The sequence below is a fragment of the Proteus penneri genome (assembly GCF_022369495.1).
Lineage (GTDB): Bacteria > Pseudomonadota > Gammaproteobacteria > Enterobacterales > Enterobacteriaceae > Proteus > Proteus penneri.
This window is the reverse complement of the sequence record NZ_CP059690.1, coordinates 3,344,632-3,459,974: the sequence shown is the minus strand read 5'-3', so window position 1 is coordinate 3,459,974 and position 115,343 is coordinate 3,344,632. Positions and strand designations below refer to the sequence as shown.

The window sequence follows — 115,343 nt, the reverse complement described above, 5'->3', positions numbered from 1 at the left end:
GATCAGATCAGGCTGACGAGCAGCACCTTCTAAAAATTTGCCTCCGAGGATTCCGATACCGATTGCAGCACCGATTGCAGCTAAACCCATCATAATAGCGGCAGCCATGTACAGCAGATCCATACTCAGGTTTTCCATGACAGTCTCCAGTTTGTTTCAGTTATTTCTTCAAAGAGTTAATAATTAATGTTCTTCAGATGCCATCGACAGATAAACAATCGTTAGAACCATGAAAATAAAGGCTTGTAACGTAATAATCAGTATGTGGAATATCGCCCAAGGAAGGCTTAATAACCACTGTGACCACCACGGTAACAGACCAGCAATAAGAATAAAGATCAGTTCACCTGCATACATGTTACCAAACAGTCGAAGACCGAGTGAAACAGGTTTTGATAGCAGGCTTACCCCTTCCAAGATTAAGTTGATAGGAATAAAAATTGGGTGATTAAAAGGCTGTAAAGTCAGCTCTTTAGTAAACCCTTTTATGCCTTTCATCTTAATGCTATAGAAAAGGATCAGGATAAATACACCAATTGCCATCGAAAGAGTAATACTCACGTCCGCAGTCGGAACGATGCGTAACGCAGGTAACCCTAAGATGTGTTCACCGATATAAGGGATGAAGTCGATTGGTAATAAATCCAGGGCATTCATTAACAGCACCCAAACAAACACAGTCAATGCCAAAGGTGCAATGACCTTGCTCTTTCCGTGATACATATCACGGACGCTGCTATCAACGAAACCGATGATCATTTCTACTGCAGTCTGGAATTTTCCCGGTACGCCACTGGTTGCTCTTACTGCTACTTTTCTAAACAGCCATAGGAATAAAGCGCCCATCAGTACTGAAAAGAAAAGTGAGTCAATATTTAACACCCAGAATGATGGCGCATTTTCAGCATGGGGATTGACCAACTCGAAAGTACGTAGGTCCAACTGAAGGTTATTCAGGTGGTGACCTATGTAGTCTCTAGTGGTTAATGCTTCTCCTGATGCAGACATGATGCCAATTACCCTTTTGTTGTTAAAAACGCTAACCGTTAATGACGGCTGGTGCAACGACCTGCATAACAAGCACCGCTAAGTAGGTCATGACCAGTGGTGCAAATGCCGCTTTAAACACTCCTAAAGCAACAATCAGCAAGGTTATTGATAATATAACCTTCAACCCTTCACTGAAAGCAAAAAGCCAGTTTATGCGAACTGGAGCTTTTTCTTCGTTGACCTTTTGTAAGCGCATTAACAAAAGAAAAGCAATATTGGGTAACCAACATGCCAACCCGCCTAAAAAAGCCGAAAAACTCCAGTCTGTACTCTTTAATAAGAAACTCGCACTGAGAATAACAAAAGTCATAAACTGCAAAAATAACAGTTTCAGTGCAACTTTCCCGTTGTAGAGGGAGACAGACATGACGTTTGTATTCTCCAGACCTAGCTATCGTAAAAGGTATTACTGAATGATGTATCAAACTGTCTTTGCTATAAAGTGTCAAGTGACAAAAACGAGCAAATTATACGGGGCGTGGCAATGAATTCAATCAATAAGTAGCGAAAAAGTGAAGATTAATTTAAATTTATTACCAAGGTTCCATTTATGAAAAATGATTAAGAACAAAAAGAGTAAAAATAATAGAGCCGAATAAAATAAATAGCGTGACATACATCACAAATATAAAAGTATAAATAAAGCTTATTTCATAAAATATATAACTAAGTTAACAATTAACTGCCGTTTTATGAACAATTTAGTGTCAATTAGAAAAGAATTGACCCATTTTCAATAAAATAAATTCAATATTTTTATAATGCACAGAATTATTAATTTATTTTGGAAATAAAATAAGGAAAACTTAGGCTACAAAGTGAATTAACATAAAAGATAATAAAATGTTATTTTATTGTTTCAATAAGGTAAATTTTAATACTTTCTATAATTCCCCATAAAACAAATGGCGATAACATTGTAAATATTATCGCCAGAGCACAAAAAATGAAAAAATGATCGATGAGACACAAAAAAATGATTAAATAATCACCAAATGTCTTTGTTCATTCAATTCAGGTATAGATAAACTAATCACTTTTTCAGGCATTTTTAATCCATTATCAGCAAGTTCATCTAACTCTTCTTGATGAATTTGTCCTTTCAATGCATAAAAACGACCGTGTTCTTCAGTCACTAAATGAGAGCACCAAGAAAGCATATCATTCATGGAGGCAAATGCTCGGCTGATAACACCATCAAAAGGCTGTTCTGTTTGGTATTCTTCAACACGGTATTGAACTGGCTCGATATTATCAAGTCCTAGTTCGTGCTGAACTTGCTTCATAAAGCGAACGCGTTTACCTAAGCTATCCAATAAGACAAAATGGTGATCGGGACGCATTATTGCCAGTGGAATACCCGGTAATCCAGGTCCTGTCCCCACATCAATAAATTTTTCACCTTCAAGATATTGGCTCACAACAATACTATCCAAAATATGACGAATAAGCATTTGCTGCGGATCTCTCACGGATGTGAGGTTGTAAGCTTTATTCCATTTATCAAGCATAGCGACATAACCCGTGAGTTTTTCAGCTTGAATATCTGTAAGCTCTATATTGGCTTGCTTAGCCAGCTTTTTTAGCCGATTAAGTAAGTCACTCATGATGCGCTCCTGCGTAATAGACCTTGTTTTTTCAACCAAACTAATAAAATGGAAATAGCAGCAGGTGTCACACCAGAGATCCGAGATGCTTGACCGATTGATGTAGGTTTGTGATCGTTTAGTTTCGCAATAACTTCGTTAGATAACCCACTCACTTGTTTGTAGTCAAGATCTATCGGTAATGCCGCGTTTTCGTTACGCTGTTTCTTTTCGATCTCTTCTTGCTGGCGACTAATATAACCTTCGTACTTAACTTGGATTTCAACTTGTTCAGCTGCTTGTGGTTTTGAATCATCAATACCAGGCGCGAAACGAGAGATATTTTTTAGTATGTTGTAAGTCATTTCAGGGCGACGTAATAAATCTTCACCATTAGCTTCTTTGGATAATGGTGTTTTTAGCAATTCATTGATTTCTGAGAGATTATCAGCTTGAGGATGAACCCAAATATTTCTTAAACGCTGACGCTCTTTTTCAACAAGCTCAACTTTTTCACTAAATTCGGCCCAGCGAGTATCATCAACCATGCCTAATTCACGACCAATTTCTGTTAAACGTAAATCAGCATTATCTTCACGTAACATCAAGCGATATTCAGCACGAGAAGTAAACATGCGGTAGGGTTCTTTTGTACCAAGAGTACAAAGATCGTCAACTAATACGCCAATGTATGCTTGATCACGACGTGGGAACCAACCTTCTTGATCAAAGGCATAACGAGCTGCATTAAGCCCTGCAAGCATACCTTGTGCTGCAGCTTCTTCATAACCAGTTGTACCGTTAATTTGGCCAGCAAAGAATAACCCATTGATAAATTTACTTTCTAGCGTTTGTTTTAGATCTCTTGGATCGAAGAAGTCATATTCAATGGCATAACCAGGTCTAATGATCTTCGCATTTTCCATACCTTTCATGGAATTTACGATTTGCATTTGAACATCAAAAGGTAAGCTTGTTGAAATACCATTTGGGTAAATTTCGTTACTCGTTAAACCTTCTGGCTCTAAAAAGATCTGATGTGAATTACGGTCTGCAAATCTCATCACTTTATCTTCAATAGATGGGCAATAACGCGGGCCTATTCCTTCAATGACACCTGCATACATTGGGCTACGATCGAGGTTATTACGAATAACTTCGTGCGTTTTTTCGTTTGTATATGTGATATGGCAAGGCATTTGTTCAGGATGCTGATCCACATTACCTAAAAACGAGAAAACAGGCATTGGAGTATCACCTAACTGAACGGCTAATTGGCTAAAATCAATCGTTCTTGCATCAATACGAGGTGGTGTACCTGTTTTTAAACGACCTACACGTAGAGGTAATTCGCGTAGCCTGTGTGATAACGAAACAGATGGTGGATCACCTGCACGACCACCGCTGTAGTTTTCTAAACCTATATGGATTTTTCCATCAAGGAAAGTTCCTACGGTTAGAACAACAGACTTAGCACGGAATTTTAAGCCCATGCGAGTAACAGCTCCTGTTACTTGGTCGTTTTCAACAATGAGATCTTCAACTGGCTGTTGGAAGATCATTAAATTAGGTTGATTTTCGAGAGTAGTACGAACAGCTTGGCGATAAAGAACACGGTCTGCTTGTGCTCTTGTTGCTCTTACAGCTGGCCCCTTACTTGCGTTAAGGGTTCTAAATTGGATCCCTGCATGGTCAATTGCAGTTGCCATTAATCCACCCATCGCATCGATCTCTTTTACCAGATGCCCTTTACCAATCCCACCAATAGCTGGGTTACAAGACATTTGGCCCAAAGTATCAATATTGTGGGTCAGTAATAGGGTTTGACGCCCCATACGAGCTGCAGCCATAGCGGCTTCTGTACCGGCGTGACCACCACCGATGACAATGACGTCAAAGTGTTCTGGATAAAACATGTGTGAACCTTAAATGTTACGAATGCTGAATGTGTTGCATTGGGAAAACGAATTCTACTCAACTTTTTGACAGATACAAGCGAGCAGATCCGCAGGTAATTATTTAAAGATCTTTTTATTTAAAGATCTCTTTATTAGATCTTTTATTAAGGAAGCGATCCTCTGTGGATAAGTGGATTTTCTATTTAAAGATCATAAAACTGTAAAGGATCATATACTGTGAATGATCCGTGATCTATCTGCTGATAAGCTGGGATCAAAATGATGACTTATGCACAGGTCATTTCTTGATATAGCCTTATACAATGGATAACTACGGGTTAACCCCTGCTTTTAAGCTGAGTTATCCACATCTGTTTGCTGTTTTTTTGTGCAATTTAAAGTAAATTTTTCCAAGAAGCTATCCATTCTTCAGCTGGATCTTCCGGAATGTCATACTTTTGAATATCAATTTCGAGACGATCACCAAGGCGAGTAGCCCCTTTTTCTATTAATTTTTGATCCAAAGTCCTGATCGCACCACAGAAAGTGTCATATTCACTACTTCCTATACCGATAGCACCAAAAGAGACATTGCTAAGATCAATAGAGTCTGCCGAAATCTCATCAGCAAAAGGCTGTAGGTTGTCAGGAATATCACCTGCACCATGTGTGGAAGTAACCACCAGCCAGATCCCTTCATTAGGAAGATCATTAAGTGAAGGGCCATGGTGTAAATCAGTCTCAAAACCTTCCTCAGATAAGATCTCTGCAAGGTGTTCTGCGACATATTCAGCACTACCCATGGTACTGCCACTAATTAGAGTGACTTTTTTCATTAATGATCTCCTTATGTTCAAGACGCGCTATTGTACGCTGTGAATCACTTGGGATCTACCTGTGGATAATGTGGTTATAAAAAAAAATAAGAATTTACCCTTATGGCTTGATCGTCCTTATTATCGGGTTTTGCAGTGAGATCAATGTTTCAGTTGATTGAATTTCATCAATTGTCTGAATTTTGTTGATAAGTACATCTTGTAGTGCTTCTATGCTTTTACACATTACCTTAATAAAAATGCTGTATTGTCCTGTTGTGTAGTACACCTCTACGACTTCATCTAACTTATCTAATTTATCTAATGCTGTATGGTAATCTTTTGCACTCTTTAAAATGATGCCAATAAAGCAACAGACATCAAAACCTAATTGTTTTGCACTGATATCAACACGTGTTCCCGTAATAATTCCCGCTTGCTTCATTTTCTCTACACGAACATGAATTGTGCCTGGGCTTACTTCGAATTTTTTGGCTAATTCAGCGTAAGGTGTTCTCGCATTCGCCATTAATGCGTGAAGTATGTCACGATCGAGATTATCGATCTGATAAATATTGTCCATAAACTCCTCCTGTTTTTGACGATAATACATTTTTATAGCGTTATTTTTAACGATTTAAAACAAGCAAGGCTATTTTTAATGAAGTATATTGAATTTAGTGTCTGTTTTGTTGCTTAATCTATATCAGCGAAACACGACATCACCACTAGGGATATAAAAAATGGAAAAATCATTCATTCAGACTCAACAGCAAATTAGCTTTGTTAAATCATATTTTTCTCGTCTGCTGGAAAAAGAATTAGGATTAATTGAAGTTCAAGGACCGATCTTAAGTCGCCTTGGTGATGGAACTCAAGATAACTTATCTGGGCATGAGAAGGCGGTACAAGTTAAAGTCAAATCTTTACCAGATTCTACCTTTGAAGTTGTCCATTCATTAGCAAAATGGAAACGTAAAACATTAGGTCGTTTTGGATTTAGTTCTGGTCAGGGCCTTTATACACATATGAAAGCGTTGCGACCAGACGAAGATCGCTTAACTCAGATCCACTCTGTCTATGTTGATCAGTGGGACTGGGAAAAAGTGATGGAAGCTAAGGATCGTACAGTTCCTTATCTTAAGCAGACAGTGGGTAAAATTTATCAGGCAATAAAAGAAACTGAAAAAGCCGTCAGCGAAGAATTTGGTCTGGTACCGTTCCTGCCAGATCAAATTCAATTTATCCACACTGAAGAGTTATTGCGTCGTTATCCTGACCTTGATGCTAAAGGTCGTGAAAAAGCGATAGCAAAAGAATATGGTGCCGTTTTCTTAATTGGTATTGGTGGAAAACTTTCAAGTGGTGAATCTCATGATGTCAGAGCACCTGATTATGATGACTGGACGACACCAAACGAAGATGGATTTGAAGGTTTAAACGGTGACATTTTAGTCTGGAACCCAATATTACAAGATGCTTTTGAGTTGTCATCAATGGGTATCCGTGTCGATCCTGAAACATTAATGCGTCAGTTAACATTAACCGATGATACTAAGCGCCTAGAGCTTGATTGGCACAAAGCATTAATGCATGGCGATATGCCACAAACTATTGGTGGTGGTATTGGCCAATCGCGTTTAGTGATGCTACTCCTACAAAAAGAGCATATTGGTCAAGTACAGTGCGGTGTGTGGGAAAAAGACACCCGTTTAGCTTTCGCTGATATGCTGTAATTATTGGCGCCAGCGCCGAAGTAAGCGACTTTTTAATCCAGTATCAAAACGCCATATATGGTCAAAGATTTTCATGATACTGGGTTTACCGTAATTGGATAGGGTTACCGCATGGAAGCGATTGTGCTGTTGCTGTTGGCTTTTTTTGATTTTGTTGATTAGGTTTTCGGGTAACCTTTGGGCAACAAAGTCAGAAATAACAACAGCATCAGCATCTTTCCATGTTGGGCTATTTAGTTTTTCTACGACATTATCTAAACAAGCACTTAAGTCTGTACCTCCTCTAAATGACTGATTCAAAAACTTGATAAGTTCTTGCAGGCCATTAGACGATGACAATTGATAATGCACAGTTTCAGTAGAAAATAACATAACATGACATGAACGATTATCAGCTAGCGCTATTTTCATCAATGCTAATCCAAAGGCTTTAGCACACTGTTCGTTAAATCCTCCCATCGAACCTGATGTATCAATACATACAATAAAAGGCCCTCTTGGTCTTTCTTCATCATGATGATGAGTTACTGGGCGTAATACCGTCCGCTCTTGCCAATTATCACCTTGTAATCGATAGGTATTGAGCTGCTTCTCTACAAGTTTTCGATAAAACTCATGTTCGATTTCATTAATACCTAATAAGGCGAGTTCTGCGGGAAGCAAACGTAAGATATCATCACTAAGTCCTATTCCATTGACTTGCTCTGGTGTGGTATCTGGTGCTTTTTCAACAATAGTTATAGGTTCAAAAATAACGCTCTCTTCAGGAAGAGATTTAGCTGTTTTGCTACGACCGAGCAAACTTGCAAGTTTATGTAATTCGGGTTGTTGATCGAGAAAGTCGCTATAACGTTGAATAATCTTCTCATCAAAAGGGGTTTTTGTTAAAACGCCTTTACTCATATCCCATAAACGCCCTGCTGCGCGTTCGTTTTCTGAAAATGTGTTACTTAAGCTTCCGCTTAGCGCTAAACGTTCTTGAAGCTCAGCAAGGAGTTGCTCTTGTTCTTGGTCAAATAAGGCTTTGTGTAAGGCAGTGACTTGGAAAATTAAACTTACCCGCCAGTGTTGCATAAATAAAGCTTGTTGAGCTGGAGAAAAAGGTTTGTTTGTTTTGATTAATTGAGTGGCTTCTTCAATAAAAGAAGAATCTAACTTATTTAACTCAATAAGAATATGTTCAACTTGTTGATTAAATATCGCATTACCTAATGACTGAGTTTGTTGATAAAGGGCAAATTCATCAGCAATCATTGTAGGCACTAATGTCTCTTTTACTCTTTGCTGTAAGCTCTTTTTCCATTGGTGGATATCTTTAAGTAAGGCTTTTTTGAGTCTTGGATGCTTTTCAAAAAATACCGCTAATTGAGGTGATGCAAGTATAGCAATAATAACTTCCTCAATAAGCTGTCCTTCATTTATGGCTAAAAGCATATCTAATGTTGAAAGTGTCAGCATAATATCATTACTTTATTTGGCTTTTTAATTGCGATAATTTTTCATTAAGCTGAACAAAACTTTGTTCAATGGAAATAAGCCAATCATTATCAATAAATAAATTCGGTTGATGATGATTAAATTTTTCTTGTTCACTATAAATTTCTTGAGCCAGATCTTTTAATTTATCTTGCCACTCTTGGTTATCTTCAATAGGAACAGCAGGTGCTGTCTCTTTTTGTTGATAAAGAGATGTTGTTCGACGGCTCACATCCATAATTTCTAATACACCATCTTGGCGTATTTGTGCGTTAATTGATTGTGGGAAACCAATACCATTTAAACGCGCTAATAACTCATCCCCTTTAGCCAAAAAGTTTTCTAATGCTTTTTTCTCAAGAGTAATAAAGTTAACTTGAATACTATGGATATGTAGAGGGATATGTAAAAACAAGGTGAATTTATCAGCCTGCATTTTATCTGATAGGCTAAAGTGTGCATTTCGTCCAAACATTCCACTTTGTTTTTCAAAACGAAAAGCTTGTTGATCTTGTTTGCTTCTCGTTGATTTCATCCACTCAGCCCACAAATTCTCTGTTTTTCTGATCAATTCTAGCTGGTGGTAAGCTTGTTCTGTTAAAAGGCTTTGTAATAATTTATCTAATAATGCAAATGATGCTTGGTCATGCCAGAGGCAATCTTTTAATAAAATAAGATCTAATGGTGAAATAGCACTACGGCCATTAAAAAAGGCGCTAGCTTGTAAAAGGCGTACTGCTTTTTTCCAACGTCTATCAGAAACATAAGGGGCAGCATCACTTTTATCTAAAGCCTCACGAAGTTGATAAATTAAATCAAATAAGTGGTCATCTAATGTGATTTTTTCTAATTCTGATTGCCAGCGTGAAAATTCTTCTGTGGTAATTTGAAGATGGGCCGGAATATGGAAAGAGCCAACTTCTTTATTAACGAGTAAAGCGCGAAAGTTTTTCTTATCTTGAACTTTTGTTAACCAAATACGAATGAGCATTCGGTCATAAAGCGCTTCAAGGCTACTATCTGAATCAGGTAATTCATTCGAAGCTGAAACTAATAAGCGCATTGGGATGCTGACTTCAGTTTCCCCATTTCTAAATTTACGCTCATTAATCGCCGTTAATAACGTATTAAGAATAGCGGGTCCTGCTTTCCAAATTTCATCAAGAAAGACAACTTCAGCATCAGGCAAATATCCCTCAATCAAACGCTGATATTTCCCTTCATCTTTTAAAGCTTGAATAGATAAAGGACCAAAAATTTCTTCAGGTGTTGAAAAACGCGTCATCAAGTATTCAAAAGCTTTAGCTTCTTTAAAGGCTTCTTTCATTCTTCTGGCTATTAAGCTTTTAGCAATACCAGGGGGGCCAAGTAAGAAAACACTCTCACCACTCAGTGCTGCAAGTAGACAAAGACGGATAGCTGACTGCCGCTCATAAAGCCCAGTTTCAAGATATTGGCTAAGTTGTGAAATCCGCTCTGCAAGTTGCATAAACACTCCTAATAATGGGTACTTATTTTCATTATTCCCTGAAAATATCAGAAAGGGATTGCTGACATATAGTCAAACATTCTATTAGCACACAAATTGTTTATAACAAAAATCGATTCAGCTTCCTACTGCTTATTTTGGTTCTTTTTTGTTTTACTAGCGAAACGTTTCGATAGTGATCACGTTTTTTCATTAATGTTGCTGAGATGATCGGTTTAAAATATTGCATGTTATTTATTCAGTGCATTTAGAATTTATTATTGAGAGTAAGGAAAAATCATGGAAGCGAAGAAACTTGTGATTTTAGGTAGTGTTAATGCTGATCATATTCTTAATGTTGCCCATTTTCCGCTTCCTGGTGAAACCATTTCAGGTAACCAATTTCAAATGGTATTTGGCGGTAAAGGAGCTAATCAGGCGGTCGCTGCTGGGCGTTGTGGTGCGAATATTTCTTTTCTTGCTTGTTTAGGAAATGACGATATTGGCAAAAAAGCCAAAGCTCAATTAATCACAGATAACATTGATACCAAGAGTATTGAGTTAATTGACGATGTAGCAACAGGTGTTGCGTTGATTTTCGTTAATCAACAGGGTGAAAATGTTATAGGTATTCATGCTGGTGCTAATGGGCGATTAGATACAAATTACGTTCAGCGCCATGGGAATATTATAAAAGAAGCTGATGCTCTGTTAATGCAATTAGAATCGCCACTTGATTCTGTATTAAAAGCGGCTGAAATAGCGAAACAAGAAAATGTGCAAGTAATACTAAATCCTGCACCTGCTCAAGCATTACCTGATGAGTTATTATCTCTTGTCGATATTATTACTCCAAATGAAACAGAAACTGAATATCTGACAGGAATTAAAGTCATAGACGATGAAAGTGCTCAACAAGCAGCGGATGCTCTCCATCATAAAGGTATTAAAACAGTGCTGATTACATTAGGAAGCCGTGGAGTTTGGGTTAGCGAGCAAAATAGTAAAGGTTGTATTGTTCCTGCATTTAAAGTGAAAGCTATTGATACTATCGCAGCAGGCGATACATTTAATGGCGCATTAATTACCGCTTTATTAGAGGGGCAATCTATAATGCCAGCGATTAGGTTTGCTCATGCTGCAGCTGCCATTGCTGTTACTCGAGCAGGCGCTCAGCCATCAGTACCTTGGCGTCATGAAGTGGATACTTTTTTAGCATCATCCTTGTAGTGTATTTTTTCTATCTATATATAAAGAAAAGGAGAGCTTATGCTCTCTTTTTAGTTTGAACAAAACTATCAGGCTTTTTTCTTTTTGTTCGTTAGGTTATCACCATCATGTTTATCGAGGAGTAAAAATACGAAGGAGGACAGTAATGTAATAATACCTACCGTAATAAAAGTATAGTGGAAGTTATCAACGGTAGAGCCAACGTTTTCAGTATCAAAATATCCTAAGATAGACGCACTGACAGCAATACCAAAACTAATAGCCAGCTGTTGAGTAACAGCTAAAACACTATTTCCTGAACTTGCATTATTATCTGTTAAGTCAGCCAATGAAATTGTATTCATCGATGTAAATTGTATCGACATGACCACGCCTAATAAAAAGAGTGGGATAACAAGATAGTAAATAGACATGTCAGGAGATTGAAGTGAAAATTGAGCGATCATCAAACCAATAATAATAGTGATAGCAAAGAGCGTTCGGCGATAGCTAAATTTCACTAAGATCTTTGTGACAAATGATTTGGCTAAAATAGAGCCCAAAGCCATTGGTGCCAGCATCATACCGGAAACAATTGCAGGGTAGCCAAAACCCACTTGCAACATAAGTGGCATTAAGAAAGGAATACACCCAGTTCCTAATCTTGTTGCAATATTACCTGCAATTCCGACAGAGAAGGTCCGTGTTTTAAAAAGATTTAATGGGATCAGAGGCTGCTGGTGGCGTCTAGCATGATTAATATATAAACCAAGTAGAGAAAAACCACCTAAAATAACGGCTATAGGGATATAGCGAGAGATATTTTTATCACCAAAAAGATCAAGGCTAACGGAAAGCATCACTAAGCCAAAGCCAAAGAAAATAAAACCCAGTAAATCGAATTTGCGTTTTGGCATAGTAAAATTAGGCATATGCTTTATGGCATAGAAAATACCTAATAGGCCAATAGGAATATTTATAATAAATATCCAATGCCAAGAGGCATAAGTAACTAATACCCCACCTAAAAGAGGTCCTACTATAGGACCTACTAATCCTGGCATTGTGACAAAATTGAGAATAGGAAGTAATTCGCTACGTGGATAAGCTCTTAATAAAGCAAGGCGTGCAACGGGCATCATCATTGCGCCACCTATACCTTGTATAATTCGTGAAATAACAAGAAAAGCAAGGTTAGGAGAAAGTGCACATAATAAAGATCCACCTGAAAATAAAGAAACCGCAATAATAAAAACTTTACGCGTTCCAAATCTATCAGCTAACCATCCACTGACGGGGATTAATAATGCAACAGTTAAGGTATAGCTGATAACAGCCGATTGCATAGCGAGAGGAGAATGGTTAAGGCTTTTTGCTATGTCTGGTAATGCCGTATTAAGAATAGTTGCATCGAGAGCTTGCATAAAAAAAGCCATTGCAGCAATCCAAGGCAACCCAGACATATTTTTGGCAGATTTCAACATGAAGCATATACCGTCTTTATTCTATATTTTGATTATCGCTTCATTATAAACAGAAAACCTATAAAATTTGTATTAAAACTATTCAATCACTTGTTAATAAGATTAAACAGAGGTCGCGTGCTTTATTTCCATCACCATCAATAATAGCTTGAACAATTTGGTTATGTGTTTCCGGTTGAACAGTTTCATTACCCACAATAAGATCAAAATACTTTTTATAAGCAGAAAGAAATAATGAGCCGAAAGAGGCAAAGAATGGATTGCCACTTGCTTGATAAATAAGATAGTGAAATTGAGTATCGATATCTAGCCAATGTTGTCTATCAAAATTCTCATCAAGTAACAGCATTTCTCTACCAAACAAAACAAGAGACTGTTTTTGGCTTTCGGTTGCATTAAATGCGGCTAAATAACAGGCTTGAGGTTCAATAGCTAAACGAACGTGATGGAAATAATGGCTGACCTTATTAAATTCACCACTGTCTATCCACCAATTAAGAAGATCATTATCTAATAGATTCCAATTTTGCATTGGCGTAACACGAGTACCTATTCGTGGACGAGGTAAAAGCATTCCTTTAGCCGCAAGCATTTTTATTGCTTCTCGAATAACAGTCCTGCTGACGGAGAGTAATTCTGCTAATTCTATTTCTCCAGGTAATAAAGATTCAGGCTCATAGTGACCAGAAAGAATTTGTTTACCTAATTTTTCAGCAACTATATAAGAAAGATTCTTTTGAGAAGCTGAACGTTGTTCGCTAAATTGCATAATAAAGGTTACCTATACCATAATTTATCTTCTATCTTACGTGAGTCTGCTAGAGAAAGCTGTTCGGATTTTACGCCATCAGCATAAAATTAGAGCGTTTTTCTTTATTTTGTTGAAAAAAAAAGCGAACGGAAAAAAAATTGAAATAAACACTTGCGCTAATCCGAGATCTCCCTATAATGCGCATCCACTGACCGGCGATGAGCAAACAACAAGCCACGCAGGACAGTGAAGAGAAAAGAAAAAGTTTGAAAAAACTCTTGACTCTTCAGAGGAATAGCGTAATATACGCCTCCTCGCAACAACGCAGAAGACCGGAAACGGCAGCGAAGGTTGCACTGCTCTTTAACAAATTATCAGACAATCTGTGTGGGCACTCGCAGAGACGATATCTTCTAAAATATTAGATGTATCAAGTCTTGAAGAGTGAACAACAAAAGTAAATTCATTTATGAATAGCTAAGTTTTCGATTTCTTTGAGCATCAAACACTTTTAATTGAAGAGTTTGATCATGGCTCAGATTGAACGCTGGCGGCAGGCCTAACACATGCAAGTCGAGCGGTAACAGAAGAAAGCTTGCTTTCTTGCTGACGAGCGGCGGACGGGTGAGTAATGTATGGGGATCTGCCCGATAGAGGGGGATAACTACTGGAAACGGTGGCTAATACCGCATGACGTCTACGGACCAAAGCAGGGGCTCTTCGGACCTTGCGCTATCGGATGAACCCATATGGGATTAGCTAGTAGGTGAGGTAAAGGCTCACCTAGGCGACGATCTCTAGCTGGTCTGAGAGGATGATCAGCCACACTGGGACTGAGACACGGCCCAGACTCCTACGGGAGGCAGCAGTGGGGAATATTGCACAATGGGCGCAAGCCTGATGCAGCCATGCCGCGTGTATGAAGAAGGCCTTAGGGTTGTAAAGTACTTTCAGCGGGGAGGAAGGTGATAAAGTTAATACCTTTGTCAATTGACGTTACCCGCAGAAGAAGCACCGGCTAACTCCGTGCCAGCAGCCGCGGTAATACGGAGGGTGCAAGCGTTAATCGGAATTACTGGGCGTAAAGCGCACGCAGGCGGTCAATTAAGTCAGATGTGAAAGCCCCGAGCTTAACTTGGGAATTGCATCTGAAACTGGTTGGCTAGAGTCTTGTAGAGGGTAGAATTCCATGTGTAGCGGTGAAATGCGTAGAGATGTGGAGGAATACCGGTGGCGAAGGCGGCCCCCTGGACAAAGACTGACGCTCAGGTGCGAAAGCGTGGGGAGCAAACAGGATTAGATACCCTGGTAGTCCACGCTGTAAACGATGTCGATTTAGAGGTTGTGGTCTTGAACCGTGGCTTCTGGAGCTAACGCGTTAAATCGACCGCCTGGGGAGTACGGCCGCAAGGTTAAAACTCAAATGAATTGACGGGGGCCCGCACAAGCGGTGGAGCATGTGGTTTAATTCGATGCAACGCGAAGAACCTTACCTACTCTTGACATCCAGCGAATCCTTTAGAGATAGAGGAGTGCCTTCGGGAACGCTGAGACAGGTGCTGCATGGCTGTCGTCAGCTCGTGTTGTGAAATGTTGGGTTAAGTCCCGCAACGAGCGCAACCCTTATCCTTTGTTGCCAGCGCATGATGGCGGGAACTCAAAGGAGACTGCCGGTGATAAACCGGAGGAAGGTGGGGATGACGTCAAGTCATCATGGCCCTTACGAGTAGGGCTACACACGTGCTACAATGGCAGATACAAAGAGAAGCGACCTCGCGAGAGCAAGCGGAACTCATAAAGTCTGTCGTAGTCCGGATTGGAGTCTGCAACTCGACTCCATGAAGTCGGAATCGCTAGTAATCGTAGATCAGAATGCTACGGTGAATACGTTCCCGGGCCTTGTACACACCGCCCGTCACACCATGGGAGTGGGTTGCAAAAGAAGTAGGTAGCTTAACCTTCGGGAGGGCGCTTACCACTTTGTGATTCATGACTGGGGTGAAGTCGTAACAAGGTAACCGTAGGGGAACCTGCGGTTGGATCACCTCCTTACCTAAGAGATACGTGTTATGTGCAGTGCTCACACAGATTGTCTGATGCAGAACGAGCAGAAATACCGGTATAGGCTTGTAGCTCAGGTGGTTAGAGCGCACCCCTGATAAGGGTGAGGTCGGTGGTTCAAGTCCACTCAGGCCTACCAAATCGTATTGATACTGCGTTGTGAACTCACTCGTTTACTGTAAGTAAACTTCGTGACTCCACGCCTTGTCTCACTACGATTAGCTCAATTCTTAATTAAAGGAACATTTCCGATAAGAAAGAAAGCTGAGTAATAAAAACGGTATTAAGAATGCATTATGGGGCTATAGCTCAGCTGGGAGAGCGCCTGCCTTGCACGCAGGAGGTCAGCGGTTCGATCCCGCTTAGCTCCACCATAATCTCTTGAATATAAACTAATAATTCAGAGTATATTAGCAATAGTATACTGCGAATTATTTTGCTCTTTAACAATCTGGAACAAGCTGAAAAATTGAAAACAAATCAATATATCACCGAGGTATATTGATGAGTCTCTCAAAATCTCAAACTTTGAATGTGTTTTTCGACATCAAAGTGGGATGAGCGAGCAATTTACAGTTCGAGGCGGCCAGCGCACAGCCAGCGCAACATACATAAGTATGTGAGCATGGCGAGCACTGCCCAACAACGAAATGTAATCTGCGCAGCCATCACCACCCAGACGTCTTCAAGAAAAGACACCTTCGGGTTGTGAGGTTAAGCGAATAAGCGTACACGGTGGATGCCTAGGCAATCAGAGGCGATGAAGGACGTGCTAATCTGCGATAAGCGTCGGTAAGGTGATATGAACCGTTATACCCGACGATTTCCGAATGGGGAAACCCAATATCCCATGGATATTATCTTGACATGAATACATAGTGTTAGGAAGCGAACCGGGAGAACTGAAACATCTCAGTACCCCGAGGAAAAGAAATCAACCGAGATTCCCCTAGTAGCGGCGAGCGAACGGGGAACAGCCCAGAGTCTTAATCAATGGCAGCATCAGGAGAACGGTCTGGAAAGTCCGGCAGTAAAGGGTGATAGCCCCGTATCCGAAGATGCTGTTATTGTGAACTCGACGAGTAGGGCGGGACACGTGTTATCCTGTCTGAATATGGGGGGACCATCCTCCAAGGCTAAATACTCCTGATTGACCGATAGTGAACCAGTACCGTGAGGGAAAGGCGAAAAGAACCCCGGCGAGGAGTGAAAAAGAACCTGAAACCGTGTACGTACAAGCAGTAGGAGCCTCTTTATGGGGTGACTGCGTACCTTTTGTATAATGGGTCAGCGACTTATATTCTGTAGCAAGGTTAACCGCATAGGGAGCCGTAGGAAACCGAGTCTTAACTGGGCGAATGAGTTGCAGGGTATAGACCCGAAACCCGGTGATCTATCCATGGGCAGGTTGAAGGTTGGGTAACACTAACTGGAGGACCGAACCGACTAATGTTGAAAAATTAGCGGATGACTTGTGGATGGGGGTGAAAGGCCAATCAAACCGGGAGATAGCTGGTTCTCCCGAAAGCTATTTAGGTAGCGCCTCGTGAACTCATCTTCGGGGGTAGAGCACTGTTTCGACTAGGGGGTCATCCCGACTTACCAACTCGATGCAAACTGCGAATACCGAAGAATGTTATCACGGGAGACACACGGCGGGTGCTAACGTCCGTCGTGAAGAGGGAAACAACCCAGACCGCCAGCTAAGGTCCCAAAGTCATGGTTAAGTGGGAAACGAAGTGGGAAGGCTCAGACAGCCAGGATGTTGGCTTAGAAGCAGCCATCATTTAAAGAAAGCGTAATAGCTCACTGGTCGAGTCGGCCCGCGCGGAAGATGTAACGGGGCTAAACCATGCACCGAAGCTGCGGCAGCGAACGTATCACTTAAATTTGTTTGTGATGAACCGATTGACGGAACGAAGTGACGTCAATGCGTCCATTAAAGTCGAGGCGAAAGCAAGATTAAGCAAATTTAAGGATACGTTCGTTGGGTAGGGGAGCGTTCTGTAAGCCTGCGAAGGTGTACTGTGAGGTATGCTGGAGGTATCAGAAGTGCGAATGCTGACATAAGTAACGATAATGCGGGTGAAAAACCCGCACGCCGGAAGACCAAGGGTTCCTGTCCAACGTTAATCGGGGCAGGGTGAGTCGACCCCTAAGGCGAGGCTGAAAAGCGTAGTCGATGGGAAACGGGTTAATATTCCCGTACTGGTGGTAACTGCGATGGGGGAACGGAGAAGGCTAGGTTGTCCGGGCGACGGTCGTCCCGGTTCAAGCATGTAGGCAGAGTGATTAGGCAAATCCGGTCACTTAATGCTGAGGTGTGATGACGAACCACTAAGGTGGTGAAGCAATTGATGCCCTGCTTCCAGGAAAAGCCTCTAAGCTTCAGGTTACCAACAATCGTACCCCAAACCGACACAGGTGGTCAGGTAGAGAATACTCAGGCGCTTGAGAGAACTCGGGTGAAGGAACTAGGCAAAATGGTGCCGTAACTTCGGGAGAAGGCGCTGGCGGTAAGTGAAGTCCCTTGCGGACGGAGCCGAAGCCAGTCGAAGATACCAGCTGGCTGCAACTGTTTATTAAAAACACAGCACTGTGCAAACACGAAAGTGGACGTATACGGTGTGACGCCTGCCCGGTGCTGGAAGGTTAATTGATGGGGTTATCCTTAGGGAGAAGCTCTTGATCGAAGCCCCAGTAAACGGCGGCCGTAACTATAACGGTCCTAAGGTAGCGAAATTCCTTGTCGGGTAAGTTCCGACCTGCACGAATGGCGTAATGATGGCCAGGCTGTCTCCACCCGAGACTCAGTGAAATTGAACTCGCTGTGAAGATGCAGTGTACCCGCGGCAAGACGGAAAGACCCCGTGAACCTTTACTATAGCTTGACACTGAACATTGAGCCTTGATGTGTAGGATAGGTGGGAGACTATGAAGTGTGGACGCCAGTCTGCATGGAGTCAACCTTGAAATACCACCCTTTAACGTTTGATGTTCTAACCTAGGCCCGTAATCCGGGTCGGGGACCGTGTCTGGTGGGTAGTTTGACTGGGGCGGTCTCCTCCTAAAGAGTAACGGAGGAGCACGAAGGTTGGCTAAGCATGGTCGGACATCATGCGGTTAGTGCAAAGGCATAAGCCAGCTTGACTGTGAGAGTGACGGCTCGAGCAGGTACGAAAGTAGGTCTTAGTGATCCGGTGGTTCTGAATGGAAGGGCCATCGCTCAACGGATAAAAGGTACTCCGGGGATAACAGGCTGATACCGCCCAAGAGTTCATATCGACGGCGGTGTTTGGCACCTCGATGTCGGCTCATCACATCCTGGGGCTGAAGTAGGTCCCAAGGGTATGGCTGTTCGCCATTTAAAGTGGTACGCGAGCTGGGTTTAGAACGTCGTGAGACAGTTCGGTCCCTATCTGCCGTGGGCGTTGGAAGATTGAGAGGGGTTGCTCCTAGTACGAGAGGACCGGAGTGAACGCACCACTGGTGTTCGGGTTGTCATGCCAATGGCATTGCCCGGTAGCTAAGTGCGGAAGAGATAACCGCTGAAAGCATCTAAGCGGGAAACTTGCCTCAAGATGAGTCTTCCCTGTCACCTTGAGTGACCTAAAGGAACGTTTAAGACTAAGACGTTGATAGGCTGGGTGTGTAAGCGTAGCGATACGTTGAGCTAACCAGTACTAATGAACCGTGAGGCTTAACCTGACAACACCGAAGGTGTTTTGTCTGAGAGACAAAGATTAATGAAGTAAGCTTGTTTAAGATTGAATATTACTGGTTACGAACTGATGAAGAGTGAGTAACGGGTAATAAAACAGACCAGTTTGTCTGGAACAAACTGGAACAGTGCAGAGCACTGGCCCCAAAGGGGTGAGTCTCAGGAAGAGACGAATAATTAAAGAATTTAAAGAATTCTGCTTGGCGGCCATAGCGCAGCGGTCCCACCTGATCCCATGCCGAACTCAGAAGTGAAACGTTGTAGCGCCGATGGTAGTGTGGGGTCTCCCCATGTGAGAGTAGGGAACTGCCAGGCATTAATTAAGACGAGAAAGCCAACCCAATGGGTTGGCTTTTTTGCGTTTGGAGTTTTTATTTTTTAATCCTCTATTCCATTTCTTTTTAATAAATTGTTTTTATTTAAAATAATTTATTCCATCCTATTTCTATACCTAGATTAGTTTTATATACCGATTCAAATTATAAAAAAACATAGAATTAAACATATATTTAACATCATTTTTGTGACAATATTAATTGTCATACAAATATAACGATAAATAAATGGCGGTCAGTAAACTATTTTGTATAAAAGATAAGCAATAGGAGCAAATGTATGGATATTAATTTTTATGTCACATGTATTGGGGATGCTCTAAAATCCCATATGGCAAGAGACAGCGTATTACTGCTAGAAAAATTAGGTTGTCGGGTTCATTTTCTTGAAAAACAAGGTTGTTGTGGTCAACCCGCTATTAATAGTGGTTATATCGAGAACGCAAAACCAGCTATGAAAAAATTTATTGAAACCTTCGAAGTTAATGATTATCCAATTATTTCTCCAGCGGGATCTTGTACTTATGCAATCAAAGGTTATTCCAAATATTTAGCTAATGAACCTGATTGGGCAATGCGAGCTGAAAAAATAGCTAACAGAATGTTTGATTTAACTTCTTTTATTGTAAATCAGCTTGGTGTTCTTGATGTCGGCGCCAGTCTTAAAGGTAAAGCTGTTTATCACCCATCTTGTAGCCTATTTCGTAAAATGGGCGTTAAAGAAGAACCTATTAAATTATTACAGCATGTAAAAGGTCTTGAATTATTACCTTTTGAAGATATGGAAACGTGCTGTGGTTTCGGGGGGACATTCTCAGTCAAAATGGCCGAAATTTCAGGAGAAATGGTAAAAGAAAAAGTACACCATATTATGGATGTTAAACCTGATTATTTAATTGGTGCAGATGTTAGCTGTCTTCTAAATATTGGTGGACGTTTAGAGCGAGAAGGACGCCCTGTTAAAGTGTTACATATTGCACAGGTCTTGATGAGTCATGAGGAGGAATTATGTCGTTAAGAACGAGTTCTATTCCTTTTAAAGATCTTATCGATCGCCAAGTACATGATGAAGTTATGCAAAAAGCCGTTGCTAATGCACAAGAAACTATTGGTAAAAATCGGCAAAAGATGGTTGATGATCTTGGACATTGGGAAGATTGGAGAGATAGAGCAGCGCAAATTCGAGATCATGTGCTTGTTAACTTGGATGCTTATTTATACCAATTATCTGAAAAAGTAGAAGAACATGGTGGGCATGTTTTCTTTGCTAAAACAAAAGAAGAAGCAACGCAATATATTCTCAGTGTAGCTAAAGAAAAAAAAGCAAAGAAAGTTGTTAAAGCTAAATCAATGGTAACTGAAGAAATCGGTATGAATACCGCATTAGAGAATGCAGGTATTAAAGTTATTGAAACCGATTTAGCAGAATTTATACTCCAGCAAGCCAAAGATGCGCCTTCGCATGTTGTTGTACCTGCTATTCATAAAAATAGAGAACAAATTCGTCAAATATTCCATGATAAATTGGGATATAACGGCTCTGATACACCAGAAGAAATGACTCGTTTTGTTCGTCAAAATATTAGAGACGATTTTTTTACTGCCGATATTGGTGTAACGGGTTGTAACTTTGCAGTTGCAGAGACGGGTTCAGTTTGTTTAGTGACTAATGAAGGTAATGCTCGCTTAAGCACTACATTACCTAAAACACATATAGCTGTGATGGGTATGGAGCGTATCGCACCGACATTTAAAGAGGTGGATATTCTTATTACCATGTTAGCACGCAGTGCCGTTGGATTACGTTTAACGGGCTATAACACATGGCTTACAGGGCCTAGGGAAAAAGATAATGTTGATGGCCCTGAAGATTTTCATCTTGTTATTGTTGATAATGGGCGTTCAAAAATTATCGGCTCCGAATTTAAAGATATTTTGCGTTGTATTCGTTGTGGGGCCTGTATGAATACTTGTCCTGCTTACCGCCATATTGGTGGCCAAGGATACGGCTCTATTTATCCAGGCCCAGTTGGTGCTGTTTTAACCCCTTTATTAGGTGGTTATAAAGATTTTAAAAACCTTCCTTATGTGTGTTCATTATGTACCGCCTGTGATTCTGTATGTCCTGTAAAAATCCCACTATCCAACTTAATTAAAAAACATAGAGATGTGATGGTTAAGGAAAAAATCACACCAACAACGGAGCGTACGATCACCGATATATTTAACTATGTAAATCGTCATCCTACATTATGGAAAGTTGGTATGAATTGGGGAGCTCATGCTGCAAGGTGGTTTATTAAAGAGGGGAAAACGCCTTTAAATATAGGTGCATTAAAAGCGTGGACTGAAGCAAGAAACTTGCCACAAGGTGATGGTGAAAGTTTCCGTAGTTGGTTTAAAAAACATCAAAAAGAGGAGAAATAAGAGATGAATAATAAACATACATTCCTATCTCATTTAGCTTCTCAGTTAGGAAGACCATTAAAAACAATACCTGACTCATTACCAACACCAATAAATACATATCCGGAAGAAAGATTAACTGAATTATCGGAAGAGGAACGATATCAATATTTTCTTAATACCGCTAAATTAGCAGGCAGCGATTATGAGACAACGACACAAGAAGCCTTACCTCAGTGCTTACTTGCACTATGTAATAAATATGGTTCATCAGTGATATTGACGGGTGATCCTCGTTTAAAAGAAAGTGGTGTTATTGATTTATTATCTCAACATTGTGATGTTAGTGTGTGGGATCACCATGTTGGTGCAGAAAATATTGAACATGTAAAAAATGCTAAAGTGGGGATTGTCTTTGCCGAATATGGACTTGCTGAATCAGGGGGCGTTGTTTTATTTTCTGGAGCAGATAAAGGACGTAGTGTTAGTTTGATCCCAGAAACAACACTCTTTGTTATTAAGAGGAGTACCATTTTACCAAGAGTTGCACAATTAGCGGAAAAACTTCATCAACTAGCAGCAAAAGATGTCCGAATGCCTTCTTGTATTAATATTATCAGTGGACCAAGTTGTACCTCTGATATTGAATTAATTAAAGTTGTTGGTGTTCATGGTTCTTTAAATGCCATTTATATAGTGATTGAAGATTGCTAATAATTCTTTGTAAGGAGCCATATATTATTGTGGCTCTTGTTCTTCTGAACTTAATAAATCATATTTTAAGAGATTTTTATTACCATCAATGACCATGATGGGGGATCTCGGCTGATAGCAATCAGCTAAGGGTGAATAGCATTTATTTGGTGAGTGATGTTCTATACCAAGCCAACTACTTAATAACCAATAATTATTTGCTGTTGAATAAGGTTTGCTTAACACCTCATTACTAATGATTGGTTTTGTTGTTGAGGGGCTATACCAAATAAACAACGGGATATCGTAAGCTTCTTTACGTGGTGTATTTACGCCATGATGATAACGAACCTCTCTATTCTTATCGAGACGCTGTAAAGCATGATCGGAAAAATAGAGAATAGAAGCTGGCTTATCTTTGACTCTTTCAATGATGTCATTAATTAATTTATCTGTATAAGCGATAGAGCTGTCATAGCAATTATCATCATCTTCTTGCGTGAATTTCTTTAAATACCGATTGGGAAATCGATTACAGGCCGGCTCATGGCTACCATATGTATGTAAGATGATTAATTTTTTCTGTGCAGAGGGTTCTTTCAGAGCGCTATCTAAATAAGGAAGTAGCTCTTCATCATAACCGATAAATTCATTCCACTTTTTATTTTGGGCCATATTAGCAATGACAGAAATAACACTGGTTTTTTGATTACCTTCACCTTGGTTACTTAGCCAATATGTTTTAAATCCGGCATGATTGGCAAGGGAAACAATATTATCAGCATAATGATTTTTATCTTGTAACTGTTCTAATCCTATATTTGAGAGTGAAATTGGTACAGAAAGAATGGTTACTGGCGCCGGAGAATAAACTTGATTGAATAAAATAAGATGACTCTTTTCTTTCATTAGATTAGGTGTTGTATTGTGCTGATAGCCATAAATTCCTAGATGATCTCTGCGAACAGATTCTCCAATAATCAGGATATAAATTTCTGTATTATCATTATTTTTATTATATTGGAACTCAACTTTTTGAGCGGGAATTCTTCTAATTTTGCGATTTTCGTGGAGAGTTCGGACAAGTGCTGCTGCATTATAAAAAGGTGTATTCAGAAGAGTATATTCTGCAAGTAATTTACTATTGTTGTCGTTTCTTAATGCTAAGCTTTTATAAAATGGAATAATGGCGATTAATATAACAAAAGCAGTTACACTTTTTTTTGTCGTTTTTAGATCAGATACTTGAGCCGCTTTATGGATAAAAAAATAGTAAACGGCAAAAGCACATATATAAAATAATACATAGTACTTATTATAAGAGAGCATACCGACAGTTTCGCTACTGTTAGTATTAATAAAAGTTTCAGCAATGGATGATGAAAAGGCAATATCATGCTCACGATAGAAAAATAGAGAAATAGAAAGGTTTAAAGACCATAGCGCACTAATAACAAAGGTTATTATTTTTCCCAAAAAGTAACGATAAATGCCACTACACATCAGCATAAGTAGCCAACCAATGAGAACAATATAGATTTTTTGTTCTATATACAGCGTTGAACCACCCAATGCTGCAGGTGCTATAGATAAGAAAAATAAAAGTGCGTAATGAGTTTGCCAAGACATAATCTATTTAAAAACTACCATCTCTTTTTATATAAAATAAAAAGTTAATCATTTACTTTTTGACAATACAAGCCTTGTTTGTCTGAAGTGTGTCTGAAATTGATATTATTATGCTTCTTTCTCATTATTTTGGGCGCTTTAGCTTTATTAATAAGTCATGTGGCAAATAAATTATGTTTACTTTTTGTTTGTAATTAATTGATTTTAATTTATTTTATTTTTCTCTTTATACCGGTAGAGTAGTTGATAATAAGTTATATAAATAATCGTATAGATATGTAGTTAAAGCTTAAAAATATTATAAATAAGTAAATGATAGAAATAGGAGCACGGTTTTTATGATAATTGATAAAAATGATTGGAATTGAAGAGCCCCAAAGTTGGAATTCACTTTGCGGCTCTTTTTATTAAGAAAGATTACATTATTTCTAGCTGTTAGTGCTGTTTACCTTGCTCAATACCCAAGCCAATTTGAGAACGGATAAACTGTGCTTGGAATTTTGCTTTTTCTTGCTCACCTAAAGATGATTTATCTGTAATAGAGAAAAGCCATGAGATAATAAAAGCAATAATTATTGAAAATAATGCCGGATATTCATAAGGGTAGATTGGTTTTTCATGACCTAAAATACTAACCCAAATTGTTGGCCCTAAGATCATCAACGTGACAGCAACGAGTAAACCAGACCATCCTCCCGCTACGGCTCCTCGTGTTGTAAGTCCTTTCCAATACATAGATAACAATATGATTGGGAAGTTACAGCTTGCCGCAATTGAGAATGCTAACCCCACCATAAAGGCAATATTTTGCTTTTCAAATAAAATACCTAAACCGATAGCGACGATACCTAAGATAACTACAGTAATTTTAGATACTTTTAGCTCTTGTCTTTCATCTGCATGGCCATTTTTAATTACATTAGCGTAGAGGTCATGCGATACCGCAGAAGCCCCCGCTAAAGTTAGTCCCGCAACAACGGCTAAAATAGTGGCGAAGGCAACAGCTGAAATAAAGCCTAAGAAGAAATTACCGCCGACTGCATCCGCTAAGTGAACGGCCGCCATATTGGTTCCGCCAATTAAAGCGCCAGTGGCATCTTTGAACATAGGATTAGGGCTAACGAGTAAGATAGCGCCGAAACCAATGATAAAAGTAAGAATATAGAAATAACCAATAAAACCTGTTGCATAGAAAACACTCTTACGGGCTTCTTTTGCATCGCTAACAGTAAAGAAGCGCATGATGATATGAGGAAGTCCCGCTGTACCAAACATTAAAGCAAGACCTAAAGAGAGAGCCGATATAGGATCGGAAACCAATCCACCAGGGCTCATGATAGAGAACCCTTTTGAGTGAACACTAACGGCTTCTTTAAATAAGGTATTGAAATTGAAATCGGCAGCTTTCATCACCATAACAGCCATAAAACTTGCACCTGCAAGTAATAAAATAGCTTTAATGATTTGAACCCAAGTGGTGGCTAACATGCCTCCAAATAAAACATATAGCACCATTAGAATACCAACAAGCACAACGGCAATATGGTAGTTTAAACCGAAAAGGAGTTCGATTAATTTTCCGGCACCCACCATTTGTGCAATTAGATAAAGGGCAACGACAACCAGTGATCCAATAGCAGAGAGAGTTCTTACAGGTTTAGGGCTTAAGCGATACGAGACAACATCCGCAAAGGTATAACGTCCTAAATTACGTAAGCGTTCAGCAATGATAAAAAGAATGATAGGCCAACCAATTAGAAATCCAATTGAATAGATAAGTCCATCATAACCCGAGGTATAAACCAGAGCGGAGATCCCTAAAAAGGATGCGGCAGACATAAAATCACCGGCAATTGCCATCCCATTTTGAAAGCCAGTAATTTTTCCTCCAGCTGTATAGTAATCTGAACGTGAACGAGTACGTTTAGAGGCCCAATAAGTAATATAAAGCGTTAATCCGACAAATATCAGAAACATAATAATAGCCTGAATATTCATCGGTTGTTTTTCACCTCCTTCTGTTATTGCAGCAGCATAAGCCACTGTTGAAGAAAGGAAAAATAAGCTTATTGCATAGAGTAAATTTCTCATTTTTCTACCTCTTCAATAACTTCAGCGGTAAGTTTGTCAAATTCAGTATTAGCTTTGATTACGTAAATACCTGTTAATAGAAATGAGGCAATAATTAAGCCAATACCAATAGGAATACCTCGTGTAATGTAGCTTCCTTCATATAGTGGTGTACCTAACCACTGTGGATAGAATGCAATAAGTAAGATAAACGAGACATACATAACGAGCGTAATAATTGAAAGTGTCCATGAAAAACGACTACGTTTATTAACCAGTTCTTTAAAGCGAGGGTTGTTTTCTATCTCTTGATAAATATTGGCATTCATCAGAGTTCTCCTCTATATAATTGTTTGGTTTATCACTTGATTTAGAGGCTTCAATCCCCTGCATTTCATGATTTTTAGGTAAGAGCGCCCAGCAAAGACATTTTCATGTCTTTGCTTTGTCGTATTACGTTTTTTAAATGACAGCTATTTTGTTGTGTATTAAGCGGTGAGTGATAGAGACTGTTTTTCTTCTAACAGTTTCTCTACAACACCCGGATCAGCGAGTGTTGAGGTATCTCCGAGGTTAGTTGTGTCACCAGAGGCAATTTTGCGCAAGATTCGGCGCATAATTTTCCCTGATCGTGTTTTAGGTAAGGAATCTGTCCAATGTAGGATATCTGGTGTCGCTATTGGTCCAATTTCTTTACGTACCCAGTTGCGAACTTCAGTATAAAGTTCAGGGGTTGGTTCTTCACCGTGATTTAAAGTGACATAAGCATAAATGGCTTGTCCTTTAATATTGTGAGGAATACCCACTACTGCGGCTTCTGCAATTTTAGGATGTGCAACAAGAGCAGATTCAATCTCTGCTGTTCCTAAACGGTGACCTGAAATATTCAAGACATCATCAACACGTCCTGTTATCCAATAGTCACCATCTTCATCTCGGCGCGCTCCATCACCAGAGAAATACATACCTTTAAAGGTTGAGAAGTAAGTTTGTTCAAAACGATCGTGATCACCAAAAAGTGTTCTTGCTTGACCCGGCCAAGAATCAGTAATCACTAAGTTGCCTTCACAAGCCCCTTGCTGTACTTCTCCCATATTATCGACAATGGCAGGTTGAACGCCGAAGAATGGACGTGTTGCTGAACCTGGTTTTAAATTCATAGCACCCGGTAGTGGGGTTATCATGAAACCACCCGTTTCTGTTTGCCACCATGTATCAACAATCGGGCATTGGCTACGTCCCATTTTCTGATAGAACCATTCCCAGGCTTCCGGATTAATAGGTTCACCTACAGAGCCAAGGATCCGTAGAGAGGTACGTTGAGTATCTTCAATCGCTTTATCGCCTTCAGCCATTAGCGCACGAATTGCGGTAGGGGCTGTGTACAGAATGTTGATTTGGTGCTTATCAACGATTTGAGCCATACGGTTAACTGATGGGTAATTAGGAACACCTTCAAACATAACTGTAGTCGCACCATTTGATAGTGGGCCATACAGTAAGTAGCTATGGCCTGTTACCCAACCCACATCAGCGGTACACCAATAAATATCGCCTTCATGATAATCAAAGGTGTATTTAAAGGTCATTGAAGCATAAACGAGATAGCCCCCTGTAGTGTGCAGTACACCTTTAGGTTTACCTGTTGAACCTGAGGTATACAGAATAAAGAGAGGATCTTCTGCATCCATAACTTCGACTTCACATTCTGTACTGACATCTTGGATGATTTCATCCCACCAAACATCACGTCCATCAATCCATTGTTCGGTATGTCCTGTGCGGCGAAATACCACTACGTGATTAATCGGCGGAATATCGGCGTGGTTTAATGCATCATCAACATTTTTCTTTAAAGGAATAGCGCGACCCGCTCGTAATCCCTCATCAGCTGTAATGACTAATTTAGCTTTTGAGTCTATGATCCGGCCAGCAACCGCTTCAGGGGAGAAACCACCAAAAATAACAGAATGGATAGCACCAATACGAGTACAAGCAAGCATAGCGACTGCGGCTTCTGGCACCATAGGCATATAAATCGCCACGACATCGCCTTTTTTAATACCTAAGTTTTTTAATACGTTAGCGAATTGGCAAACATCGTGGTGAAGTTGTCGGTAAGTAATTTTTTTTGACTCATTAGGTGAATCACCTTCCCAAATAATGGCGACTTGATCACCTCGTGTTTTAAGATGGCGATCAAGGCAGTTTTGGCTGATGTTTAGTTGTCCATCTTCAAACCAGCGAATGCGTACATGGCCTGGGTCAAAGGATGTATTTTTTACCACAGTATATGGCTTTATCCAGTCAACGATTTTCCCCTTATCTGCCCAAAAGGCCTCGGGGTTTTTGATAGATAATTCATAGTCTTTTTGGTATTGCTCTTTATTGATCAGGGCGTGTTCTGCAATGCTTGCAGGAATATGATGTTGGTTTATTTTTGTCATAATAGTTCTCCTCACTATTGTTAATACTATGTCAAAAAGTCGTTAACAAAAGAGGGGAGATAAAGATTGTTTCTTTTTTGCGCAGAAGATCACGAATTAATGGAAATGCTTTTTATGGAATGTTCAAATAGTGCGAAAGCTAGTGATGAATGATTAATCTACTATTTTCTCGTTTAATAGGATTATTGTTTAATAGAAGGCTTTATAATTAAAATAATATACTATGAAAATTAATTTAACCGTGCTGGATAAAAAAACCACAATAACAACATGGATATGATAATGATTTTCATTAACGTTTTTTTCACTATAATGAAATGAAAAGATAAATCACATGGTGTGATCCAAGATAAAACAGCACTGGAGATTAATATGAGCTATACATTACCTGCACTGCCTTATGCTTATGATGCGTTAGAACCTCATTTTGATGAGCGTACAATGGAAATTCACCACACTAAGCATCATCAAACTTATGTGAATAATACCAATACAGCATTAGAAAAATTACCTGAGCTTGCTGGTTTAGAAATTGATGAATTAGTTAAAAACCTTCATAAAGTACCTGCTGATCAACGTACATTCTTACGTAATAACGCAGGTGGTCACTCTAACCATTCATTATTCTGGAAAGGGCTGAAGCTAGGTACTCAATTACAAGGTTCACTAAAAGAGGCGATTGAGCGCGATTTTGGTAGCGTTGAGGCTTTTAAAGAGTTATTTGAAAAAGCAGCAGCTAGCCGTTTCGGTTCTGGTTGGGCTTGGCTGGTATTAAAAGACGATGGCAAACTTGCGGTAGTTTCTACAGCAAACCAAGATAGCCCATTGATGGGTGAAGAGTTAGCTGGCGCATCTGGTTACCCAATTATAGGGTTAGATGTGTGGGAGCATGCTTACTACTTGAAATATCAAAATCGTCGCCCTGATTATATTAAAGCGTTTTGGTCCGTTGTTAACTGGGATGAAGCGCAAAAACGTTTTCAAAGTAAAGCATAATTGAGTAAATAGCTTCCTTTCTTTTTATATTTTCAATGCCGACATATGTCGGCATTGTTTCTTTTGAACACTCTCTTTACTATGGGGCATTGTTTTCTGTTTAGGTAGTGAGCCATGCGTTATTTTCCTAGTGTTTTTATCGGCAGCATCACAACAACGTCTAATGGATTTACCAGTGCGATCACCAAAAGGCTGGTGGACGGTCATATCAAACTCACTTCGTTGGGATTAGAAGGAGATGAGCAAGCTGAAAAGAGTTTTCACGGTGGCCCTGATCGCGCACTTTGTCACTATCCTAAAGAACACTATCTTTATTGGGCTGAGCAATTCCCACAATTGACGGATTTTTTTCATGCTCCTGCATTTGGTGAAAATATCTCAACAACAGGCATGACAGAAGAAAATGTTTTTATTGGTGATATTTATCAATGGGGAACCACATTAATTCAAGTTACTCAGCCTCGCTCTCCTTGCTATAAACTTAACACGGTGACAGACGTCAGTAATTTTTCGCAAATTATGCAAGATAGTGGTTATTGTGGTTGGTTATACCGAGTTGTGAGTACAGGAGAAACCGGTAGCCATCATCCTCTTATTTTGGTTTCAAGAAACAGTGATGTTTCTGTGAAAGAGGCGATTTCAATTGCTTTTCATATGCCTTTTGATGAAGAACTTTATCGTCGGTTATTAAGTGCCGCAGGATTATCTGCGAGTTGGAGCAAGACTATGCAGTTAAGATTGCAAAATCAAACTATTGAAAGTTTTAATCGACGCTTGTTTAAGGAATAAAAAGAAACACCTCTCTAAAAATGAACTGGGGTCAGTTCAAAATAAGAGAGGTGTTTTTTATGTATTAAAAGGAAATTACGGATGAGCAATAAACCCGATTGCGTCATAAACCTTGTCTAAGGTTGCTTGAGCGCGAGCTTTAGCTTTATCTGCACCTTCTTTCATTATTTTATTAAGTAATGCTTCATCATTACGGAATGTGTTAAATCGTTCTTGAATGTCGGTTAGCATTTCAGAGACCGCATCTGCGACAGCACCTTTTAGATGACCGTACATTTTGTCTTCAAATTCAGCTTCTAATTCAGGAATAGTTTTACCTGTTACACCCGCTAAAATATCTAATAAGTTAGATACACCCGCTTTATTTTCAAGATCGTAAATAACACGAGGTGGCTCTTCTGAGTCTGTCATTGCACGTTTGATCTTTTTAGCTGCTGATTTAGGATCTTCAAGCAATGCGATAACGTTATTACGGTTATCATCAGACTTAGACATTTTTTTAGTTGGATCTTGTAATGCCATCACACGCGCACCACCTTTTGGAATAAAAGGATCGGGTACAGTGAAGATATCGCCATAAATAGCGTTAAAGCGCTGAGCAATATCACGGCTTAATTCAAGATGTTGTTTTTGATCGATACCAACAGGGACTTGGTTTGTTTGATAAATCAGAATATCGGCTGCCATTAATACAGGATAATCGAACAACCCTGCATTGATATTTTCAGCATGACGCGCTGACTTATCTTTAAATTGAGTCATTCGGCTCAATTCACCAAAATAGGTATAGCAGTTAAGTGCCCAGCTTAATTGTGCATGTTGTGGAACATGTGACTGAACAAAAATAGTGCTTTTTTCTGGATCAATACCGCAAGCAAGGTACAGAGCGAGTGTATCTAAGGTTCTTTTTCTTAGCTCTTTAGGATCTTGGCGTACTGTAATAGCGTGTTGGTCAACGATACAGTAAATACAATCATAGTCATCTTGCATTTGTACCCATTGACGTAGCGCACCCATATAATTTCCGATAGTTAATTCACCAGAAGGTTGTGCACCACTGAATACAATTGGCTTTTGTGCCGTTTTTTCTACTGATGTCGTCATTTTAATTCTGTTCCACAGTTGTCATTGGCGTGATATCGAGGATAGAGAGCAAATCAGCAAAATTATCGAGAGTAAAATCAGGTTTGCTGTCTGCAATAGATACGCCGTAGTTATAGCCATAGGTTAAACCTACGCAAGGGCATTGTGCCTCTTGTGCTGCAATAATATCGTTGCGAGAATCCCCAACAAAAAGGAGTTCTTCCTTTTTAACACCAAATGTACCCATTGTTAAATATAATGGTGCTGGATGCGGTTTTTTTTCTTTAACATCGTCTCCTCCTAGCACCAAGGAGAAATACTTATCAATTTCCAGTTGTTGTAATAGTGGAGCGATAAATGGTGACGGTTTATTGGTGACGATACCTAATGGAATATTATGTGAAGCTAATACTTCAAGGGTTTCTTTAACGTGTGGGAATAAATCACTGCCTGTTTTGACGGAAGTTGCATAATGTTCATCAAAAAGATCACGCATTTCTTTTAATAAGGTTTCAGTGACATCCTCAACGCCAGCATTATGCAAAGCACGCGTAAGTAGCATATCAACGCCATTACCCACCCAAATAGTGACGTTATGTTTTCCAGCAGGAGGAAAGCCTTTTGCTTTTAATGCGTAATCCGTTGCTTCTGTAAGCCCTACAGCGCTGTCGGTGAGTGTGCCATCGAGATCAAAGGCGATAGCACGGATACCTTTGAGTTTTTTATCTGTCATTACGATACCTTTTTTAATTCACGGCGCATATTGTCGATAACATGTTTATAGTCAGGCTGATTGAAAATAGCCGAACCAGCAACAAACATATCTGCACCCGCTTGGGCAATTTCAGCAATATTATCGACTTTGACACCGCCATCTATTTCTAAACGAATGTCATAACCACCATCATCAATCATCTTACGAACTTGGCGTAATTTATCGAGAGTGTTAGGAATAAATGATTGGCCACCAAAACCAGGGTTAACAGACATCAGCAGGATAAGATCTAATTTATCCATAACATAGTCGAGATAGTTTAATGGGGTTGCTGGATTAAGCACTAAGCCCGCTTTACAACCACAATCTTTGATTAATTGAATGGTACGGTCAACGTGGTCACTGGCTTCTGCATGAAATGAAATATAAGTTGCGCCTGCTTCTGCAAAATCAGGGATGATGCGATCAACGGGCTTTACCATTAGGTGAACATCAATGGGGGCTGTAATACCGTAGTTGCGCAATGCCTTACAAATTGGCGCACCAAAGGTCAGATTAGGAACATAGTGGTTATCCATAACATCAAAGTGGACAACATCAGCGCCTGCAGCGAGTACTTTTTCAGTATCTTCACCCAGGCGAGCAAAATCAGCAGATAAAATAGAAGGGGCAATCAGAAAATCTTTCATCGCATTCTCCAGACAACACTCCCATTGTCGGGAAGTGTTAACGATTATTTATATAAGGCAAGTAATTCGTTCACTTTGCTACGACCAAGTGTGTTGCTACTGATTGTTCTTCGGACTTTCACACTGTGTAGCTCTTTTGCGTTCACATACCACGTTTTTGTCAACGCAGTCTCATGGTTTGATATTAACACGGGTATCTGTCTCTCGTAAGCCAGCATTGAGGCAAGTTGAGCCAGATGTTCTTGCTCTTGAAAACTAAAGCTATTTGTATGGTATGACGTGAAATTTGCAGTCGGTGATAATGGCGCATAAGGCGGATCGCAATAAACGACAGCACCTTTTTCTGCATTAGTCATCGTTGATGAATAGCTTTGGCAAACAAATTCGGCTTTTTGTGCTTTTTCAGAAAACCAAATTAACTCTATTTCAGGAAAATAAGGTTTTTTGTAACGGCCAAAAGGGACGTTATATTCACCTTTGGAATTATAACGACATAACCCATTGTAGCAATGACGGTTAAGATAGAGAAATAGGACACTACGCTGATAAGGATCAGTTGAGCGATTAAACTCTTGTCGTAGTTGATAAAATTCCTCTGCGATATTCATTTGAGGGGTAAATAATAAGCGGGCATCCTTCATAAATTTTTCAGGATATTGCTTTACCGTGTTATAGAGATGAATTAGATCACTATTTATATCGGCAAGAATATATGAATCGTATTCTGTATTTAGAAAAACAGAACCAGCACCCATAAAAGGTTCAATTAAACAATTACCCTCAGGCAGATGACGTTTAATGTCATCTACCAAAGGATATTTACCACCAGCCCATTTTAGGAATGCGCGTTTTTTTTTCATGCCGTCCAAATTTCTCAATCGTTTCAGAGTCGCCGATTGTACTCTGTTTCAGACAGCATATCAGCGGTGAACCTCGTCTTAATTATTTTTTTAGATCCTGATGAACATGTTTCATCGGTCTAACCCATGGTTGTTTCGCTTGTACCGGTGCTGGTAATGAAGAAACAGCCTGTTTAGCTTCGCTTATATTACGATAGTTACCATAGATGAGTACATACCAAGGGTTACCATTACGCTGAGTTTTATAGATAGCGTAGTTTCCATTTAGGTTCTTTTTAGCGAAAGCTTCCAAGGTATCTTGGCGACTTGCGCCACTTAATTGCAATGTATAATTTGCAGCTGGAATAGAATTTAAATTGCCAGCAGATAATGAGCCTGAAACAACCGGTTTAGTTGTTGCTGGTTTAGGTTGCGTTGTTGCTGGTGGTGTTACTGGTTTTGTCGGTGGTGTTTTTACTTCAGCCGGTTTCTGTACGGGTTGTACTGGTTTGGTGACGGGGGCTTGTGTAACAGGTTGTTCCGGTTTTGGTTGTTGTGCGTTTAATTGCTGATTAGCCGCTTGATTGATGCCCGCTTGTTGTTGATTTAAAGAATCAACGATATCTCCAGGGATCTCAACACGTTGACCTTGTGAATCAATCATTGGTGGTAAGTTTTGTGAAGGTGGTGTTGCTGGCTGTATCTCTTGCCCAGAAATAGATTGAGGAGTCGATGGCTGACCATTTTCTGAAGGTGTAACGGATGACGGTTGTTGAGATAGATCGATATTTCTTTCTGTATTGGTTGAAGGTGCTGGTTCAGTTGTTTCTGGTGATTTTAATGCTGAGCTTATTGCGATAATTAGCAGAATCAGGACTAAAACACCGACACCAATCATCATCTGTTGACGGGATACAGAGAATCGAGCATTTTTTAATGGATTGCTACGAGGTCGATTGGTTCGACGTTCAGGCCTATCCGATGTATCAGGTTTGAGTGAATTATTACCCTTGGTTTCATTATCAGGTTTGAACTCGTCCATTATGCCCTCCGTCAGAGCGTCAAAAAGCGAAAAATATTCTATTCAGCTTAACCATTACCTCATAGTATAAGGATGAAACGCTTTTTCTGAAACGTTGCATTTGACAATATTAACCAGAATTTTCCTTAAATGAATATTCTGGTTTATTTCTGGTCAGGTAATGGGGTGCTTAATTTGCATTAATGCAAGATGTTATCGCTTTGTGGACTTGTTCGCGAGTAATATCGGCACGTAATTCGGATTGACCGATACCTTTTGGTAAAACAAGGTGTAATTTGCCACCAGATACTTTTTTATCTCTCATCATATGAGGTAAATAGTCATCAGGTGTCATTTCAATAGGGCCATTGACGGGGAGGTTGGCTTTCTCAAGCAATTGAATAACACGTTGAGTCTCTTCTTCAGTGAATTGACCAAGTGCTTGAGATGTCCTTGCCGCCATTACCATGCCTGCGGCAACGGCTTCACCATGCAACCAAACACCATATCCCATATGCGCTTCAATGGCGTGTCCATAGGTATGGCCAAGGTTGAGTAGTGCGCGCAAACCACTTGTTTCTTTTTCATCAGCGGCAACAACGTCAGCTTTTAGCTCACAGCAACGACGGATACAAAATGCCATGGCTTTAGGATCAAGAGCTAAGAGTTTATCAATATTATTTTCAAGCCAGATAAAAAAGTCTTTATCTAAAATGATGCCATATTTAATAACTTCAGCTAAACCCGATGAAAGTTCACGGGGCGGTAATGTGGCAAGACAATCGAGATCGATAACCACAGAAGCGGGCTGATAAAACGCACCAATCATATTTTTGCCAAGAGGATGATTAACCGCGGTTTTTCCACCTACAGAAGAATCGACTTGTGACAATAGTGTTGTTGGTACTTGGATAAAGCGAACACCACGTTGATAGCTTGCTGCAGCAAAACCAGTTAGATCACCAATAACACCACCGCCTAATGCGATAAGTGTTGTATCTCGATTGTGATTTTTTTCTAATAATGCAGTAAAGACATCATTCATGATCTCAAGCGATTTATATTGTTCGCCATCAGGCAAAATTACGCTATCAACCAAAACACCTTGTTTTTTTAAGGTGTCTGTTACCTTTTCTAAATAGAGTGGAGCAAGCGTCACGTTTGTGACGATCATCACTTGCTGCCCTGACTTTAATGGTAAAAAGGTATCTTCTTGATGAAAAAGGCCAGAAGCGATGGTAATGGGATAGCTTCTTTCACCTAATGTGACAGTGATTTTTTCCATAACAGTGGCCTTCTTCTTATTGTCTTTACTTAACCTTATAAATAGCTGAATGTATTAGTTTTGTTCTAATAATTCAATTATTTGATTGGCTACAATTTTTGCACTCTGATCATCAGTATGAATAGTGATGTCAGCAATCTCTTCATAAAGAGGATTACGTTCTTCAGCTAATGTCTCTAAGACATCACGCACAGGTTCAACACCTTGCAATAAAGGACGTTTTTTATCACGTTGGGTACGAGCGAGTTGTTTTTCAATGTTGGTTTCTAAATAAACAACCACACCACGTGCAGATAGTCTGTTACGGGTTTCTCGCGATTTCACCGAACCACCACCTGTTGCAAGTACAATGCCTTGTTTTTCAGTAAGTTCGTTGATTATTTTCTCTTCTCGTTGACGGAAGCCTTCTTCGCCTTCAACATCAAATACCCAACCTACATCCGCACCTGTACGCCGCTCAATTTCCTGATCGGAATCATAAAACTCCATACTAAGTTGTTGAGCTAACTGACGACCAATAGTGCTTTTGCCGGCACCCATAGGCCCAACCAGAAAGATATTACGTTTCTCTGCCATGTTTTTGGTATTACTAAGATATTCGTTAATGATAACCCGCCCCGCCAAATTCATTCAGCGACGGGACCTAAACTGAAATTTATGAGTGTTTATCTAATTCACGCCTGATAACATTTGTTATCTACTCTCATAATAAGACTGAGTTCTTTCAGTAGATCGCTATAAAATAACCACATGCTGTCATAAGTGACAACATAGGATAAAAATCCCTTTGCCCACAGTACATAACAAAAACTACTAAAAAGTAATTATCTTTGTTGGCAATGCGGAGATTCTAACACAATTTAGTCGGAAAACCGCATCTGATAATATTGTCTTTTTCGTCATCAAGCGATCAATATTACATATAAAAAGCCCTACCTCCAAGAATAGAGGAAGTGCATAAAATGTATCCGTATTTTTATTGTGATGTTTCAGGCTCACTCAAATTAGCTAACCCTTGTAAGCTAAATCGTCCTCATCGTCAAATCTATAAATACAGATTATAAGAAAAAACAATGAATAACTCTCAATTTAATCTTAGTAAAAAACATGTAATTAATTGTATTTTATAATGAAATTACTTTTCACATAAAAAATTAGATTAATTTGGGTGTAATAAAAATAACCAATTCATGACGACTGTGTTGATCTCTTTTATGACTGAAAAGTACGCCAAGTAAAGGAATCGAGGATAAGAAGGGTATCTTTGCCGTGTGTTCTTGCTGTTTCTGCTGAAATATACCTCCTAACATAATGGTTTCTCCATCACGAATCGCCACTTCTGTGCTGATCTCTTGTTTATCAATAGACAGATGTTCACTTCCACTTTGAACAAGTGCAATGCCCGGTGTGTTTTGACTAATTTTAAGTATTAACCTTATCTTTTTATTTCTTTGAATAATGGGTGTGACTTCCATACCCAAGACAGCCTCTTTAAATTGAACTTGTGTAATTTCATTATCTCGACTGACATAGGGGATCTCCGTTCCTTGTTTTATGGATGCTGTTTTTTCATGAGCGGTTGTTAGCCGGGGACTTGCAATAATAGATAATTGTTTCTCTTGTTCTAACGCGCTTAATTCAAGCTCTAATAGGCGTCCATTGATTCTGGCAATGTTGAATGCAATATAGTGAAGGGGATTTTTGGTGTTTTGATGGAGTGATAATGCAGAGAGTGAAGGTGTTGATAGCGCCGAATTAAGTGAGGAGGTTGCTGAAATCGTATTAGATACTGTTGTAGATGTTGCTTCGGTTTGTGTTTTTAATGCTTGTAACCCCCATTGAGTGCCTAATTCATTTAAAGCATCCTGACTGCTACTGACAATATGCGCTGTGATGTGAACTTGTTGTTGTGGGGTGTCTCGTAGTTTTAGCCAATCTTCTATTTCAGACAGTGTTTTACTATTATCAATAATTGAAAGACTATTTGCTTCTCTATCAATAATAACCCGCCCTTGCTGACTCAGTAATGGAATAGTGTGATTAGTGAGTTGCTCACCTAGTCTCTCAGCATCAGCATAATTTAAAGGATAAAGTTGGTGATGCAATTCTTCAGATTGCTCTGTCGCTGATGTTCGTTCTTCAATAAAGGTAGATGATATCTTTTCATTATTGATGTTCTGAGGAAAAAAGGGATCTCGGGTGTGAGCCCAAATGGTGGTTGTCATAGATAATATGGCGATTAAAATACCTATTTTCATGATATATCATCCTGTATTGTGTGAGGATAACTTAGTTCTATAAGGCTCATTTGTACTGAAATTAGATAGTTTTCTATTGGAAAAATATTCAGAGAAATAAGTGCTAAACTTGTTTGATTGAGGCATTCCAACAGTGTTAAAAACTGAGAATAAGACAAAGTAAATGTGAGTTTATATAACGAGTTGGGCGTGCTTTCCCAAATTTCTGGTATAAAATGATAAGTCATCAGTAAGTGTTGTAATTGCTCACTAACCGGTGAGTTATTGAATGGAATGTCATAATCTATTTGTTGTGTGATTAGTGAATTAATTGATGGCATTGTGTTTAACGTGTTTTGATGATGATCTATTCGCTTTCGTCTTTGAGCCATTTCTACGTGTTGTTGGGTTATTTCTTGCTGATAGTCCGTGTAGATAAAGAGGTAATAAACTAGCAGGGTAATAAAAGGTATAATTAAGCTTAGTAAAGTGAGTTTCCACTTAGGTAAAAACGCAATAAGTAACAACCATTGTGCATTTATTTTCATTGATGTTCCCCATCTTCTTCACTCCATTGCTCTTGTTTTTCTAATTTTCCGTTTAAATGTACTTCTGTGTAAGACGGATCAGTTTTGCTTTGTTGTAAATAATTCAACGCTAAAGAGGCTAAAACAGGGTGGCTTTTAAGGTTGGTAATAAAAGAGAGTGATTGTGTATTGGGAAGAGTGAGATGCAGTGAACGTTGATTATCTGCCTCATCATAGTGGCTAATCCAACCGGTTGCGGGAAGATGTGTTTCGATAGCTCGAAAGAAGCGAATGTAATGTAAATAGCGTAACCAGTTTTGATAATAGAGTGAATAGTGTTGATAGCGTAAAAGTGTCTGTTTTTTCTGTTTTTGATATATATCGAGTTGTTTTAGTAATAAATCTTCTTGTTGTTGAGTCTGGTGCTGTTGCGCTGTTATGAGTGTTCGTTTTTGTGCCAAATGGTAGGTGTAATAGCTACATACAACGAAAGTGATCGTGACCAATGATAGCGTTTGATAAAGCCATAACAATACTTTTTGTTTAAATAAATTGTGGCGCCAAGGGAGATAATTTATTTGATACATAACACCTCTTCAGGGCGTAATGCTAAACCCAAAGCAACAAGTGGAATGAGATCTTTATCTGACGTTGTTTCAAATAAGCTGTGGGAACGATTGGGCCAAATAGGCATCAACTGGCTAAAATATTCTTCGTTATCGCCTGCTAAGTAACACTGTTTTAGTGACCAATGATATTTTTCTACTAACTGGTAAATACAAGTTTGTTGCTCTTGTTGGTTTTCATAGGCGAGAGTACCGTAATGAGGCATATTTTCATCAGATGATACCCAGAGTAGTGTTTTGTTTTTACAGTGTAAAAGTGGATCTTGGGGTGATAGGTCAAGGTAAGTTGCTAAATAACGCAGTGCACATGCAGGGGTATCAATCGCCGTTATTGTTAAATTTATTTGAGAGAATAAGTCAATATACTTATCTAAAATCGTTTTATGGCACAGATGAATGGCGAGTTTATCCTTATTCTGTCGATAATCAAAATTAACAGGGATTTTCGTATTTTGTGTGTAAGATGTGGCTCGTAGTTGTGCTAATCGATAACATGCTGCTGATGTAAGGGAAATTGCATGAGGCAGTGGGATAATTTGATAGCTTTCATAACTATCTGGTAGAGAAAGCGTAACATTATTAATAAAGGGTAAATTTTTACGCCAATTCATTAGGATTTTTCTTAATTTTATATCATTAAAATCGTCATTAAGAGGTAAAGGGAATTGCCAAAATGTACTGATTTTCCATTGTTTATTCTGCTGAAATATCAAAATTGCATTGATATGATGAGTGTTAATTTCAATACCAATCTGATAATTGTGTGTTTCCATAAGAGATATCCATATCTATTGATGAGTAATTGCCTATTTTCAAAGAGGCGTTACCTTTATACTACACACTGTTTGTTGATAAACCGCCCAATTCACACTACATGGGAAATTTAAGGTGAAGTTCTTAAAATATTTTTTCATCTTCGTTTTTGCTTGCATAATTTTGGGAGCAGCCTCGATATATGGTATGTATAAGTATGTTGAGCCTCAGTTACCCGATGTCGCGACATTAAAAGATGTTCGTTTACAAACCCCTATGCAGGTATTTAGTGCAGACGGAGAGTTGATCGCGCAATACGGCGAAAAACGTCGCTTACCGCTAACATTGGAGGAGATGCCTCCTCAACTGATTAATGCCTTTATCGCAACAGAAGATACACGTTTTCGTGAACACCACGGTATTGACCCTATTGGGATCTCGCGTGCTGTTGTAGTGGCATTAACATCAGGACAAGCCTCTCAAGGCGCGAGTACCATTACGCAACAATTAGCTCGAAATTTCTTTTTAACACCTGAAAAGAAATTAATGCGGAAAATAAAAGAAGCCTTTTTGGCGATTCGCATTGAGAAAGAGCTCACTAAAGATGAAATTTTAGCACTGTATTTAAATAAAATTTATCTAGGTAATCGAGCTTATGGTGTGGGTGCTGCGGCTTATGTGTATTTTGGTAAAAGTGTTCATGAGCTTAGCTTAAATGAAATGGCAGTGATTGCTGGTTTACCGAAAGCACCATCTACGCTTAACCCACTGTATTCTTATGATCGTGCTTTAAAACGTCGTAATATCGTTTTACAGCGCATGTATGAAGAGAACTATATCACTCGTGCACAATATGAAAGTGCAAGAGCTGAGCCTATTGTTGCTAAATACCATGCACCGCAAATTGATTTCTCTGCACCTTATCTAACAGAAATGGTGAGAATGGAAATGTATGAGCGCTATGGTGAAAATGCTTATACCGATGGCTATAAAATTTACACTACCATTATTCGTAAAGATCAATTAGCAGCAGAAAAAGCCTTGCGTGACAATGTGATAGACTATGATATGCGCCATGGTTACCGTGGTGCTCAAGAAGTTCTATGGCGTGAAGGGCAAACGCCATGGGATAACGAAGCTATCAACAAAAAATTAAAAGGGATCCAAACTTATGGTCCTTTAATTCCTGCTGTTGTGTTATCTGCTGATGCGAAAGAAGCCAAAGTTATCTTAAAAACGGGCGAGAATATTACGCTAGATTTAAAAGCGGTGCGTTGGGCACGTAAATTTATTTCTGACACCTCGCAAGGCCCAACACCAACAAAAGTTGATGCCGTTGTACATGTGGGCGAGCAAATATGGGTACGTCAAAATAACGAAAATAATTGGGTATTAGCACAGCTTCCAGGAGTAAATGCGGCATTTGTTGCATTAGATCCTATTAATGGTGCGATTATTGCGCTTGTTGGTGGTTTTGATTTTGAGATCAGTAAATTTAACCGAGTTTCTCAATCTTTACGCCAAGTTGGTTCGAACATTAAACCTTTCTTATATGCGGCAGCATTAGATAAAGGATTGACGTTATCGACGCTGCTTAATGATTTACCGATTAGCCGTTGGGATGCGGGCGCAGGTACCGATTGGCGTCCTAAAAACTCACCGCCAACTTATGCCGGTCCTATTCGTTTACGTCAAGGTTTAGGTCAGTCTAAAAATGTGGTGATGGTACGTGCAATGCGCGCAATGGGGGTGGATTATGCTGCTGATTATCTATTACGTTTTGGTTTCCCTAATCAAAATATCGATAGAACAGAATCTTTAGCATTAGGATCACCATCATTTACACCAATGCAAATGGTACGCGGTTTTGCTGTGATGGCGAATGGTGGATATTTAATTGAACCTTACTATATCCAACGTATTGAAAATGCAGAAGGTGAAGTGCTGTTTACTGCAGAGCCAAAAGTAGCATGCCCAGACTGTACAGATATACCGGTTATTTATGGTGATACCATGCGTTCTATCGCTCTATCTGATGACTATATGGAAAACGTTGCTCAATCTAATAAATCTCAGCCAGTAGTTGCTACGCCTGAAATTGAATTAGAACAAGCACCGTTAGCTGAGACTGTAAAAGAAAGCCCTTATGCGCCACACGTTATCAGCACACCACTCGCTTTCTTAATGCATGATGCATTAAGAACAAACCTAGTGGGTGAACCGGGATGGTCTGGTACAGGTTGGCGTGCAGTTCGTGATCTTAAACGTCAAGACATTGGTGGTAAGACAGGAACCACCAACAGTTCTAAAGATGCATGGTTTTCTGGATATGGTGCCAATATTGTTGCCACAGCTTGGATTGGTTTTGATGACAGTAGTCGTAGTTTAGGTCGAACTGCCGCTAGTGGTGGCGAAGCGGGGGCTAAAACAGCCCAACCCATTTGGAACGACTTTATGAAAGTGGCTCTAGATGGTGTACCTGTTAATATGATGCCAATGCCACAAGGTGTTGTGGCTGTTCAAATTGATAGAAAAACAGGGAAACTAGCGGGTGATGGTCCTTCAATGAAAGAATATTTTATTGAAGGTACTCAACCGACAGAAAGAGCAAAAAATGAAGTAGGAACACAGATTTTTGAGGATAATGGCGAATCTAACGAGTTATTCTAATTAATCGAAAATAAAAACCGGATGTTAAAGTCCGGTTTTTTATTATCTATTTATTTTGTAATAGATAGCGGTGGGCTAAGAAAAGAGCACTGACGCTACGAGCTTCTGTAAAATCGGGGTGATCGAGTAAGTCCATCATTTTTGCAATAGGCCAACGTATTTGGATCAGTGGCTCAGGCTCATCCCCTTTGAGTTGCTCTGGATAAAGATTATGCGCAATGACAATGTTCATTTTGCTAGAAAAGTAAGATGGCGCCATAGAAAGCTTTGCAAGTTCTATTAATGAGTGGGCACCATAGCCAATTTCTTCTTTTAGTTCACGGTTGGCGGCTTGTAGGGCATTTTCACCAGGATCAATTGCGCCTTTGGGAAAACCAAAATCGTAATTTTCGATACCTACAGCGTATTCACGAATAAGGATAAGGTTGTCATCAATGATCGGAACAATCATCACGGCTTCACGGTTCGCTGGTTTCATGCGTTCATAAATGCGTTTTTCCCCGTTACTGAACTCCAGATTAACGGATTGGATCTGAAATAATCGAGAACGGGCGATGTTATCAATGTTTAATATATTGGGTTTTTTAAGTTCTTTCATAACAGCCCCTGGCAGAATAGAGATTAACCTGAATTTAACACATTAATGACAAAATAAATCTAACAATTAGATTTAGCTTTTAAGTGAAAATTGAGTACACTCCGCAACTAAACCTAGTTATTTATTGATTTTTTGAGAATATTATTATTTATTGATCCGCTATTTTACCTGAAGATCGCGTTGTTAGTGGATATAAAATTGATAAAATAAATAAATGATAACGCGCCAAAAAAAATATAATCTATTGTATTTAAATAAAAAATAGAACAAAAGAATAGGAATTGCCTTATGTTAGGCAGGGTTTTAAATTTGTTATTGTTACTACGCAGCATCAGTATAAGTATGGGGAAAAAATGAGACTATCAGTCATTATATTGGCTATCTTGATGATAAGCCTATTTATAATGGCCGCCTTTCTATTCTTTAAAAGAAGGCGGCTTGATGGCTCACATCATCTACCCTCTCTCGCTAAACCTACTTATCGCAAGCTCACTTCTGATGACTATGGGCTTATTAGTGATTATTTATCTTATTTTGGCACCTCTGATTTCTCTTCTGGCTATTCATTACAAAACTTCCCCGAGATGCCGATTAAAGGTGAAGTCGTTACGACTTTAAGAAATATCGTCAATCGCTTTGCTGGCTCTAGTGAAGGATTAAATCATTGGCGTTATTATATTGATGCTGTAGAAATCCATATTCCCCCGCTACTTGTTCCTTATCTTCAGCAAGAAAACGTTCTCGATGTTGTTTGTACCCCTTCGATCCCCATCGTTGTTGGTGTGAATGGGCATTTCTTAAAAGATGAAAAAATTCATTTTTCTGCTTTAAGTTTAAAACAGCGCTCTGAACCTATATTGGCAAATGGTTCATCAACAATTCAAAAGAATGAAGGTGATGCGGCTCACTTATTGCAAATCCGAGAAGAAACCAACGAAGAATATCGATTACATAACTCATCTGGTTTTTGGGATGGCTCTTTTATTTGTATAGGGTTCACGTTGTGTTTAACTGCTTTAATGATGCCCCAAGTTTTTCTTCCGTGGATCTTAGCGACTGGTGGTGCTTTTCTTGCTGTGGGTATTTTTTTGATCCACAACCCGCTGATCAAACCACGTAAACAAGAAATCCACTGTTTTAAAGGGCGCTTAAAGCGCTGGGGACTTTTTGGCAATTTTGATCATGGGCAGGTAAAGAATGTTTCTTTGGGGGGGATTGATCTTGTTTATCCGCCTCATTGGGAGCCTTATATTCAAAGCGATATTGATAAGGTGACTTATTTAGAAATGTATCCAAATCATCATGTTGTAAAGCAAGGAAACTACCTTTCATTGCATGATGAAGAAAAAAATTATCCATATAAACGCTATATTAAAAATATTATTTTCGTTTTCTGGAGCCTGTTTATTATTGGCATGTTGTATCTTTATCAACCTCTGTCTCTTTCAATGAAACTCAGTTTTTCATGGCTTAAAGATACAAAACCTCATTTAGTCACCAATTTTACTGAGCTGGAAACAACTGATTTGCATGTCGGGGATATTATCCAAGCGAAAGGGGTTGGGATGTGCTACATGCCACCTAACTTATCAAGTAAAAATAATAAAACAATTTTTGCACCTTTTGATTGCTCAGGGATTTACTGGAATAACAGTAATCCAATGCCAATGCCTGAATCGAGCACGATAGAAAAAGCTGCCGCTTTATTACATATGGTCGAAGAGCAATTACATCCAGTTTCTAATAACCGAGTTAACCCAAGTTTAGGCCAAGCGATTACTAAGTCAGGGATGAACCTGTTAGATAATTTTGATGGTATTGTGTTGAAAACTCAGGATTTATGTCCACGAGAAAATGAATGCATTCGCCTGAAAATGGCACTAGTTAACTTAAGTAATGTCAATGATTGGGATGCATTGGTTCAACGAGCTGAAAGTGGTAAATTAACTGGAACTAATGTTTTATTACGTGCAGTGAGTGCTGAGGCCTTGGAAAAGCTTATCGACACCACCACATCTTCTTTTATCTACCGAGAAATAGATAAAGCCGCAATACTGTTAAATAGTCCGCCACCAGGTGGTGTGCTATTAATCAGTGATGAAAGAAAACAGCTTGTTGATTACGCTTCAAGTTCAAACTCCGTGTTTGAACCTACTCCGTTAGAACAGTGGCGAGAACTACAACGTTTATCCGATATTTTATTACATACACCTTTTGATACGGGTGGAGTAATAACGGGCATGGTTGTCGATGCGAATGGTACGTTACAGATATTTTTACATAGCCTGCCAGATTCGATGACGATGTTATATTACATCGGTAATACGTTATTATTGTTTATCGCTATTGGGTTCTTAATATTGAACCTATTTCTTATCATCCGGCGTCGGCGACAAAATAACCAACGCATGAATAAAATCAGTCTCTACTATGAGCACTGTTTTTATCGCCCTCCCCAGTAAGTCCCTTGTTGTGGAAGGCTATGTGTTTACACTATCGCCTTCATAAAGAAGTTGAAGTTAAGGAGAAAGGGATGAGTCAACCATCGCAAGAAAGTGGCGTCCGTTTAGATAAATGGCTTTGGGCCGCACGTTTTTATAAAACGCGTGCTATCGCTCGTACAATGATTGAAGGTGGCAAAGTTCACTACAATGGTGTGAGAGGTAAGCCAAGTAAAATCGTTGAAGAGGGCGCTGAAATACGCCTACGACAAGGTAATGATGAACGGACGGTAACCATTCTTATGGTAAGTTCACAGCGACAAGGTGCTACCCAAGCTCAAGCGCTTTATTGTGAAACACCTGAGAGTATTGCTAAAAGAGAAAAAATGGCTCTGGCAAGAAAAATGAATGCGTTAACAATGCCTCATCCTGAGCGTCGCCCAGATAAAAAGGAAAGACGCACCTTACTTCGCTTCAAACAGACAAATTTACAAGAATCGGATTAACCGATTCCCTGAAATGAGAGAAAATCATGTCTAAAAAAGACTCTTTATCACGTTTTTTATTCGAAAAAAACGCGGTACGTGGTGAATTGGTCAATGTGACTGAAACCTATCAATCAATGCTTGAAAATCACCATTATCCTGAGCCAGTTCAACACCTTCTGGGTGATTTGCTGGTGGCAACCAGTTTGTTAACAGCTACGCTTAAATTTGAAGGTGATATTACAGTTCAAATACAAGGTGATGGTCCTGTGCGATTAGCTGTGATCAATGGAAATAACAATCAACAAATGCGTGGTGTTGCACGTATTGGGGATGATGTTAAAGCAGGTAGTAGCTTAAAAGAGATGATCGGGAATGGTTTTATGGTCATCACGGTGACGCCAGAAAAAGGTGAGCGTTATCAAGGTATTGTTGCTCTTGATGGTGAAACTATTGAAGCATGTATTGATAACTACTTTAAGCAGTCAGAACAGTTACCTACACGAGTATTTATTCGTAGTGGTATGCAAGCGGGCAAGCCAGCTGCAGCGGGGATGTTATTACAAGTATTGCCTGCTTCAGAAGAGTTCACAGCAGAACATACAGCGGAACATTTTGAACTGCTCACACAGTTAACACACACCATCAAAGCTGAAGAGCTATTTACGCTAGAAACTAAAGAGATTTTACATCGTTTATATCACGAAGAAGATGTCACTCTTTATGATCCTCAACTTATTGAATTTCATTGCACTTGTTCGCGTGAACGCTGTGAAAATACATTAGTAACATTGTCTAAAGAAGATGTAAACCACCTGTTGCAAGAACAAGGAAATATTGATATGGAATGCGAATATTGTGGAACACATTACATCTTCACTGAAAATGATATTAATAATATCAATGCGTTAGATGATTCTGAATTACACTGATTCGATTTAGCAAGACTGTTTTATCAAAAGGACGCTATTTTGCGTCCTTTTTTATTCAATAATTTTTCTTTAGTTTTGTGCATTAGTTCTCGTTCTTAACATAAAAAAATTATAAATTTTCAAAATATTGATAACAATCGCTGTTAATTACTTGTAACACCTTAATATTATTCGTAGAAAGGTCTATTTATCAGGAGCGAAACTATGAGCGTTAAAGGTCTTACCCCTAAGGATCTCCAGCAGTACGGTATTAAGGACACAAGTGAAATCATTTATAACCCAAGCTATGAGCTGTTATTTGATGAAGAAACTAAACCAGAATTAACAGGTTATGAACGAGGTACACAAACCTCGTTAGGCGCTATTGCCGTTGATACAGGTATATTTACTGGACGTTCTCCGAAAGATAAATACATTGTTCGTGATGATGTTACTCGTGATACCGTATGGTGGGCTGATCAGGGGAAAGGTAAGAATGATAACAAGCCACTTTCACAAGAAGTGTGGGATGACTTAAAATCATTAGTAACCAACCAGCTATCAGGCAAACGTTTGTTTGTTGTCGATGCCTTTTGTGGTGCGAATGCGGATACACGTTTAAAAGTTCGTTTTATCACAGAAGTTGCTTGGCAAGCACATTTTGTTAAAAATATGTTTATTCGTCCTGAACAAGAAGAGCTGGAGAATTTCACACCAGATTTCATTGTGATGAACGGAGCGAAATGTACAAATCCAAATTGGAAGGCGCAAGGTCTGAATTCAGAAAACTTCGTTGCTTTCAATTTAACTGAACGCATTCAGTTAATTGGCGGTACTTGGTATGGTGGCGAGATGAAGAAAGGTATGTTCTCTATGATGAACTACTTCCTTCCTCTTAAAGGCATCGCTTCTATGCACTGTTCGGCAAACGTTGGCGAAAGTGGTGATGTTGCTATTTTCTTTGGTTTATCTGGTACTGGCAAAACAACACTTTCAACTGATCCTAAGCGTAAGCTGATTGGTGATGATGAACATGGTTGGGATGATGACGGCGTGTTTAACTTTGAAGGTGGATGTTATGCGAAAACTATCCATTTATCAAAAGAAGCTGAACCCGATATCTACGGTGCAATTAAACGTGATGCACTATTAGAAAATGTGGTTGTTTTAGCGGATGGCTCTGTTGATTTTGACGATGGTTCGAAAACAGAAAATACCCGCGTTTCTTACCCTATTTATCACATCGATAATATCGTTAAACCAATTTCCAAAGCTGGTCACGCTAAGAAAGTTATTTTCTTAACTGCAGATGCTTTTGGTGTGCTACCTCCTGTTTCACGTTTAACACCAGAACAGACGCAATACCACTTTTTATCAGGCTTCACCGCTAAACTTGCGGGGACCGAACGTGGTGTGACTGAGCCAACGCCAACATTCTCAGCTTGTTTTGGTGCGGCATTTTTATCACTGCACCCGACACAATATGCTGAAGTATTGGTAAAACGTATGCAAGCATCAGGTGCAAAAGCCTACTTGGTTAATACAGGTTGGAACGGAACGGGTAAGCGTATTTCGATTAAAGATACACGCGCTATCATTGATGCCATCTTAAATGGTGATATTGATAAAGCACCGACGAAAACATTACCCGTGTTTGATTTAGAGATCCCAACAGCATTACCAGGCGTTAACTGCGAAATCTTAGATCCTCGCGATACTTATGCGGATAAAACGCAATGGGATACTAAAGCAGACGATCTTGCCGATCGTTTTGTGAAAAACTTCGATAAATATACGGATACCCCTGCGGGTCAAGCGTTAACTAAAGTTGGGCCAAAACGTTAATTTTTATTAGTATGAATAAAAAACACCAATCTCATAGGATGTGATTTTGGTGTTTTTTTATTTGAGATCTCTTAGATAAAAAAAATCCCTGAAATGCGAGAAGCTTTCAGGGAATAGAAAAATAAAGTGAAATAGATTATTAGAGAAAAAGTGACTTTAGAGGGTGGATAACCCAACTATGCTGTTACAGGAGGTAAATCAAACAGTAAAACTTCACTATCTTCATCACCAACGAAACGGATCATATCTTCATTAGCAATTGCTATTCCATCACTTGTGGTCGCAATAATGTCATTAATTGCTATTTTGCCTTTCACAACTTGTAGCCAAATATGACGACCTGTTTCGGTTTGATATTGTGCTTCTTCACCTTTTTTCAGGTTCCAGCGCCATAACGTCATATCTTGAAAGACTTTTAAAGAGCCATCACGAGCATCAGGCGATAAAATAAGCTGTTTGCTTGCTGTCGTATCAAAACGACGTTGATCGTAACGTGGTGTGATACCGACGGTATTTGGCATAATCCAAATTTGGTAAAAATGCAGTCCTTTATCACTATTTGGATTATATTCTGAGTGAGTAATGCCTGTACCTGCACTCATGATTTGAAACTCACCTGCGGGAACATTTTCTTTGTTACCCATGCTGTCTTTATGCTCAATATTACCTTCAAGCACATAGGTCAAAATTTCCATGTCTTTATGTGGGTGAGTACCGAAACCTTCACCGGGTATTACGCGATCTTCATTAATAACGCGTAGTGCAGAAAATCCCATAAAATCACGATCGTAATAATTTGCGAAAGAGAAGGTATGCCAACTATCTAGCCAACCATGATTAGCGTGTCCTCTTTCATTTGCTTTGCGTAGATAAATCATAATGTGTTTCCTTCTCTGAAGTTGTTGAACACAGTTTACTCAATAGCGCAAAGTAAAAAAGCGGAGGAATTTAACCTGAGGATCCAAATAATTTGAATAAGAGAAAATAAAAACATCGAATAAGTTATAGAAAAGAAAAAGCCAGCACCCGGCTGGCTAAAGTAAAACACTGGAAGCAATGTGAGCAATGTCGTTCTTTCATATGACCCTGAAGGAGGTGCATCTGAAAGTGATAGTAATGATAATAGTTCTCAGTATCATTTGTAAAGTCTTTTTTTTAATCAAATTAGAAAAAAGAGCCAAAAAAGTCTTAACTCACTGATTAACGAGTTATTTTATTTTAATAATTTTTTAAAATAGTAATATAACCAAATAGTTAACAATATTCTTTATGGGGTCATTTATAGGAAAAAGAAGAGAAAATATGGCAAAAAACCAGAGAAAATGGAGGGGGATAAAGCATTTTGAGTCACTACAGAGCAATACCAGAAGAAAAAGCCATCACTGATTAATGATGGCTGGTTTCCATTATATATGACTTATAAGTTTATAGAATTATAAAACCAATATTTATAACTTTAGTATTTACACATTTATTTATTATTACTCAACAAAAGTCGATTTTGATGTTGAGATAAGGCTCTGTGCACAGGCATAAGCTGAGCTCCATGCCCACTGAAAATTATATCCACCTAACCACCCCGTCACATCAACCACTTCTCCAATAAAATAGAGTCCTTTGACTTTTGTGGCTTCCATTGTTTTAGAGGAAAGGGCACGAGTATCTACGCCACCTAGAGTGACTTCTGCGGTGCGATATCCTTCAGTGCCATTGGGTTGAACTTGCCATTCTTGTAATAACGTTGCAATTTGCGCAATGCGTTCATTACTAAGTTGAGTCAGAGAAATATCAGGTAACTGTTTATTTTCTATCATTATTTCAATAAAACGCTTTGGTAATAAGCGAGAAAGCATATTTTTTAATAATTGATTTGGGTGCTCTTGACGTTTTTCTTGTAGAAGGCTTTCAAGGTCAATACTTGGAAGTAAGTTAATACTTACATACTCACCTGGTTGCCAATAACTAGAGATTTGCAAAATAGCAGGGCCTGAAAGACCACGATGCGTAAAAAGAATATTTTCTTTAAAATTCGTCCCATTTTTTGCTGTCACAATGGCCGGTACAGCTACGCCAGATAGTTGGCTTAATTGCTCAAGCTGGGGTTTATGTAATGTAAAAGGCACTAAGCCGGCACGAGTGGGTAAAACAGGAAGGCCAAATTGTTCTGCGACTTTATAGCCAAAAGGAGTAGCACCTAAACCGGGCATAGAAAGCCCACCACTGGAAATAACTACTGAAGATGTTGTGATAGTTTTTCCATCAACAAAAACAGTGAAGCCTACGTCAGTTTTCTCGATTTGCGTAACTTCACTACGTAAGCGAATACTTACTTTCCCTTTTTGACATTCAGTCAGTAATAAATCAACAATTTGTTGTGCTGAATCATCACAAAATAGCTGTCCTAACGTTTTCTCATGGTAGGCGATGTTATATTTTTGCACTAATTCAATAAAATCCCATTGTGTATAGCGAGCAAGCGCTGACTTACAGAAATGAGGATTCTCTGATAAATACGCTGAAGGTTCGATATACATATTGGTGAAATTACAACGTCCACCACCTGACATTAGAATTTTACGACCTGCTTTTTTGCCATTATCGAGGACTAAAACAGATAGCCCCGCTTGCCCTGCTAAAGATGCACAAAAAAGCCCCGCGGCACCTGCACCTATAATTACTGTATCGTATGATCCCACAATGATGCCTCGTTCTTAGTTTTTACTGACTACTTAATCAATGATTTTCGCGTAAGATCAGCATGTTTTTGTAAAATTATATGGAGAAATCTGTATTTTTCACCTAAATTCGTATTAGCAAGGAAAAAATTTGTCAGAAATTTACTTTTTTTTTATTTTTATTAATTGGATGATATATAAGGAATTATCTTAAAAAGACTCTGATTTTGTTGGTTATCAAATCAAAAAAAGGTTAAATTTCGCTTCCACCGTTCGCATTTGTCGCTGATAATGCGCCGCGTTCATGTCCAACTAACTGGCTTAACGTCTATGCTACATTTGTTTACTGACCTAGAATTTCATACAGGTTTAATGTTGGTTTTAGCACTGCTTTTTGTGCTATTTTATGAAGCTATTAACGGCTTCCATGATACCGCAAATGCGGTAGCAACTGTTATCTATACTCGTGCTATGCGTGCGCAATTTGCGGTCGTGATGGCGGGTGTATTTAACTTCCTTGGAGTTTTGCTCGGTGGTTTGAGCGTAGCTTATGCTATCGTTCACTTGTTACCGACAGATCTTCTGCTGAATGTGAGCTCAGGTCATGGCCTTGCTATGGTCTTCTCGTTGTTGTTAGCTGCCATTATCTGGAACTTAGGTACATGGTATTTTGGTATCCCAGCATCAAGTTCACATACGCTAATAGGTGCTATCATTGGTATTGGTTTAACAAATGCTATCGTGACAGATTCGTCTATCGTTGATGCGTTAAACGTACCTAAAATGATCAGTATCTTCCTGTCACTCATTCTTTCTCCAATTATCGGCTTGATTATTGCAGGTGCGATGATTTTCTTACTGCGCCGTTATTGGAGTGGTACGAAAAAGCGTCGTCGTATTCACCTGACACCTGCCGAACGTGAGAAGCAAGATGGTAAGCGTAAACCGCCATTTTGGACCCGTACTGCACTGATTTTATCAGCAGTTGGGGTGAGTTTCTCTCATGGTGCAAATGATGGGCAGAAAGGTATCGGTCTTATCATGTTGGTATTAATTGGCGTAGCGCCTGCGGGCTTTGTCGTCAATATGAATGCGAGCGGATACGATATCACCAAAACTCATGATGCAGTTGTACACTTACAACAATATTATGAGAAACATCAGCCAGCGCTACAGCATGCTATTGATAATACACCAGTAGTACCAGCACAAGCTGATGCTAGTGATACAGATTTTCATTGTAATAGCGCAAGAACGCCAATTGTTCTGAATCAAACAGAACAGATGCTTGCAAATATTAGCTCTTATGACGAGCTAACAGCAGACCAGCGTGCTCAAATGCGTCGATTACTTATGTGTATCGCTGATACCGCAACAGAAGTGGCTAAATTACCAGAAACTAGCGCCCAAGATGCACGGTTCTTAAAAACATTGAGTCGTGACCTGCTAAACACGGTGGAATATGCTCCGATTTGGATCATTATCGCAGTGGCATTAGCGCTCTCTATCGGGACAATGGTAGGTTGGAAACGCGTTGCAGTAACTATTGGTGAGAAAATTGGTAAAAAAGGTATGACTTACGCACAAGGGGTTTCTGCTCAGGTAACAGCAGCAGTTTCCATTGGTGTAGCAAGTTATACGGGTATGCCTGTATCAACAACACAAGTTCTGTCATCTGCAGTTGCAGGTACGATGATTGTTGATGGTGGTGGTGTTCAAACTAAGACAGTGAAAAACATTGCACTGGCTTGGATCTTAACATTACCAGTTAGCATTGGTTTATCAGGTTTACTTTATTGGATATCACTGACATTTATTGTGAATAGCTAATAGCGGTAACTTACCTAAGTTTGTTTATAAACGGTGACTTTTAGTCACCGTTTTTTGTTTTTGTCTCTACCAGAAAAGCATCGCAATTAAACTTGCGACAGCCAAAATACAAAAACGACTAACAAGATAAAATTGCCGATAGATTCGCTCGCAACGCATAATAACTTCAGGATTATGATGATTGATGTATTGGCGTTGGTTGATATAGCGGATAAGCCGCAACTGTTTTGAAAATTGCCCATGCATAGTAAAAAATCCATTACCATCCACCGATTGGTAGAGCAAAGGATCGGATTGGCGCAGTATTGTGAGTAACACCCGAATAGATGAAAAATAACGCATCATATTGATCAGGCAAAGAATACATAGCGCCCAAAAGACAACAATGACATTAAACATAATCCCCTCCCTAGAATAATAGATTCTGAGATGAGAAAATCTTTACCAATAAAGGTTACTTTTTCTCTAATTTAAGTTTAGGTGAAATTAAGCAATAAACAAAAGTGACTTTTTCAAGTTGTTTCCTTTTTTAGAAAAAAAAATAAAAAATAACTCTAAAAGGGTGTTTTTGTTGTTTTTTCTACTCAATTCTCATTATTATGATGATATTATCGGTGAATGACATCGTGCTAATCTAAAATGGTGTATATTGTTATTCATCGATAGATGCTTTCTTGATGAATTTGACATAAGTTGTGATCAAGGCAACATCTAACTTTCATCTTAAAACGTTATATTTAATACATAGGATTTAGGCTTAACCGCCTTTCCAACCGATTAATCAGCTTATGGAAGGAGTTCACGATGGCTTATAAGCATATTCTAGTGGCAGTTGATTTATCCCCTGAGAGTAACGTCTTGGTACAGAAAGCTGTATCTATGGCAAAACCCTATAATGCCAAAGTTTCCTTAATTCACGTTGATGTTAACTACTCTGATCTTTATACCGGTCTTATAGATGTCAACCTCGGTGATATGCAACAACGTATTACTGATGAAACCCGTAACGCGTTAAAAAACCTTTCTGATCAATCGGGTTATGAAATTCAAGAAACCCTGAGCGGTAGCGGCGATTTAGGTCAAGTTCTGGTTGATGCGATTAAGAAATACGATATGGATTTAGTCGTTTGTGGTCATCACCAAGACTTCTGGAGCAAATTGATGTCATCGGCACGCCAACTAATTAATACTGTGCATGTTGATATGCTAATTGTACCTCTGAAAGATGATGAATAATAATCGATTGCTTGTTTAAGCAAAAAAAATGCCTGCTTATGCAGGTATTTTTTTGCCCAAAATTCCTATTTTTCTTACAGTTAAACGGAGTCAATCTTTTTTTTTTGTCTAATTATGAAAAAAATGTCTTGAAGTGTGAATACATTTTAATGATATATTCAAGAAGCAAAACAATATCAACCTCACAAAAACCCAAAAATATTCTGAATAAATGAGGTTATATCATCATCACATTACACAAAAAAGGAATAGCTGAATGAATAGATCTGGCTCTTTATCTTCGTTTTTAGAAGGGGTAGAAAAATATAACGCTCATCAGCCTGAGTATCATCAGGCGGTTCGTGAAGTTTTTACCACTTTGTGGCCTTTTTTAGAGAAAAATCCACAATATCGTGAACAATCATTACTTGAGCGTTTAGTTGAGCCTGAACGTATTATTCAGTTTCGCGTCTGTTGGTTAGATGACAAAGGGCAAGTACAAGTTAACCGTGCATGGCGTATCCAATTTAACTCAGCCATTGGACCTTACAAAGGTGGTATGCGTTTCCATCCATCAGTCAATCTCTCCATCCTAAAATTCTTAGGTTTTGAGCAAACATTTAAAAATGCATTAACGACATTGCCGATGGGGGGCGCAAAAGGTGGCTCTGATTTTAATCCTAAAGGTAAAAGTCATGGGGAAGTGATGCGTTTTTGTCAGGCTTTAATGACTGAACTTTATCGCCATTTAGGGGCTAATACAGATGTTCCTGCTGGTGACATTGGTGTGGGTGCGCGAGAAGTCGGCTTTATGGCAGGCATGATGAAAAAACTGTCTAATAGCAATGAATGTGTATTTACAGGTAAAGGTCTTTCATTCGGGGGCAGTTTAATCCGCCCAGAAGCTACTGGGTACGGTTTAGTCTACTTTACTAATGCAATGCTTAAACGTCATGGTATGTCTCTTGAGGGAATGCGTGTGGCGGTTTCTGGTGCAGGTAATGTTGCACAGTTCACTATTGAAAAATGTTTAGAGTTAGGCGCTAAAGTCATAACAGCATCAGATTCAGCTGGTACTGTGGTTGATGAAGCTGGATTTACGACAGAAAAACTCGCACGACTCACTGAAATTAAAAATAATTACGGTCGTGTTGAAGAGTATGCCAAAGAATTTGGTTTAACCTATCTTGAAGGGCAACAACCTTGGGCTGTTCCTGTTGATATTGCTCTACCTTGTGCAACACAAAATGAATTAGATCTAGAGGCTGCAAAAGTCTTGATCAACAATGGCGTTAAAGCCGTTGCGGAAGGTGCGAATATGCCAACAACGATTGCAGCAACAGATGCCTTTATTGAAGCGGGTGTCCTTTTTGCACCAGGAAAAGCCGCTAATGCCGGTGGTGTTGCAACCTCTGGTTTAGAGATGGCGCAAAATGCGGCACGTTTAAGCTGGAAAGCTGAGAAAGTGGATGCTCGCTTACATCACATCATGTTAGATATTCACCATGCTTGTGTGAATTACGGTGGTGAAGGTAAGCAGACTAATTATATTCAAGGCGCGAACATTGCTGGTTTTGTTAAAGTCGCTGATGCAATGCTGGCGCAAGGCGTACTGTAAAATTTATTAATTCTGAACGGGTGTTTAACACCCGTCAGATCCCCGACGAACCTTCCTTGGTTTACCTATCTCATCTTTATCTAATTTTTCATCTGCTATCCTTAAAAAAGAGGCACTTTATAAAGTGATTATTTTTGTGGGAGGTATTTATGGCTATGCAGATAGATTTTACTTTACCAAATAAAGTCGCTGTTATTACGGGGGGAGCTGCAGGAATTGGGTTATCTATTGCGAAAATGTTTATTGAGAAAGGAGCAAAAGTTGCGCTATTAGATAGATCAGAGCAAGTGGAACAGGTTGCTCAGCAATTAAATAGTGCAGTAGGTATTCAATGTGATATCTCAAGCGAAGATTCGGTAAAAAAAGCTGTACATTCTGTATTAGAAGAATTTGATCGTATTGATATTTTAGTTAATTGTGCAGGCATTGTAGCATTAGCACCCGCGGAGTCTCTCTCGCTTGAAGATTGGAATAAAACGCTATCAGTGAATCTAACGGGGACTTTTTTGTTATGCCAAGAAGTTGGGCGACACATGTTACAGCGAGGACAAGGTAAGATAATCAATCTTGCTTCTCAAGCGGGGGTGATAGCACTGCCCGAGCATATCGCCTATTGTGCTACCAAAGCGGGCGTTATTGGTATGACACAAGTTCTTGCATTAGAATGGGCACCTAAAGGCTTACAAATCAATGCGATATCACCCACAATTGTGATGACCGATTTAGGTAAAAAAGCTTGGGAAGGTGAGAAAGGTGAAAAGATGAAAGCTCAAATTCCAGCCCAACGCTTTGCAGAACCTGAAGAGATTGCTGCTGCTGCTGTTTTTTTAGCAAGTAATGCTTCAGATATGATAAATGGTCATAATCTTGTTATTGATGGTGGGTATAGTATTCAATAATCAGAAATTAGAAGAAAAGCGGTGGTGGTGTAATAAAGGGGCTCTATAGCCCCTTTATTATAAAAGGATAACTTTAAATACAAGGATAAATATCAAAACGGTGATTTTTGGTTGTTACATTGGCATGTGCAGCCTGATTATTTAATGGTTCTGCGTAGTCGGGTCTTTTTACAACGACACGTTTTTTCGCCAAAGTCATTGCGGGTTCTAATAGCGCATCTGCATCTTCATCAGCACCAACTAAAGACTGAAATACTCGCATCTCTTTTTTTACTAATGCACTTTTCGCCTTATGGGGATACATAGGATCAAGATAGACAACATCAGGAGGAGGCGTGATCTCAGTGAGTGCTTGGGCCGAAGAGGCATGAATTAATGTCATTCTCTCTTGCATCCATTCACCAATATCAGCATCACGATAAGCACGCTTTAGGCCATCTTCAAGTAATGCAGCAACGACAGGGTGACGCTCTACCATTCTGACTTTGCAACCAATAGATGCTAATACAAATGCATCTCGACCAAGTCCGGCTGTCGCATCAACAACATCAGGCAGATAGTCTTTTTTGATCCCAACCGCTTTTGCTACCGCCTCACCTCGACCTCCGCCAAATTTACGACGATGCGCCATGGTGCCTTCTACGAAATCCACATAGATGCCACCTAATTTAGGTTCATCTTGTTTGCGTAATTCAAGGTGGGTCGATGTTAATACTAAAGCCATGATTTGCGTTTCGTCGTGCACGAGTCCCCAACGTTGCGCTAAATCAGATAAGGCGCTGTTATCAGCGCCTTCTTCACAAAGTAAACAGATATTCACATATCATCCTTTAATGCCGTAGCCTTTGAGCATAGCATCAAGTTTCGGTTCACGACCACGGAAGCGTTTGAATAGCTCCATTGGTTCTTCTGAACCACCACGAGTTAAAATATTATCAAGGAATGATTGACCCGTTTCGCGGTTAAAAATGCCTTCTTCGGAGAAGCGAGAGAAGGCATCAGCTGCCAGTACATCAGCCCATAAATAGCTGTAATAACCGGCAGCATACCCACCTGCAAAGATATGGCTAAAGGCATGAGGAAAACGCGCCCAAGGTGTTGAAGGAACAACGGAAACTTGTTCTTTCACACGGTTTAAGGTTTCCATTACACAAGCCCCTTTTGCTGGGTCATATTCTGCATGTAAACGGAAATCAAACAAACCAAATTCTAGTTGGCGTAACACAAACATTGCAGACTGATAATTTTTTGCTTTAAGCATATTATCAAGCATTGCTTGTGGTAATGGTTCGCCAGTTTCATAATGACCAGAAATAAAGGCTAATGCTTCTGGCTCCCAGCACCAGTTTTCCATAAATTGGCTTGGTAATTCAACAGCATCCCATGGTACACCGTTAATACCTGCAACATCGGCAGTATCAATTTGCGTTAACATATGATGTAAGCCATGACCAAACTCATGGAATAGTGTGGTGACTTCATTATGAGTAAACAGTGCTGGTTTATCACCTACAGGCTTATTGAAGTTACAGGTGAGATAAGCAACAGGGTTTTGTAGCTTGCCATCGGCATGACGCATTCTTCCTATGCAATCATCCATCCAAGCACCACCACGTTTGTGTTCACGTGCATACAAATCAAGATAGAAGCTACCGCGCAAGGTGTTACTGTCATCGTAAAGCTCAAAGAAACGAACATCATCATGCCAAGTGTCGATATCGTTACGCTCTTTGGCTGTTAAACCATAGATACGATGAACAACTTCAAATAAACCACTTAAAGCACGCTGTTCAGGGAAGTAAGGACGTAATTGCTCATCATCGATTGAGAACAGGTGTTGTTTCTGTTTTTCGCTGTAGTAAGCCAGATCCCAAGATTCTAATTTATCAATGCCATAGTGCTCTTTTGCAAATTGAGTTAACTCCGCTAACTCTTCTTTACCTTGTGGGTGAGCGCGTTGTGCTAAGTCAGTTAAAAAACTAAGAACTTGCTCCGGAGACTCTGCCATTTTAGTAGCAAGTGATTTTTCAGCATAATTTTTAAAACCAAGCAGTTGGGCGAGTTCGTGACGTAATGCGAGGATCTCCGCCATTATTTCACTATTATCCCACTGGCCTGCATTGGGGCCTTGATCTGATGCGCGCGTGCTATAAGCGATGCTCATCTCTTTTCTAAGTTCACGATTATCCGCATAGGTCATAACAGGGAGATAGCTAGGCATATCAAGTGTTAACAGATAGCCGTCTTGTTCTTTTGCTTGTGCGATAGCTTTTGCGGCATCAATAGCACTTTGAGGCATACCCGATAAATCTTCTACATCAGTAATTAATTTAGACCACCCCATCGTTGCATCTAATACGTTATTTCCATATTTAGCGCTTAACTCAGACATACGCGCGCTAATTTCACCAAAACGCTGTTGTTTCTCTTTAGGTAAACCGATACCTGATAATTCAAAGTCACGTAATGCGTTTTCAATCGCTTTTTTCTGTGGTTGAGTTAACGCATTAAAATCAGCACTTTCTTTAATTGATTTATAAGCTTGATATAAGCCTTCATGTTGTCCCATCCATGTACTAAATTCAGATAGCAACGGCAAACTTTGTTCATACACTTCACGCAGTTCAGCACAGTTTTTAACAGAATTTAAATGGCTAACGGGGGACCAAACACGAGAAAGTTTATCGCCTGCTTCTGCTAAGGGTTGGCAAAGGTTATTCCAATTAAATTGAGTATTTTCAGCTAGTAATCTTTCAACTGTTTCGCGGTAATTTGTTAACACTTCTTTTAATGCAGGAACAACATGTTCTGGTTTGATCTGGGAAAATGCAGGTAATCCCGTTGTGCTAAGTAATGGATTTGACATAAAAAACATCCTGTATTTGGGTTTGCAGTGACGTAAAACACACCACTGAGTTTATTCGTTATAAATAGTAAGATGAGGATGAAACTGTATAAGTTCAATAGTATCGCGGTAATTATCCGAGGTTTTACTCAAAAACGGGATTATTTTATTTGAAAGGGGTTTTATTGATTTGATGCACTTGGGATTAAAAATAATTCAGCGTATAATCATCCCGTTATTTCCTTTTGACCTATTTAAAAATGGAAGATCATCGTCCCCGGTGGGGCGGCTGGACTTCAAATCCAGATGGGGCCGCCAGCGGTCCTTGGCAGGTTCGACTCCTGTGATCTTCCGCCACGCCTAGCTTACCATCGTCTATTAAAGTCTACTTTCTCCTTATGTGATCGAATACAATCCAGCACCTGATCTGGCAACAGCACTAACCCCACCGAAGAAACAACATTTCCCATTCTTAACCGCTGAAGAGTTACCTTATTTTCTGAAGGATCTAGCTGGTTATACAGGTAGTGTGATCACCAAAATAGCGACTAAAATTATTCTGCTAACGGTTGTTCGGACACAAGAGCTCCGCTTTGCTTGTTGGCAGGACATTGATTTCGCCACACGATGAGCATGATTTTGCATGAGTGAGAAGGATATAACTCTGCATTGATTTCTTCTATACTGCCATCATTTTGGGCCATTGAAACCGCTAGTGATGAAACTGATTGCCCATAATCAGCCATATCTGTTGGCAGAACTGTAGGTTTGAAGAAGTTATTCTCAACCGCATTCTTCCCAGCTTGCGAGCCAGTAATTGCACCCGCCATATCACCGGTAGTCAGTCCTCCGGCAAGACCAGAGGCCAGTTGACTCAATGCACTCACTTGCTGTTTTTCACGTTCAGTGAGTTCACTCACGTCTTTATTAGGGAAGAGCTCTTTCGCAATATATCTCGCTGCTAATTCACCGCCACCAGCGCCTAATCCTCCTGCTAAGCCTTGCAGTAATCCTGTAACCACTTGAATCTGTCTTTATTTTTACCTGTTGCGGTAATCGACAGATTTTATCCGGCATTTAAGGTGCTACCTTGAGATTGGCGGCTGTCGGTGTGGGTTTCGCTTTTCGACGATTGGCATTAGTGCTCTGTTGTAAGGCAAAAAGCTAGACAGCTAAAGAAGAAGGGGGAAAACCAGACAATATACAGTGGGTCACTTGCCGAAACGCGGAAAATCCAACTCCAGCCCCCAACTGATAATTAGTTGTAAGTGTGTGAATAAACAGGAATTTTAGGTGGTGATCATTATACCTTTATCCGCCAAGCTGGACAGTTGATTATCCGGTCGACTGAGGAGTGAATAAGATTATTAAAGATGATCCCAATATTAAATTGGGATCTTTATAATTTAAATAACAATAAGCTCGCCGCATTCGTCAAATGGAGCTTTTATTTTGTAGTTTCGCGTATAGACATTAACTATATGTCTTAAATAACTGTTTAGATCCCAGTCAGTCGCTTCTACAGTCTCTTCATTTTCATCATATTGATAAACTCGGTTAGGATCATCAGACTCTGTAAGTAAAAAGAAATACTGAGTATAGCTTTCTACTGATATAAATAACGCTTTCTGTTTTCGAAGATTATATGGCTGAACATGTGGGACTTCATCTCTCATTGAATCTTGATATAAGATGTTACCTCTAACCGTCTGACCATATCGATAAAAAACAAGCGGTTCATCGCCAAAAAGGCCACCGCTACAACGACCAATATTAGCTAAAAAATCATACAATTGACCTTCGACTTTGATGTCATATAAACGTTCAATTTTCCCAATTTCTTCATTCGAGTAACCCCGCATATAGCTAGTATCAATCGGTAACTCAGGATATACCGAATGTAGATACTCTATCAGTTCATTGTTCATTACTTATTTTCCCCCGTAGAGCCTTGATAAATTTTCACATTAAGATCTTTATTATTTTCTGCAAAATTTTTACTTGTATAGCCACAACTTACGCACATACCCGGATCTCGATTCGATGTATTTTGTATTGCCATATTTACATCTGCTTTTTGTCCTTTATAAGCATCTTGAATATGATTAAATAACTTTTGTTCTGCATGATTAAAATTTGTTCTCTTCGACTCAATGTTTCCTACACTAGTAAAACTATTCTTATCATCACGAATAACTTTATAAGTAACCCCATCAATATTTACCGTATCAGGAGATTTCCCTGACCAAGATTTGCCACTCACCGAAAGATAATATTCAGTTTTACCATTTACTGTAACTGAAGCAGTAGCATAGCTAACTGCTGCACCATCTTGCTGTAACGGTTTTTTCAAATATTGTTGAGTCGCATTCCTAATAGAATCTAAATTTAAAGCAGGGTCAGTCACCTGTTTCAAGTCGTGAACTTGATAATTACCTAATTTATCACCACCTGTCTGATTAGGTACAGTTTTCGGTGGTACTTGTTCATTTGGTTTTGTTGTCGTTACATTAGGCTTAGTAACTACTGATGATGTATTATTCCCTTTCGAATTTCCATCAATCAATCCGCTTTCATTCAGTACAATCACCGTCGCTAAAATACCTGTTAGCTCTTTGAGGTTCTCTGTTTGTGATGAATGCTTAGCAATTCTATTTTCTAATGCTGGCTCAAGTTTAGATATTGAATCTTTCACCATGTCTTGGCATTGTGCATTACAATCTGGCAAACCTTCCAATGTTTTCAAGCTATCTAAAGCGCTCTTCATATCATTGGTTGATATTCCCCATCTTTCCGCTTGTGATTGAAGTTGCTTGTCTAGTGTATCAATATCTTTTTGTAACTGCTTTCTCTCTTCTGGGGTCTTAGTTTTCGCTTGAGCGTCAACAAAACTCATAATTTGTTCAGAATGTAAAAAGTTATTCTCAACCGCATTCTTCCCAGCTTGCGAGCCAGTAATTGCACCAGCTATATCACCGGTAGTCAGTCCTCCGGCAAGACCAGAGGCCAGTTGACTCAATGCACTGACTTGCTGTTTTTCACTTTCCGTAAGTTCGCTCACGTCTTTATTCGGGAAGAGTTCTTTAGCGATATATCTCGCTGCTAATTCACCACTACCAGCGCCTAATCCTCCTGCGGTGGCGGATTGGTTATTTAGCTCTGCAACTACAGCACCCAATACGGCATGCGCCATGGCATTCGCGGCTTTATTCTCTTCACCCACTTGTTGTTTTATCAACGTTGCTAAGTACGGTGAAGAAGCATTTGCCAATGCACCAGCTAAATTATTACCCGCCAGCCCTTGCAGTAATCCAGTCACCGCTTGGGCGGCTTTTTGGAAGTCGCTGCCGGTGCCATATTGTGCCATGGCATTGTTGTAGGCTTGGTCTTTAATGGTTTGCTCGGTAGGTGTTTTACCCGCCGCTTCCAGTTGTTTTTTGGCGACCGCTAACGCATCGGGGTCTTTCTGCGCTTTCAGACCCACAATATTTCCTTCGGTGCGAATAATATCCATCGCCTGATTGCCAATTTCGCCAATCAGTTGCGCTTGTTTTAAGCGATTTTGCTCTTTTTCTTTATCAAAGATAGGGTTGATACTGCCGTCATTGGCATGGTCGGTATCGCGATTTAGCTTGTTAATATCCTGTTTTTGTTTGTCTTCATTGCGAACAATGACACTACCGTCACTGACCGCTGATTGTGTGGTGCCTTCGGCGTGGCCGCTGTTATTGGCGTTAGAGAGTAGCCCGCCCGCGGCATTGGTCACCAGTTGGCTACCAATTGGGCCACCGGTGCCAATCGATCCGCCCGTGTGTTCGGCAGTAAAATCGGCTTTGTTGTCAATATCTTTCCAACCCAGCGTACCCGTTTCAAGGTGATTGTTGCCTTTGTCGGCGGTAGAAGCAATCACCGCACCGTCAAGCTGAGTATGGTCTTTGACGTTGACATCAAAACCACCTTTGCCGGCAAAAATACCGGTTTGTTCTTTCACACTGTCGTAGTTACTGTGTATCTTGTCTTTGCTGGCACTGATATTGATGTTTGGTGTGCCACCTAGCGTGTAACCGCCACCGACGCTGACCTCTTGCTGTTTGGCGTCATAGCGGTCACTGTCTTGCTCACTTTGTAAAGTGAGGTCACGACCGACATTGATAGTGACTTGTTCGCCACTGACTTGAGCACCTTTGAGGGTGGTATCTTGTCCACTGTTTAAGGTGAGTTTATTACCTGCATCTAACGTGGTCTCGGTGTGAGTGAGGGCATTGCCTTTTTCATGGCCTTTGCCTTGGTTGACGGAGGCAGAGACATTGACCCCATAGCCACCTTCACCCACACCTACACCAACCCCGATACTGCCGCCTTTGCTGCGGTTTTGGCTTGTGGTTTGCTCGGTATTTTGGGCAGAAACAAGGTTGATATCTTGCGTGGCAGACAGTGATAAGTCTTTGCCGGCTTTGAGTTCACTGCCAACAACCGTGATATTACCGCTGTCTGGGTTCGTATCTTTATTTTTACCCGTTGCGGTAATCGACAGATTTTGTCCGGCATTTAAGGTACTGCCTTGAGATTGGTGGCTGTCGGTATGGGTTTCGCTTTTCGACGGTTGGCATTAGTGCTCAGTTGTAAGGCAAAAAGCTAGACAGCTAAAAAAGAAGAAGGGGGGTAAAACCAGACAATATACAGTGGGTTACTTACTGAATTGTGGTAAACACAACCCCAGCCCACAACTGACATTCAGCGGTAAATGGTTGAGTAAATTAGGGTTTAAGGTGGGTAGCCACTACACCCTCACTCGCCAAGCTGGACAGTTGATTATCTGGTTGGCTGAGAACAAATAAGATAGCTAAGATAGATCCCAGTGTGGAGCTGGGATCTTTTTCATAGCATTATTGAAAGATATATTTAGCTATTTAATTTTTCTAATTCTGCATTTACTTGAATGAGAAGTTCTTCATCATTTAGTTCATACTCTTCTTTATCTAAATTAGGGTTGTAAAGATCTGCAATACAAAAAATACTGGAAAGACACTCACTTAATTTATTATTATCCTTTAATAAAAGATCATAATCTCTTTCTAGCCGATAAAGCTCAATATAAGCCTCACTAAAAGTTTCAGGTTTTATTCTACCCTCAGCATATGATTTAGTGAATGCCAATAACATAAAACTCATCGTAATACTCCATTTTTCATATAATTATCATATTGAGGTGTTCCTGGAGTAAGCTTAAAACCAGTAACAAAATTACCAGAGTTATCCAGTACAACTACATTATTTGTGTTTGAATTAAAATAAACTTTGGAATCTTTTACAAAACCATAAGTTCCATGAGGTGTAGTAGCTTTATCGACCATATGATTATTGATTGCATTTTCATACTGATGAAGAGTTTCAGGATTTTTCTTTGTTGTTGTTATACCAAAATCAACCGCATGCTTAAATTTTTTATCTAGTTGTCTCTGAGTAATGCCAGTTAAAGCAGAAGAATTACTATTATCTATATTAGGTACTGTATTCGTATTGCCTGTATTTGAATTGTTTTTTTGTTCATTTTCTAGTTTGTTAGAGTTCCCCTTGTCACCTTTTACAGCATTATCAATCTTAGAAGAACCTGTAACGCTAGATATCCCTTTTCCACCTCCTGATGTAGTGGCTATACCATCAATCAATCCGCTTTCATTCAGTACAATCACCGTCGCTAAAATACCTGTTAGCTCTTTGAGGTTCTCTGTTTGTGATGAATGCTTAGCAATTCTATTTTCTAATGCTGGCTCAAGTTTAGATATTGAATCTTTCACCATGTCTTGGCATTGTGCATTACAATCTGGCAAACCTTCCAATGTTTTCAAGCTATCTAAAGCGCTCTTCATATCATTGGTTGATATTCCCCATCTTTCCGCTTGTGATTGAAGTTGCTTGTCTAGTGTATCAATATCTTTTTGTAACTGCTTTCTCTCTTCTGGGGTCTTAGTTTTCGCTTGAGCGTCAACAAAACTCATAATTTGTTCAGAATGTAAAAAGTTATTCTCAACCGCATTCTTCCCAGCTTGCGAGCCAGTAATTGCACCAGCTATATCACCGGTAGTCAGTCCTCCGGCAAGACCAGAGGCCAGTTGACTCAATGCACTGACTTGCTGTTTTTCACTTTCCGTAAGTTCGCTCACGTCTTTATTCGGGAAGAGTTCTTTAGCGATATATCTCGCTGCTAATTCACCACTACCAGCGCCTAATCCTCCTGTGGTGGCGGATTGGTTATTTAGCTCTGCAACTACAGCACCCAATACGGCATGCGCCATGGCATTCGCGGCTTTATTCTCTTCACCCACTTGTTGTTTTATCAACGTTGCTAAGTACGGCGATGAAGCACTTGCTAACGCTCCTGCTAAGTTATCACCTGCTAGGCCTTGCAGTAATCCTGTCACCGCTTGGGCGGCTTTTTGGAAATCACTGTCGGTGCCATATTGTGCCATGGCATTGTTGTAGGCTTGGTCTTTAATGGTTTGCTCGGTAGGTGTTTTACCCGCCGCTTCCAGTTGTTTTTTGGCAATGGCTAACGCATCGGGGTCTTTCTGCGCTTTCAGACCCGCAATATTTCCTTCGGTGCGAATAATATCCATCGCCTGATTGCCAATTTCGCCAATCAGTTGCGCTTGTTTTAAGCGATTTTGCTCTTTTTCTTTATCAAAGATAGGTTTGATACTGCCGTCATTGGCATGGTCGGTATCACGACTGAGTTGAGTGATATCTTGCGTTTGATTGTCCGTATCACGGATTAACCATTTCCCCTCAGAGACGGCTGCGTGGGTAGTGCCTTCAGCCTGTCCGCTGTTGTTGGCGTTTGATAATAATCCGCCAGCGGCATTTGTGAGGAGCTGTTCACCGACAGGACCACCGGTACTGATAGTCCCCCCGGAATGTGACGCTTCAAATTCCGCGTTATTGTGAATATCTTTCCAGCCTAACGTCTCCGTTTCAAGGTGATTGTTGCCTTTGTCGGCGGTAGAAGCAATCACCGCACCGTCAAGCTGAGTATGGTCTTTGACGTTGACATCAAAACCACCTTTGCCGGCAAAAATACCGGTTTGTTCTTTCACACTGTCGTAGTTACTGTGTATCTTGTCTTTGCTGGCACTGATATTGATGTTTGGTGTGCCACCTAGCGTGTAACCGCCACCGACGCTGACCTCTTGCTGTTTGGCGTCATAGCGGTCACTGTCTTGCTCACTTTGTAAAGTGAGGTCACGACCGACATTGATAGTGACTTGTTCGCTACTGACTTGAGCACCTTTGAGGGTGGTATCTTGTCCACTGTTTAAGGTGAGTTTATTACCTGCATCTAACGTGGTCTCGGTGTGAGTGAGGGCATTGCCTTTTTCATGGCCTTTGCCTTGGTTGACGGAGGCAGAGACATTGACCCCATAGCCACCTTCACCCACACCTACACCAACCCCGATACTGCCGCCTTTGCTGCGGTTTTGGCTTGTGGTTTGCTCGGTATTTTGGGCAGAAACAAGGTTGATATCTTGCGTGGCAGACAGTGATAAGTCTTTGCCGGCTTTGAGTTCACTGCCAACAACCGTGATATTACCGCTGTCTGGGTTGCTGTCTTTATTTTTACCCGTTGCGGTAATCGACAGATTTTGTCCGGCATTTAAGGTACTGCCTTGAGACTGGCGACTGTCGGTATGGGTTTCGCTTTTCGACGATTGGCTACCGTAAGACACACTGACACCAACTGTATTGGTGGCGCCTTTTTGATAGTCTTCATCGCCCGGTTTGAGGTTGTTGGCAAGGTTGTGTGCATTGGCTGCATCGGTTTTCAGCCCATCTAACTCAACCGCTTGCTGGGCTTGGACACCGGATAATACTGCCTTGGTGTTTTGCAGGGCACTTAAACGACCGTCACTTTCTTTGCGAGCTTGTTGTGCGGTGCTGACGGCAGTATTGAGGGCGCTACCTGCACTTCCAGAGAGTGCAACACTAAACCCACTTTGTTTGGTTTCAAAGGTTTCAGTGCGAGTCCGTTCATCATAGCCCGGGTCGATTTGGACGCTATCACCGGTGAGGTTTAAGTCTTTTTGGGCAATCAGATCAGCGCCACCCACATGCAGTTTGTTACCTGCGGTGATATTGACATTACCTTGTGTGCTGCCAATGGTACTGACACTTTGGCTTTGGGTGGTGCCTTTTTCATCCACTTCATGGCGGGAGGATTGTTTACCCACACTAAAACCAATGCCACCACTACTCATTAGACCGCTTTTTTTCTTCTCTTCGAGGAGATAATGCGAGTCGGTCTCGGTCGCAGCGGTGATATCGACATTGTTACCAGCGGTTAAGCTGACATCGTTTTCTGCGACCACCGAAGAGCCTGTAACTTGAATATCTTTACCCGCTTGAATATTGACTTGCTCTCCACTGACGACGCTACCTTGCTCACGTGTCACATGATCATTTTGGAGAGTATGAGTCTGACTAGAACTTAAAAATCCTTTACTCTTTGAATGTTCTTCTAAAAACTCCGTATGGGTTTCTGTCGCGGTATTGAGATTAATATTTTGTGTGGCGCTTAAATCAACAGCCCCTTTTTCACTGTGTAAAGTGCTACCTGTTAAATTGATATCACCCTCACGGGCGGTAATTTCAACACCTTGCTGTCCGCTAAAGGTGCTTCCAACCACGTTTTCTTGGGCGGTATCCACAAGACGACTGTAACTTTTACGTCCTCCGCCTGAATGCTGATAGTCACTGTCTTCAATCTGTTTTGTGACGGATTGGATATCTACATCTTGAGCTCGAACGGTGGTTTTACCTTCGGTGCTATCTACTTGAGCACCTTGTGCTGTCAAGGTATGCCCCACATTTAGGCTGACGCCTTTATCACCACTGAGTGTACTTAATTGCAAACGCTCTTCTTCACGAGTATTGCTCACGGAGGTGCTTTTACTATTGGCATCAAGGTGGCTTTTGGTTGTGGTACTGTCAGCGAGGATATTGAGGTTCTCGCCTGCATTTACGGTCAGGTGTTCATCCGCTTTGACTTGACTGCCTTGCAGTGTGACATCTTTCACCGCGGTGAGATTAAGGTTACCGCCGGCGTTCAACTCGCTTCCTTGTGCTCGTTGCCATTCACCACTGAGATGAGCAAGGCGGTGTTCACCCGGTTCTTCTATAAAATTTTCAGTCCGACTACCCATTGAACCTGATATCACATCAAATTCACTAGAATGGGTACTTTTTGCTGTAGTGATAGTGAGATTATCACGCGCATTTAGATTAATGTCGTTTAATGCATCCAGTTTTGCCCCTTGCAGTTGAATATCGTGGCCTTTTAGCGTGATATCGGTACCGTTGATACGGGCTTGGCGTAGAGCATCTTGCAGATTAGTACTTAAATTAATGCTATCCGCTTGAATATTGACATTTTCACCCCGAATATCGCCACCTTGGTGTTCAAATTGGTTGGCATCAATTTCAAGCCCTTTATTGGCAAGCAGTTGTCCTGCATTATTGATGCTATCAGCAGAAAGATGTAAATGATCGCCACTTACAATCGCGCCACTGTTCAATAAGTTTAAGGTTTTATTCGCTAAATACACTTTTGGCACTAAAACAGTTTGTGGCCCTTGTGCGGTATCGACTGTTTCACTGACCAACCAAACAATATCTTGTTCTAATGACGCAATTTGCTCTGGTGTAAGCGCAACACCGGGGCGTAAATGGAAATCACTCGCGACTTTCACACCATTGTTCATAAGATATTGATACTGTGCCATGGCATCGCTTTCATAAAGTGAGGGGCGCCCCGTCAGTTTTAATACTTGCTCACGCACAAGACGTTGTTCGTAGAATCCGTCCCCTAATCGTTTAGGTACTTGCGCAGGATCGTACCCCACACGATCAAGTAAATAGTCACTGCTAATAAATTTAGTACGGCTGGTAAAACGTTCGTCCGTCACAATTAAGAATGGATTATCGGGGGCGATATTTTGTCGGAATAGACCATTATCAGGCAAATCGGTGATCACATTGCCTAAATGTTGTTTTTCAGTCAGTGCAATTTCTGAGGGTAATAATGGACGAGCCAAAGGCGATGTAGCATCAGAATGGGTTATTTCACTTTTACTTCCCGTTGTGACCTCTGTATTGGCGGTCTGCTTATCCACACCTTTTATATTAAACGCTAACGGATTACGGGCAAATTCTGCGCGCTCTGCTTCAACGGCTTTTAATGCAGCTTCAAGCGTGTTAATTTGCGCGGCATTCACCGTAGTATTGGTGATTGATGCCCCTTTAATTGTGACATTACCATTGCCTGAAATGATGCTATCAATGGTAGCTAATGCTGTAGTCTCATCATTATTAAAGCTTGGGTACCAGTGCTTGGTATCCTTATCGTAGTGATCGACAATATACTCTTGGCGGCGTTCATTAACAGAATAGGCTTTATTGTCTATTTTACCGTTTCCCTCAATATGTTGATCGCCCATTGAAGTAATCATGCTGGCATCATTAAAGAGTCGTTCTGAAATATTCACCTTCATATTGCCACCCGAGAGAATACGAGCGCCAATACCTTCAGAAATTAATTTATCTCGTGTTGCTGTTCCTGATACTGTGCGTTCACGGAAATTACTATAATCACTAATAAGTTTTAGATCATAGCTACTTACATGTATATTTGGATCCCATTGTTCAATACGAGGTTCGCCTGAGAATTCTCTCCATACCGTATTATGATACGGTGTAGGAACGCCATTTATCTGTTCAAATCCAGTCGTCTGATAAAAGGTCATATTATAGGTACCATCGCTATTAGGAATAAGCGATTCATAATGTACCCATAAGCTTATCGGTGTATTGTCATTTACATTATTAACAAGAACTTGAGCTCTTTTACCTGAGGCATCTATTGCTGTTAATGTTCCATATTTATTATTAAGAACAGCATTATCATCATTAAACGTTAACTTTTGGGTTGTAGGCGCAAAAGGTGTGGGATCTGTAATAACTTTTGAATTATAAGAACGCCAGAAATAATGATAACGATGCCAGCGATAATCACTTTTCTCCGCTTCTTTCTCGATCTCAAGCCCTTCACGTAAATTATGCAATTGGTCTGCGGTAATTGAGACATCGCCTTCGGCTTCAATAAAGCTAGCTTTATTTTCAATAAATGAACCGGATAGAGATAACTTATCGCCGCTATAAATCAACGCACCATCATGATTTATCAACTTGTCACGAGCGGCTAAATCAAGAGATTGTGTCGTTGCAATAACGGCATTTTTACTTTTATTTTCCAGTAATTGAGTGTGAATAACCCCATTATCACCCATAATAGTGGCGGAATTATCCAAGCTTGTCAGGTTAAAGGTAAAATCGTCAGCTTCAAGGCGACCGCGGTTTTTCAGTAAACCCGTGTTGAAATTTAGTGCACGGCTAACTAACGTGCCCGAGTTAATCATATCTTGGCTTTTTATCGTCAGTGAAGCGGGTAATAACCAGTCAGCTAAATTCGTAAATACGCCAGAAATAGAAAGGGAAACAGATTGATTGCTCTTTAAAATATCTCCATCACGTCGGGTATAATCCTGTTTTGCGGTAAGCGTTAAAGCTTTTTCGCTTTGTAACGTGCCACCTTGGTTATTGAAAGTCTGAGTATTAAGTGTGAGTTTATCACCACTTTGAATAACGCCACGCTGATTCAATAACATTAAGGTTGAGGCAATAGGGGCGTCTTTCGCATTTATTGCAATCGCCCCATTAGCTAAAATATGCCCTTTTTGGTTATTCAATAAAGAGAGAGAATTTAAGGATAACAATCCATTACTTTGTAGGCGCCCTTGGGTGTTATCAATATTTTTTGCTGAAATCACATTTTGGGTGGTACCCCAAATTAAGCCATTATCGCGATTATTTAGCGTGTTTGTGGTGATATTAAGGGCATCTTGGCTACTTAAAATACCGTTATTATGATTATCTAATTGAGCGGTATTAACCTTTAACGCCTGTGTTGAAACGAGCTGGCCTTGCTGATTTTGAAGATCAGTTGCAGTCAGTGTTAATGACTGTCCACTGTGTATTTTTCCTGCATTATTATTAATGTGTTCAATATCGTAATGGCTGTTTTTCTGGCTAATCAGCATACCTTGCGTATTATCAAGCTGTGCACCATTAACCGTTAATTCACCTTGGCTACTGATATGACCTTGATGGTTTTGAATTCTAGAGCCATAAATGGATTGGTGTTGATTACTTCTTATTTTACCCTGTGAGTTATCGAGTAAATCCGCTAGCGTCAGCGTTATCCCTTGCTGACCATCAATTGAACCTGATTGGTTGTATAGCGTTTTGGCAGTTAAGGCGAGATTATCACCGCTTTGAATTTTTCCTTGACGATTATTCAGGGCATTATCCACCGCTAACTGTGTATGCTGTTGGCTATATAACAAGCCATGCTGTGAATTATCGAGATTGAGTACATGTAAATTGAGTCTGTTGCCTGCTAACCATTGACCAGCAATATTATTAACCGTTTCAATAGCACCGTTAGGCTGTGTACCTTGTGCATCAACTGTATTCTGTGCACTAATTTTACCTTGGGTATTGTTTATACTCTTAGCAATACGTAATTGAGCGCTATCGCTAGATTGAAGCAATCCATTTGTATTATCAAAGGTATTAGCAACTAAAGAGGCCTCTTTTTGGCTCTGTATTTGTCCCGTTTGGTTATTAAAGGCTGATGCTTTTGCAAACCATGTGTCTAAACTGCCCATCCAACCTTTGGTATTGAGAATATCCGTGGCTTGTAAGTGTTGTGATGATTGACTAAACAGGCGACCTTGGCGATTATCCAGTTGCTCCAATAAATCAATATTGAGTGTATTAAGGGAATTTATCTCACCTTGTGTATTGATAAGATTATTCGCTTTAATCACACTATTTTCATTACTCGTGATTTTGCCATGTTGATTAAGTAAATCACCTTTTAGCACTAACTGTAGCGCCTTTTGGCTAAAGATATTGCCTTGTTGTTGATTGCTCAGTGCCCCGCCTTCTAACGTTAGCGTGCCATTACTTTGCAGTAACCCGTTATTATTATTAAATTGGCTATTATCGTGACCTTGCCACTGTAATAGGTGTTGTGCGGTTATTTTACCTAATGTATTGATGACATCATGAGTCGTCTTGAAGGTAAGTTTATCCCCTGATTGTAACTGCCCTTGGGTATTATCAATGGTATCAGCACTGGCAATAATTTGATGCCCTGCTTGGGTGATCCCTTCTTGATTATTCCAACGTCCTGCGGTGGTTATCTTTAGTGTTTTCCCTGCTTCCAATAAACCGTGAGTATTATTAAGAGATTGGTGAGCAATAAGGTCGAGATTGTCAGTGGCAACCAATTTACCTTGTTGGTTTGTTAACTGATCGGTGGTGACGGCTAACGATTTGGCGCTGATTTCACCTTTTTGGTTATCGAGGTTTTTTGGAGTGGTTAATGTTATCTGTTGACCAGCAATAAGCTTACCTTGATTATTGCTAATATTTTGAGCATCAATCTTCGTAATTTTGCCACTTTGTATCAGACCATTATCATTGATAAGGTTATTTTCATTTAAAAGCACCAAAGCTTTATTTGTTAATAATGTACCTTGTGTATTATCGAGCAATTGATGCGTTGTGAGCGTTAACCTATCTTGACCAATAATTTTTCCCGCAACATTACTGACCGTATTTGCATTAAGATCAATCTCTTTTGCACTGATATTACCTTTCGATGAGCTTAATGAAGCTGCTTTCACCTTCATTTGATGACCAGAAAGTAATTGTCCTTCTTGATTATCAATATGGTTGGCAACAAGGTTAAATAGAGATTCGCTTTGCACAATGCCTGCTTGATTATTTAAATCACCTTGTGCAGACAACGTTAATGCTTTACCCGCACCAATAAAACCTTGAGTATTGGTTAATGTCTTTTGGGTAGAAAGCGTTAAAGTATCTTGACCAACTAGCTGTCCTTGCGTGTTATTGAATAAAGACGTCTTAATGTCAATTTGGTTACTGTTTATTTTTCCGGATTGATTATTAAGAGAATTGTCCGTATTTAAAATAAGCTGTTCACCAGAAAGAAGCTGACCTTTTTGATTATTAATCCCTGATTTTGCTGTTATTATTAATTGCGTTGGGCTTTTAATACTCCCTGACTCACTATTAAGATGTTGAGTATCAAGCTGTAAATTCCCATTATTCCCTAACTCGCCACGTTGATTATTTATCGATTGATTAAATTGCCAATGTTGTTGCGAGTTATTTAACGTCACTAAACGCCCATCGGTATTATTTAAGTCTTGGCCATTAAGGGATAATTGATAAGCTTCAACACTGCCTTTCGTATTATCAAATAGGCCTTTTAATGCAAAACGACTTTCACTTTTTCCTGTTTGTGTCCAAATACCTTTTTGGTTGAAAAGATGATTCCCATCGATATCCCAAGATTGGGCTTTTATTTTGGCTTGTTGAGAAGAAATATTCCCCGTTGCGATAACATCAACTTTATGGGTATCAACTCGTGCATTGTCTAAACGAGCATCACCTTGTGTTGCTTTTATCGCTAACGTTGAAGTAGCAATTTGGCTTTGGCTTAAATCGACCTGTTTTGCCGTAATATTAATCGCTTTTTTATTCAGTAAATTACCTTGAGCGCGAATATTATTTTGGCTGTTTAAAGTGAGATTTGCGTCTTGGATGATTTGGCTATTAAGATCACTGCCCGCCAGTAAATTTCCTTGTGTTTGGATCTCTTTTTGGGCAATTAAAGTCACGTCTTTTGTTGCGGCTAATGTGCCTGATTGCTTCAACGCACCGTCTTGACTTTCTACACGTAACTGACCGCCACTATGAAGTTTACCTTGATGAATAAGATCTTCTTTGGCAATCAGGTTAATATCGCCACCTGCTTGTGTCACTGCTTCTTGCGTTTTTGTTGACTGCCAAACGAGTTGCCCTTGGCTTGTCACCGTTAAGGTTTTATTGGCTTGTAGATGACCACCTTGATTACGTACACCAACGCCCTGTTCAGTGCCCACCATTTTAATTTGACCACTGTACATTCCCCCCATTTGTCCCATATCAATGGCAAATTCCGGTTTTGCAGTCTTCTCTTTTTGTTCAAGTGCCGTGGCATTGTTTTGCGTATCGACTTGATTACGCCCTGCGACAACTTCAATTTTTTCTTTTGCCCACACGCCTGCATTGATTTTTACCGCTTGGGCGAGCAGATCAACGTATTGTGTATCATGGCGACTATCTCCATTTAACCCACCACCTTCAACATGAATAACGCCACTTTCAACACGATATCCCGCTAAACTTCCATCAGGATTAAGTTGAGGTTTACCCGTTGTTAGCGTCATTCGACCCGCATTGATCGTGCCGCACCCATTACAAATAATGCCCGAAGGGTTAGCAATAATCACTTGTGCTTTCCCACCAGCAACTTCAATAAACCCTTTCAATTGGCTTGGATTATTACTGTTGACTTCATTTAAAATAACGCGAGCTGGCGCTTTGTTCGGATCAAGATTGGCGTTACCTTGGATCATGCCTGCGGTCTGTGTTGAAGTCATGACCGCTGAGTTATTTAAAATAGCACCGCGTTGATCGACATCGAATTGTTTGTATTGGTTATGAGAAATTCCCGCCTCATTAGGCGCACTAATATTAACCTGTGGTAAACCATTTTGAGTATTAATGACTTCTGGTCGTTGATTTTGTGGCGCGTTGTTATCAGCAACAATACCATTAGCCAATACGTAAGGAGAACCTAACGCTAACCAAAGTAAAAGCGCACTACGGCGAAGTGTAACCCAGATCCGAGCACCTTGAGAGCCTCTTGTTTGTCCTGCTTCAGTACTACAACTTTTGGTTAATTCTGAAACAACACGTAATTCCCCATGGGTACGACTAAAGATAAGGCGATAACAATGCTTATTCATAAATAATACCTTTAAAATCAACAATCCAAAAAAAGAGAAAGGATTAGTTAAACCAAGGGAATAACTGCCACAGAAAGACTAAATCTCTACATTAAGATTAAAACCAGCGGTCGCACCTGAAGTATGGAAACCTTCGGGTTTATAAAGTGGTGTACCCACAAAAACGTCATAACTTATTCGAGACCATAGTGAGCCGCGTAAACCCAATGCTGTACCCGCTAATTGGTGTCCCACGAGGTAGCGTGTGTTTTGTCCTTCAACACGACCATAGTCGATACCTAAATAGAGCTCTTGTCCTTGAGAAAACAGGTTCCACGCAATGTCATTGCGCCAAAGCAGGGCTTTTTCACCAGATAGGTTTTGCTCGCCATCAAAACCGCGCACGGTATAACGTCCACCGATTGCCATTCTGTCTTGTGGAGTTAAGGCATGTTGACTCCATTGGCCACGTAGCGAGGTGTTCCAGCGCCAAGGCTGCTTACCCAAAGAAAAAGGCTGATTAAAACCGATATTACCTAAAAAAAGTCCGGTTCTGGCACTCCCACTGTGAGTGTCTTCTTCGGGGGCACGTAGAGCACCAAATGCCCCCGTACCACGGCGCCAATTGAGGTTGGCATCTAAGGTGGCATTACCGAAATAACTCCGCTGGTTAAAACCGATTTCCCACCCTGCGGTTCGGCGGTGTTGTTGGTCAATATCAATCCCATTGACCGCATTGGTAGAATGCTTGCGATAGACCCGCATATTGAGTGTGGTTTTATGAAACTGATTACGAAATAGCAATCGGGATACGGTAAATTGGGTATTGTCGCTTTCACCGCTGTAGCGCAATATCTCATTCGCATTAGGAATGTTTTGATGATACGTATAATGGTTGTAGTTAGCGGCAAAGCCCCAGTTTCCAACAGGAATAAAATAGTTAAAGGTGTAAGAACGATTACCAAATGGGCCATTATCAAAGTAATCTTTACCCACATTGGCATAAAATAGGTCGTTTTGAGAGAAAGGTGCATCAATGGCCAATGTCGCCGAACCTAAATAACGCCCAGTGCTTTTTGAACCGCTATCATCTAACCCCAAACTTAGCCGTATAGGGCGCTGTTCTTGCCAACTCACAACTAAATCACTGGTGGCATCTTCTTTGCCGGGGACGATTTGAATGTTTGCTGTGACATTCGGTACCCGTTTAAAATTTTCCAGCCCTTGTTCAATATCACGTAAGTTAAGAATATTGCCTGATGATGTGGGGATCGCATTCCATAAACGAGCACGCCAAGAGACATTATCATCAAAACGGATCTCATGAATTCGACCGGGTTGTAGTGTGAGCGTTAAATGACCTTGTGTAAGATCTTGTTCTTGTACCATAACTCGAGTGGTGACATAGCCTTTTGATAATATTTCATTTTGAATTTTGTTCACGACTAACAAAACACCCTGTCCACCAAGGCAATGATCTTTAGCGTCATCTACCGCTTTTAGTGTCCATTGAAAATCACGAGAAGTTTCGCCCTCAAGCGTAAAGGTATTAATCCAAAAACAGGGTTTTTCATTAATAGGGTAGTCAGGAAGTTCGATATCTGAGTGAGAAAGACGAGTATCAATATCAGGTCTATTTTGTTGTTGTAAAATACGCACTCGCTCTTTTTGGCGTTGTTGTTCTCGATCATCAATCGACACGGCTTGTTCTGCCGGTATAGGGGAAGTATATGGTACTGCAATTAACGGAATAGATAAAAAATAAAAAGAGAACAATCCCCATTTTATATAATGATGTTTATTCATTGTTTGAATAACTTCCTAATAATGCTAATTGTTAGTCAATGGTTTTATATATCACGCAGTAATAAAATGGCGATGCTATTTATCGCTAATATATATAAGAAGTAATGCCATGAATATTTAAAATAATAACTTAATTAGATTTGCCTTGGTTTTAATTTAGCCAAGTTAGTATGAAGAAATCAAGGTAATTTTGTATTGATTTAAAATTTTGAGATTTATTATATTGCTAATAAGTTTAAATTTATCTTATTGTTTTTTTATAAGTTAATAAACTATTTAAATAGTTTTCTTTTATGGTATTTATGATTAATTGCGCTTATTATTTATTAATAATTTATTTAAGAAGTCATATAGAAATATTGAGATGTGATCCAATTAATATAAAGAAAACAAAGGTTTTTTTGATGTGGGGTGATTGGTTTTCTATTTAATAGATTGATTGTGTTTTCTAATGAAAAGAACTCTTTAATAGTATTGGTTATCAGGTTATTTAAATGAATTTAATTTGCTAATTATTTTTTGTCATTAAAAGAGTATTAAAAACTTCATTATGATAATTTAAATATGGATAAAAAGTTGAGAGGTAGAGTATAGAAAGGCTTACTGAAATAAATCAGTAAAAAGAGAAGCCTTACTATTTTTATTATATTCACTAAATCACAGTGTTATTTTTATATTATTTGCAGATGTTAATAATACTATTTTTTCTTATTGAGCATCGACTTTAAATCAGCAAAAGGATTATAGGTTGCTGCACCGACATCATCTTGCGCATCTTCACCTGCGACAACAGTTGTGCCGTATTGGTCTGCTTCTGTATATTTTGAATGTTCGTGATCATGGCAAAACAGACACAATAACTCCCAGTTACTACCATCTTCTGGGTTATTGGTATGGTCGTGATCAATATGATGAACGGTTAGTTCACGTAAGTTCGAGTAGACAAACTCACGAGCACAACGTCCACATACCCACGGATAGATTTTCAGTGCTTTTTCACGGTAACCACTTTCTAACCGTGCATAGTTTTTGGGGATCAGAGCCATTGTTAGTATTACCTGTTATAAGAGAAGGTTTGGCGATAGTTTTTCCAATATACTCTAAATACACAGGTAGGTTCAAATCGCACTAGTCCTATTTTTCTAATAAACGACCAATCTTACAATCTGATGCACTCTTGAAAATTACAGGTATAATTTCAAAAATGATTGAGCAGATTTAGGCATAAAAATGGCAAAACTTACCTTACAAGAGCAAATGTTAAAAGCAGGGCTTGTGACCAGTAAAAAAATGGCAAAAGTCCAAAGAACGGCAAAAAAATCACGCGTTCAAGCGCGAGAAGCAAGAGAAGCCGTAGAAGAAAATAAAAAAGCCCAACTTGAGCGCGATAGACTGCTTAGTGAACAACAAAAACAAGCAACTTTATCTAAAGAATATAAAGCGCAAGTTAAGCAACTTATTGAGATGAATAGAATTACACCAGCAAAAGGTGATATTGATTTTAATTTCACTGACAATAATGTGATTAAAAACATCGTAGTGGATAAACTAACGCAATCTCAATTAATTAGTGGGCGTCTTGCTATTGCTCGTCTGGATAGTGCAGATAAAACGGAATACGCGATTATTCCAGCCAGTGTTGCGGATAAAATTACACAAAGAGATGTGGACTGTATCTTGTTAAATAACGCGCTTAGCGAGACAGAACAAGATGAAGACGATCCTTATGCTGATTTTAAAATTCCAGATGATTTGATGTGGTAGTAAGCAACGTAGCATATTCGCTCACAGGCATAGTCTGTATAAGCATTGTGCTTTATACTGCATCAGCAAATTTTTGTAGATAAACGATTAAGTAGGCGATAATAATGGCAATGAACGGAATAATCACAAAGTGGTTTGAAGATAAAGGTTTTGGATTTATTAAAGATGAAAACGGGGATAACCGTTATTTTCATGTGATTAAAGTTGCCAACCCTGCTTTGATAAAGACAGATGCAAATGTCACTTTTGAGCCGACCACCAATACCAAAGGGCTGTCTGCGTATGCGGTTAAAGTGATCCCAGACAGCAAATACGTTTATATTGCAGGTGAGCGAATTAAGCTAACATCTATTAAATCATTTCGAATTTATAGTGAGGAAGTATCCGCAGATACGCATATCGATAAAGAAAACACGGTACTTTCTGTCGGGACTTTAATGAATAGCATCAGACCAAAATCAGCGGATGGTGCTAATAATATGCGTACTTTGAGAAAACTGGCGATCATGACAATGCATGGAACAGAGATAGTTTTTACTGAAGATGAACTCGATATCGATGAAACAGTAAAAGCGCTCAAACTGTAAATATCGACATTTAAAACGGGCTTTCGCAACGCGCTTTTATTGGTGTTTGGCTAATAGGGTGAACAAAATGAAGTTCACTTGCATGAAGCATAAGTCGCGGAGTCCGTTCAGTTCCTTCCCTTTTTTCAATTAAACCTCCGTCGCATCCACCATATAAATCACAACCTAAAATAGAATGCCCTATAAACTGGCTGTGAATACGAAGTTGATGCGTTCTTCCTGTTTCAGGGGTAAATTGTACGCGTGTTAAAGGCAATAATGTTCCATCTTCTAATGTATGATAAAAACGCTCAATAACGTGATAACCAGAGCGTGCAGGTTTACCATTAATAGGGCAAATCGACATGCGTGGGAATAGAGCGGGATCTTTTGCAATTGGTGCATCAATCACCCCTTCATTCTTTTTCAAATGACCACATAGTAGTGCGTTGTATATTTTGGTTATATTGCGCTGGCTAAATTGCTGACATAAAAGCGCATTGATTGCTTTATTGCGTGCCACAATCATCAATCCAGATGTGCCAAAATCAAGCCGATGAACAAGCGTACATCCTGGAAATAGCTTCACTAATCGATAATGCACCGAATCGATATTTTGTGGATTTTTTCCCGATAAGCTCAATAGTCCGGTTGGTTTGTTAATAATAACTAAGTGCTCGTCTTGATAAAGGATCTCGATTTCATCATGGCAAGGTGGGGCGATAAAAGTATCGATAATCGTAGACATCAGCTTATCCGCAAAAAAGAAGAAAGTGGATGATAGCGAATTTTAGGTTATCAGGCGAATGTAGAGATATACTCTTACTCATTTGAATATGGCGAGTATAAACGTTAATTCTTGGGAATAACTTATGAACAATGACATTCATTTTAAATATTATGACATGGTAGAAGAGTATGCGATGGAATCCGCAAAGCCTGTCGCTCAAGCTGAAGAAGATGCGCTGGCACTTTATTTTCAGTTGTTACTCACTCGACTCACAAATAACGAAGAAATTAGTGAATCGGCACAACAAGAGATGGCAAAAGAAGCGGGTATTGATAAAAAACGCATTGATGATATCGCTGAATTTCTAAATCGCTGGGGTAATGAATAACACGTATTGGGCTCATTAAAAAGTGGGCTCAATATTATCCTAATTCACAAAATATCACTCTGAGCCTACATAACTGTATGATTTGACGTATACTCGTAATGTACTTTATTTCACATAAACTCGCAGAAAGAACAGAGCTGCTTTTTTGATGTTTGCTGTTTTCATAGAATGCGTTAGATTAATTTATTGGGTGAGATATGCTGGATTTTTTAAAAAATTATGACAATTTAACGATCAGCGAAAAAAAAGTATTAAAATATCTCACCGATAATATTGCGGATATTCCATATTTAAATATTAATGATTTAGTTGCCAAAACCTTTGTATCAAAAACGGTGATCATTAATTTATCGCAAAAATTAGGGTTTAGTGGATTTAAAGAGCTTAAATTCCAAATTAATAATTATATTTTGACCAGAAATAAGGTTGAAAAGACGAGTGCGGCATCTTATAAAAAACAGTTAGAAAAAAACATTAATAAAACATTTACCTTAATTAATGAAGCACAAATTCAGGAGTGTGCAAAAACTTTACGCCATTCTAGGAATATTTTTATTGTTGCAAGAGGCACCAGTAAAGCCGTAGGGTATTACCTTGAACACCTATTGTTTGCATTAGGTCTACATTGCTTTTTTATTAATGATTACAATTTATCTGATTCGTTTACGCGTCTTGTTAATGAAGACGACACCGTTATTTTCATCTCTCTTTCTGGTGGCACCAAGAAAATCATCGAGACAGCAAAAATCGTTCAGTTAAAAGATGCCAATATCATTAGCATGACAGCATTTAATACTAATGAATTAACCAGTTACGCAACACATGCGCTATTTTGTTTTGCGGATAATCATGATACAAAAAAAGACGATACCAAATCACGTATTGGTTTTTTTATGCTGGTAGATTTATTGATTAACGAGCTGGAAAATCTACTTTAAAAAAAGATAACATCATCTATCTGATTTATTAGCTCCTCTTTTAATTATTAAAGCGTGAATAGTATTAATCTATTCCGTTAGAATAATTATCATTTATTCTAAAATAGTCTTTCTTTTCAATCTTACTTCTAAGTTCTAAAATAAATATTATTTAATAGAGTAAAATTATTTATTCACTGTTATTGATTAAGTTGATAATTAAAAAAGACCTAAGTCATAAGTTGTGACCTGAGATAATATTTAAAACCGCCACGTCATTCATTTCCTATAATCCCTAAGCTAGAGTACCTCGGTAATTCTTTTATATTCGAGAAGTCATAAGGAAACAAATATGGCCAGGAAAAAGTTCAGCGAATCTATTCAGCGCTTTGGTAGAACCCTACTTCTACCAATCGGCGTATTGGCACCTATCGGTATGATCTTGGGGATCAGTGGTGCTTTAGTTCAGTCTTATATGATTGCACGCTTTCCTTTTTTAGGAAATGAAACAGTCAATGCTTTATTAGTGAGTATCCGTTCTATTGCGGGCGTTGTGTTTGACAATATCCCACTCTTATTTGCAATGGGTGTGGCATATGGTATGAGCCACAAAGATAAGGGGATAGCGGTCTTTGCCTCTGTGGTGGGTTATTTAACCTTGATAAGTACAATCAATATCTGGTTGGTATTGACTGGAAAACTTGCCGATCCTGCGATTATGACACAGGTGGGGCAAATCAAGGTGCTTGGTATACAAACTATGAACATCAGTGCCGCAGGGGGGATTATCACCGGATTAATCGCTGCATGGGCTACCGATAAATTCTATAACCTTGAATTACCGACCGCATTTGCCTTCTTCTCAGGAAAAAAATCTGTCGCCATTATTATGGTCGGATTAATGATTGGCGTTGGTGCATTACTGCCATTTATTTGGGAAGTATTAGTCATGGGCTTAACTAAGCTCTCGGCTGTCTTCTTAAGTCCTGTCGGACCTTTCTTTACCGCAGGTGGTGAGCGTCTATTTATTCCATTTGGTTTACACCATGTCTGGAACGTTCTGTTTAGATTTACTGAAGCTGGTGGTTCTTATGTGATTGACGGCCAAACCTATGTGGGCGTTGTTCCAGCAATGACAGAAGTGTTATTTAACCAAGGGCCAAGTAGTGAATATTGGGCAATGATGCCAAGCTTGACACGTTTTATGGCTCAGCAACAAATGTTGGTTACGTTGTTCTTATTCCCTGCGATTGCATTAGCAATTTATAAAACCTCGAAAAAAGAGAACCGCGCTGAAGTTAAATCGATGTTGGTGACGATGGTCTTAACTGCCATGTTAGGTAACGTTACCGAACCGCTTGAATTTACCTTCGTCTTTATCGCACCGTTACTTTATTTAATTTACGCGATTATCGTAGGTATTGGCGCAGTTCTGCTCTCTTTTGCTGGTGTTGCAATTGGTTATATCCGAGGCACCGTCTTTGATTTCACTATCTTTGGTTTGCTGTACGAACACACTAACTGGATCTTCTTAGTGTTGATTGGTAGCGCACTGGCGGTTGTGACTTACTTCATTTTCTACTGGGCTATCGTCAAATTCGATATCAAAACGCCAGGTAGAGAAGAATCAAGCAATATGAAAAATACGCTAATCAAAGAAAAACGTTATGGCGAAATTGCAGACATTCTTATTCAGGCGTTAGGTGGCAAACAAAATATTCGTAATGTTGATAACTGTATTACACGGCTACGTATTGATATTAATGAAGTTAATCAAATAGATAAAGAATTAATGTTGGAGTCTGGATGTACAGCATTCTTCTTTCCGGCAGCAAACCATGTCCATGTCGTTTATGGCCCTAAAGTCGAATTTGTTCGCAATGCTGTTGATGAAGCAATGAAGAAATAAAAGGATACATGATGAGAGCGTTATACGATTCTAAAAGTAAAACAATCGATGATCGCGGTATAAAAAAGCTGCTGTCCAATGAAGCTAAATATTCAACTTGGTTGATGTTTGAAGCAATGTTAGCGCAAGCACAAGCTGAATATGGTTTTATTCCACAGTCTGCCGCAGATGAAATTAAAGAAAAGGCGGTTATAGAGAATATTGATTTTGAAGAGATGAACCGTATTTATCAAAAAATCGGTCATGGCTTTGTGCCTTTCTTAAAAGTACTAGTGAATGCATGCTCTGAAGAGAGTGGTAAATATGTGCACTACGGCATTACCACACAAAATATACAGCAAAGCTCACAGCTGTATATGATGAAAACCGTACATAACAAATTTATGTTGTTGTTAAGCGAAATTATTGAAAACTTATCAAACCTCGCTGAAAAAACAAAACATATGGTAATGGCGGGTAGAACGCACGGTCGTCATGCTATTCCTATCACTTACGGGTATAAAGTGTCAGTGTGGATCAGCGATTTTATTGACTGCTATCAGCGCATGAAAGAGTGTGAGAAGCGTGTATTCACCATTATGATGGGTGGCGCTGTAGGTGCTTTTAACTCAATGCCTGAAGTGGGAATGAAAGTACAAAAACGCGTTGCTGAATTGGTGGGTATGCAAGCAATGGAAGTGCCATCACGTAACCTAAGTACACATAAATTAGAGTACATGATGAACTTGGCACTGATGGCTAATATCTGCCATAAAATTGGTGAAGAAGTTTATAGCACTACATTAGAAGAAATTGCTGAGGTTTCTGAAGGATTTACCAAAGGCACTGTGGGTAGTAGCACGATGCCTCATAAAATTAATCCAAAATTAGCGAAAGGTATTATTGCTAACTCTCAGAAATTGTACTCGTTACCTAATGTGGGGATGTACTCTGCGGTAAGACCTTATGAAGGTGATAGCAGTTCTTATATGTTATTCGATGGCTTAATTGAAGAAGCGTTAGAACTGACAACAGAAGTTTTGTTAAGAACGGAAGAGCTTTCAAGAACCATTGTTCCTCATGAAGAGAGAATGCTACATAACGTGATGAGAAATAAGGGATTAGATAATACCGAATACGTTATGATGAAAATGGCAGAAAAATTAGGTAAAGATAAAGCGCATTCACTGTTATATGAAGAAGCCATTAAAACAGCAGCAGATGGTGAGGATTTTTACACTAACCTAATGAAGAATGAGATCATTAGCGCTACCTTTAATGCGGATGAAATTAAAGCAATGCTAGATCCTCGCTCTTACATCGGTTTATCTGTTGAGCTTGCTGAAAAAGAAGCAAAACGTGGGTTAGCGATTTCTCAAGAAATTAAACAAAGTTATAAATAAATAGTAAAAACTATCAAGTATCCAAAAAAAATCATTATCAGTTAAGTCAAGAGCTACTCATTTGAGTAGCTCTTTTTCGTTGATAGTTAGCCAATTAAACCATGAACTAAAATAATACCGATACAGATTGGACCAATATAACGCCACACCAATAATAAGCTTTGACGTTTTAATCCCGTGATATTTTCAGGAATAAATGCATTCGCTCTACGTGACCAACCAAAGATTAAACACATTGCAATACCAAACAGTGGCATCAAAATATTAGAAGTCAGGTAATCCAACAAATCAAAGACTGTTTTCCCCCCCAGTGTCACATCACTCATCGGTCCGAAAGATAATGAAACTGGAATACCCATCAACATAATAGAGGCGGTAACCACTAACCCTGCACGACGACGAGTCCACTGAAAACGCATCTGCACATAAGCGACGATATGCTCAAGTAATGAAATTGCAGAGGTTAATGCCGCCATTAATAACAGGACAAAGAACGTCACAGCTAATATATTGCCACCGGGTAAGTGAGCAAAATAAACCGGCATCGTCATAAAGGTTAAGCCAGGGCCAGCATTAGGCTCTAAACCTGCGGCAGATAAAGCAGGGAAAATCATTAATCCAGCAAGTACGCACACCATACAGGACAAAATAACCACCCACATGCTGGAATTAGCGATACCTTTGTTATCCGCTAAATAAGCACTATAAGTGATGTGAATACCTAAACCGATAGACAGTGAAAAGAAGGCTAGCCCTAACGCATCTAACACGCCTTGAGGGGTTAACTTGCTAAAATCAGGGTATAAAAATAATTTTAAGCCTTCAGATGAACCGGGTAAGCTGATGCCAACAATAATCAATAAAATCATAATGATAAATAACATTGGCATCATGATTTTGACGGCTTTTTCTAATCCACGTTGTACACCAGCTAAAACCACAAAACAGGTTAATCCAGCAAAGGCAAGGTGAGCCAAAATAGGCCATAAAGGATCACTAATAAAGTGGGTAAAAATACCAGTTAATTCAGCGCTATCTGTAATATTCAACTGACCTGTTGCTGCCATAACGGTATAGCCAATTGTCCAACCACCGACAACACTATAGAAGCTATAAATACACCATGAACTGAATACACCAATAACGCCAATGATGACCCAATTGCGTCCCATCATTTTCTTAAAGGCATTAACGGCTTCAGCGTGAGTGCTGCTACCTAAGATATTCTCAGCCAGTAATACCGCAAGCCCGATAATAAAACTGAATAATAAGAAGACGATTAAGAATGCGCCTCCCCCATTACTGGCGGCAACATAAGAAAACTTCCAGATTGCGCCAATACCGATTGCAGAGCCTGCGGCTGCTAAGATATGGCCGATTCGTGATGTCCATTGTTGGCTCATTTTTCCCCCTGTTTAATCATGTGTGTTATGGAGGTGATTGCCAAACAATAGGTTGTTGGTAAGTGACTGTAACTTTTAATCCTTGTGGTGAAACTATACATCATAGAACTCCCCTAAAAACAGCTCCACCAGAAGGCTACAGACAAAAAAGCCACCTTACTGGTGGCTTTTGCAAAAAAATGAACGTGCTTGGCCACCTAACGAAGGAGTAGTAGGTTTAGGCCTAAAAGTCGGTTATCGGTGTTCATGTTCATCTTTTTGCTCTTTATTGAAATGGATATGATCGCAATGCAATATGAAATATTGTTTTTCAAAATGCGTATTTATTATTTATATCATAAATTCAAACTAAAGAAAGAAATTTTATTAGAATTCAGTGTTAATTTTTATTTCTAAATGTTTTTCTGATGCCAATAGTTGAAGGTCGTAATAAGTTATGGAATATGTCCGCTATTTTTGGGTGTCACTTATGAAAAATTGGCAGGTTTAGCGCATATTCAATGGCCTTACACTGATATTGAAGATATGGGCACACCTTATTTATATTCAGGTGATCAACTCACCACTCCATCATGTTACATAACTCGTTTTTTAATTAACACACAAGGTAAAAATAAGCATTAAATCGATTAAAAAGGCACTTGAAATAAAACTCCATTTTTACCTGTGTCATAAAATTTTTTTACTGCAAAAGAAGTAAAATTATATTCTGCATAAAATCTCAATAATAATTTGTTGTGACTATTTTTCATTTCATAGTCAGATTTTTATTCCTAAATTTAGTTTAAAGAAAGCTGTAAAAATATGAGATTAAAAAATAGACATTTTGATCGCCTTCACAATTCAGAAAAGATCGATTTGAAGTTTAACTCCGAAAATAATTATATATTGGAGTGATATTTAAGATACAAGAAAAATACCCTACTTGATGACAATAATAAGAGCTAATAAGTATGAACAGAATAAAGAAAATATCTTACACCTGTCTTTCTGTAATGCTAGTGACGACAATATTCACGTCTGCTAGTTTTGCAGAAAAACTCCCTAATTTACCCGTAACATTTAAAAGTGGGGCTGGAACAATCAGCGAAAATGTTATTTATGCTGGTTTAGGTACAGCGGGGAAATCATGGTACAAGCTTGATCTCAATAATTCGATAAAACAATGGGAAAAAATGGCAGACTTTCCTGGAACACAAAGAGAGCAAGCTATTGCACTAGAGTTAAATAACGATATTTATATTTTTGGTGGAGCAGGTAAAGAAAATGAAAATAGCGCAACAATTAGTGCGCTTACGGATGTTTATCGCTATTTACCAAAAGAAAATAAATGGGAAAAGGTCAATACACGAGCGCCTTATGGATTAGTGGGGCACACAGGGATTAACATTAACAATGATCAAGCCATTATTCTTGGTGGTGTTAATCAACAAATATTTGACGGTTATTTCGTGGATTTAAATCGAACTAAATCGAATGAAATTGAAAATAAAAAAGTCATTAGTGATTATTTTAATAAGCCAGTAGAAGGCTATTTTTTTAATCGAAATGTAATGGAATATAATGCTGAAAATAATCAATGGCGATTATTAGGTGTTATGCCATTTAATGGAACAGCAGGTTCTGCATTAGCTTATGATGGCAATAAAATCACTTTAATCAATGGTGAAATAAAACCTGGATTACGTACCAGTGAAGTACAAACTGCCACATTAAAAAATAATCAATTACAATGGAATTCTGTTGCTCAGAAACTACCCGCCCCTATATCTAATCAACGGCAAGATGGCTTAGCTGGTGCGTTTACAGGTTATAGTATGCATACTTTACTTGTTGCTGGTGGGGCTAATTTTCCGGGTGCACAGGAAAAATATGCACAGCAACATTATTTTGCGCATCAAGGATTAGAAAAGACATGGCATAAAGAAATTTATGGTTTTATTAATAATCAATGGAAAGTCATTGGTGAATTACCTCTTCCTCTTGGTTATGGTGTCACTATCTCACATAATAATTCACTTTATTTAATTGGAGGTGAAACAAATAAAGGTGAAGCTGTTAATTCAGTTATTACTTTAACGATGAAAGATAAAAAATTAATTATTGAATAATCTCTTCCTACATATAAATTAAAATAAATTATAAAGATCTCCTTGTTTAATTCAGGGGATCTCACCTTTTGGATAAATATTATGCTAAATAAAAAGAAAAAACTTTTATTGTCATGCTGTACTTTATTAATATCATCTCAATTATATGCGACTACGTTGGACTTTCGTCATGAATATGCAGACTCTACTCGAATTAATAAAGATAGAGTTGCATTTATTCACTCTTTTTCAAATGGCGTTGGTTTTTATATTGATGCTAGCGTTAAATCGGGTGGTGTTGATGGTGAAAAAGATAAACTATTTAGTGATGTTGTTAATAATGCGATTGAAATGGGATTAAGTTATAACTATAAACTAAATAACCATATTACATTGCAGCCTGGCCTTATTTTTGAAACTGTAACAGATACTTCTATATATAAACCCTATTTAAAAGCACAATATAACTTTGATAATGGTTTATATATTGCAGGACGTTATCGTTTTGATTATGCCCGTAAAACAAAACAAGGTGTTGATGATGAAAAAACAAATCGCCTTGATGGTTTTATCGGTTATAAATATAACAAATTTAAAGTGGAATATGATTATACCCAAATGTATAGCGACGCTATAAAATATGATAATAAGAAACGCAATTATGAGCATAACGTCGCTCTCTCTTATCAAATCAACAGTACTTTCACACCTTATATTGAAGTTGGCAATATGGCTGTAAGCCCTCTCAGCGATGATCGTCAGACTCGTTATCGAGTTGGGTTGCAATTCCATTTTTAATTTAAGTAAAACGGAATAAAAAAGCAGAGTGGTGTAAACATCATTCTGTTTTTTATTCTATTTATTTATCAGTGAGTTGTGTGATTTTGGTTATTGTTTGATCTTCTTCACAATTTACTGTTTTTTTGATTGAGAAATTAAACTCCGTAAAATACTATAATTTGGAGTTACATTTCAAAAAAAGAGAACAGTGAGTTCAAAATGGCGCTAATTGAAAAGATGACTAAAGATATTCAACAAAAAGGTGGACTAATTGTGTCTTGCCAGCCTGTTGATAATAGCCCAATGGATAAGCCAGAAATTGTTGCTGCAATGGCTCAAGCAGCGGTAAATGCAGGAGCAATTGCTGTGCGTATTGAGGGAATTGATAATTTAAGAGCAACTCGTCCTCTTATTGATGTGCCGATTATTGGCATTGTGAAGCGAGATTTACCTGATAGCCCTGTGAGGATCACTCCGTGGCTTAGTGATGTTGATGACTTGGCTAAAGCGGGTGCCGATATTATTGCTTTTGATGGTACTGATCGTGTACGTCCTGTGCCAGTGAAAACGCTACTAGCCCATATTCATCGCCTAGGAAAATTAGCGATGGCAGATTGTGCCACTTTTGATGAAGGCATGTATTGCCAAGAGTTAGGCACTGAATTTATTGGTTCAACGATGTCGGGTTATACCGGTGGCGAAATACCGAAATTACCTGATTTGCAGCTGGTTACCGCATTGGCTGAAAAAGGATGTCGAGTGATTGCTGAAGGGCGTTATAACACACCAATGATAGCCGCAAGAGGAATGCAAGCTGGTGCTTGGGCTGTCACAGTAGGTTCTGCATTAACGCGTCTTGAGCATGTCTGTGATTGGTTTACTCAGGCATTAAAGTGGCAGCAGGAGTTAGATAAATGAATACATTAGCCATTGATATTGGAGGAACAAAAATCTCGGCAGCACTAATTAGTCGAGATAACGAACTGACACAACATACTCAGATAGCCACACCAGCAAGTGCATCACCAACGCAACTTTATGAAGCCTTAGTTGCTATTACTACACCACTAAAAAGCTATGCAGATAGTGTTGCTGTTGCATCAACAGGAATTATTTGTAATGGCATTTTGACCGCATTAAATCCTGATAATTTAGGTGGGCTAAAAGATTTTCCTTTAAAAGAAACACTCTTTGAACTCACAGGATTGCCTTGTTGGCTACTCAACGATGCTCAAGCAGCTACATGGGCTGAGTATGATCATCGTCGTGAAACTATTTCTGATATGGCATTTATCACTGTATCCACAGGTGTGGGTGGTGGCGTAATTCAACAAGGACAACTCTTTACAGGAAAAAGAGGTATTGCAGGCCATTTAGGTCACACGCTTGCTGATCCTCATGGTCCACTTTGTGGTTGCGGTCGCTATGGTTGTGTTGAAGCAATTGCTTCTGGCCGTGCAATTGCGTCGCAAGCGACAGAGGAACTTGCTGGAAAAGATGCAAAAGCGATTTTTGCTGCCTTTCATCAGGGAAACTCACAAGCAAAATCAATTATTGAACGTTCAGCAAACACCATTGCAAATTTGGTGACCGATATTAAAGCAACAACGGATGCTGATTGTGTTGTTCTTGGGGGAAGTGTCGGGCTAGCTAAGGGATATATCGAACTCGTTCAAGCTGCCCAGATAAAGCAACCAGTTGCATTACAAGTGCCGATATTATCGGCTCACTATCATCATGATGCCGGGCTCTGGGGCGCTGTCCTTTGGGCTAGAGAGCAATAAAAAAACTGTCGTAAAACTTACCTTTTACCCTACATATGGCAGGACTAAAAAATGCAATTACATGATTTTGGTTTTATTAACTATGCAGTGCTGTTTGGTTATTTGGCAGCAATGTTACTCGTGGGTGTTTATTTCTCTAAACGCCAAAAAACAGCGGATGATTATTTTCGTGGAGGAGGTCGCGTTCCAGGTTGGGCGGCAGGAGTTTCTGTCTTTGCGACGACTTTAAGTTCCATTACTTTTATGTCGATCCCAGCAAAAGCCTATACCTCTGATTGGACTTTTATTATCGGGCAATACTTGGCTATCGCTATTTTGCCTTTAGTTTTTTATTTTTATATTCCTTTCTTTAGAAAATTAAAAATCACTTCGGCTTATGAATATTTAGAAGCACGTTTTGATGTACGCAGTCGTTTATTTGCCAGCCTTTCATTTATGTTATTCCATATTGGTCGGATTGCCATTATTACTTATTTAACTGTACTGGCTTTACGTCCTTTTATGGGTATCGATCCTGTTGTCTTAATTGTACTGATTAGCTTGCTTTGTATTATTTATACATGGATGGGCGGAATTGAAGGGGTTATTTGGACAGACGTTATTCAAGGGTTATTACTTTCAGGTGGTGCAGTTCTTATTTTTATTATGATCTGCTTTAAAGTTGATGGCGGAATTAGTGAAATTTTCACTGCAACATCACAAGCCGATAAATTTTTTCCTACGACTCAATTTCGTTGGAGTTGGACTGATAGCACCATCCCTGTTTTGATGATCGGTTTTTTATTCGCTAATATTCAACAGTTTACTGCAAGCCAGGATGTGGTGCAGCGTTATATTGTGACAGATTCCATTGAAGAAACAAAACGTACACTGATAACGAATGCGAAATTAGTTGCCATTATTCCTATCTTCTTCTTTGCTATTGGATCTGCCTTGTTTGTGTATTACAAACAGAATCCTAATTTCTTACCTGAAGGCTTTAATACGGGAGGGATTTTGCCTCTGTTTATTGTGACTGAAATGCCCGTTGGTATTGCAGGATTAATTATTGCCGCTATTTTTGCTGCGGCTCAATCCAGTATTTCGAGTAGCTTAAACAGTATTTCAAGTTGTTTTAACTCTGATATTTATACTCGTTTAAGTAAATCTGAGCGCAGTGCCGAACAAAAAATGAAAGTCGCAAGGTTAGTCATTATTGTTGCTGGCGTCTTCAGTAGCTTGGCAGCAATCTGGTTAGTTTTATCTGATGAATCTGAAATTTGGGATGCCTTTAATAGTCTGATTGGTTTAATGGGTGGCCCCATGACGGGTTTGTTTATGCTGGGTATTTTTGTTAAACGCGCGAATGCAGGTAGTGCCATTGTTGGGATCATTGTCAGTATTATTGCAGTATTAGCCGCGCGTTATGGCAGTGATCTCAATTTCTTCTTCTATGGAGTGATTGGTGCAATGTCTGTTGTTATTGCAGGCACAGTTACAGCACCGCTTTTCGCATCAGCAAAACAAATTTCATTAGATGAGAACGAAACATCAGGAAACTAATAGGGAATAATCTATGATATTTGGACACATATCAGATTTGGCTACAATGCCAGAAATGAATCCCGCGTTACGTCACGCGATGGAAAAAGCATTAGCACTAGATCCCGCTTCACTTGCTCCGGGTAGTTATAAAATTGATGACGAAACGCTGTTTATGAATGTGATGACGTTTGAAACTCAGCCTCGTGAACAGAAGCGAGCTGAGTTGCATCAGCGTTATATTGATATTCAAATATTGCTTAGTGGCGAAGAGATCATTGATTTTGGTATACAGGGTTCAGCTCAAGATGTGACACCTTATAATGAGACTGATGATTATCAACTCACTGATACAATAATAGGTCAACAAACTTTAACGCTTACACCAAACATGTTTGCTGTTTTTATGCCTTATGAACCACATAAACCGGGAATTTCGGCTGAAAAGAGTGTAAATGTACTGAAGAAAGTGGTTGTTAAGCTAGATGTCACCACATTAACTGACTAGCAATTACGGTCTTTATTAAGCGCTTTATTTCTGATGTATCAGTAAGTTGTATTCTGATGATATTAAGGAATAAAGCGTTTTTTATTATCACATTATTGTATGGGCAAGGCTTTTTTTAACCTGTTGGAATTGGTACTCTTGTTGGCAGAATTTTTTTCCCGTGTATCTTCTGCAACCAAGGATAATCTCCATGACAGAACAGGCAACGACCCGATTAAAGCCGGGTAAAATACTTGATACGCTAGGCGCAATGAAAAATAGTCTAACGCGAGTATCACAGCGTATTGCAGACTATATCCTGTTCCATCCTACAGAAGTCACTCAGCTCTCTATTGCTCAACTTTCACAAGCGACAAAAGCGGGTGAAGCGACTGTTGTGCGCTTTTGCCGTACATTGGGTTATAAAGGGTTTCAAGATTTTAAAATGGATTTGGCGATTGAAATGGCGACCTCTGATAATGACGAGTCACCTATTCTTGATGCAGAAGTAACCCATCAAGACGATATCCATACTATTGGTTTAAAACTTCAAGCAACGATTAATAACGTACTATCAGAGACCTTGAATCTGCTCGATATGAAGCAAGTTCAAGGTGCTGTAAATGCTTTATTATCTGCAAACTATATTTTTATTTGTGGTGTTGGCTCTTCAGGAATTACCGCAGAAGATTTAAAAAATAAACTGATGCGAATTGGTTATCGTGTTGATGCTGTGACAAATAATCACTTTATGTATATGCAAGCTTCATTATTAAAACCCGGTGATGTGGCGATTGGAATTAGCCACTCAGGCAATTCTCCAGAAACTGTTCATGCACTTAAATTGGCTAAAGAAGCAGGAGCCAGCACGATTGCATTGACGCATAATTTAGGCTCACAAATTATGGAGTATGCTGATCACCATTTAATTAATGGTAACCGACAAGGGAAACTGCAAGGTGACTCTATTGGTACAAAAACAGCACAACTCTTTGTATTAGATCTTCTTTATACACTATTAGTCCAAGCTCAACCTGACATGGTTAAAGAGCAAAAATTACGAACATTGAATGCACTAAAACAGACTCATTCCGCATAAGTTTATCTCTACATTATTGTGTGGTTTTTAGTGAAAATTGGCTAAAGATCACACTTTCATTTTTCTCTTCCTTTAATGCTCATTTCGTTATTGCGTTCTGAAGTATTGCTCCCTAATATAGAGTTAAGCTCCATAAGATTAATACAAAAGAAATTAACCTCCAAAGGAAGTTATCATGAACAAACTCTCTGGACTGATTGCCGCACCTCATACGCCTTTTGCAACAGATGGTAGCGTTAATTATCCTGTCATTGATGAGATAGCAAAACACCTGATTACAAGTGGTGTGACAGGTGCTTACGTATTAGGAACAACAGGCGAAGGTATTCATTGTTCTGTTGAAGAACGTAAGAAAGTGGCTGAACGCTGGGTTAAGGCAAGTCAGGGCAAGCTTGATCTTATTATTCATACCGGTGCATTAAGTATTGCTGATACGCTAGAACTTGCCCGCCATGCCGAAACTTTAGATATTAAAGCAACATCCGTTATTGGCCCTTGTTTCTTTAAACCCGGCAATGTTGATGATCTTGTTGAATATTGTCGTTTGGCTGCTGCTAGCGCGCCATCTAAAGGTTTTTACTATTATCACTCCACCATGTCAGGCTTAAGTATTGATATGGAAAAATTCCTACAAGTAGCGGGTAAAGTAATACCTAATTTATCTGGTATGAAATTTAATTCTCCTGATATGTATGAATTCCAGCGTTGCTTACGCGTAGATGGCGGAAAGTACGATGTTCCATTTGGTGTTGATGAATTTATTCCTGCAGGATTAGCTTGTGGTGCATTAAGCGCTGTCGGCAGTACATATAATTATGCTGCGCCATTATATCTTGAAATTATTGAAAAATTTAAAACTGGTGATCATGAAGGTGTTACTGCTTGCATGGATAAAGTGATTGCGATTATTCGTGTATTAGTCGAATACGGTGGTGTTGCAGCAGGAAAAGTGGCAATGCAATTGCATGGCATTGATGTGGGTGATCCCCGTCGTCCGTTACGCCCAATGACAGCAGAACAAAAAGCTGATGCACTCGCGAAGTTTAAAGCGGCTAATTTTCTGTAATCGATTTGACTTTGATTGAGTTCTTTGTAGATAGACCCATCTTTCAACATCTCCCCCTTTGATGTGACTGTGGCTTTCAGAAGAAAGCCACTTTTTTATTCTTCTTTCTAAAGCTTGATTTTAAATGTCACTCAAACCAAAGTATGAGTTATTATTTTATTCTTAATTAAGGTGCGCGGATGGCATATGAATTCCTGACACAAGCAACACTCAAAAAATTGGCAACAGGTGACGCTTGGCAACGACAAGTTAATGATGAAGATATTATTGATGTCAGCTTAAATGCTGGGCAATTAATAATTTGTCAGCCTGAAATTGAAGAAAGCTTTATTCCCTTTAGCCAGAAGCTAATGGCTTATTGTGAACAGCTTAAGCTTAAATTTCCATTTATTGAATTTGCTCAGCCACAAGAATTTCATTCCACGTTATTAACGATTTTTAATCAACAAAATGAACAGTTTAAACTGCAACGACCTGTATTATTGGCATGGTGTCATGAGATTGCAAAAATCTTTAATCAAATAAAAAGTATCAAAATTTTATTTAAAAACGTTATCCTAACATCCAATGGTAGCTTGATATTAACGGGTATCTCCGAGGAATTAACACGCTTCAGGCAGCAGATTTATCAGCAGATCCCTATTGATAACACTCTTCATAAAAATATTATTCATATTACGCTTGGGCGATTAAGTGAGAATACGTCATCAGCAGAAATGAAGAAGCTTTATGATGAATTAGAGCAAAACCGATCATCATTAATACATAATGCGATTAATACTCCTATTGTTATTCGACACCCTAAATTTGTAGTGAGCAAGGGTTCACTTTCAACTGAAGTACAGATAGGTTTAACGATGGAATTTAATCAGTTATGGCCATTTAGGTGTTATTAAAATTAAATAGTTATTCATCTTTTCTTGCTTTTTTACTTTTAAATATATTAATGCTCCAACGAAACAGAATGAACATGTTCAAGCTGTTTTAATGAACAATAAAATTCAGGTAAAGTAATTTTTTGTCTCACTAACAGTTTCAAATTCACTTCAACGCGTTCTTTTTTAATGTCGCGAATAGTGAGATTTTCAATCACGTCTTTGTGGCTTTTTAAATACTCAATTAACAGAGGAACACCGCTTTCATGAGTAAATAACATACGCACTTTTATCTTACCTAAACGGTGGTTTTTCATCTGAAATAACACCACTTGTGGGCTAAGTTGAATAGCCATAAAAAATAGAACCGTCACAATCATGGCATGCCAATAAAAACCTGAGCCACAAGCAATACCAACACCCGCTGATGCCCATACGATAGCGGCTGTTGTCAGTCCTGAAATGGCATCATCACGTCGATGCAATATAACACCAGCCCCAAGAAAGCCGACACCACTGATAATTTGTGCTGCTAATCTCATTGGATCACTACGAATGTTGTCGGAGATATTGGCGTAATATTCTGCAGATTGAATAGAAACAATAGTTAATAAACAACTGGCAACGGCAATAATGACACAAGTTTTAAAACCGACAGGTTTTCCCTTTGATTCACGCTCTAAGCCAATAAAGCCGCCCAAAATAAAGGCGGCCAATAATTTAGCGATACTTGATAGTGATAAAGGGCCAATGCTGTCAACAAACTGAATTAATGCGTCCATGGTTTGCTCCTAACGTTGGCTCATTCCTTTATTTTAAGACTATTGTGTTGCAATACTTTCTTGTACTTTTTTATCTTCGTTATTTTTCTTTTTACTCACATCATCTTTAAAGAAGAAGATAAAGAATATTGTCACAACAGCGGCAACGATAGCTGGGTATATCCAGAATGTTGACCACTGTGGTAATGCAGCATCACCTGTTTCTGTTACGGTTGAATTAAAGATTTGACCACAAATAGTGGAAGCAAATAATAAGCCGAAACCATTAGAGACAATAAAACGTAGACCTTGTGCTTGAGCGCGGATTTCAGGTTTAGCTTTGCGGTCAACATAGATATCACCAGCGGTAAAGAAGAAGTCCCAACATAATCCCTGTAACATTAATCCGATAACGATAAAATAAAACTCTGTATTTACCGCTGCATAAGAGAAGAATATTGAGCGAATGATCCAGCTAACAGCCCCTAAAAGTAATGTAATTTTGAAGCCAAACTTCATTAAGAAGAATGACAACACAAACATAAACAGCACTTCACAGGCTATACCGATTTGCATAATAGACGCCGCATTATTAAAACCTAATGCTTTAATAAATACCGGAATATAAGCGGAATAAGCTGTTTTAGGGATCATTAAAATAAAGATACTAAACATTAAGATAGCGAAATAACGATCTTTAAATAATGAAAGTGCATCTAAACATAAAACATCACGAGCAGAGAATGGCTTACCTTTCGCTTTAGGTGGCGTATTAGGCAAAGTAAAGCAGTAGAAACCGAGTAAAACCCCCACAGCCGAAGCGATATACCAAGTCATCGTACTACCAGAGAAGCCCATTTCACCTAATATAAATCCGATAGTCATAAAACCAAACGTACCGAATACACGAATAATAGGGAAATATTTCACGCCATTAATATGGGAGAAACTAATACTATTTGAAAGCGCAGTTGTTGGATAAAACAATAATCCAATAATGAAAATTAAGAATAATGTCATGCCACTGTTTTGTGCTTCAATAAATTGAGGAACACAAATAATGACAGCGGCATTAATTAAATGAAGGATGCCCATGACTTTTTGTGAAGCAAAGAAACGGTCAGCCACCATACCAATAAATAATGGGGAAATAATGGTTGCGACGCCTAATAAAGCGTAGGCATTACCAATAATGCTTGCCATACCATAGCTACTTAATACTAGCCCCATGGTCATATTCCATGCGCCTTGCATGAAATATTGCACAAACATCATAATCAGTAAGCGAGAGGTTATTTTCATATCCATCATCGTTCTCCTCTTAATTTGTTTCTAACGTTAACCCGTCATAGGCAACGCGGATATTGTGAGGAGCACAAACAGCTTCTAATTCGTGGTGAAGCAATTTGCCACTATGTGAAATATGCGAAACAGCAATTTGTGTATCTTGATGTAAACAACCTTGCTGTTGCAGTTTTTCTTTCGCTGCAAATACGGTTTCTAGGCTCATATGATTATCAGTTCGATCTTTACCATTGAGTCCATAAGTACATTCAAAAACAACGATATCCAGTGGCTTGTTTTCTAACCATTTCCATGTTAGTTCAGGGAACCAACCAGAATCATGGCCATAGAAAATAACCTTGCCATCTTTCTCAATATGATAAACATAGCAAAGTTCCCATTTCGCATGATTAGCGAGTAATGGCGTAATTTTATAACCGTTTCTTTCGACGGTAACAAAAGGAATTAAGCAGTGAAAAGCAAAACGCTCTTTGCTGTAACCAGGTAAAACTTCGATACAACCATTAATTGCGCGATCATTACCAAAAATATGAAGGGGATGGTTAATTTCAAAACCATAACCTTCCATTCGGCTAAACAGATCGCCAACATTGAAATGATCAGGATGCGTGTGAGTGAATAGAAGGCTTTCAAAATTAGTTGCATCCATCCCATCACGCATTAACTGGTAACTAAATGTAGGTGATACGTCGATTAACATAATGTCATCGACAATGGCAGAAGAGTGAGTTCTGATATCTTTCCCACCAAGTTCTCTTGCTTTCAGACAGTGTTCACAACGGCAGAAGGGATTGGGTATGCCTTCTGAGGCAGCCGTCCCTAAAAAATGAAGTTTCATAAGAAATCCCCTTATCCTATTGTTTTATTATGATTTTATTAATTATCTGGTGTTGGCTATCTATAAGTTATAGATTAATTTGAACGTTCCAATAATAAAATGGTGGTATTCATTTGCCAATAAATGAAGATCAGATCAGTGATCTTATTCAAATTAAATTTCTTATCACATTGATTAATATTGATATATATTTTAATTGATATTGATAATTATTTATTTTTGATAAGTAACAAACGCTTGTTTTATAAACAAATTAAAGATGGAACGTTCAAATCAATTAGCAGTAGTCGCGATAAATAATTCAGGTATGCTAGTGAAAGCAGAAATTGAGATGGAAAAAGGTCAATGGCAACGATTAAAGATATTGCAAAACTAGCAGGTGTCTCTCATGGAACGGTTTCTAACGTATTGAATAAACGTGGGAATGTGAGTGTTGAGAAAATTGAAGCTGTGTATCAAGCCGCCAAACAAATGGGCTATCAGTTAAATACACAAGCTCAACTGTTAAGAACCAATAAAAGCCATAAAATAGCTATACTTTTACCTCAATTAGTTTCTGAAAAATATGCGGTTTTCTTTAATTCCTTAAGGCAATCTATTGCTCACTTTCCTGAGGTCACTTACGATCTTTTTTTAACGGATGATCTGGAAACCACAGAATTAGAGGCATTACAGAAAATTGCCGCGGGTGGTTATAAACAAGTGATCACGGTAAGTTGTCTCAAAGATGCAAATATCTATTTTGACACGTTAAAATTACCCCCCTCTCAAGTTGCGTTTGTTTATCGCCAGCCACTTAATACTCAACGATTTTTCACGCTAGATTTTGCTCAAGCCGCAGAGGCTATTTGCCAACAGGTTGCAAAAACCCCTGGTAAATTAGTGGGCATTTTTATGGGGAGTAGTGATTATTTAAATAATCAAAACTTTGCCAATCAATTACAACATCGACTTTTAGAGACTGCTCCCAATAAAAAAAATGTGGTGCTTTGTGCATCAGATGAAGAGAGTTATAAAATTGCGTTTGATTTCTTTTCTCTGGAGCAAATCCCAGACATCTTTATTGCTCAAGATATAGAGAAGGCACGTTATTTAACGCAAGCGAGTTATTTTGGTAGCCATAATGATTGCCCGCCTATTTTTGCATTGAGCGACAATATTCCACCTGTATTAAAAGGGTTATATTACTTTCCTATGAATTATGCTCAACTCGGGTTAGAAGTGATTGATGCACTCATTCAAAATGAAGAGGATGAGAAGATTATCGAGAATAATGTAACTTGTGTGCGTAATCAAAGTGATCATCTTTATACTTTAACACCCGCGGTTATCAGTGAGGATAAAGTAAATATAAGTCTTAACTTACTGATTTTACCTAGCCCTTCAACCAGTGCATTAAAAAAGTTGCTACCTCATTTTTATCGTCAAACAGGGATTAAAGTTAATTTAGCGATACATCCTTACGATGAAGTTTATCAAATTTTAAGTCAGTTACATTTGCATCCCTATTATGATTTATTGCGTATTGATATGGCCTGTTTTCCTTGGTTTGCAGAAAGAATATTACAGCCATTAGATAAGATTGGTAATGGATTAACGGACTTATTAAATAATTTTTCACTACCTACTCAGCAAAAATTTAGTTTAGTGAATAATGTTGCTTATGCCATGCCTTTTGATGCCAGTGCGCAACTTCTGTTTTATCGAAAAGACTTGTTTGAAGATCCTATCTTAAAAAGAATGTATTACGAGAAAACAGGTAATGAGTTAACCGTACCAACAACATTTGAAGAATACGATAATGTGACGCAGTTTTTTACTGAACAACATGAAGAAGGGCAATTAAGTCGGCCAATGGGGGCTTCAACAACATTAGGTAGTGCGGGGCTGATTGCAACAGAGTATCTATTACGTTATTACGCCAAAGGTGGGTGTTTAATAGGAAACGATAATATTCCTAGATTAAAAATGCCTTTAGCCGGCGAAATATTAGAAGAATATTTAAAACAGTTGTCGATCACTGAGAATATTCATAATAAATGGTGGAGTGAGTCGGTTAGGCAATTTGAGCAAGGGCATCTTGCTATGCTGATCGCTTATATGAATTTATTTAACGATGTCGCACATAGCAATATTTTACCTAAAACAGGTTTTGCACCTGTACCCGGTAGTATTCCACAATTAGGCGGTGGGGTATTAGGGGTTTCACGTTATAGCCAAAAATCACAATATGCAGAGCAATTTTATCGTTGGCTTTATTCCCCAATGGTAATGGATCACCTAATTTTATTAGGTGGAAATAGTAATCATAAAAATTTTAGCCATAATCAAGAAATTAGCCATCGTTATCCATGGATGACGTTAGCTTATCAAGAAATTAATAAAGGAATACGAGAATCTTCGGTGCCTAATGGTAAGTTATTTAATTTACGCCAAGCCGAAGTTATTATTGGGCAAGGTATTACTAATGTCGTTAATAATATTATGACGATAGACGAGACTATTGAGTATATAAATCAGCGTTTATTGATTGATACACAAGGTGAACGGTAAGGTTTACTGATTTTTCTAATGATTGCTCTGACCGAGCAATTAATTTACTTTCCATTTTATCACTTTTGGCGACGTTATCGCTTTTTACAAACACATTAGGGTCAATATCTTATTGTTTTAAAATAATTTTTGTTTTTATAGTTATTTAATATATTGTCAATATGACTATCTTTGTCATGTCAAAATGACCATAATAACAATCATAATGACTATGAGGTGTTTTTATGGGTTTTTCTGTTGATGTGTTGGCTAAAATTGCCATTGAATTACAAAAAGATGTTGGTCACCAAGATAGATTTCAGCGGCTGGTGACCACACTTCGGCAAGTGCTAAATTGCGATGCTGCCGCGTTGCTTCGCTACGAGCCTCATCAGTTTATCCCATTAGCCATAGATGGCCTCGTGCCTGATGTATTAGGGCGTCGTTTTTTACTAGAAGGGCATCCTCGTCTCGAAACGATAGCGCGAGCAGGGGATGTGGTGCGTTTTCCTGCAGACAGTGATTTGCCCGATCCTTATGATGGCCTTATTCCAGATAGAGAGCATTTAAAAGTGCATGCTTGTGTGGGGTTACCGTTATTTGCAGGACAAGATTTAATTGGCACTTTAACACTTGATGGAATGGACCCTCATCAGTTTGATACTTTCAGTGATGAAGAGCTTCGTTTAATTGCGGCCTTAACTTCTGGTGCATTAAATAATGCGTTATTGATTGAGCAACTCGAAAATCAAAATATGTTATTTATGCCAACTAATACGTTTAAGCCCACAGTAAAAACAGAAATTATTGGTTTATCGCCTTCGATGATGCAACTGAAAAAAGAGATAGAAATTGTTGCATCCGCAGATATGAATATTTTAGTGAATGGCGAAACAGGAACCGGTAAAGATCTGGTGGTAAAAGCCATTCATGAAATGTCTAATCGTGCAGATAATCCGTTAGTCTATTTAAATTGTGCCGCACTTCCTGAGAGTGTGGCAGAAAGTGAATTATTTGGGCATGTAAAAGGGGCTTTTACCGGAGCAATTAGCCATCGTAGTGGTAAATTTGAAATGGCAGATAATGGCACTTTATTTCTTGATGAAATTGGGGAGTTATCATTATCACTCCAAGCAAAATTACTGCGTGTTTTACAATATGGCGATATTCAACGTATTGGTGATGATCGTAACTTACGCGTTAATGTGCGTGTAATAGCAGCAACAAATCGTGATTTATGGGAAGAAGTCTTGGCGGGAAATTTCCGTGCCGATCTTTTCCATCGTTTAAGTATCTTTCCTTTGCATGTTCCGCCATTACGAGAAAGAGACGACGATATTTTGCTATTAGTGGGTTATTTCTGCGAGCAATATCGTCAGCGTTTTAATCTTACACAAGTGATTATTAGTCCTGAATTACGCCTTTATTTATTGCATTATTCTTGGCCGGGTAATGTGCGTGAATTAGAACATACTATTCATCGAGCAATCGTATTAGCGAGAGCAGGGAATAAGACAGACAGTCTTATTTTACAAGTTAGTCATTTTGCTTTAGGCACAGAAAATCTTACTCATCCAATATCACAATCATTACCATCAGCGGACAAAAATTTAAAAGAAGCTACGGATGAGTTTCAACGAGATTTAATTAAACAAGCATTACTACGTAATAACCAAAATTGGGCGGCAACGGCACGAGAATTATCGCTTGATCCGGCTAATTTACGTCGTTTGACAAAACGTTTAGGGCTAAAATAATAATAATTTTAAAAAGGAATGCCCTAAACGAAAAAAGGTAATCTGGGTGCGTGATCCAAATTACCTTAAATAATTAAGAGAGTCTGCTCATAAATTTTGATACTTTCTTAAAACAACCATACTCAATTGCAATTAGTGAATTGAGTAGAAAACATAGCGCAACATAAAGTCAGCGATAATTGCGATAACACAGCCAAGTGCAAAAATAGACTCAGTTGATTGACCTTGATTTTTAGGGGTTAGGAATTTCACTAAACTATAGCCACAAGCTAATACTGCAAAGGTGGCTAAGATCCAACAGGCAGTCCGTAGCGAGCCAATAGAGTAATACACTTGAATAGGTGATAACGGGAATGTCACCGATTTTTGGCTATAGAGTGTGCGAGTTAAATATTGCTCATAAAAAGGTTGATACAGTAATCGGCCAATTAAGCTAAATGCCATTATTCCCCATAATTGCCATTTCCAGCGTATTGGGAATGAGTCTTGTGGTATTTCAATACCTAACTTACTGCCTACGTGTTGTAATACTTTGATCAGCAAAAAGAAAATAGCGGCACCAAGTGTTAACATCGTGCCGAAGAACATGATGTAAGTGTTAGGGTCCATCCATGTCAAAATAGAGGTATGGCGATAAATCGATGCCATACAATAAATATCAAATAACCCAATCAGAATACTGCTACTTAATAACAGCATTGAGAGTTTGCGAGTGCGCCAGAGCCATAAAAAGGTTAATCCTAGGCAACCGACAAAAATAGCAGTGACGGCGACTTCACGACTTAACCAAGCAGAAAAAACATTTCTAATGGCATTAGGGGCATTTAATGGCACACCTAAGTGAGTTATTGAAGCGATAGAGCCTAAACCTGCCAATCCACAAATAACAAATAAGGTCAACAGCATAAAGCGATAGTAGCTTTCTGCATTGAGATAATGAGAAAGGCGACGAGCAAAAAGCCCTGTTGTTAGTGCAAGACCAATGGTCGCATTCATCATAAATGTGAAGATTAATAATGACCATTCATTCATTTTCTTTCTCCCTTATTATTAATTCCGTCATTGTTTGCACCCTGATGTGGGTTAATAACAAGGTTGGGATGTGTTATTTCAGGGGAAGGTAAACCCGTGACATAATCTAAATCGCCATAGCGTTCACGCAGTTCATCAATAGGGCCAAATTGGATTGCACCTAGCGGACAAGTGGCGACACAAACCGGTTGTTCACCTTTTTGCTGTAAATCGATACAAAAATCGCATTTTGACATCTGTTTGGTTTCTGGGTTCATCTGTGGCGCGCCATAAGGGCAAGACCACGCACAAGCACCACAACCGACACATTTGTCGGTATCTACCATGACAATGCCATCGCCTTTACGCTTATGCATTGCTGTTGTTGGGCAGTTTTTAACACAAATCGGATCGTCACAATGGTTACAAGAGATAGATAAGGTGTAAGCGAAGACATTATTGATCAGCGCACCTTTCGAATTACGGGTATAACCCCCGCCAGTGATTTCATAGACACGGCGAAATTTGCGTCCGACATCAAGGTTGTTTTTATCTTTACAAGCAACCTGACACGCTTTGCAACCTGAACAGCGAGCGCTGTCGATATAAAATCCTAACTGTTTGTTGCTCACAGCGGGATAAACGATAAATTGACTCATACTTTTGCTACCTCGACCAATAATGTTTGGTGAGCATTGCCGTGTGCCATTGCGGTGCTACGGGATGATGTTAATACATTGGCACATCCACCTTGATCTATGCCTTTTGCATCAGGTTGCCACCAAGCTCCTGCTTGCAAGGCCACGACGCCAGGCATAATTCGTTGTGTTAATTTGACGGGCACCATCGTTACTCCACGATCGTTATACACTTTGACTTTCTCGCCCTCTTTGATGTTTCTATCTTGGGCATCTAACGGGTTTAACCAGAGTTCTTGGCGTTGTACTTCTTGTAACCAAGGGTTGGCAAACTGCGTTGAGTTTGCGCGATTACGCCCTTTCCATGTGATAAGTTGTAACGGGAATTTATCCGTTAGCGTATCTTCAGGGCCTTCAATAGCGGGTACGTAATGAGAGAGCGCCGGAATATCGACATTATTCATGTCATATAAGCGTTTAGAGAAAATCTCAATTTTGCCTGATGGTGTTGGGAATGGGTTATTCTCGATATCTTGGATATTTTTCTCAAACGCTACATTTTGAGTATGAGGACGATGTTTTAATAGATGACGGCGTTTAACCAATAGCTCTTTAAAGGTTGGAATGCCGTCTTCAGGACGTTTCACACTGGCGTCATCGACTAAATATTCAATCCAATCGCGATCAGTCTCTTTGCCTTCGCTAAATTGTTCACCAACGCCTAATTTATCTGCAACTTCACGTAACCAATCGTAGTCAGTACGACGTTCAAATTCAGGTTCAATCACTTTTTCAGAAAGAATAATGTAGTCGCCATAACTCCATGTACCACCGATGTTCCAGCGTTCTAAAAAGCTGGTTTCAGGTAGTAAAATATCGGCATATTTTGCACTTGGTGTCAGATACAGATCACTACAGACGATAAATTCTACCTTTGATTCATCTTCAAGGACTTTAGCAGCATGAAGAATATCGGTATTTTGGTTTGTCATGTAGTTACCCGCCATTGAGAAAATCATCTTGATTTCAGTATCAAGTTTCTCGGCGTTCAGTAACCCATTTTGTGGTGTGACTAAATTTTTGTCTTCACACGCTTGCACCCAGTTGGTGATATTAATTTTCGCTTTTACTGGGTTGGTTAATAGGCTTGGCCCTGCGATGGTTTTACGCAATTCAGAGTTTAAAGCCATACCATAGCCGGCAGCCCAACCACCTCGAACCCCCACATTACCGGTGATCGTTGCAAGTAATGTTGCACCACGTGCCGTCCGTTCACCACAAATATGGCGCTGAGGCCCCCAACCTTGCATCAATGCTGCCGGTTTTGTCGATGCATATTCACGGGCTAATTGGCGGATAGTATCAGCAGGCACTTTAGTGATAGGTTCTGCCCATTCAGGTGTTTTCTTAATGCCATCTTTTTTACCCATCAAATAGGCAACTAAAGATTCATTTTTACCTACACCTTCTGGCATTTGGTGTTCGTCAAAGCCAATAGTGTATTTATCGATAAATGCTTGATCGTGAAGGTTCTCACTGACGATGACATACATCATCGCATCCATCATGGCGTTATCCGTTGTTGGTAATAATGGGATCCATTGATCAGCTAAAGAAGAGGCGGTATCAGAATAACGAGGATCAACAACAATAAACTTAGTGCCATTTTTCTTCATTTTTTGGAAGAAATGGTTTGAGTGACCAAAAATCGTTTCGTTAGGGTTATGGCCCCATAAAATCACAAGAGGGGTGTTTTCTAATGTATCAAGTGTGCTACCACTAGCAGCTGTACCGTAAGTATAAGGGGTGACTGCAAGGGTATTTCCATTACTAACGGAGTGATAGTTTTCTAGAAAACCCCCTGTGATATTAAACAGGCGACGTAACATATTCGCACCCGAGAAAATACCGCCAGTCACACCTGTACTTAAGCTGACAAAGCGTGATGCGGGGCCATATTGTTGGTTAATACGCTGCATATTTTGCGCAATAAGAGTGGTCGCTTCTTCCCACGTGATCCGTTCAAATTTGCCTTCGCCACGTTTGCCAACGCGTTTCATTGGGTATTTTAAACGGTCTGGATGATAGACAAATTTTCGATAACCGCGACCTCGAACGCAGGCACGCATAATAGGCATCTCTTCATCTAGATCAGCATCGGGACGTGTGCTAATACGGGTGACTTTGCCATCCTTTACGTGGGCTCGAATATCACATTTACCGCCACAGTCAAAGCTACTGCAAGTTGAAACAACCCGTTCACCCTCTTCGGTCGTTATTGATTTTACTGGGATAGCGTTATCGGTTGTCGCAGCAAAGGAGTTTGATGCGAGAAAAGGAAGGGTGACTAATGCTGAGCTCGCTTGAATAAAGTGACGGCGGCTAACATCGTTGAGAATGCTCTTTGTATCATGATCGTGATCGGACTGATTGCTCATAATGAACTCTACCTTAAACATAATAGGCGGACCCCGATATACCCGATACTTGATATAAAGAACGTGCGTGATTTTTCTAGGCTATGAATAAAGGGAATGTCTGGTATCCGCTGCATTATTATTGAATGCATAGATAATTGCAGAATGCTTGAATTAACCTCTGCGAGAGGGATAGTAGTTGATTAATCTTTTGCCAACATTCTAAAACCAGACAATGACATTTGAATTTCAGCCTATTTACTAAGGGTGTTAAAAGCGCGTTTTTTGATTGTTAACGAAGTTTATTTAATAGATATCAAGAAGGTTGAAATTTCACATAAAATATCTTCGTTATTTATTAAAACATATAGCGATTTTAATTATATAACTCATTATTTGCCAGTGTGTAGAGTGCGTGAGAACTGTTATATTAAAAAGGACGAAAATAAAAAAAGGGTAACCTAGACTGTGAGAAATGTACCGTTAAAAAGCGTTGATTCACTTGACCGAGATGTTATTGCGCTGGGTACAGACTATTTGCCCAATACGCTGTTAGAAACACATCAACATCGTCGAGCGCAATTTTTATACCCTGCTACGGGTTTAATTGAAGTGAGTACAGATGATGGTGAGTGGATTATTCCACCGTCTTGTGGTGTGTGGATACCTCCGCAGACTGGGCATGAAACGCGTATGTTAGATGTAAGCACTCGCAGCCTTTATATTGAGCCTTCAGCTGCACCTCGGCACAGTAAACAGTGTGAAGTTGTCAGTGTTTCACCGCTTTTTCGCCAACTATTGCTTGAAGCTGTCGATGTGCCTGCAGAATATGATAAAAAAGGGCGAGATGGTTTTTTAATGCAGTTAATCTTATGTGAGTTAGCAAAAGCAAAACCGTTACCGTTTTTTGCGCCTATTCCACAAGACAGTAAATTAGCTCAATTATGTCGTGATTTTATTCGTAACCCAAAAATAGATTCTTTACCGCAACAGTGGGCAGATAAATTACATAAAAGTGAGCGCTCTTTTAGCCGTTTTTTCCGCAAACAAACAGGAATGTCATTTTCACAATGGCGACAACAAGTCTGTTTATTGAATTCATTAACACAAATTTTATCTGGGCGCGGTATTACTGAAGTTGCCTTTGATTTAGGTTATAACAGCGCGGGCTCATTCTCGACAATGTTTAAAAAACAGATGGGACAATCGCCTTCTCATTTTAGTGCGGATGGGCTGAAATTAGATCGTTTTTAATATTTAATTTCAATTACTATTCTTTTTAAGATTCTTTCCAATATTTTAAATAAAGAATAATTCTTTTTAAGATTTACCTTATATGTGAATTACGTATTTATTACTATCTTAATAAAAGGAAAGTATACTAAATTTATATTTAACTAGTTGATTGATATATATAAAATAACAAATACTTTTAATGTTCGTTTTATATGAATATAATTATTATCTGATGATGAAAAATATATCTTTTTACTTTTCATGAAGATGGTTGTTATATGTATAAAATTTTAAACACTTAATTTTTGATTCTTATCTATTGAAAGGGATCTATTGTTATTTATTTTCTTTAGGTGATTAAATATTAAAACCCATTAATATTTAAGTCATGTTTTTTTCATTTAGACATAATAAGTTACAATTATCGTAATAGTTTGGAGTGTATGATTTTTATATTCTACTATACTCATTCATTAGCTCATCATGTTAATACAGAAGTCGTTACAATAGGGTTAAGAATATGTCAAAAGGCAATTCAAATAATAATACAGGCCAGAAGATAGGACTACTTGCGTTGATTGCCATCGTAATCAGCTCAATGATAGGTAGTGGTGTTGATGGATTACCGCAAAATATGGCAGCAACATCTGAAATTGGTCCAGTCATTATTGCTTGGCTAATTTGCGGTTTTGGTATGTATTTTATTGCCCGGATCTTTATGGTGCTTTCAGATATTCGACCTGATCTTCAATCAGGTATTTATATGTATGCTCGTGAAGGATTTGGTGCTTTTGTTGCTTTTATTGTTGCTTGGGGTTATTGGTTAATGACCATTTTTAGCAATGTTGCTTTTGCTATTATGGTGATGGATACCTTAAATTATTTCTTACCTGGTGATTTTAAAGGCGGAAATAATATTCCCTCTATTATCGGTGCTTCTATTCTTATTTGGGGATTTAATTACCTTGTTTTATCCGGCACGAAATTGGCGGGTGCGATTAATATTATTGGTACGTTTGCGAAGTTAATTCCTTTAAGTATTTTCGTGTTTATACTGGTTTACTTCTTGAATTATGAAGAGCTAACTAATAATTTTTGGGGAAATTCAGCACCTATTTCAGCTGATAATTTAGGGCCTATTCCTGCACAAATTTTAGCGCCTTTAGATGTTGCTCTGTGGTGTTTTATCGGTGTCGAAGGTGCGGTTGCGCTATCTGGTCGAGCGCGCAATAAAAAAGATGTGGGCAAAGCAACATTGATAGGGTTTATTGTCTCACTGATTATTTGTATTTTTATTTCAGTATTACCTTTTGGTGTTTTACCGCAAAAAGCATTAAGCATAATACCAACACCATCAACAGCCGGAATATTAAAAACTGTTGTTGGGGATTGGGGGGAGTGGTTAATTAATATCGGCGTATTAGTGTCCGTATTAACCAGTTGGCTAGCTTGGACGATGATTTGTGCTGAAATACCTATGGTAGCGGCTCAAAATGGTACTTTTCCTAAAGCATTTTCAGTAAAAAATAAAAATGGCGCTGCCTCTACCTCTCTGTGGGTGAGTAGCCTATTTATGCAATTGGTTGTCTTTGTTGCTTATTTTTCTAATGATGCTTGGCTAACAATGTTAGCTATTTCTGCATTAATGGTTCTACCTGCTTATTTGGCAACATCAGCTTATTTATTACAGCTTTGTTTGTCGGGTGACTTTTCAAAATATGCCAATAAAGGTAAGGCTTCTGCTTTAATTAGTGGATTTATTGGATTAATGTTCTGCTTGTTTATGTTTTATGCTTGTGAAATTAAATATTTAGCGATGGTGCCTATTTTACTGACATTAGGTATTCCCCTTTTTATTTGGTCGAGATATCAAGAGCAGAAGACGCTATTTAATCCAACAGAGCGTATTTTATTTGTTTTTATTATCTTACTGGACGTATTGACGATTTTTCTATATCTCAATAATTATATTGAATTTTAATTATTGCATAATTATTAATTGAAATTTTTTCAATGAAATGAATCAGATAATGGCAATATCAATCAATATTGATACCTATGGAGGTGTCTATGAAGTTTAATCATCATGTATTATTTGTCTCATCTGCGGGACTAAAAGAAGATAGCCCTGCAAAACAAGCATTAGGATCATTAAAACATGCAATTACAGAGCGTGGTTTTATCGCTCAAATTGCAGATAATATTGATCATGGGATTAAATATATAAAAGAGAGCCCTAAATACAGTGCGGTAGGTATTTTCTGGGATAAAAACAATCCAAAAATGAATATAGAGAGTGAAGCCTTTATTTCATTATTTAGAAAAAGAAATCCAACGACCCCTATTATTCTACTGTCTGAAGAGAATATTACCGATAATGTTTCTATTAATATTCTTAAAGAAGTAAGTGAATATATCTATCTCTATTCAGAAACCGCAACATTTACAGCTAATCGTATTTATACTTTAATTCATCGCTATGCAGAGAGCCTTTTACCTCCATATTTTAAAACATTAAAAGATTTCACTGAGGATGGTGATTATTATTGGGATTGCCCAGGACATATGGGCGGTATGGCTTATTTGAAACATCCTATTGGTATTGAGTTCATCAATTTCTTTGGTGAAAATATGATGCGTGCTGATATTGGTGTCGCAACGGCTGAAATGGGGGATTACCTTATTCATGCGGGGCCTTCAAAAACATCAGAAGAAATAGCAGCAGAACTATTTGGCGCTGATTGGACATTTTATGGTGTTTCAGGTTCATCCGGCTCCAATCGTATTGTGGCACAAGGCGCTATTGGGGCAGACGAGATTGTTGTTGTGGATAGAAACTGCCATAAATCATTGAATCATGGCTTAACACTTTCACAAGGACGTCCTGTTTATTTAAAACCTACACGAAATGGCTACGGTTTAATTGGTCCGATCCCAACCAAACGCTTAACACAAGCCAGTATTAGCAAACTGATAAAAGAGAGTCCGCTAGCCGAAGGTGCTATCAGCCCTGAACCGACTTATGCTGTTGTGACAAACTGTACTTATGATGGTTTTTGTTACAACGTAAATGATGTGGTGAAAAATTTAGCAACCAGCGTACCTCGAATTCATTTTGATGAAGCATGGTATGCTTATGCGCGTTTCCATCCTTTATATAAAAATCGTTTTGCGATGGATGTATCTGAAGATATTCCTAATTGTCCTACCCTTTTTGCCGTGCAATCAACACATAAAATGTTGCCATCACTCTCTATGGCATCAATGATCCACGTGAAAAAAAGCGAACGAGCGCCGTTAAATTTCGATGACTTTAATGACTCATTTATGATGCATGGCACCACTTCACCTTATTATCCTATTATTGCTTCCATTGATGTTGCAGTCGGAATGATGAAAGGGGAATCTGGTTATTCTTTAGTACAAGAATCGATAGAAGAAGCCATTGCATTTCGTAAGGCCGTCGTTTCTGTCAAACGCCAATTAAAAGAGCAAAATGGTGATTCTGATTGGTTCTTTGATGTATTACAGCCAACTCAAGTACGTGATCCGAAAACTGGCGAAAATCACAGCTTTGAGCAAGCACCTCTCGATTTGTTAAGCCAAGAGTCTGATTGTTGGACATTAAAAATCGGTGATAAATGGCATGGTTTTTCTGATGAAGATATTGCTGATACCGACAGTATGTTAGACCCTGTTAAAGTAACAATTACCTGCCCTGGTATTACTGCCGATGGTCAATATCAAAAGATGGGTATCCCAGGTTATGTCATTACTAAATTCTTGGACGATCGGCGTATTGAAATTGCAAGAACGGGGGACTATACCGTTTTAATCCTCTTTTCTGTAGGGGTAACTAAAGGTAAATGGGGAACGTTATTAGAAAGTTTACTGACCTTTAAAAAGCTCTATGATTCCGATGCGTTAGCGATAGATGCTATTCCCTCATTAAAAGAAATCTCTCCTCAATATGCAAAAATGACATTAAAACAACTCTGCCAATCTATGCATGAAAAGATGGATGAGCTTGATTTAATGAAACATATTAATGATGCAGTAAATAGTGATCCAGAACCTGTCATGTCACCAGCGGAGGCTTATCAAAAAGTCGTTCGCTATAAAGCAGAACATATCCCTTTAGATGATTTTTCAGGTCGTATTTCGGCGAGTATGTTAGTTCCTTATCCGCCGGGAATTCCTGTTCTTATGCCTGGTGAACGCTTACCTAAAGGAGATCAAGGTATTATTGGTTACCTAAAAGCCTTACAAATTTTTGATAAGGCATTTCCAGGGTTTGAGCATGAAATACAAGGGATCAATGTCGATGAGAAGGGTGATTTTTGGGTAAGAGCGATTGTTGAAGATGAACGCATTGCGAAAGAATTACCTTCACATGTGAAATTCAAACGCCGTGTGTCAGCAATTAAAAAAGGCCGTCAGTAATTAATGACAACATTATGATGCGATGAAAATATCTGGCGTGGGATTAGGCGCCAGATATTATTATCTTAAGGTAAGAGGTTTTTATGGCAAACAAATCAGAAACCACATCGTCAAAGAATACCCCCCCCGCGGCGAGTGATAATGGTGCAAAGTTGGGTTTATTTGCCCTGATTGCAATTGTTGTGGGCTCTATGTTAGGCGGTGGTGTGTTTAGCTTGCCACAAAATACGGCGGCAAGTTCAGCGATAGGGCCGGTTTTGATCGCATGGATTATTGCGGGTATTGGTATTTACTTTATTGCTAATGCGTTTCGCTTATTATCTGATTTACGACCTGATCTTCAAGCTGGTGTCTATATGTACGCACAAGAAGGGTTTGGGTCTTTTATTGGATTTAATGTTGCATGGGGATATTGGTTAATGACCGCATTTGGTAATGTGGCTTTCGCTGTTATCTTGATGGATGCATTCGATCAGTTTTTCCCCGGTGTATTTACCGATGGCAATAATTTAAATTCCATTATTTGTGGTTCCATTTTAATTTGGGGCTATAACTTTTTAGTGTTATCAGGAACGAAAGTTGCGGGCTTTGTTAATACACTCGGAACCATTGCTAAATTAGTGCCATTGATTTTATTTGTTATTATTCTGGGTGTACTGAATGATTATTACCAGTTATTTAGTAACTTCTGGGGTACATCACCACAAATTATGAGTACGGTGGATAATAAGGCAGAGCCAGTGTCATTAATGTCCCAAATACTGGCACCGATGACAGTAACCCTATGGGCATTTATTGGTGTTGAAGGTGCTGTCGTTTTATCTGGTAGAGCAAAAAATAAAAAAGATGTTGGTAAAGCAACCTTATTAGGCTTTTTATTAGCATTAATTATTTATATTTTATTATCCATCTTACCTTTTGGCATTATGCCACAACCACAACTGTCTCAATTAAGTAATCCATCAACTGCGGGTGTATTAGCCAAAGTTGTTGGTAATTGGGGGGACTGGTTAATGAATGTCGGGCTGATTATTTCAGTTTTAGCGGGATGGTTAGCATGGACAATGTTATGTGCAGAAATTCCGATGGTCGCAGGGCAAAAAGGTGCATTTCCTAAAGCCTTTGCACGCACCAATAAAAACCAAGCCGCAAATACATCTCTATGGGTGAGCAGTATTGTGATGCAAGCAGCGATGTTATTGGTTTATTTCTCAAATAATGCATGGAATACCATGTATAACATTAGCGCATTAATGGTTGTTCCCGCTTACATCACTACAACGTTATATATCACTAAGATTTGTATTAACCGCCAATATGATCAATATGCAAAAACAGGAAGAGGATTAGCCTTATTAAGTGGTGTATTAGGTGTTATTTTCTGCCTCTTTATTTTGTATGCAAGCCAAATTCAATATGTTGCATTAGTCCCAA

General features: G+C 39.1%; 85 protein-coding genes, 3 tRNA genes, 3 rRNA genes and 2 pseudogenes (2 of these 93 only partly in view). 46 read left to right on the top strand and 47 right to left on the bottom strand.

Annotation, left to right across the window (positions count from 1 at the left end):
* The 7 genes from atpE to asnC all read right to left on the bottom strand — a co-directional run.
* Positions 1-138, bottom strand: partial view of a F0F1 ATP synthase subunit C gene (gene atpE, locus H1225_RS15495; protein ID WP_004246596.1) — the 5' portion only. The gene continues 102 nt to the left of window position 1, outside the view; only the first 138 of its 240 coding nucleotides appear in the window; the start codon lies at positions 136-138; its stop codon lies beyond the left edge, outside the window.
* A gap of 45 nt (positions 139-183) precedes the next feature.
* Complete coding sequence (atpB, locus tag H1225_RS15490) at positions 184-1,008, bottom strand: F0F1 ATP synthase subunit A (protein WP_023583322.1); 825 nt, start codon at positions 1,006-1,008, stop codon at positions 184-186.
* Between the two features lie 31 nt (positions 1,009-1,039).
* A complete protein-coding gene (gene atpI / locus H1225_RS15485; protein WP_072065228.1) occupies positions 1,040-1,417 on the bottom strand; it encodes a F0F1 ATP synthase subunit I in 378 nt (125 codons plus the stop codon).
* Between the two features lie 613 nt (positions 1,418-2,030).
* On the bottom strand, positions 2,031-2,657 hold the full coding sequence (gene rsmG, locus H1225_RS15480) for a 16S rRNA (guanine(527)-N(7))-methyltransferase RsmG (protein ID WP_072065229.1): 627 nt from the start codon (positions 2,655-2,657) through the stop codon (positions 2,031-2,033).
* Positions 2,654-4,552, bottom strand: coding sequence for a tRNA uridine-5-carboxymethylaminomethyl(34) synthesis enzyme MnmG (mnmG, locus tag H1225_RS15475; protein ID WP_109848217.1), 1,899 nt, complete (start codon positions 4,550-4,552; stop codon positions 2,654-2,656). The genes rsmG and mnmG overlap by 4 nt, the downstream gene beginning before the upstream one ends.
* A gap of 377 nt (positions 4,553-4,929) precedes the next feature.
* Positions 4,930-5,370, bottom strand: a complete 441-nt coding sequence (gene mioC / locus H1225_RS15470) for an FMN-binding protein MioC (protein ID WP_006534353.1) — start codon at positions 5,368-5,370, stop codon at positions 4,930-4,932.
* A gap of 100 nt (positions 5,371-5,470) precedes the next feature.
* The gene (asnC, locus tag H1225_RS15465; protein WP_069367404.1) at positions 5,471-5,932 is read right to left on the bottom strand and encodes a transcriptional regulator AsnC; all 462 of its coding nucleotides are present in this window, start codon (positions 5,930-5,932) and stop codon (positions 5,471-5,473) included.
* 160 nt (positions 5,933-6,092) lie between these two features.
* On the opposite strand from asnC, the gene asnA reads away from it, so the two are divergent.
* Positions 6,093-7,085, top strand: a complete 993-nt coding sequence (asnA, locus tag H1225_RS15460; protein WP_072065232.1) for an aspartate--ammonia ligase — start codon at positions 6,093-6,095, stop codon at positions 7,083-7,085.
* Here asnA and viaA read toward each other — a convergent pair whose 3' ends face one another.
* Both viaA and ravA read right to left on the bottom strand, forming a co-directional pair.
* On the bottom strand, positions 7,086-8,543 hold the full coding sequence (viaA, locus tag H1225_RS15455) for an ATPase RavA stimulator ViaA (RefSeq protein ID WP_006534357.1): 1,458 nt from the start codon (positions 8,541-8,543) through the stop codon (positions 7,086-7,088).
* Positions 8,544-8,550: 7 nt separating this feature from the next.
* Positions 8,551-10,050, bottom strand: coding sequence for an ATPase RavA (gene ravA / locus H1225_RS15450; protein WP_161706377.1), 1,500 nt, complete (start codon positions 10,048-10,050; stop codon positions 8,551-8,553).
* Between the two features lie 279 nt (positions 10,051-10,329).
* Between ravA and rbsK the strand changes: the two genes are divergently transcribed.
* Complete coding sequence (rbsK, locus tag H1225_RS15445) at positions 10,330-11,259, top strand: ribokinase (RefSeq protein ID WP_006534360.1); 930 nt, start codon at positions 10,330-10,332, stop codon at positions 11,257-11,259.
* 68 nt (positions 11,260-11,327) lie between these two features.
* Here the strand turns inward: rbsK and mdtD are convergent, their stop codons facing one another.
* Together mdtD and H1225_RS15435 are read right to left on the bottom strand one after the other, a co-directional pair.
* Complete coding sequence (mdtD, locus tag H1225_RS15440; protein ID WP_109848213.1) at positions 11,328-12,722, bottom strand: multidrug transporter subunit MdtD; 1,395 nt, start codon at positions 12,720-12,722, stop codon at positions 11,328-11,330.
* An 82-nt stretch (positions 12,723-12,804) separates the two neighbouring features.
* Complete coding sequence (locus H1225_RS15435) at positions 12,805-13,491, bottom strand: FadR/GntR family transcriptional regulator (RefSeq protein WP_072065236.1); 687 nt, start codon at positions 13,489-13,491, stop codon at positions 12,805-12,807.
* A 494-nt stretch (positions 13,492-13,985) separates the two neighbouring features.
* Here H1225_RS15435 and H1225_RS15430 point away from each other — a divergent pair.
* From H1225_RS15430 to H1225_RS15395, 8 genes are all read left to right on the top strand, one after another.
* Positions 13,986-15,525, top strand: a 16S ribosomal RNA gene (locus H1225_RS15430).
* A 71-nt stretch (positions 15,526-15,596) separates the two neighbouring features.
* Positions 15,597-15,673, top strand: a tRNA-Ile gene (locus H1225_RS15425).
* Positions 15,674-15,832: 159 nt separating this feature from the next.
* Positions 15,833-15,908, top strand: a tRNA-Ala gene (locus tag H1225_RS15420).
* 338 nt (positions 15,909-16,246) lie between these two features.
* Positions 16,247-19,242, top strand: a 23S ribosomal RNA gene (locus H1225_RS15415).
* Between the two features lie 212 nt (positions 19,243-19,454).
* Positions 19,455-19,570: ribosomal RNA gene (gene rrf / locus H1225_RS15410) — 5S ribosomal RNA — on the top strand.
* The 16S, 23S and 5S rRNA genes sit together here with 2 tRNA genes alongside, the layout of an rRNA operon.
* A 300-nt stretch (positions 19,571-19,870) precedes the next feature.
* Entirely contained in the window at positions 19,871-20,608 is a 738-nt protein-coding gene (locus H1225_RS15405) for a (Fe-S)-binding protein (protein ID WP_072065048.1), read from the top strand.
* Positions 20,599-22,017 carry a LutB/LldF family L-lactate oxidation iron-sulfur protein gene (locus tag H1225_RS15400; RefSeq protein WP_109399451.1) on the top strand — a complete coding sequence of 473 codons (1,419 nt, stop codon included), beginning with the start codon at positions 20,599-20,601 and terminating at the stop codon, positions 22,015-22,017. Before H1225_RS15405 ends, H1225_RS15400 begins: the two co-directional genes overlap by 10 nt.
* A 3-nt stretch (positions 22,018-22,020) precedes the next feature.
* A complete protein-coding gene (locus H1225_RS15395) occupies positions 22,021-22,710 on the top strand; it encodes a LutC/YkgG family protein (protein ID WP_006534368.1) in 690 nt (229 codons plus the stop codon).
* 24 nt (positions 22,711-22,734) lie between these two features.
* Here the strand turns inward: H1225_RS15395 and H1225_RS15390 are convergent, their stop codons facing one another.
* The 4 genes from H1225_RS15390 to acs all read right to left on the bottom strand — a co-directional run bounded on the left by H1225_RS15390 (position 22,735) and on the right by acs (position 28,835).
* Positions 22,735-24,318 (bottom strand): phosphoethanolamine transferase, encoded by a 1,584-nt coding sequence (locus H1225_RS15390; RefSeq protein ID WP_161727511.1) that lies wholly within the window; start codon positions 24,316-24,318, stop codon positions 22,735-22,737.
* 435 nt (positions 24,319-24,753) lie between these two features.
* The gene (locus H1225_RS15385) at positions 24,754-26,409 is read right to left on the bottom strand and encodes a cation acetate symporter (RefSeq protein WP_109848566.1); all 1,656 of its coding nucleotides are present in this window, start codon (positions 26,407-26,409) and stop codon (positions 24,754-24,756) included.
* On the bottom strand, positions 26,406-26,717 hold the full coding sequence (locus tag H1225_RS15380; protein WP_006534371.1) for a DUF485 domain-containing protein: 312 nt from the start codon (positions 26,715-26,717) through the stop codon (positions 26,406-26,408). The genes H1225_RS15385 and H1225_RS15380 overlap by 4 nt, the downstream gene beginning before the upstream one ends.
* 159 nt (positions 26,718-26,876) lie before the next feature.
* The gene (gene acs, locus H1225_RS15375; RefSeq protein WP_109399447.1) at positions 26,877-28,835 is read right to left on the bottom strand and encodes an acetate--CoA ligase; all 1,959 of its coding nucleotides are present in this window, start codon (positions 28,833-28,835) and stop codon (positions 26,877-26,879) included.
* Positions 28,836-29,207: 372 nt separating this feature from the next.
* On the opposite strand from acs, the gene sodA reads away from it, so the two are divergent.
* Together sodA and yiiM are read left to right on the top strand one after the other, a co-directional pair.
* Positions 29,208-29,831 (top strand): superoxide dismutase [Mn], encoded by a 624-nt coding sequence (sodA, locus tag H1225_RS15370; protein ID WP_072065043.1) that lies wholly within the window; start codon positions 29,208-29,210, stop codon positions 29,829-29,831.
* Positions 29,832-29,945: 114 nt separating this feature from the next.
* Entirely contained in the window at positions 29,946-30,620 is a 675-nt protein-coding gene (yiiM, locus tag H1225_RS15365; RefSeq protein WP_006534376.1) for a 6-hydroxyaminopurine reductase, read from the top strand.
* A 75-nt stretch (positions 30,621-30,695) separates the two neighbouring features.
* On the opposite strand, the gene trpS is transcribed toward yiiM, so the two are convergent.
* From trpS to H1225_RS15310, 11 genes are all read right to left on the bottom strand, one after another.
* Complete coding sequence (gene trpS / locus H1225_RS15360) at positions 30,696-31,724, bottom strand: tryptophan--tRNA ligase (RefSeq protein WP_109848563.1); 1,029 nt, start codon at positions 31,722-31,724, stop codon at positions 30,696-30,698.
* Position 31,725: 1 nt separating this feature from the next.
* On the bottom strand, positions 31,726-32,436 hold the full coding sequence (locus H1225_RS15355) for a phosphoglycolate phosphatase (RefSeq protein ID WP_072065040.1): 711 nt from the start codon (positions 32,434-32,436) through the stop codon (positions 31,726-31,728).
* Positions 32,436-33,107, bottom strand: a complete 672-nt coding sequence (gene rpe / locus H1225_RS15350; protein WP_006534381.1) for a ribulose-phosphate 3-epimerase — start codon at positions 33,105-33,107, stop codon at positions 32,436-32,438. Before rpe ends, H1225_RS15355 begins: the two co-directional genes overlap by 1 nt.
* Before the next feature lie 44 nt (positions 33,108-33,151).
* Positions 33,152-33,967, bottom strand: coding sequence for an adenine-specific DNA-methyltransferase (gene dam, locus H1225_RS15345; protein ID WP_072065039.1), 816 nt, complete (start codon positions 33,965-33,967; stop codon positions 33,152-33,154).
* Between the two features lie 82 nt (positions 33,968-34,049).
* Entirely contained in the window at positions 34,050-34,988 is a 939-nt protein-coding gene (locus H1225_RS15340; protein WP_072065038.1) for an SPOR domain-containing protein, read from the bottom strand.
* A gap of 169 nt (positions 34,989-35,157) precedes the next feature.
* The gene (gene aroB, locus H1225_RS15335) at positions 35,158-36,252 is read right to left on the bottom strand and encodes a 3-dehydroquinate synthase (RefSeq protein ID WP_072065037.1); all 1,095 of its coding nucleotides are present in this window, start codon (positions 36,250-36,252) and stop codon (positions 35,158-35,160) included.
* 54 nt (positions 36,253-36,306) lie between these two features.
* Positions 36,307-36,828: a shikimate kinase AroK gene (gene aroK / locus H1225_RS15330; RefSeq protein ID WP_036914409.1), complete on the bottom strand. Its 522-nt coding sequence runs from the start codon at positions 36,826-36,828 to the stop codon at positions 36,307-36,309.
* A gap of 578 nt (positions 36,829-37,406) precedes the next feature.
* Entirely contained in the window at positions 37,407-38,510 is a 1,104-nt protein-coding gene (pilQ, locus tag H1225_RS15325; RefSeq protein WP_006534388.1) for a type IV pilus secretin PilQ, read from the bottom strand.
* Positions 38,507-39,037 carry a hypothetical protein gene (locus H1225_RS15320; protein ID WP_006534389.1) on the bottom strand — a complete coding sequence of 177 codons (531 nt, stop codon included), beginning with the start codon at positions 39,035-39,037 and terminating at the stop codon, positions 38,507-38,509. Before H1225_RS15320 ends, pilQ begins: the two co-directional genes overlap by 4 nt.
* Positions 39,034-39,603, bottom strand: a complete 570-nt coding sequence (locus H1225_RS15315; protein WP_161670840.1) for a fimbrial assembly protein — start codon at positions 39,601-39,603, stop codon at positions 39,034-39,036. The genes H1225_RS15320 and H1225_RS15315 overlap by 4 nt, the downstream gene beginning before the upstream one ends.
* Positions 39,591-40,415 (bottom strand): hypothetical protein, encoded by an 825-nt coding sequence (locus H1225_RS15310; protein WP_161706132.1) that lies wholly within the window; start codon positions 40,413-40,415, stop codon positions 39,591-39,593. Before H1225_RS15310 ends, H1225_RS15315 begins: the two co-directional genes overlap by 13 nt.
* 115 nt (positions 40,416-40,530) lie before the next feature.
* Here H1225_RS15310 and mrcA point away from each other — a divergent pair, with 115 nt between their 5' ends.
* Positions 40,531-43,065, top strand: a complete 2,535-nt coding sequence (mrcA, locus tag H1225_RS15305; protein ID WP_072065033.1) for a peptidoglycan glycosyltransferase/peptidoglycan DD-transpeptidase MrcA — start codon at positions 40,531-40,533, stop codon at positions 43,063-43,065.
* A gap of 46 nt (positions 43,066-43,111) precedes the next feature.
* On the opposite strand, the gene nudE is transcribed toward mrcA, so the two are convergent.
* A complete protein-coding gene (nudE, locus tag H1225_RS15300) occupies positions 43,112-43,663 on the bottom strand; it encodes an ADP compounds hydrolase NudE (RefSeq protein ID WP_006534397.1) in 552 nt (183 codons plus the stop codon).
* Positions 43,664-44,016: 353 nt separating this feature from the next.
* Here nudE and umoB point away from each other — a divergent pair, with 353 nt between their 5' ends.
* From umoB to pckA, 4 genes are all read left to right on the top strand, one after another.
* Positions 44,017-46,125, top strand: coding sequence for a flagellar biogenesis regulator UmoB (umoB, locus tag H1225_RS15295; RefSeq protein WP_072065032.1), 2,109 nt, complete (start codon positions 44,017-44,019; stop codon positions 46,123-46,125).
* 71 nt (positions 46,126-46,196) lie between these two features.
* The gene (gene hslR, locus H1225_RS15290; RefSeq protein WP_072065031.1) at positions 46,197-46,610 is read left to right on the top strand and encodes a ribosome-associated heat shock protein Hsp15; all 414 of its coding nucleotides are present in this window, start codon (positions 46,197-46,199) and stop codon (positions 46,608-46,610) included.
* A gap of 26 nt (positions 46,611-46,636) precedes the next feature.
* Positions 46,637-47,521 (top strand): Hsp33 family molecular chaperone HslO, encoded by an 885-nt coding sequence (hslO, locus tag H1225_RS15285; protein ID WP_161723942.1) that lies wholly within the window; start codon positions 46,637-46,639, stop codon positions 47,519-47,521.
* 204 nt (positions 47,522-47,725) lie between these two features.
* Positions 47,726-49,345 carry a phosphoenolpyruvate carboxykinase (ATP) gene (pckA, locus tag H1225_RS15280; protein WP_239739242.1) on the top strand — a complete coding sequence of 540 codons (1,620 nt, stop codon included), beginning with the start codon at positions 47,726-47,728 and terminating at the stop codon, positions 49,343-49,345.
* Between the two features lie 176 nt (positions 49,346-49,521).
* Here pckA and H1225_RS15275 read toward each other — a convergent pair whose 3' ends face one another.
* Together H1225_RS15275 and H1225_RS15270 are read right to left on the bottom strand one after the other, a co-directional pair.
* Entirely contained in the window at positions 49,522-50,223 is a 702-nt protein-coding gene (locus H1225_RS15275) for a pirin family protein (RefSeq protein WP_161727517.1), read from the bottom strand.
* Positions 50,224-50,826: 603 nt separating this feature from the next.
* Positions 50,827-52,041 (bottom strand): BaiN/RdsA family NAD(P)/FAD-dependent oxidoreductase, encoded by a 1,215-nt coding sequence (locus tag H1225_RS15270; protein WP_239739240.1) that lies wholly within the window; start codon positions 52,039-52,041, stop codon positions 50,827-50,829.
* Positions 52,042-52,350: 309 nt separating this feature from the next.
* Here H1225_RS15270 and pitA point away from each other — a divergent pair, with 309 nt between their 5' ends.
* Positions 52,351-53,850, top strand: a complete 1,500-nt coding sequence (gene pitA, locus H1225_RS15265) for an inorganic phosphate transporter PitA (protein WP_072065025.1) — start codon at positions 52,351-52,353, stop codon at positions 53,848-53,850.
* 66 nt (positions 53,851-53,916) lie between these two features.
* On the opposite strand, the gene uspB is transcribed toward pitA, so the two are convergent.
* Complete coding sequence (gene uspB / locus H1225_RS15260; protein ID WP_006534411.1) at positions 53,917-54,249, bottom strand: universal stress protein UspB; 333 nt, start codon at positions 54,247-54,249, stop codon at positions 53,917-53,919.
* Between the two features lie 405 nt (positions 54,250-54,654).
* Here uspB and uspA point away from each other — a divergent pair, with 405 nt between their 5' ends.
* The 3 genes from uspA to H1225_RS15245 all read left to right on the top strand — a co-directional run bounded on the left by uspA (position 54,655) and on the right by H1225_RS15245 (position 57,582).
* Complete coding sequence (uspA, locus tag H1225_RS15255; protein ID WP_072065023.1) at positions 54,655-55,086, top strand: universal stress protein UspA; 432 nt, start codon at positions 54,655-54,657, stop codon at positions 55,084-55,086.
* A 256-nt stretch (positions 55,087-55,342) separates the two neighbouring features.
* Positions 55,343-56,683: an NADP-specific glutamate dehydrogenase gene (gene gdhA, locus H1225_RS15250; protein WP_109399429.1), complete on the top strand. Its 1,341-nt coding sequence runs from the start codon at positions 55,343-55,345 to the stop codon at positions 56,681-56,683.
* A 149-nt stretch (positions 56,684-56,832) separates the two neighbouring features.
* A complete protein-coding gene (locus tag H1225_RS15245) occupies positions 56,833-57,582 on the top strand; it encodes an SDR family oxidoreductase (RefSeq protein ID WP_006534418.1) in 750 nt (249 codons plus the stop codon).
* A 73-nt stretch (positions 57,583-57,655) separates the two neighbouring features.
* Here H1225_RS15245 and rsmJ read toward each other — a convergent pair whose 3' ends face one another.
* Positions 57,656-58,402, bottom strand: coding sequence for a 16S rRNA (guanine(1516)-N(2))-methyltransferase RsmJ (gene rsmJ / locus H1225_RS15240; protein ID WP_006534419.1), 747 nt, complete (start codon positions 58,400-58,402; stop codon positions 57,656-57,658).
* Positions 58,403-58,405: 3 nt separating this feature from the next.
* The gene (gene prlC / locus H1225_RS15235; RefSeq protein ID WP_109399427.1) at positions 58,406-60,448 is read right to left on the bottom strand and encodes an oligopeptidase A; all 2,043 of its coding nucleotides are present in this window, start codon (positions 60,446-60,448) and stop codon (positions 58,406-58,408) included.
* Between the two features lie 241 nt (positions 60,449-60,689).
* Here prlC and H1225_RS15230 point away from each other — a divergent pair.
* Positions 60,690-60,784 (top strand) — tRNA-Sec (locus H1225_RS15230).
* Positions 60,785-60,833: 49 nt separating this feature from the next.
* A pseudogene (locus H1225_RS18350) lies at positions 60,834-61,055 on the top strand (tyrosine-type recombinase/integrase); the annotation flags it as partial.
* Here the strand turns inward: H1225_RS18350 and H1225_RS15225 are convergent.
* From H1225_RS15225 to H1225_RS18490, 3 genes and pseudogenes are all read right to left on the bottom strand, one after another.
* On the bottom strand, positions 60,982-61,314 hold the full coding sequence (locus H1225_RS15225; protein WP_338051119.1) for a VENN motif pre-toxin domain-containing protein: 333 nt from the start codon (positions 61,312-61,314) through the stop codon (positions 60,982-60,984). The pseudogene H1225_RS18350 and the gene H1225_RS15225 sit on opposite strands and share 74 nt — an antisense overlap.
* A gap of 519 nt (positions 61,315-61,833) precedes the next feature.
* Complete coding sequence (locus H1225_RS15220) at positions 61,834-62,355, bottom strand: hypothetical protein (protein ID WP_006534425.1); 522 nt, start codon at positions 62,353-62,355, stop codon at positions 61,834-61,836.
* Positions 62,355-65,033: pseudogene (locus H1225_RS18490) on the bottom strand (hemagglutinin repeat-containing protein); the annotation flags it as partial. The gene H1225_RS15220 and the pseudogene H1225_RS18490, both read right to left, overlap by 1 nt.
* Before the next feature lie 76 nt (positions 65,034-65,109).
* Between H1225_RS18490 and H1225_RS15205 the strand changes: the two are divergent.
* On the top strand, positions 65,110-65,265 hold the full coding sequence (locus H1225_RS15205; protein WP_239739238.1) for a SymE family type I addiction module toxin: 156 nt from the start codon (positions 65,110-65,112) through the stop codon (positions 65,263-65,265).
* A gap of 64 nt (positions 65,266-65,329) precedes the next feature.
* Here the strand turns inward: H1225_RS15205 and H1225_RS15200 are convergent, their stop codons facing one another.
* The 4 genes from H1225_RS15200 to yajD all read right to left on the bottom strand — a co-directional run bounded on the left by H1225_RS15200 (position 65,330) and on the right by yajD (position 79,256).
* The gene (locus H1225_RS15200; RefSeq protein WP_109848584.1) at positions 65,330-65,599 is read right to left on the bottom strand and encodes a colicin immunity domain-containing protein; all 270 of its coding nucleotides are present in this window, start codon (positions 65,597-65,599) and stop codon (positions 65,330-65,332) included.
* A complete protein-coding gene (locus H1225_RS15195; protein WP_239739236.1) occupies positions 65,596-76,425 on the bottom strand; it encodes a hemagglutinin repeat-containing protein in 10,830 nt (3,609 codons plus the stop codon). Before H1225_RS15195 ends, H1225_RS15200 begins: the two co-directional genes overlap by 4 nt.
* 78 nt (positions 76,426-76,503) lie before the next feature.
* Positions 76,504-78,210 (bottom strand): ShlB/FhaC/HecB family hemolysin secretion/activation protein, encoded by a 1,707-nt coding sequence (locus tag H1225_RS15190; protein ID WP_161670847.1) that lies wholly within the window; start codon positions 78,208-78,210, stop codon positions 76,504-76,506.
* A gap of 698 nt (positions 78,211-78,908) precedes the next feature.
* The gene (gene yajD, locus H1225_RS15185) at positions 78,909-79,256 is read right to left on the bottom strand and encodes an HNH nuclease YajD (RefSeq protein WP_006534437.1); all 348 of its coding nucleotides are present in this window, start codon (positions 79,254-79,256) and stop codon (positions 78,909-78,911) included.
* A 184-nt stretch (positions 79,257-79,440) separates the two neighbouring features.
* Here yajD and H1225_RS15180 point away from each other — a divergent pair, with 184 nt between their 5' ends.
* Positions 79,441-79,974 (top strand): DUF2058 domain-containing protein, encoded by a 534-nt coding sequence (locus tag H1225_RS15180; protein WP_072065008.1) that lies wholly within the window; start codon positions 79,441-79,443, stop codon positions 79,972-79,974.
* Positions 79,975-80,084: 110 nt separating this feature from the next.
* Positions 80,085-80,561: a cold-shock protein gene (locus H1225_RS15175; protein ID WP_161669695.1), complete on the top strand. Its 477-nt coding sequence runs from the start codon at positions 80,085-80,087 to the stop codon at positions 80,559-80,561.
* Positions 80,562-80,571: 10 nt separating this feature from the next.
* Here the strand turns inward: H1225_RS15175 and H1225_RS15170 are convergent, their stop codons facing one another.
* On the bottom strand, positions 80,572-81,288 hold the full coding sequence (locus H1225_RS15170; protein ID WP_006534441.1) for an RluA family pseudouridine synthase: 717 nt from the start codon (positions 81,286-81,288) through the stop codon (positions 80,572-80,574).
* Positions 81,289-81,412: 124 nt separating this feature from the next.
* Here H1225_RS15170 and H1225_RS15165 point away from each other — a divergent pair, with 124 nt between their 5' ends.
* The 4 genes from H1225_RS15165 (at position 81,413) to H1225_RS15150 (ending at position 85,866) form a co-directional block, all read left to right on the top strand.
* The gene (locus H1225_RS15165) at positions 81,413-81,658 is read left to right on the top strand and encodes a DUF2543 family protein (protein ID WP_006534442.1); all 246 of its coding nucleotides are present in this window, start codon (positions 81,413-81,415) and stop codon (positions 81,656-81,658) included.
* A 197-nt stretch (positions 81,659-81,855) separates the two neighbouring features.
* On the top strand, positions 81,856-82,596 hold the full coding sequence (locus H1225_RS15160; RefSeq protein WP_072065002.1) for a MurR/RpiR family transcriptional regulator: 741 nt from the start codon (positions 81,856-81,858) through the stop codon (positions 82,594-82,596).
* Positions 82,597-82,927: 331 nt separating this feature from the next.
* Positions 82,928-84,484: a PTS transporter subunit EIIC gene (locus H1225_RS15155; protein ID WP_006534444.1), complete on the top strand. Its 1,557-nt coding sequence runs from the start codon at positions 82,928-82,930 to the stop codon at positions 84,482-84,484.
* A gap of 11 nt (positions 84,485-84,495) precedes the next feature.
* The gene (locus tag H1225_RS15150) at positions 84,496-85,866 is read left to right on the top strand and encodes a class-II fumarase/aspartase family protein (RefSeq protein WP_239739227.1); all 1,371 of its coding nucleotides are present in this window, start codon (positions 84,496-84,498) and stop codon (positions 85,864-85,866) included.
* A gap of 86 nt (positions 85,867-85,952) precedes the next feature.
* On the opposite strand, the gene H1225_RS15145 is transcribed toward H1225_RS15150, so the two are convergent.
* Entirely contained in the window at positions 85,953-87,269 is a 1,317-nt protein-coding gene (locus H1225_RS15145) for a sodium-dependent transporter (RefSeq protein ID WP_072065000.1), read from the bottom strand.
* Positions 87,270-87,686: 417 nt separating this feature from the next.
* Here H1225_RS15145 and H1225_RS15140 point away from each other — a divergent pair, with 417 nt between their 5' ends.
* From H1225_RS15140 to H1225_RS15095, 10 genes are all read left to right on the top strand, one after another.
* Positions 87,687-87,893 (top strand): hypothetical protein, encoded by a 207-nt coding sequence (locus tag H1225_RS15140; RefSeq protein ID WP_202612783.1) that lies wholly within the window; start codon positions 87,687-87,689, stop codon positions 87,891-87,893.
* A 329-nt stretch (positions 87,894-88,222) separates the two neighbouring features.
* Positions 88,223-89,380, top strand: a complete 1,158-nt coding sequence (locus H1225_RS15135) for an N-acetylneuraminate epimerase (protein WP_239739223.1) — start codon at positions 88,223-88,225, stop codon at positions 89,378-89,380.
* Between the two features lie 81 nt (positions 89,381-89,461).
* A complete protein-coding gene (locus H1225_RS15130; protein ID WP_006534451.1) occupies positions 89,462-90,157 on the top strand; it encodes an oligogalacturonate-specific porin KdgM family protein in 696 nt (231 codons plus the stop codon).
* A 201-nt stretch (positions 90,158-90,358) separates the two neighbouring features.
* Complete coding sequence (locus H1225_RS15125) at positions 90,359-91,057, top strand: N-acetylmannosamine-6-phosphate 2-epimerase (RefSeq protein WP_072064997.1); 699 nt, start codon at positions 90,359-90,361, stop codon at positions 91,055-91,057.
* Positions 91,054-91,923 (top strand): N-acetylmannosamine kinase, encoded by an 870-nt coding sequence (nanK, locus tag H1225_RS15120; protein WP_115065699.1) that lies wholly within the window; start codon positions 91,054-91,056, stop codon positions 91,921-91,923. Before H1225_RS15125 ends, nanK begins: the two co-directional genes overlap by 4 nt.
* Before the next feature lie 51 nt (positions 91,924-91,974).
* Complete coding sequence (locus H1225_RS15115) at positions 91,975-93,465, top strand: sodium:solute symporter family protein (protein ID WP_006534456.1); 1,491 nt, start codon at positions 91,975-91,977, stop codon at positions 93,463-93,465.
* Between the two features lie 13 nt (positions 93,466-93,478).
* A complete protein-coding gene (gene nanQ / locus H1225_RS15110) occupies positions 93,479-93,952 on the top strand; it encodes an N-acetylneuraminate anomerase (RefSeq protein ID WP_109399172.1) in 474 nt (157 codons plus the stop codon).
* 190 nt (positions 93,953-94,142) lie between these two features.
* A complete protein-coding gene (locus H1225_RS15105) occupies positions 94,143-95,030 on the top strand; it encodes a MurR/RpiR family transcriptional regulator (RefSeq protein ID WP_006534458.1) in 888 nt (295 codons plus the stop codon).
* 175 nt (positions 95,031-95,205) lie between these two features.
* On the top strand, positions 95,206-96,096 hold the full coding sequence (locus H1225_RS15100; protein WP_072064991.1) for a dihydrodipicolinate synthase family protein: 891 nt from the start codon (positions 95,206-95,208) through the stop codon (positions 96,094-96,096).
* Positions 96,097-96,275: 179 nt separating this feature from the next.
* On the top strand, positions 96,276-96,992 hold the full coding sequence (locus H1225_RS15095; RefSeq protein WP_161723950.1) for a hypothetical protein: 717 nt from the start codon (positions 96,276-96,278) through the stop codon (positions 96,990-96,992).
* A gap of 47 nt (positions 96,993-97,039) precedes the next feature.
* Here H1225_RS15095 and H1225_RS15090 read toward each other — a convergent pair whose 3' ends face one another.
* From H1225_RS15090 to H1225_RS15080, 3 genes are read right to left on the bottom strand one after another with little or no spacing between them, the layout of a single operon-like run.
* Positions 97,040-97,753, bottom strand: coding sequence for an MgtC/SapB family protein (locus tag H1225_RS15090; protein WP_161669705.1), 714 nt, complete (start codon positions 97,751-97,753; stop codon positions 97,040-97,042).
* A gap of 39 nt (positions 97,754-97,792) precedes the next feature.
* Positions 97,793-99,040 (bottom strand): MFS transporter, encoded by a 1,248-nt coding sequence (locus tag H1225_RS15085; protein ID WP_239739220.1) that lies wholly within the window; start codon positions 99,038-99,040, stop codon positions 97,793-97,795.
* Between the two features lie 13 nt (positions 99,041-99,053).
* A complete protein-coding gene (locus H1225_RS15080; RefSeq protein ID WP_006534465.1) occupies positions 99,054-99,875 on the bottom strand; it encodes an MBL fold metallo-hydrolase in 822 nt (273 codons plus the stop codon).
* Between the two features lie 345 nt (positions 99,876-100,220).
* On the opposite strand from H1225_RS15080, the gene H1225_RS15075 reads away from it, so the two are divergent.
* Together H1225_RS15075 and norR are read left to right on the top strand one after the other, a co-directional pair.
* Positions 100,221-102,428, top strand: coding sequence for an extracellular solute-binding protein (locus H1225_RS15075; protein ID WP_161748164.1), 2,208 nt, complete (start codon positions 100,221-100,223; stop codon positions 102,426-102,428).
* 224 nt (positions 102,429-102,652) lie between these two features.
* Entirely contained in the window at positions 102,653-104,164 is a 1,512-nt protein-coding gene (gene norR, locus H1225_RS15070; RefSeq protein WP_115065694.1) for a nitric oxide reductase transcriptional regulator NorR, read from the top strand.
* 132 nt (positions 104,165-104,296) lie between these two features.
* Here the strand turns inward: norR and H1225_RS15065 are convergent, their stop codons facing one another.
* From H1225_RS15065 to H1225_RS15055, 3 genes are read right to left on the bottom strand one after another with little or no spacing between them, the layout of a single operon-like run.
* On the bottom strand, positions 104,297-105,196 hold the full coding sequence (locus H1225_RS15065; RefSeq protein WP_161670850.1) for a dimethyl sulfoxide reductase anchor subunit family protein: 900 nt from the start codon (positions 105,194-105,196) through the stop codon (positions 104,297-104,299).
* Entirely contained in the window at positions 105,193-105,834 is a 642-nt protein-coding gene (locus H1225_RS15060) for a DMSO/selenate family reductase complex B subunit (protein ID WP_109848031.1), read from the bottom strand. Before H1225_RS15060 ends, H1225_RS15065 begins: the two co-directional genes overlap by 4 nt.
* A complete protein-coding gene (locus tag H1225_RS15055; RefSeq protein WP_115065693.1) occupies positions 105,831-108,251 on the bottom strand; it encodes a DMSO/selenate family reductase complex A subunit in 2,421 nt (806 codons plus the stop codon). Before H1225_RS15055 ends, H1225_RS15060 begins: the two co-directional genes overlap by 4 nt.
* A gap of 447 nt (positions 108,252-108,698) precedes the next feature.
* Between H1225_RS15055 and H1225_RS15050 the strand changes: the two genes are divergently transcribed.
* The 4 genes from H1225_RS15050 to H1225_RS15035 all read left to right on the top strand — a co-directional run.
* Positions 108,699-109,484 carry an AraC family transcriptional regulator gene (locus H1225_RS15050; RefSeq protein WP_239739218.1) on the top strand — a complete coding sequence of 262 codons (786 nt, stop codon included), beginning with the start codon at positions 108,699-108,701 and terminating at the stop codon, positions 109,482-109,484.
* A 502-nt stretch (positions 109,485-109,986) separates the two neighbouring features.
* Complete coding sequence (locus tag H1225_RS15045) at positions 109,987-111,447, top strand: basic amino acid/polyamine antiporter (RefSeq protein ID WP_006534477.1); 1,461 nt, start codon at positions 109,987-109,989, stop codon at positions 111,445-111,447.
* Between the two features lie 89 nt (positions 111,448-111,536).
* Entirely contained in the window at positions 111,537-113,909 is a 2,373-nt protein-coding gene (locus H1225_RS15040; RefSeq protein ID WP_161738178.1) for an Orn/Lys/Arg family decarboxylase, read from the top strand.
* Positions 113,910-113,992: 83 nt separating this feature from the next.
* Positions 113,993-115,343: the 5' portion of a basic amino acid/polyamine antiporter gene (locus H1225_RS15035; RefSeq protein WP_161706738.1), read on the top strand. It continues 161 nt past the right edge of the window; only the first 1,351 of its 1,512 coding nucleotides appear in the window; it begins with the start codon at positions 113,993-113,995; the stop codon falls past the right edge of the window.

Excerpts from the sequence above, each read along its gene's own strand:
- atpB (WP_023583322.1), bottom strand. The coding sequence starts at position 1,008 with ATGTCTGCATCAGGAGAAGCATTAACCACTAGAGACTACATAGGTCAC.
- atpI (WP_072065228.1), bottom strand. The coding sequence starts at position 1,417 with ATGTCTGTCTCCCTCTACAACGGGAAAGTTGCACTGAAACTGTTATTT.
- rsmG (WP_072065229.1), bottom strand. The coding sequence starts at position 2,657 with ATGAGTGACTTACTTAATCGGCTAAAAAAGCTGGCTAAGCAAGCCAAT.
- mnmG (WP_109848217.1), bottom strand. The coding sequence starts at position 4,552 with ATGTTTTATCCAGAACACTTTGACGTCATTGTCATCGGTGGTGGTCAC.
- mioC (WP_006534353.1), bottom strand. The coding sequence starts at position 5,370 with ATGAAAAAAGTCACTCTAATTAGTGGCAGTACCATGGGTAGTGCTGAA.
- asnC (WP_069367404.1), bottom strand. The coding sequence starts at position 5,932 with ATGGACAATATTTATCAGATCGATAATCTCGATCGTGACATACTTCAC.
- asnA (WP_072065232.1), top strand. The coding sequence starts at position 6,093 with ATGGAAAAATCATTCATTCAGACTCAACAGCAAATTAGCTTTGTTAAA.
- viaA (WP_006534357.1), bottom strand. The coding sequence starts at position 8,543 with ATGCTGACACTTTCAACATTAGATATGCTTTTAGCCATAAATGAAGGA.
- ravA (WP_161706377.1), bottom strand. The coding sequence starts at position 10,050 with ATGCAACTTGCAGAGCGGATTTCACAACTTAGCCAATATCTTGAAACT.
- rbsK (WP_006534360.1), top strand. The coding sequence starts at position 10,330 with ATGGAAGCGAAGAAACTTGTGATTTTAGGTAGTGTTAATGCTGATCAT.
- mdtD (WP_109848213.1), bottom strand. The coding sequence starts at position 12,722 with ATGTTGAAATCTGCCAAAAATATGTCTGGGTTGCCTTGGATTGCTGCA.
- H1225_RS15435 (WP_072065236.1), bottom strand. The coding sequence starts at position 13,491 with ATGCAATTTAGCGAACAACGTTCAGCTTCTCAAAAGAATCTTTCTTAT.
- H1225_RS15405 (WP_072065048.1), top strand. The coding sequence starts at position 19,871 with ATGGATATTAATTTTTATGTCACATGTATTGGGGATGCTCTAAAATCC.
- H1225_RS15400 (WP_109399451.1), top strand. The coding sequence starts at position 20,599 with ATGTCGTTAAGAACGAGTTCTATTCCTTTTAAAGATCTTATCGATCGC.
- H1225_RS15395 (WP_006534368.1), top strand. The coding sequence starts at position 22,021 with ATGAATAATAAACATACATTCCTATCTCATTTAGCTTCTCAGTTAGGA.
- H1225_RS15390 (WP_161727511.1), bottom strand. The coding sequence starts at position 24,318 with ATGTCTTGGCAAACTCATTACGCACTTTTATTTTTCTTATCTATAGCA.
- H1225_RS15385 (WP_109848566.1), bottom strand. The coding sequence starts at position 26,409 with ATGAGAAATTTACTCTATGCAATAAGCTTATTTTTCCTTTCTTCAACA.
- H1225_RS15380 (WP_006534371.1), bottom strand. The coding sequence starts at position 26,717 with ATGAATGCCAATATTTATCAAGAGATAGAAAACAACCCTCGCTTTAAA.
- acs (WP_109399447.1), bottom strand. The coding sequence starts at position 28,835 with ATGACAAAAATAAACCAACATCATATTCCTGCAAGCATTGCAGAACAC.
- sodA (WP_072065043.1), top strand. The coding sequence starts at position 29,208 with ATGAGCTATACATTACCTGCACTGCCTTATGCTTATGATGCGTTAGAA.
- yiiM (WP_006534376.1), top strand. The coding sequence starts at position 29,946 with ATGCGTTATTTTCCTAGTGTTTTTATCGGCAGCATCACAACAACGTCT.
- trpS (WP_109848563.1), bottom strand. The coding sequence starts at position 31,724 with ATGACGACATCAGTAGAAAAAACGGCACAAAAGCCAATTGTATTCAGT.
- H1225_RS15355 (WP_072065040.1), bottom strand. The coding sequence starts at position 32,436 with ATGACAGATAAAAAACTCAAAGGTATCCGTGCTATCGCCTTTGATCTC.
- rpe (WP_006534381.1), bottom strand. The coding sequence starts at position 33,107 with ATGAAAGATTTTCTGATTGCCCCTTCTATTTTATCTGCTGATTTTGCT.
- dam (WP_072065039.1), bottom strand. The coding sequence starts at position 33,967 with ATGAAAAAAAAACGCGCATTCCTAAAATGGGCTGGTGGTAAATATCCT.
- H1225_RS15340 (WP_072065038.1), bottom strand. The coding sequence starts at position 34,988 with ATGGACGAGTTCAAACCTGATAATGAAACCAAGGGTAATAATTCACTC.
- aroB (WP_072065037.1), bottom strand. The coding sequence starts at position 36,252 with ATGGAAAAAATCACTGTCACATTAGGTGAAAGAAGCTATCCCATTACC.
- aroK (WP_036914409.1), bottom strand. The coding sequence starts at position 36,828 with ATGGCAGAGAAACGTAATATCTTTCTGGTTGGGCCTATGGGTGCCGGC.
- pilQ (WP_006534388.1), bottom strand. The coding sequence starts at position 38,510 with ATGAAAATAGGTATTTTAATCGCCATATTATCTATGACAACCACCATT.
- H1225_RS15320 (WP_006534389.1), bottom strand. The coding sequence starts at position 39,037 with ATGAAAATAAATGCACAATGGTTGTTACTTATTGCGTTTTTACCTAAG.
- H1225_RS15315 (WP_161670840.1), bottom strand. The coding sequence starts at position 39,603 with ATGTATCAAATAAATTATCTCCCTTGGCGCCACAATTTATTTAAACAA.
- H1225_RS15310 (WP_161706132.1), bottom strand. The coding sequence starts at position 40,415 with ATGGAAACACACAATTATCAGATTGGTATTGAAATTAACACTCATCAT.
- nudE (WP_006534397.1), bottom strand. The coding sequence starts at position 43,663 with ATGAAAGAACTTAAAAAACCCAATATATTAAACATTGATAACATCGCC.
- umoB (WP_072065032.1), top strand. The coding sequence starts at position 44,017 with ATGAGACTATCAGTCATTATATTGGCTATCTTGATGATAAGCCTATTT.
- hslR (WP_072065031.1), top strand. The coding sequence starts at position 46,197 with ATGAGTCAACCATCGCAAGAAAGTGGCGTCCGTTTAGATAAATGGCTT.
- hslO (WP_161723942.1), top strand. The coding sequence starts at position 46,637 with ATGTCTAAAAAAGACTCTTTATCACGTTTTTTATTCGAAAAAAACGCG.
- pckA (WP_239739242.1), top strand. The coding sequence starts at position 47,726 with ATGAGCGTTAAAGGTCTTACCCCTAAGGATCTCCAGCAGTACGGTATT.
- H1225_RS15275 (WP_161727517.1), bottom strand. The coding sequence starts at position 50,223 with ATGATTTATCTACGCAAAGCAAATGAAAGAGGACACGCTAATCATGGT.
- pitA (WP_072065025.1), top strand. The coding sequence starts at position 52,351 with ATGCTACATTTGTTTACTGACCTAGAATTTCATACAGGTTTAATGTTG.
- uspB (WP_006534411.1), bottom strand. The coding sequence starts at position 54,249 with ATGTTTAATGTCATTGTTGTCTTTTGGGCGCTATGTATTCTTTGCCTG.
- uspA (WP_072065023.1), top strand. The coding sequence starts at position 54,655 with ATGGCTTATAAGCATATTCTAGTGGCAGTTGATTTATCCCCTGAGAGT.
- gdhA (WP_109399429.1), top strand. The coding sequence starts at position 55,343 with ATGAATAGATCTGGCTCTTTATCTTCGTTTTTAGAAGGGGTAGAAAAA.
- H1225_RS15245 (WP_006534418.1), top strand. The coding sequence starts at position 56,833 with ATGGCTATGCAGATAGATTTTACTTTACCAAATAAAGTCGCTGTTATT.
- prlC (WP_109399427.1), bottom strand. The coding sequence starts at position 60,448 with ATGTCAAATCCATTACTTAGCACAACGGGATTACCTGCATTTTCCCAG.
- H1225_RS15220 (WP_006534425.1), bottom strand. The coding sequence starts at position 62,355 with ATGAACAATGAACTGATAGAGTATCTACATTCGGTATATCCTGAGTTA.
- H1225_RS15200 (WP_109848584.1), bottom strand. The coding sequence starts at position 65,599 with ATGAGTTTTATGTTATTGGCATTCACTAAATCATATGCTGAGGGTAGA.
- H1225_RS15195 (WP_239739236.1), bottom strand. The coding sequence starts at position 76,425 with ATGAATAAGCATTGTTATCGCCTTATCTTTAGTCGTACCCATGGGGAA.
- H1225_RS15190 (WP_161670847.1), bottom strand. The coding sequence starts at position 78,210 with ATGAATAAACATCATTATATAAAATGGGGATTGTTCTCTTTTTATTTT.
- yajD (WP_006534437.1), bottom strand. The coding sequence starts at position 79,256 with ATGGCTCTGATCCCCAAAAACTATGCACGGTTAGAAAGTGGTTACCGT.
- H1225_RS15180 (WP_072065008.1), top strand. The coding sequence starts at position 79,441 with ATGGCAAAACTTACCTTACAAGAGCAAATGTTAAAAGCAGGGCTTGTG.
- H1225_RS15175 (WP_161669695.1), top strand. The coding sequence starts at position 80,085 with ATGAACGGAATAATCACAAAGTGGTTTGAAGATAAAGGTTTTGGATTT.
- H1225_RS15170 (WP_006534441.1), bottom strand. The coding sequence starts at position 81,288 with ATGTCTACGATTATCGATACTTTTATCGCCCCACCTTGCCATGATGAA.
- H1225_RS15165 (WP_006534442.1), top strand. The coding sequence starts at position 81,413 with ATGAACAATGACATTCATTTTAAATATTATGACATGGTAGAAGAGTAT.
- H1225_RS15160 (WP_072065002.1), top strand. The coding sequence starts at position 81,856 with ATGCTGGATTTTTTAAAAAATTATGACAATTTAACGATCAGCGAAAAA.
- H1225_RS15155 (WP_006534444.1), top strand. The coding sequence starts at position 82,928 with ATGGCCAGGAAAAAGTTCAGCGAATCTATTCAGCGCTTTGGTAGAACC.
- H1225_RS15150 (WP_239739227.1), top strand. The coding sequence starts at position 84,496 with ATGAGAGCGTTATACGATTCTAAAAGTAAAACAATCGATGATCGCGGT.
- H1225_RS15145 (WP_072065000.1), bottom strand. The coding sequence starts at position 87,269 with ATGAGCCAACAATGGACATCACGAATCGGCCATATCTTAGCAGCCGCA.
- H1225_RS15135 (WP_239739223.1), top strand. The coding sequence starts at position 88,223 with ATGAACAGAATAAAGAAAATATCTTACACCTGTCTTTCTGTAATGCTA.
- H1225_RS15130 (WP_006534451.1), top strand. The coding sequence starts at position 89,462 with ATGCTAAATAAAAAGAAAAAACTTTTATTGTCATGCTGTACTTTATTA.
- H1225_RS15125 (WP_072064997.1), top strand. The coding sequence starts at position 90,359 with ATGGCGCTAATTGAAAAGATGACTAAAGATATTCAACAAAAAGGTGGA.
- nanK (WP_115065699.1), top strand. The coding sequence starts at position 91,054 with ATGAATACATTAGCCATTGATATTGGAGGAACAAAAATCTCGGCAGCA.
- H1225_RS15115 (WP_006534456.1), top strand. The coding sequence starts at position 91,975 with ATGCAATTACATGATTTTGGTTTTATTAACTATGCAGTGCTGTTTGGT.
- nanQ (WP_109399172.1), top strand. The coding sequence starts at position 93,479 with ATGATATTTGGACACATATCAGATTTGGCTACAATGCCAGAAATGAAT.
- H1225_RS15105 (WP_006534458.1), top strand. The coding sequence starts at position 94,143 with ATGACAGAACAGGCAACGACCCGATTAAAGCCGGGTAAAATACTTGAT.
- H1225_RS15100 (WP_072064991.1), top strand. The coding sequence starts at position 95,206 with ATGAACAAACTCTCTGGACTGATTGCCGCACCTCATACGCCTTTTGCA.
- H1225_RS15095 (WP_161723950.1), top strand. The coding sequence starts at position 96,276 with ATGGCATATGAATTCCTGACACAAGCAACACTCAAAAAATTGGCAACA.
- H1225_RS15090 (WP_161669705.1), bottom strand. The coding sequence starts at position 97,753 with ATGGACGCATTAATTCAGTTTGTTGACAGCATTGGCCCTTTATCACTA.
- H1225_RS15085 (WP_239739220.1), bottom strand. The coding sequence starts at position 99,040 with ATGGATATGAAAATAACCTCTCGCTTACTGATTATGATGTTTGTGCAA.
- H1225_RS15080 (WP_006534465.1), bottom strand. The coding sequence starts at position 99,875 with ATGAAACTTCATTTTTTAGGGACGGCTGCCTCAGAAGGCATACCCAAT.
- H1225_RS15075 (WP_161748164.1), top strand. The coding sequence starts at position 100,221 with ATGGCAACGATTAAAGATATTGCAAAACTAGCAGGTGTCTCTCATGGA.
- norR (WP_115065694.1), top strand. The coding sequence starts at position 102,653 with ATGGGTTTTTCTGTTGATGTGTTGGCTAAAATTGCCATTGAATTACAA.
- H1225_RS15065 (WP_161670850.1), bottom strand. The coding sequence starts at position 105,196 with ATGAATGAATGGTCATTATTAATCTTCACATTTATGATGAATGCGACC.
- H1225_RS15060 (WP_109848031.1), bottom strand. The coding sequence starts at position 105,834 with ATGAGTCAATTTATCGTTTATCCCGCTGTGAGCAACAAACAGTTAGGA.
- H1225_RS15055 (WP_115065693.1), bottom strand. The coding sequence starts at position 108,251 with ATGAGCAATCAGTCCGATCACGATCATGATACAAAGAGCATTCTCAAC.
- H1225_RS15045 (WP_006534477.1), top strand. The coding sequence starts at position 109,987 with ATGTCAAAAGGCAATTCAAATAATAATACAGGCCAGAAGATAGGACTA.
- H1225_RS15040 (WP_161738178.1), top strand. The coding sequence starts at position 111,537 with ATGAAGTTTAATCATCATGTATTATTTGTCTCATCTGCGGGACTAAAA.